This is a genomic window from Pseudomonas sp. GW822-FHT03F08, assembly GCF_058801265.1.
This window is the reverse complement of record NZ_JBXANC010000003.1, coordinates 286,302-396,454: the sequence shown is the minus strand read 5'-3', so window position 1 is coordinate 396,454 and position 110,153 is coordinate 286,302. Positions and strand designations below refer to the sequence as shown.

The 110,153-nt window shown below is 60.6% G+C and carries 115 protein-coding genes (2 of these 115 cut by a window edge); 59 read left to right on the top strand and 56 right to left on the bottom strand.

Annotated features, from left to right (window positions below; genetic code table 11):
- Positions 1-338, top strand: the end of a protein-coding gene (gene cydB / locus AC1RME_RS08895; protein WP_096820195.1) for a cytochrome d ubiquinol oxidase subunit II. 679 nt of this gene lie to the left of the window's left edge; only the last 338 of its 1,017 coding nucleotides appear in the window; its start codon lies beyond the left edge, outside the window; the stop codon is at positions 336-338.
- On the top strand, positions 325-477 hold the full coding sequence (locus AC1RME_RS08890; protein ID WP_074688757.1) for a DUF2474 domain-containing protein: 153 nt from the start codon (positions 325-327) through the stop codon (positions 475-477). The genes cydB and AC1RME_RS08890 overlap by 14 nt, the downstream gene beginning before the upstream one ends.
- A gap of 81 nt (positions 478-558) precedes the next feature.
- Here the strand turns inward: AC1RME_RS08890 and AC1RME_RS08885 are convergent, their stop codons facing one another.
- Entirely contained in the window at positions 559-1,410 is an 852-nt protein-coding gene (locus tag AC1RME_RS08885) for a CAP domain-containing protein (RefSeq protein ID WP_096820194.1), read from the bottom strand.
- 200 nt (positions 1,411-1,610) lie between these two features.
- On the opposite strand from AC1RME_RS08885, the gene AC1RME_RS08880 reads away from it, so the two are divergent.
- A complete protein-coding gene (locus AC1RME_RS08880; RefSeq protein ID WP_096820193.1) occupies positions 1,611-2,231 on the top strand; it encodes a cell wall hydrolase in 621 nt (206 codons plus the stop codon).
- On the opposite strand, the gene AC1RME_RS08875 is transcribed toward AC1RME_RS08880, so the two are convergent.
- The gene (locus AC1RME_RS08875; protein ID WP_096820192.1) at positions 2,228-3,115 is read right to left on the bottom strand and encodes a LysR family transcriptional regulator; all 888 of its coding nucleotides are present in this window, start codon (positions 3,113-3,115) and stop codon (positions 2,228-2,230) included. The genes AC1RME_RS08880 and AC1RME_RS08875 overlap by 4 nt on opposite strands.
- 103 nt (positions 3,116-3,218) lie before the next feature.
- Between AC1RME_RS08875 and AC1RME_RS08870 the strand changes: the two genes are divergently transcribed.
- Complete coding sequence (locus tag AC1RME_RS08870; RefSeq protein WP_096820191.1) at positions 3,219-4,619, top strand: MFS transporter; 1,401 nt, start codon at positions 3,219-3,221, stop codon at positions 4,617-4,619.
- Here the strand turns inward: AC1RME_RS08870 and AC1RME_RS08865 are convergent.
- The 4 genes from AC1RME_RS08865 to AC1RME_RS08850 form a co-directional block, all read right to left on the bottom strand.
- Positions 4,564-5,979 (bottom strand): heavy metal sensor histidine kinase, encoded by a 1,416-nt coding sequence (locus AC1RME_RS08865; RefSeq protein WP_096820190.1) that lies wholly within the window; start codon positions 5,977-5,979, stop codon positions 4,564-4,566. The two genes, AC1RME_RS08870 and AC1RME_RS08865, sit on opposite strands and share 56 nt — an antisense overlap.
- Positions 5,976-6,647, bottom strand: coding sequence for a heavy metal response regulator transcription factor (locus tag AC1RME_RS08860; RefSeq protein ID WP_085732003.1), 672 nt, complete (start codon positions 6,645-6,647; stop codon positions 5,976-5,978). The genes AC1RME_RS08865 and AC1RME_RS08860 overlap by 4 nt, the downstream gene beginning before the upstream one ends.
- 19 nt (positions 6,648-6,666) lie before the next feature.
- The gene (locus tag AC1RME_RS08855) at positions 6,667-6,918 is read right to left on the bottom strand and encodes a DUF2790 domain-containing protein (RefSeq protein WP_085711463.1); all 252 of its coding nucleotides are present in this window, start codon (positions 6,916-6,918) and stop codon (positions 6,667-6,669) included.
- Positions 6,919-7,085: 167 nt separating this feature from the next.
- A complete protein-coding gene (locus tag AC1RME_RS08850; RefSeq protein WP_096820189.1) occupies positions 7,086-7,799 on the bottom strand; it encodes a murein L,D-transpeptidase catalytic domain family protein in 714 nt (237 codons plus the stop codon).
- Between the two features lie 152 nt (positions 7,800-7,951).
- Between AC1RME_RS08850 and AC1RME_RS08845 the strand changes: the two genes are divergently transcribed.
- Positions 7,952-9,556: a L,D-transpeptidase family protein gene (locus tag AC1RME_RS08845; RefSeq protein WP_493091001.1), complete on the top strand. Its 1,605-nt coding sequence runs from the start codon at positions 7,952-7,954 to the stop codon at positions 9,554-9,556.
- Positions 9,557-9,559: 3 nt separating this feature from the next.
- Here AC1RME_RS08845 and AC1RME_RS08840 read toward each other — a convergent pair whose 3' ends face one another.
- On the bottom strand, positions 9,560-10,075 hold the full coding sequence (locus AC1RME_RS08840) for an HvfX family Cu-binding RiPP maturation protein (protein WP_096820187.1): 516 nt from the start codon (positions 10,073-10,075) through the stop codon (positions 9,560-9,562).
- A gap of 57 nt (positions 10,076-10,132) precedes the next feature.
- Complete coding sequence (locus AC1RME_RS08835) at positions 10,133-10,342, bottom strand: HvfA family oxazolone/thioamide-modified RiPP metallophore (RefSeq protein WP_096820186.1); 210 nt, start codon at positions 10,340-10,342, stop codon at positions 10,133-10,135.
- Between the two features lie 241 nt (positions 10,343-10,583).
- Here AC1RME_RS08835 and glsB point away from each other — a divergent pair, with 241 nt between their 5' ends.
- On the top strand, positions 10,584-11,492 hold the full coding sequence (gene glsB, locus AC1RME_RS08830) for a glutaminase B (protein ID WP_096820185.1): 909 nt from the start codon (positions 10,584-10,586) through the stop codon (positions 11,490-11,492).
- A 69-nt stretch (positions 11,493-11,561) separates the two neighbouring features.
- On the top strand, positions 11,562-13,064 hold the full coding sequence (locus AC1RME_RS08825) for an aldehyde dehydrogenase family protein (protein WP_096820184.1): 1,503 nt from the start codon (positions 11,562-11,564) through the stop codon (positions 13,062-13,064).
- 47 nt (positions 13,065-13,111) lie between these two features.
- On the opposite strand, the gene AC1RME_RS08820 is transcribed toward AC1RME_RS08825, so the two are convergent.
- The 4 genes from AC1RME_RS08820 to cynS all read right to left on the bottom strand — a co-directional run bounded on the left by AC1RME_RS08820 (position 13,112) and on the right by cynS (position 15,512).
- The gene (locus AC1RME_RS08820) at positions 13,112-13,885 is read right to left on the bottom strand and encodes an alpha/beta fold hydrolase (protein ID WP_096820183.1); all 774 of its coding nucleotides are present in this window, start codon (positions 13,883-13,885) and stop codon (positions 13,112-13,114) included.
- Positions 13,886-14,055: 170 nt separating this feature from the next.
- On the bottom strand, positions 14,056-14,715 hold the full coding sequence (locus tag AC1RME_RS08815; protein WP_096820182.1) for a carbonic anhydrase: 660 nt from the start codon (positions 14,713-14,715) through the stop codon (positions 14,056-14,058).
- 11 nt (positions 14,716-14,726) lie between these two features.
- Positions 14,727-14,963: a DUF2790 domain-containing protein gene (locus AC1RME_RS08810; RefSeq protein WP_096820181.1), complete on the bottom strand. Its 237-nt coding sequence runs from the start codon at positions 14,961-14,963 to the stop codon at positions 14,727-14,729.
- Between the two features lie 84 nt (positions 14,964-15,047).
- On the bottom strand, positions 15,048-15,512 hold the full coding sequence (gene cynS / locus AC1RME_RS08805; protein WP_011334741.1) for a cyanase: 465 nt from the start codon (positions 15,510-15,512) through the stop codon (positions 15,048-15,050).
- 120 nt (positions 15,513-15,632) lie between these two features.
- On the opposite strand from cynS, the gene cynR reads away from it, so the two are divergent.
- Positions 15,633-16,511 (top strand): transcriptional regulator CynR, encoded by an 879-nt coding sequence (gene cynR, locus AC1RME_RS08800; RefSeq protein ID WP_096820180.1) that lies wholly within the window; start codon positions 15,633-15,635, stop codon positions 16,509-16,511.
- Between the two features lie 74 nt (positions 16,512-16,585).
- On the opposite strand, the gene AC1RME_RS08795 is transcribed toward cynR, so the two are convergent.
- From AC1RME_RS08795 to AC1RME_RS08780, 4 genes are all read right to left on the bottom strand, one after another.
- On the bottom strand, positions 16,586-16,915 hold the full coding sequence (locus AC1RME_RS08795) for a hypothetical protein (RefSeq protein ID WP_096820179.1): 330 nt from the start codon (positions 16,913-16,915) through the stop codon (positions 16,586-16,588).
- Positions 16,916-17,090: 175 nt separating this feature from the next.
- The gene (locus tag AC1RME_RS08790; RefSeq protein ID WP_176504837.1) at positions 17,091-17,381 is read right to left on the bottom strand and encodes a hypothetical protein; all 291 of its coding nucleotides are present in this window, start codon (positions 17,379-17,381) and stop codon (positions 17,091-17,093) included.
- Positions 17,382-17,426: 45 nt separating this feature from the next.
- Positions 17,427-17,930 (bottom strand): GNAT family N-acetyltransferase, encoded by a 504-nt coding sequence (locus AC1RME_RS08785; protein ID WP_096820177.1) that lies wholly within the window; start codon positions 17,928-17,930, stop codon positions 17,427-17,429.
- Positions 17,931-17,977: 47 nt separating this feature from the next.
- The gene (locus AC1RME_RS08780) at positions 17,978-19,921 is read right to left on the bottom strand and encodes a DNA topoisomerase III (protein ID WP_096820176.1); all 1,944 of its coding nucleotides are present in this window, start codon (positions 19,919-19,921) and stop codon (positions 17,978-17,980) included.
- Positions 19,922-20,200: 279 nt separating this feature from the next.
- Between AC1RME_RS08780 and AC1RME_RS08775 the strand changes: the two genes are divergently transcribed.
- On the top strand, positions 20,201-21,607 hold the full coding sequence (locus tag AC1RME_RS08775; protein WP_096820175.1) for a serralysin family metalloprotease: 1,407 nt from the start codon (positions 20,201-20,203) through the stop codon (positions 21,605-21,607).
- Positions 21,608-21,759: 152 nt separating this feature from the next.
- Positions 21,760-22,128, top strand: coding sequence for a DUF427 domain-containing protein (locus AC1RME_RS08770; RefSeq protein WP_096820174.1), 369 nt, complete (start codon positions 21,760-21,762; stop codon positions 22,126-22,128).
- Positions 22,129-22,178: 50 nt separating this feature from the next.
- Here AC1RME_RS08770 and AC1RME_RS08765 read toward each other — a convergent pair whose 3' ends face one another.
- Together AC1RME_RS08765 and AC1RME_RS08760 are read right to left on the bottom strand one after the other, a co-directional pair.
- The gene (locus AC1RME_RS08765) at positions 22,179-23,801 is read right to left on the bottom strand and encodes an MFS transporter (RefSeq protein ID WP_096820173.1); all 1,623 of its coding nucleotides are present in this window, start codon (positions 23,799-23,801) and stop codon (positions 22,179-22,181) included.
- A gap of 80 nt (positions 23,802-23,881) precedes the next feature.
- Positions 23,882-25,531, bottom strand: a complete 1,650-nt coding sequence (locus AC1RME_RS08760) for a GMC family oxidoreductase (RefSeq protein WP_096820172.1) — start codon at positions 25,529-25,531, stop codon at positions 23,882-23,884.
- A 133-nt stretch (positions 25,532-25,664) separates the two neighbouring features.
- Here AC1RME_RS08760 and AC1RME_RS08755 point away from each other — a divergent pair, with 133 nt between their 5' ends.
- From AC1RME_RS08755 to AC1RME_RS08715, 9 genes are all read left to right on the top strand, one after another.
- Positions 25,665-26,546, top strand: coding sequence for a LysR family transcriptional regulator (locus AC1RME_RS08755; protein ID WP_096820171.1), 882 nt, complete (start codon positions 25,665-25,667; stop codon positions 26,544-26,546).
- An 86-nt stretch (positions 26,547-26,632) separates the two neighbouring features.
- Positions 26,633-27,010: a hypothetical protein gene (locus tag AC1RME_RS08750; protein ID WP_141401774.1), complete on the top strand. Its 378-nt coding sequence runs from the start codon at positions 26,633-26,635 to the stop codon at positions 27,008-27,010.
- Between the two features lie 121 nt (positions 27,011-27,131).
- The gene (locus AC1RME_RS08745) at positions 27,132-28,382 is read left to right on the top strand and encodes an MFS transporter (protein WP_096820169.1); all 1,251 of its coding nucleotides are present in this window, start codon (positions 27,132-27,134) and stop codon (positions 28,380-28,382) included.
- 70 nt (positions 28,383-28,452) lie between these two features.
- On the top strand, positions 28,453-29,322 hold the full coding sequence (locus AC1RME_RS08740; RefSeq protein WP_096820168.1) for an SEL1-like repeat protein: 870 nt from the start codon (positions 28,453-28,455) through the stop codon (positions 29,320-29,322).
- Between the two features lie 104 nt (positions 29,323-29,426).
- On the top strand, positions 29,427-29,642 hold the full coding sequence (locus AC1RME_RS08735; protein WP_096820167.1) for a DUF4287 domain-containing protein: 216 nt from the start codon (positions 29,427-29,429) through the stop codon (positions 29,640-29,642).
- 13 nt (positions 29,643-29,655) lie between these two features.
- Entirely contained in the window at positions 29,656-30,141 is a 486-nt protein-coding gene (locus AC1RME_RS08730; protein ID WP_096820166.1) for a GNAT family N-acetyltransferase, read from the top strand.
- A 155-nt stretch (positions 30,142-30,296) separates the two neighbouring features.
- A complete protein-coding gene (locus AC1RME_RS08725; protein ID WP_096820165.1) occupies positions 30,297-31,985 on the top strand; it encodes a DUF2599 domain-containing protein in 1,689 nt (562 codons plus the stop codon).
- A 66-nt stretch (positions 31,986-32,051) separates the two neighbouring features.
- The gene (locus AC1RME_RS08720; protein ID WP_096820164.1) at positions 32,052-33,290 is read left to right on the top strand and encodes a DUF2599 domain-containing protein; all 1,239 of its coding nucleotides are present in this window, start codon (positions 32,052-32,054) and stop codon (positions 33,288-33,290) included.
- 797 nt (positions 33,291-34,087) lie between these two features.
- The gene (locus AC1RME_RS08715) at positions 34,088-34,609 is read left to right on the top strand and encodes a hypothetical protein (protein ID WP_096820162.1); all 522 of its coding nucleotides are present in this window, start codon (positions 34,088-34,090) and stop codon (positions 34,607-34,609) included.
- Between the two features lie 117 nt (positions 34,610-34,726).
- Here AC1RME_RS08715 and AC1RME_RS08710 read toward each other — a convergent pair whose 3' ends face one another.
- The gene (locus tag AC1RME_RS08710; protein WP_096820161.1) at positions 34,727-35,194 is read right to left on the bottom strand and encodes a hypothetical protein; all 468 of its coding nucleotides are present in this window, start codon (positions 35,192-35,194) and stop codon (positions 34,727-34,729) included.
- Positions 35,195-35,359: 165 nt separating this feature from the next.
- Positions 35,360-35,938, bottom strand: coding sequence for a DUF4337 domain-containing protein (locus AC1RME_RS08705; RefSeq protein WP_493090995.1), 579 nt, complete (start codon positions 35,936-35,938; stop codon positions 35,360-35,362).
- A gap of 513 nt (positions 35,939-36,451) precedes the next feature.
- Between AC1RME_RS08705 and AC1RME_RS08700 the strand changes: the two genes are divergently transcribed.
- Positions 36,452-36,814, top strand: a complete 363-nt coding sequence (locus AC1RME_RS08700) for a DUF6124 family protein (RefSeq protein ID WP_096820159.1) — start codon at positions 36,452-36,454, stop codon at positions 36,812-36,814.
- Positions 36,815-36,883: 69 nt separating this feature from the next.
- Here the strand turns inward: AC1RME_RS08700 and AC1RME_RS08695 are convergent, their stop codons facing one another.
- Positions 36,884-37,285: a hypothetical protein gene (locus AC1RME_RS08695; RefSeq protein WP_255261912.1), complete on the bottom strand. Its 402-nt coding sequence runs from the start codon at positions 37,283-37,285 to the stop codon at positions 36,884-36,886.
- Between the two features lie 181 nt (positions 37,286-37,466).
- Between AC1RME_RS08695 and AC1RME_RS08690 the strand changes: the two genes are divergently transcribed.
- Complete coding sequence (locus tag AC1RME_RS08690) at positions 37,467-37,916, top strand: hypothetical protein (protein WP_141401772.1); 450 nt, start codon at positions 37,467-37,469, stop codon at positions 37,914-37,916.
- Positions 37,917-38,015: 99 nt separating this feature from the next.
- On the opposite strand, the gene AC1RME_RS08685 is transcribed toward AC1RME_RS08690, so the two are convergent.
- The 3 genes from AC1RME_RS08685 to AC1RME_RS08675 form a co-directional block, all read right to left on the bottom strand.
- Positions 38,016-38,270, bottom strand: a complete 255-nt coding sequence (locus AC1RME_RS08685) for a hypothetical protein (protein WP_096820158.1) — start codon at positions 38,268-38,270, stop codon at positions 38,016-38,018.
- 66 nt (positions 38,271-38,336) lie between these two features.
- Complete coding sequence (locus tag AC1RME_RS08680; RefSeq protein ID WP_096820157.1) at positions 38,337-39,443, bottom strand: DNA alkylation repair protein; 1,107 nt, start codon at positions 39,441-39,443, stop codon at positions 38,337-38,339.
- Between the two features lie 2 nt (positions 39,444-39,445).
- On the bottom strand, positions 39,446-40,051 hold the full coding sequence (locus AC1RME_RS08675) for a glutathione S-transferase (protein WP_096820156.1): 606 nt from the start codon (positions 40,049-40,051) through the stop codon (positions 39,446-39,448).
- 368 nt (positions 40,052-40,419) lie between these two features.
- Here AC1RME_RS08675 and AC1RME_RS08670 point away from each other — a divergent pair, with 368 nt between their 5' ends.
- The 4 genes from AC1RME_RS08670 to AC1RME_RS08655 all read left to right on the top strand — a co-directional run bounded on the left by AC1RME_RS08670 (position 40,420) and on the right by AC1RME_RS08655 (position 44,625).
- Entirely contained in the window at positions 40,420-41,679 is a 1,260-nt protein-coding gene (locus tag AC1RME_RS08670; RefSeq protein WP_096820155.1) for a hypothetical protein, read from the top strand.
- 391 nt (positions 41,680-42,070) lie between these two features.
- On the top strand, positions 42,071-42,475 hold the full coding sequence (locus tag AC1RME_RS08665) for a TraR/DksA family transcriptional regulator (RefSeq protein ID WP_007935965.1): 405 nt from the start codon (positions 42,071-42,073) through the stop codon (positions 42,473-42,475).
- Between the two features lie 228 nt (positions 42,476-42,703).
- Entirely contained in the window at positions 42,704-44,308 is a 1,605-nt protein-coding gene (locus AC1RME_RS08660) for a methyl-accepting chemotaxis protein (protein ID WP_096820154.1), read from the top strand.
- A gap of 113 nt (positions 44,309-44,421) precedes the next feature.
- Positions 44,422-44,625 (top strand): hypothetical protein, encoded by a 204-nt coding sequence (locus AC1RME_RS08655; RefSeq protein WP_096820153.1) that lies wholly within the window; start codon positions 44,422-44,424, stop codon positions 44,623-44,625.
- Between the two features lie 6 nt (positions 44,626-44,631).
- On the opposite strand, the gene AC1RME_RS08650 is transcribed toward AC1RME_RS08655, so the two are convergent.
- Positions 44,632-44,880: a hypothetical protein gene (locus AC1RME_RS08650; protein WP_096820152.1), complete on the bottom strand. Its 249-nt coding sequence runs from the start codon at positions 44,878-44,880 to the stop codon at positions 44,632-44,634.
- A 406-nt stretch (positions 44,881-45,286) separates the two neighbouring features.
- On the opposite strand from AC1RME_RS08650, the gene AC1RME_RS08645 reads away from it, so the two are divergent.
- The 3 genes from AC1RME_RS08645 (at position 45,287) to AC1RME_RS08635 (ending at position 47,090) form a co-directional block, all read left to right on the top strand.
- Complete coding sequence (locus tag AC1RME_RS08645; protein WP_007950541.1) at positions 45,287-45,757, top strand: hypothetical protein; 471 nt, start codon at positions 45,287-45,289, stop codon at positions 45,755-45,757.
- 5 nt (positions 45,758-45,762) lie between these two features.
- The gene (locus tag AC1RME_RS08640; protein WP_085731966.1) at positions 45,763-45,960 is read left to right on the top strand and encodes a hypothetical protein; all 198 of its coding nucleotides are present in this window, start codon (positions 45,763-45,765) and stop codon (positions 45,958-45,960) included.
- Positions 45,961-46,076: 116 nt separating this feature from the next.
- Positions 46,077-47,090: an ABC transporter substrate-binding protein gene (locus AC1RME_RS08635; protein ID WP_096820151.1), complete on the top strand. Its 1,014-nt coding sequence runs from the start codon at positions 46,077-46,079 to the stop codon at positions 47,088-47,090.
- 38 nt (positions 47,091-47,128) lie between these two features.
- Here the strand turns inward: AC1RME_RS08635 and AC1RME_RS08630 are convergent, their stop codons facing one another.
- Together AC1RME_RS08630 and AC1RME_RS08625 are read right to left on the bottom strand one after the other, a co-directional pair.
- On the bottom strand, positions 47,129-49,261 hold the full coding sequence (locus AC1RME_RS08630) for a TonB-dependent receptor (RefSeq protein WP_096820150.1): 2,133 nt from the start codon (positions 49,259-49,261) through the stop codon (positions 47,129-47,131).
- A 93-nt stretch (positions 49,262-49,354) separates the two neighbouring features.
- Positions 49,355-49,741 carry a DUF2946 domain-containing protein gene (locus AC1RME_RS08625; RefSeq protein ID WP_096820149.1) on the bottom strand — a complete coding sequence of 129 codons (387 nt, stop codon included), beginning with the start codon at positions 49,739-49,741 and terminating at the stop codon, positions 49,355-49,357.
- A 94-nt stretch (positions 49,742-49,835) separates the two neighbouring features.
- Between AC1RME_RS08625 and AC1RME_RS08620 the strand changes: the two genes are divergently transcribed.
- A complete protein-coding gene (locus AC1RME_RS08620) occupies positions 49,836-50,276 on the top strand; it encodes a DUF3995 domain-containing protein (protein WP_096820148.1) in 441 nt (146 codons plus the stop codon).
- On the opposite strand, the gene AC1RME_RS08615 is transcribed toward AC1RME_RS08620, so the two are convergent.
- From AC1RME_RS08615 to AC1RME_RS08585, 7 genes are all read right to left on the bottom strand, one after another.
- Positions 50,273-50,635: a Na+/H+ antiporter subunit G gene (locus AC1RME_RS08615; RefSeq protein ID WP_096820147.1), complete on the bottom strand. Its 363-nt coding sequence runs from the start codon at positions 50,633-50,635 to the stop codon at positions 50,273-50,275. The two genes, AC1RME_RS08620 and AC1RME_RS08615, sit on opposite strands and share 4 nt — an antisense overlap.
- Positions 50,632-50,910, bottom strand: coding sequence for a K+/H+ antiporter subunit F (locus AC1RME_RS08610; protein ID WP_003225959.1), 279 nt, complete (start codon positions 50,908-50,910; stop codon positions 50,632-50,634). The genes AC1RME_RS08615 and AC1RME_RS08610 overlap by 4 nt, the downstream gene beginning before the upstream one ends.
- Positions 50,907-51,395: a Na+/H+ antiporter subunit E gene (locus tag AC1RME_RS08605; protein WP_096820146.1), complete on the bottom strand. Its 489-nt coding sequence runs from the start codon at positions 51,393-51,395 to the stop codon at positions 50,907-50,909. Before AC1RME_RS08605 ends, AC1RME_RS08610 begins: the two co-directional genes overlap by 4 nt.
- Entirely contained in the window at positions 51,392-53,071 is a 1,680-nt protein-coding gene (locus tag AC1RME_RS08600; protein ID WP_096820145.1) for a monovalent cation/H+ antiporter subunit D, read from the bottom strand. The genes AC1RME_RS08605 and AC1RME_RS08600 overlap by 4 nt, the downstream gene beginning before the upstream one ends.
- Positions 53,068-53,412, bottom strand: coding sequence for a Na+/H+ antiporter subunit C (locus AC1RME_RS08595; RefSeq protein ID WP_096820144.1), 345 nt, complete (start codon positions 53,410-53,412; stop codon positions 53,068-53,070). Before AC1RME_RS08595 ends, AC1RME_RS08600 begins: the two co-directional genes overlap by 4 nt.
- Positions 53,412-56,312, bottom strand: coding sequence for a monovalent cation/H+ antiporter subunit A (locus AC1RME_RS08590; protein ID WP_096820143.1), 2,901 nt, complete (start codon positions 56,310-56,312; stop codon positions 53,412-53,414). Before AC1RME_RS08590 ends, AC1RME_RS08595 begins: the two co-directional genes overlap by 1 nt.
- Before the next feature lie 162 nt (positions 56,313-56,474).
- Positions 56,475-57,413 (bottom strand): DMT family transporter, encoded by a 939-nt coding sequence (locus AC1RME_RS08585; RefSeq protein ID WP_096820142.1) that lies wholly within the window; start codon positions 57,411-57,413, stop codon positions 56,475-56,477.
- A gap of 85 nt (positions 57,414-57,498) precedes the next feature.
- On the opposite strand from AC1RME_RS08585, the gene AC1RME_RS08580 reads away from it, so the two are divergent.
- The 3 genes from AC1RME_RS08580 (at position 57,499) to AC1RME_RS08570 (ending at position 61,160) form a co-directional block, all read left to right on the top strand.
- Positions 57,499-58,062: a helix-turn-helix domain-containing protein gene (locus tag AC1RME_RS08580; RefSeq protein WP_096820141.1), complete on the top strand. Its 564-nt coding sequence runs from the start codon at positions 57,499-57,501 to the stop codon at positions 58,060-58,062.
- A 216-nt stretch (positions 58,063-58,278) separates the two neighbouring features.
- Positions 58,279-59,682 (top strand): LLM class flavin-dependent oxidoreductase, encoded by a 1,404-nt coding sequence (locus AC1RME_RS08575; protein ID WP_096820140.1) that lies wholly within the window; start codon positions 58,279-58,281, stop codon positions 59,680-59,682.
- 59 nt (positions 59,683-59,741) lie between these two features.
- The gene (locus AC1RME_RS08570) at positions 59,742-61,160 is read left to right on the top strand and encodes an FAD/NAD(P)-binding protein (RefSeq protein WP_096820139.1); all 1,419 of its coding nucleotides are present in this window, start codon (positions 59,742-59,744) and stop codon (positions 61,158-61,160) included.
- Here the strand turns inward: AC1RME_RS08570 and AC1RME_RS08565 are convergent.
- From AC1RME_RS08565 to ppnN, 6 genes are all read right to left on the bottom strand, one after another.
- Positions 61,154-61,375, bottom strand: coding sequence for a hypothetical protein (locus AC1RME_RS08565; RefSeq protein ID WP_096820138.1), 222 nt, complete (start codon positions 61,373-61,375; stop codon positions 61,154-61,156). The two genes, AC1RME_RS08570 and AC1RME_RS08565, sit on opposite strands and share 7 nt — an antisense overlap.
- 106 nt (positions 61,376-61,481) lie before the next feature.
- Positions 61,482-62,216, bottom strand: coding sequence for a substrate-binding periplasmic protein (locus tag AC1RME_RS08560; RefSeq protein ID WP_096820137.1), 735 nt, complete (start codon positions 62,214-62,216; stop codon positions 61,482-61,484).
- Between the two features lie 196 nt (positions 62,217-62,412).
- A complete protein-coding gene (locus AC1RME_RS08555; protein WP_176504836.1) occupies positions 62,413-63,774 on the bottom strand; it encodes a vWA domain-containing protein in 1,362 nt (453 codons plus the stop codon).
- Positions 63,775-63,790: 16 nt separating this feature from the next.
- Entirely contained in the window at positions 63,791-63,982 is a 192-nt protein-coding gene (locus AC1RME_RS08550; protein WP_096820135.1) for a hypothetical protein, read from the bottom strand.
- A gap of 13 nt (positions 63,983-63,995) precedes the next feature.
- The gene (locus AC1RME_RS08545) at positions 63,996-65,648 is read right to left on the bottom strand and encodes a phospholipase (RefSeq protein ID WP_096820134.1); all 1,653 of its coding nucleotides are present in this window, start codon (positions 65,646-65,648) and stop codon (positions 63,996-63,998) included.
- A gap of 415 nt (positions 65,649-66,063) precedes the next feature.
- On the bottom strand, positions 66,064-67,437 hold the full coding sequence (ppnN, locus tag AC1RME_RS08540; RefSeq protein WP_064597381.1) for a nucleotide 5'-monophosphate nucleosidase PpnN: 1,374 nt from the start codon (positions 67,435-67,437) through the stop codon (positions 66,064-66,066).
- A 211-nt stretch (positions 67,438-67,648) separates the two neighbouring features.
- Here ppnN and AC1RME_RS08535 point away from each other — a divergent pair, with 211 nt between their 5' ends.
- Entirely contained in the window at positions 67,649-68,170 is a 522-nt protein-coding gene (locus tag AC1RME_RS08535; protein ID WP_096820133.1) for a DUF3087 domain-containing protein, read from the top strand.
- Here the strand turns inward: AC1RME_RS08535 and AC1RME_RS08530 are convergent.
- Positions 68,167-68,553 carry a DUF2784 domain-containing protein gene (locus AC1RME_RS08530; protein WP_096820132.1) on the bottom strand — a complete coding sequence of 129 codons (387 nt, stop codon included), beginning with the start codon at positions 68,551-68,553 and terminating at the stop codon, positions 68,167-68,169. The two genes, AC1RME_RS08535 and AC1RME_RS08530, sit on opposite strands and share 4 nt — an antisense overlap.
- Before the next feature lie 154 nt (positions 68,554-68,707).
- Here AC1RME_RS08530 and AC1RME_RS08525 point away from each other — a divergent pair, with 154 nt between their 5' ends.
- The 3 genes from AC1RME_RS08525 (at position 68,708) to AC1RME_RS08515 (ending at position 69,928) form a co-directional block, all read left to right on the top strand.
- Complete coding sequence (locus AC1RME_RS08525) at positions 68,708-69,406, top strand: AzlC family ABC transporter permease (protein WP_096820131.1); 699 nt, start codon at positions 68,708-68,710, stop codon at positions 69,404-69,406.
- On the top strand, positions 69,406-69,717 hold the full coding sequence (locus tag AC1RME_RS08520; RefSeq protein ID WP_164872179.1) for an AzlD domain-containing protein: 312 nt from the start codon (positions 69,406-69,408) through the stop codon (positions 69,715-69,717). Before AC1RME_RS08525 ends, AC1RME_RS08520 begins: the two co-directional genes overlap by 1 nt.
- A 64-nt stretch (positions 69,718-69,781) precedes the next feature.
- A complete protein-coding gene (locus AC1RME_RS08515) occupies positions 69,782-69,928 on the top strand; it encodes a hypothetical protein (protein ID WP_169430743.1) in 147 nt (48 codons plus the stop codon).
- A 46-nt stretch (positions 69,929-69,974) separates the two neighbouring features.
- Here the strand turns inward: AC1RME_RS08515 and AC1RME_RS08510 are convergent, their stop codons facing one another.
- From AC1RME_RS08510 to AC1RME_RS08495, 4 genes are all read right to left on the bottom strand, one after another.
- Positions 69,975-70,247, bottom strand: a complete 273-nt coding sequence (locus tag AC1RME_RS08510; protein ID WP_096820129.1) for a hypothetical protein — start codon at positions 70,245-70,247, stop codon at positions 69,975-69,977.
- Between the two features lie 290 nt (positions 70,248-70,537).
- Positions 70,538-71,218: an SOS response-associated peptidase family protein gene (locus AC1RME_RS08505; protein WP_096820128.1), complete on the bottom strand. Its 681-nt coding sequence runs from the start codon at positions 71,216-71,218 to the stop codon at positions 70,538-70,540.
- A 51-nt stretch (positions 71,219-71,269) separates the two neighbouring features.
- On the bottom strand, positions 71,270-72,109 hold the full coding sequence (locus tag AC1RME_RS08500; protein ID WP_096820127.1) for an ABC transporter permease: 840 nt from the start codon (positions 72,107-72,109) through the stop codon (positions 71,270-71,272).
- A gap of 61 nt (positions 72,110-72,170) precedes the next feature.
- Positions 72,171-73,157, bottom strand: coding sequence for an aliphatic sulfonate ABC transporter substrate-binding protein (locus tag AC1RME_RS08495; RefSeq protein WP_096820126.1), 987 nt, complete (start codon positions 73,155-73,157; stop codon positions 72,171-72,173).
- A 293-nt stretch (positions 73,158-73,450) separates the two neighbouring features.
- On the opposite strand from AC1RME_RS08495, the gene AC1RME_RS08490 reads away from it, so the two are divergent.
- The 3 genes from AC1RME_RS08490 (at position 73,451) to AC1RME_RS08480 (ending at position 75,797) form a co-directional block, all read left to right on the top strand.
- The gene (locus tag AC1RME_RS08490; RefSeq protein ID WP_096820125.1) at positions 73,451-74,398 is read left to right on the top strand and encodes an ABC transporter substrate-binding protein; all 948 of its coding nucleotides are present in this window, start codon (positions 73,451-73,453) and stop codon (positions 74,396-74,398) included.
- 133 nt (positions 74,399-74,531) lie between these two features.
- Positions 74,532-75,431, top strand: a complete 900-nt coding sequence (locus AC1RME_RS08485; protein WP_096820124.1) for a polysaccharide deacetylase family protein — start codon at positions 74,532-74,534, stop codon at positions 75,429-75,431.
- A 123-nt stretch (positions 75,432-75,554) separates the two neighbouring features.
- Positions 75,555-75,797, top strand: a complete 243-nt coding sequence (locus tag AC1RME_RS08480) for a DUF1652 domain-containing protein (RefSeq protein ID WP_096820123.1) — start codon at positions 75,555-75,557, stop codon at positions 75,795-75,797.
- A 1-nt stretch (position 75,798) separates the two neighbouring features.
- Here AC1RME_RS08480 and AC1RME_RS08475 read toward each other — a convergent pair whose 3' ends face one another.
- Positions 75,799-76,161, bottom strand: a complete 363-nt coding sequence (locus AC1RME_RS08475) for an NUDIX hydrolase (RefSeq protein ID WP_096820122.1) — start codon at positions 76,159-76,161, stop codon at positions 75,799-75,801.
- 220 nt (positions 76,162-76,381) lie between these two features.
- On the opposite strand from AC1RME_RS08475, the gene AC1RME_RS08470 reads away from it, so the two are divergent.
- Positions 76,382-76,570 carry a DUF2188 domain-containing protein gene (locus AC1RME_RS08470; protein ID WP_096820121.1) on the top strand — a complete coding sequence of 63 codons (189 nt, stop codon included), beginning with the start codon at positions 76,382-76,384 and terminating at the stop codon, positions 76,568-76,570.
- A gap of 52 nt (positions 76,571-76,622) precedes the next feature.
- Here AC1RME_RS08470 and AC1RME_RS08465 read toward each other — a convergent pair whose 3' ends face one another.
- The gene (locus AC1RME_RS08465) at positions 76,623-76,862 is read right to left on the bottom strand and encodes a hypothetical protein (protein ID WP_065259780.1); all 240 of its coding nucleotides are present in this window, start codon (positions 76,860-76,862) and stop codon (positions 76,623-76,625) included.
- A gap of 228 nt (positions 76,863-77,090) precedes the next feature.
- Here AC1RME_RS08465 and AC1RME_RS08460 point away from each other — a divergent pair, with 228 nt between their 5' ends.
- Entirely contained in the window at positions 77,091-77,426 is a 336-nt protein-coding gene (locus tag AC1RME_RS08460; protein ID WP_096820120.1) for a hypothetical protein, read from the top strand.
- Positions 77,427-77,505: 79 nt separating this feature from the next.
- On the opposite strand, the gene AC1RME_RS08455 is transcribed toward AC1RME_RS08460, so the two are convergent.
- Positions 77,506-78,054 carry an RrF2 family transcriptional regulator gene (locus AC1RME_RS08455; protein WP_096820119.1) on the bottom strand — a complete coding sequence of 183 codons (549 nt, stop codon included), beginning with the start codon at positions 78,052-78,054 and terminating at the stop codon, positions 77,506-77,508.
- 336 nt (positions 78,055-78,390) lie between these two features.
- Between AC1RME_RS08455 and AC1RME_RS08450 the strand changes: the two genes are divergently transcribed.
- The 5 genes from AC1RME_RS08450 to AC1RME_RS08430 all read left to right on the top strand — a co-directional run bounded on the left by AC1RME_RS08450 (position 78,391) and on the right by AC1RME_RS08430 (position 84,327).
- Positions 78,391-79,596 (top strand): NAD(P)/FAD-dependent oxidoreductase, encoded by a 1,206-nt coding sequence (locus tag AC1RME_RS08450; protein ID WP_096820118.1) that lies wholly within the window; start codon positions 78,391-78,393, stop codon positions 79,594-79,596.
- 290 nt (positions 79,597-79,886) lie between these two features.
- Complete coding sequence (gene fae, locus AC1RME_RS08445; protein ID WP_075948975.1) at positions 79,887-80,399, top strand: formaldehyde-activating enzyme; 513 nt, start codon at positions 79,887-79,889, stop codon at positions 80,397-80,399.
- 10 nt (positions 80,400-80,409) lie between these two features.
- Positions 80,410-81,444, top strand: a complete 1,035-nt coding sequence (locus tag AC1RME_RS08440; RefSeq protein ID WP_096820117.1) for an aldo/keto reductase — start codon at positions 80,410-80,412, stop codon at positions 81,442-81,444.
- Positions 81,441-82,874 (top strand): NAD-dependent succinate-semialdehyde dehydrogenase, encoded by a 1,434-nt coding sequence (locus AC1RME_RS08435; protein ID WP_493090987.1) that lies wholly within the window; start codon positions 81,441-81,443, stop codon positions 82,872-82,874. The genes AC1RME_RS08440 and AC1RME_RS08435 overlap by 4 nt, the downstream gene beginning before the upstream one ends.
- An 88-nt stretch (positions 82,875-82,962) precedes the next feature.
- Positions 82,963-84,327, top strand: coding sequence for an MFS transporter (locus AC1RME_RS08430; protein ID WP_096820115.1), 1,365 nt, complete (start codon positions 82,963-82,965; stop codon positions 84,325-84,327).
- A 10-nt stretch (positions 84,328-84,337) separates the two neighbouring features.
- Here the strand turns inward: AC1RME_RS08430 and AC1RME_RS08425 are convergent, their stop codons facing one another.
- Positions 84,338-85,213, bottom strand: a complete 876-nt coding sequence (locus tag AC1RME_RS08425; RefSeq protein WP_096820114.1) for a LysR substrate-binding domain-containing protein — start codon at positions 85,211-85,213, stop codon at positions 84,338-84,340.
- Between the two features lie 139 nt (positions 85,214-85,352).
- Positions 85,353-86,531: a hypothetical protein gene (locus tag AC1RME_RS08420; protein WP_096820113.1), complete on the bottom strand. Its 1,179-nt coding sequence runs from the start codon at positions 86,529-86,531 to the stop codon at positions 85,353-85,355.
- A gap of 185 nt (positions 86,532-86,716) precedes the next feature.
- On the opposite strand from AC1RME_RS08420, the gene AC1RME_RS08415 reads away from it, so the two are divergent.
- The 5 genes from AC1RME_RS08415 (at position 86,717) to AC1RME_RS08395 (ending at position 93,476) form a co-directional block, all read left to right on the top strand.
- Positions 86,717-87,649 (top strand): LysR substrate-binding domain-containing protein, encoded by a 933-nt coding sequence (locus AC1RME_RS08415; protein ID WP_096820112.1) that lies wholly within the window; start codon positions 86,717-86,719, stop codon positions 87,647-87,649.
- Between the two features lie 107 nt (positions 87,650-87,756).
- The gene (aldA, locus tag AC1RME_RS08410) at positions 87,757-89,181 is read left to right on the top strand and encodes an aldehyde dehydrogenase (protein ID WP_096820232.1); all 1,425 of its coding nucleotides are present in this window, start codon (positions 87,757-87,759) and stop codon (positions 89,179-89,181) included.
- An 82-nt stretch (positions 89,182-89,263) separates the two neighbouring features.
- Positions 89,264-90,583 carry an MFS transporter gene (locus AC1RME_RS08405; RefSeq protein ID WP_096820111.1) on the top strand — a complete coding sequence of 440 codons (1,320 nt, stop codon included), beginning with the start codon at positions 89,264-89,266 and terminating at the stop codon, positions 90,581-90,583.
- A 1-nt stretch (position 90,584) separates the two neighbouring features.
- Positions 90,585-91,802 (top strand): mandelate racemase/muconate lactonizing enzyme family protein, encoded by a 1,218-nt coding sequence (locus AC1RME_RS08400; RefSeq protein WP_085731929.1) that lies wholly within the window; start codon positions 90,585-90,587, stop codon positions 91,800-91,802.
- A gap of 60 nt (positions 91,803-91,862) precedes the next feature.
- Positions 91,863-93,476, top strand: a complete 1,614-nt coding sequence (locus AC1RME_RS08395; protein ID WP_096820110.1) for a GMC family oxidoreductase — start codon at positions 91,863-91,865, stop codon at positions 93,474-93,476.
- Between the two features lie 81 nt (positions 93,477-93,557).
- On the opposite strand, the gene AC1RME_RS08390 is transcribed toward AC1RME_RS08395, so the two are convergent.
- Positions 93,558-94,442: a LysR substrate-binding domain-containing protein gene (locus AC1RME_RS08390; RefSeq protein WP_096820109.1), complete on the bottom strand. Its 885-nt coding sequence runs from the start codon at positions 94,440-94,442 to the stop codon at positions 93,558-93,560.
- A 159-nt stretch (positions 94,443-94,601) separates the two neighbouring features.
- On the opposite strand from AC1RME_RS08390, the gene ydiJ reads away from it, so the two are divergent.
- Together ydiJ and AC1RME_RS08380 are read left to right on the top strand one after the other, a co-directional pair.
- Positions 94,602-97,631 carry a D-2-hydroxyglutarate dehydrogenase YdiJ gene (gene ydiJ, locus AC1RME_RS08385; protein WP_096820108.1) on the top strand — a complete coding sequence of 1,010 codons (3,030 nt, stop codon included), beginning with the start codon at positions 94,602-94,604 and terminating at the stop codon, positions 97,629-97,631.
- A gap of 105 nt (positions 97,632-97,736) precedes the next feature.
- Entirely contained in the window at positions 97,737-98,906 is a 1,170-nt protein-coding gene (locus AC1RME_RS08380; protein WP_493090981.1) for an acetyltransferase domain-containing protein, read from the top strand.
- On the opposite strand, the gene AC1RME_RS08375 is transcribed toward AC1RME_RS08380, so the two are convergent.
- On the bottom strand, positions 98,907-99,812 hold the full coding sequence (locus AC1RME_RS08375; protein ID WP_096820106.1) for a LysR family transcriptional regulator: 906 nt from the start codon (positions 99,810-99,812) through the stop codon (positions 98,907-98,909). It lies immediately after the preceding gene.
- Between the two features lie 130 nt (positions 99,813-99,942).
- Between AC1RME_RS08375 and AC1RME_RS08370 the strand changes: the two genes are divergently transcribed.
- Both AC1RME_RS08370 and AC1RME_RS08365 read left to right on the top strand, forming a co-directional pair.
- Positions 99,943-100,773 carry an oxidoreductase gene (locus AC1RME_RS08370; protein ID WP_493090979.1) on the top strand — a complete coding sequence of 277 codons (831 nt, stop codon included), beginning with the start codon at positions 99,943-99,945 and terminating at the stop codon, positions 100,771-100,773.
- A gap of 76 nt (positions 100,774-100,849) precedes the next feature.
- Positions 100,850-102,382: an MFS transporter gene (locus tag AC1RME_RS08365; protein WP_096820104.1), complete on the top strand. Its 1,533-nt coding sequence runs from the start codon at positions 100,850-100,852 to the stop codon at positions 102,380-102,382.
- A gap of 49 nt (positions 102,383-102,431) precedes the next feature.
- On the opposite strand, the gene AC1RME_RS08360 is transcribed toward AC1RME_RS08365, so the two are convergent.
- Positions 102,432-103,823: an aldehyde dehydrogenase family protein gene (locus AC1RME_RS08360; protein ID WP_096820103.1), complete on the bottom strand. Its 1,392-nt coding sequence runs from the start codon at positions 103,821-103,823 to the stop codon at positions 102,432-102,434.
- A gap of 103 nt (positions 103,824-103,926) precedes the next feature.
- Between AC1RME_RS08360 and ptrR the strand changes: the two genes are divergently transcribed.
- The 3 genes from ptrR to AC1RME_RS08345 all read left to right on the top strand — a co-directional run bounded on the left by ptrR (position 103,927) and on the right by AC1RME_RS08345 (position 106,126).
- On the top strand, positions 103,927-104,808 hold the full coding sequence (ptrR, locus tag AC1RME_RS08355) for a putrescine utilization regulator PtrR (RefSeq protein WP_039767672.1): 882 nt from the start codon (positions 103,927-103,929) through the stop codon (positions 104,806-104,808).
- Positions 104,809-104,903: 95 nt separating this feature from the next.
- Positions 104,904-105,566, top strand: coding sequence for a M24 family metallopeptidase (locus AC1RME_RS08350; protein WP_096820102.1), 663 nt, complete (start codon positions 104,904-104,906; stop codon positions 105,564-105,566).
- Between the two features lie 131 nt (positions 105,567-105,697).
- Complete coding sequence (locus AC1RME_RS08345; RefSeq protein ID WP_096820101.1) at positions 105,698-106,126, top strand: TOBE domain-containing protein; 429 nt, start codon at positions 105,698-105,700, stop codon at positions 106,124-106,126.
- Positions 106,127-106,184: 58 nt separating this feature from the next.
- On the opposite strand, the gene AC1RME_RS08340 is transcribed toward AC1RME_RS08345, so the two are convergent.
- Positions 106,185-107,750, bottom strand: a complete 1,566-nt coding sequence (locus tag AC1RME_RS08340) for an aldehyde dehydrogenase (NADP(+)) (protein WP_493090976.1) — start codon at positions 107,748-107,750, stop codon at positions 106,185-106,187.
- On the bottom strand, positions 107,747-108,385 hold the full coding sequence (locus tag AC1RME_RS08335) for a cysteine hydrolase family protein (RefSeq protein WP_096820099.1): 639 nt from the start codon (positions 108,383-108,385) through the stop codon (positions 107,747-107,749). Before AC1RME_RS08335 ends, AC1RME_RS08340 begins: the two co-directional genes overlap by 4 nt.
- A gap of 99 nt (positions 108,386-108,484) precedes the next feature.
- Between AC1RME_RS08335 and AC1RME_RS08330 the strand changes: the two genes are divergently transcribed.
- Complete coding sequence (locus AC1RME_RS08330) at positions 108,485-108,982, top strand: winged helix-turn-helix transcriptional regulator (protein ID WP_096820098.1); 498 nt, start codon at positions 108,485-108,487, stop codon at positions 108,980-108,982.
- 71 nt (positions 108,983-109,053) lie between these two features.
- Here AC1RME_RS08330 and AC1RME_RS08325 read toward each other — a convergent pair whose 3' ends face one another.
- Positions 109,054-110,153 carry the 3' portion of a purine-cytosine permease family protein gene (locus AC1RME_RS08325; RefSeq protein ID WP_096820097.1) on the bottom strand. The gene runs 316 nt beyond the window's last position, so only the last 1,100 of its 1,416 coding nucleotides appear in the window; its start codon lies beyond the right edge, outside the window — the gene reads right to left on this strand; the stop codon is at positions 109,054-109,056.

Here is a 110,153-nt window from a genome sequence, read left to right as displayed (position 1 = left end):
GGTTCAACCATGCGCACCTGACCGTGTTCGCCGGGCTGGTGGTGCTGGCGGCATTGTCGCTGTTCGGTCTGTTGCGTTCGCTGCGTCAGCGGCACACCCACTGGCCATTCGTGTTCACCCTGGTGCTGATGTTCCTCGGTTACATCGGGCTGGCGCTGAGCATCTGGCCGAACATCATCCCGCCCTCGGTCAGCCTGTGGGCGGCGGCATCACCGGCCACCAGCCAGTTGTTCGCCCTGATCGGCGCACTGTTCATCCTGCCGGTGATCCTGATGTACACCTTCTGGAACTACTACGTCTTCCGCGGCAAAGTGAGGATTGGCGATGGCTACCATTGAAATGCGTGAAGTGAAAAGCCGCTGGTACAAACGACTGGGCTGGTTGCTGCTGATCTGGTCCGGCAGCGTGGTCTCGCTGGCGGTGGTGGCGAGTCTGCTGAAACTGGCGATGTATGCGGCGGGGATGAGAACCCACTGACCCAAAAAAACCGGAGCCTGGCTCCGGTTTTTTATTGCCTGCATTTTCCTTCCTCCCCAGATGGAGAGGGTGCCCTGAGGTTTAATCCCCGCCAAACATCGCCGTCCAGTAAATGCCGGCGCTGCTCTTCGGATCGACGGCATAGGCCGCGCCCAGCTCACGGTATTGCGGGTTCATCAGGTTGGCGCAATGACCGGGGCTGGCGAGCCAGCCGGCAACGACTTTCTGCACGGTATCCTGCCCGGCGGCGATGTTTTCGCCGACCTGCTGACCGCTGTACCCGGCCAGTTCGGCGCGGTCGCCGGGGGTACGGCCGTCGCGGTCCTTGTGGTCGAAATAATTGTTGTTGGCCATCTGACGGCTGTGATCCTGCGCCACACCGCCGAGCACGGCGTTCCACGCCAGCGGCGCGGCGGCCGAGAAGGCCTGGCCGCCGCACTGGCGTGGCTGGCTGCGGGCGGCGTTGAGTTGTGTCAGCAACTTCTGGCCTTCGGCTTGCCCATCGCCCAGGCGCGCCGACAGCAGCGGTCGGGCCAGCGTGATGCGCCAGTCACGGTCGGCGCGGCTGACGCCGATATCGACGAACTGTGGATCCAGCACCACCTGGCAGAAGCTCTCCTGAATCGCCTTCATCGCCGACGCCGCATCGCGAGGGCCGTTGAGGGTGATCGCCTGCACATTGACCATCGGGTAGCTGGCACTGGCCATCGCCTGCTGCAGATCGACGACGCCGCTGGCCGGCAGAATCAGGCGCGGGTCGGCCGACAGCGGCGGCAACTCACTGGACGCCTGCGTGCCGCAACGCTGCGGCTGGCTGCGGTAGCTGTTGATCGACTCGACCAGTTGCGACTCGTCGGTAGCCATGGCCGAGGTGGCCAGCGCCAGTCCCGTGGACAACACGGCGAGTCGCATAACGGATGGCATGAAGCGCATGGAAATCTCCCTTGGGCTGAGTGCGCCCATGATGCGCGAAAGGCCCCGGGTTCGCGCAATGTCTTTTTCTTCACCGAGCGGTTTTTTCTGCGGAACGATGCCGCCGACTCTACCGTCTACCCTCTGCGAGGGCCCCGGAATCCGGGCGTCTCAGCCACGTAACACTTTGCCCGCAAGGGGCGCTGCCGGAAGAATCGATCATGAAATTGCACGGGCTGATCTGTTGTCTTGTGTTGACCCTGCTGAGCGGCGCGGCAATGGCCACCGATCAGGCGCCCATCAAGGAAAAGGCCGAAGCGAAAGCCGAGGTACTGGAAGAGAAGGCTGCCGACAAACCCGACGCGCCCCCGGCGCCGAAGTCCGAAGCCATCACCCCGAAAGAGGTGCAAGCCGTCGACCCGGCCGGCACCGCGCCGCTCGACGACCCGATCACATGTCTGGCGCGCAGTATCTATTGGGAAGCCAAGGGCAAGGACACGGCGGAAATGGAAGCCGTGGCCAACGTGGTGATGAATCGTCTCGGCCACGACGGTTTTCCGGGCACCGTGTGCGAGGTGGTCAAGCAGGGCTCGGAAACCAAGAGTTGCCAGTTTTCCTGGTGGTGCGATGGCAAGTCCGATCAGGTCAAGGAAGACGCCGAATACGCGCTGGCCAAGGAGATCGCCGGCAAGGCGCTGAACCGCCAGCTCACGGATCGCACCCATGGCGCGCTGTACTTTCATGACCACAACGTCGACCCGAGTTGGGCGAAGAAGTACACCAAGACCGCCGAGACCGGGAAATTCCTGTTTTACAAACCCAAGGACGGGGAGGCGCGCTAGGCGCAAACCTCTCGCACACAATTGCGCAACCAGCGATGCGCCGGATCGGCGTCCATGCGTGGATGCCAGAGCATGGACACGCTGATGTCCGGCATGCGCAGCGGCAGGGCGAAGCTGTGCAGGCCCGTCCGCAGTTTGCTGGTGTGACGTTCCGGGACAGTGGCGATCAGGTCTGATTCACGGACCAGCGTCAGTGCTGCCGAAAACCCGCCGAACGAGGTGACGATATCCCGCGTCAGGCCGAAGGCGAGCAATGCCTCGTCCACCGGGCCGCTGCTGCGCCCGCGGCGTGACACCAGAATGTGCTGGCCTGCAGCGAAGCGTTTGGCGCTGACCTTGCCGCTGCTCAACGGATGCCCCTCACGCACCACACCGATCCACTGATCCCGGAACAGGATGCGACTGTGCAGCGTCGGGTCGGTGCTGTCGTCGACCACACCGGTTTCCAGATCCACCCGGCCTTCGCGCAACAGCGTGCTGTCCTTGTCGGCTTTTTGCACAAAGCGCAGACGTACGCCGGGCGCCTCTTCGGCGATGCGGGCGAGCAGGGCGGCGGCAAAGGTTTCGACAAACCCGTCGGTGTTGCGCAGGGTGAAGGTGCGCCGCAACTGGCCAGGATCGAGCACCTCTGCAGGGCGCAGAACCGCTTCGGCTTCCTGCACCAGATAACTGACCCGGTCGCGCAGCTCCAGCGCACGCGGGGTTGGCACCAGTCCGCGACCGGCGCGTACCAGCAGCGGATCCCCGGTGGTTTCCCGCAGACGGGCCAACGCCCGGCTCATGGCTGACGGGCTCAGGCGCAGCCGCTCGGCGGCGCGGGCCACGCTGCCTTCGCTCAGCAGCACGTCGAGGGTGATCAACAGGTTCAGGTCCGGTGCATTCATGACATGGCGTTCCATGCAGGTATCAAGTGCAAAGCATGCGTCTTGCGCCTTGTATTGTCGAGGCTCAGGCTATGTCCCATGACCTTTGCCCTGTGAGCCCCCCATGCACCGAGAACCCCTGAGCCCTTCAGCCCGCTGGGCGTTGACCAGTCTGGCGCTGTCGATGCTGATGCCATCGCTGGACACCAGCATTGCCAACGCCGGATTGCCCACGTTGGCGGCGGCGTTCGATGCGACGTTTCAACAAGTGCAGTGGATCGTGCTGGCCTATCTGCTGGCGGTCACCACGTTGATTGTCAGTGTCGGGCGGCTGGGTGACGGCTTCGGTCGGCGGCGCTTGCTGTTGATCGGCATCGGTATCTTTACCGCCGCTTCGCTGGCTTGCGCTCTGGCGCCGAGCCTTGGCTGGCTGATCGGTGCGCGGGCGGTGCAAGGCCTGGGTGCAGCGATCATGTTCGCTTTGACGGTGGCGCTGGTGGCCGATGCGGTGCCTAAATCCCGGGCCGGCAGTGCGATGGGGTTGCTGGCCACGATGTCGGCCACCGGCACCACCCTCGGGCCGTCGCTCGGTGGGCTGTTGATGGCGCATGTCGGCTGGCAGTCGATATTTGTGATCAATGTGCCGTTGGGCTTGCTCAACGCATGGCTGGTGTATCGCTATCTGCCCAAGGATCGAATCGCCCGCAAGCCAGTTGCGTTTGATTATCCCGGCACCGCGGTGCTGATGGTGACGCTGGCGACCTATGCACTGGCGATGACGGTTGAGGGATTCACCCAGACGTTGTTGCTGATCAGTCTGTTGGGCGTGGGGTTGTTCGTCCTTGTCGAGATGAAGAGCAAGGCGCCGCTGATTCACCTGTCATTGTTCACCGACACACGAATCAGCAGCAGTCTGGCGCTGACGTTACTGGTGACGACGGTCATGATGACCACGCTGGTGGTCGGGCCGTTTTACTTGAGCCGAGGACTGAGCCTTTCCAGCACTCAGGTCGGCTTGGTGTTGTCGATCGGGCCACTGTTGGCGGCGTTCAGCGGTGTACCGGCGGGGCGTCTGGTGGATCGTTTCGGTGCGCGGCGGATGGTGCCGGGCGCATTACTGGGATTGGCCTGCGGTTGCGGACTGTTGGCGTTGTTGCCGATGAGTTTCGGAGTGTTTGCGTATGTGCTGCCGATAACGCTGGTGGCCTTGAGTTATGCGCTGTTCCAGGCTGCCAACAACACCGGGTTGATGTCCGGCGTCGCTCAGGATCAGCGCGGGGTGGTCTCGGCCATGCTCGGGCTGGCGCGCAATCTGGGCTTGATCACCGGGGCGGCGGCGATGGGCGCGGTGTTTGCCCTGGCCACGGACGATCCGACTCAGGCGCCGGCCGCAGTCATCGCCGGCGGATTGCACATGACCTTCGGCGTTGCCACAGCGTTGATGGTCGCGGCGCTTGCGCTCGGAGCCCTCACACACCTGCGTCTCGCGTCTCCCGGGCTGGAAAAAACAGCTCAAAGCAGGTGACACCATCAGCACTGCTGACGCTGTAGCGGCCCTGATGCAATTGCATGATGGTCGCCACGATCGACAGACCCAGACCGTTGGATTGGGCCGAACGCTCGCGGGACGGATCGGCGCGATAGAAGCGTTCGAACAGCCGCGACAGGTGTTCGGCAGGAATCGTCGCGCCCTGATTGCACACCCGCAGATAGCTGCCGTCCGCTTCGGCAATGGCCTCGACCTGCATCGTCGAATCCGCTGCGCCGTACTTGATCGCGTTGGCGCACAGATTGGCCAGGGCCCGACGCAGCAGCATCGGTTCGGCCCAGATCACGCCACTGCCTCGGGCCTCGATGCTGATGCCGACATCCGCCGCCAATCCTTCGAAGTAATCGGCGATGCGCTGCATCTCATCGCAGGCGTCCAGCTCCTGACGCTGGCTCAGGGCACTGGCCGGGTCGGTGCGGGCGAGAAACAGCATGTTGTCGAGCATCCGCGCCAGCCGTTCGAGTTCTTCGACGTTGGAGGCGAGCAGCTGTTGATAGGCGTCGACGCTTCGGTGCTGTTGCAGGGCGACCTGGGTTTCGCCGAGCAGGTTGTTGATCGGCGTGCGCAGTTCGTGGGCCATGTCGGTGGAGACCTGGCTCAGTTGCGCAACACCTCGGTCGAGCCGGTCCAGCATCGCATTGAAGGCTTCGATCATTGGCTGCAATTCCCGAGGCGTGCCGTGGCGGTCGAGGCGTTCGCCGAGGTTGGCGATGCCGATCCCGTGGGCATGCCGGGCAATCCGCCGCAACGGCAGCAGGCCGCGATACACCAGCAGGCAGCCCACCAGCGCCAGGACAATCGCCGCCAATGACGCCAGGCCGTACACACTGAGTCGGTAGTTGGCGAGCATCGCCGTGCGTTCGCTCATCACCTTGCCGATCAGCACTTGCAGATTGCCCTGGTCGCCGGAGTCGATACTGGCCGCCACCGCCGAGAACGGCACGCCGTTGATGCTCGGCAAATGCTGCACGTCGTTGAGGGCCATTACATGGTCGACCGGCACGGCGGGCACACTCGGTAGTGCCAGGTCGCTGGGGTTGACCACGAACAAGGGCGGTTGCCCCGGCGCACCGATGGTCAACAGCGCTTCGCGGTTGCCCAGCATGTTCTGAAATAGCGCCGGTTTGTTCTTGATCAACTCCAGGGTGTTGCTGTCGTTGAGGATGGTGCGCAACTGATCGATGCGGCTGACCAACTGGATGTCGTCGCGGCGGGTCAGTTGTTCTTCCAGCTGGTTGTAAAGCGCCGCGCCCAGGCCTGCCAGCGCAGCAAAGGCGAGCACCGCGAACACCAGCGCCAGGCGCAATGTCAGGGAGTAAGTGCCGGTGACTTTCATGGCTGGGTATCGAAGCGGTAGCCGATGCCGCGCACGCTGTGGATCAGCTTGAGCGGGAACGGGTCGTCGATCTTCGCCCGCAGGCGGCGTACGGCGACATCGACCACATTGGTGTCGCTGTCGAAGTTCATGTCCCACACCCGCGAGGCGATCAGCGAACGCGACAGCACCTGGCCGGTGTGGGTGGCGAACAGTTGCAGCAAGGCGAATTCCTTGTTGGTCAGGGTGATCCGGCTGCCGGCGCGGGTGACCCGGCGTTTGAGCACGTCGATCTGCAAGTCGGCCACCTGCAATTGCTCTTCTTCATGGATCGGCCCGCGCCGGGTCAACGTGCGCAGGCGCGCCACCAGTTCGGCGAAGGAAAACGGTTTGATCAGGTAGTCGTCGGCGCCCAGTTCCAGGCCCTTGACCCGATCCGCGATGTCGTCGCGGGCGGTGAGGAACAGCACCGGCGTGTCGGCTTCCTTGCGCAGCCGGCGCAGAACTTCCCAGCCATCCATTTTGGGCATCATCACGTCCAGCACGATCACGTCGAAGTCGTGTTCCAGCGCCAGGTGCAGACCGTCGGCGCCGTCCCGGGCCAGGCTTACGTTGTAACCCAGTTCCTGCAAGCCGTTGAGCAGGTAATTGCCAGCCTTGGGTTCGTCTTCGACGACAAGGATATTCATGGGCACTGCGCCTCACTGGTCAGTTGGTGCAACCGCTGCCTTGCACTTGATAGTCCAGCACATGTTCGCGGCCCTGGTGGTCGAGGTAGTTGAGTCGTGCGGGAATGACGCCGCAGGCTTGGGAAATATCGGTGCTGGAGAGGACTTTGTCGACATCCAGGTGCACGTAGAAGCCGTTGGTGTCGTGAATGACCGTGTTGTCCGGCATTTCGGCGGCGAACACGGTGCCAGTGGCGAGGAGGGCGGTGAAGGCAAGGATCAGGGTTTTCATGATGAGTCACTCGTGTCGGTGAAGTGGATCGGCAGTGGTGCCGGAACAACTTCAGGCTACCGAGCGATCCGCTCGGCAAACCGACAACTCAATGACAAAGCTGTAATGAAACCCTGAAAACACAAATCCCCTGTGAGAACAGGGGATGTTTTTTACAGCGAATATTTTCAGCTGCCATGGGTGCTGAGAATGCTGGCGATCTGTTGCGGCTGGCAGTTGAGGTACGGCGAGGACTTCAGCCAGTGCTGGTCCGGGTACCAGGAGAACATGTACTGGCCGTCCTTCAGGCTGTCGATCACGCGTCTGGCAACTTGCGGGCGTACGGCCGGGCAACCCTGGCTGCGGCCGAGTCGGCCCGTACGTTTGCTCCAGAACAGATTCACGTAGTCGGCGGCGTGGATCACAATGGCGCGGTCACGGGCCATGTCGTTGACGCCCGGTTCCAGACCGTCCATGCGCAGCGAATAACCGTGGGTGCCTTCGTAACTTTCCTGGGTGCGGAACAGTCCAAGGCTGGACTGAAAACTGCCTTCGCGGTTGGAGAACCGGGTGGCGAAGTTATCACCGGACATCGATCCGTGGGCGACCAGGTCGCGCAGGATCAGTTTTTTCTTGGTCAGGTCGAAGATCCACAGGCGTCGCTCGGTGGACGGTTGCGAATAATCGATGATCGCCAGGTGACGGGACTGCTTCGCGCCGTTGTTGATTGCGCATTGCATGGCGTTCAAGGCACCTTTCAGCGCCTGGGGATTGAGTTCCGGAGCGGCGTGGGCGAGGCTGTTGTAGAGAACCGGCTGCGAGGTGCCGGCGGCAAAAACCTGACTGGTCACCAGCCCGATGGCAGTGGCAGTCAGCAGAAGTCGGCGCAAAAACGTCAACATTTAAAGTGAGTCCTCACTGGTTACATGTTTGGCACTTTGGCTCCTGACGTCCAGTCGTCCCCGGCAGGCCCGCGAATCGGACCTGACTGTATCACCGCACCTGATGTAAGGTTGACCGTCAATCAAGACGGCCATGGATTGGAGTAAAGCAGTTGTTCAAAAAGTACGCATGCTACTTGAGCATTTGTTTGCTCGCTGCGCCGTTTGTCGTTTGTGCCGATGAGCCTCTGCCGGCACTCCCGACACTGCCGGCAGAAATGCCTGTCGAGCCGCAAAGCCCGCTGCAGGCCGCGTTGATCAGCCTGCCTCAGTTCTGCCCGGCGATTGCCGCCCGTCTCGGCGGCCCGGCGCTTGAACAGTTGCAGGCGTTCTATCAGCAGCAGGACTGGCTGCCGGTGTGGGCGGCGGCCGGGCAATTGCCGCAATTGCACGCGCAATTGCAGCTGCTGGCCGACGATGGCCTCAATCCGAAACGCTATCCGGTCGCAGAAACAGTTCCGCAGGACGGCGATCTGTGCGCCGACATCGACATCAGTCGCAACTACCTGCAAGCCTTGCAGGACCTGCATTACGGTCGTCTGCTGCAATCGCACTTCGAACCGCTGTGGCACGCCGACGAAACGCCGCGTGACCGTCAGGCCGAACTGCTCGCCATCGCCGTGCCGGGCATGCATGACATGGCGGCGGCCTTCGATCTGGCGCGGCCGAACCTGGCGCAATATCAGAACCTGCGTCACCTCTATGCCGCGCAACGCCTGCAAGCCTTGCCGCACTGGCAATCAGTGGGCAACGGACCGCTGCTGCGTCCGGACATGGAAGACAAACGCGTACCGGAACTGGCCAAGCGGCTGTACAGCGAAGGTTATCTGAGCAGTGTGGTCGGCACGCCGGACAACGCCTATCACGGTGTCTTGGTGGAAGCCGTGAAAAGCTTCCAGGCCAACCATTCGTTGCAGGCCGACGGTGTGGTCGGGCCGGGAACGATTGCCGAGATGAACATCAGCCCGCTGACGCGCCGCGAGCAGCTGCGGGTCAACCTTGAACGGTTCCGCTGGCTGGCCCAGGACATGGAGCCCGATGGTTTACTGGTCAACGTCGCCGCTGCGGAACTGACCCTGTATCAGGACGGCGAGCCGGTGTGGCAGACCCGCACCCAGGTCGGTCGCGCCGAGCGCCAGACGCCGCTGCTCAAATCCCGGGTTACGCGCCTGACGCTGAACCCGACCTGGACCGTGCCGCCGACCATCTGGAAAGAAGACAAACTGCCGGCAATCCGCAAGGATCAGACCTTCCTCAGCCGTCAGAACCTGCAAGTGCTCGACGCCAATGGCCAGCCGCTGGCCGCCGCCGACATCGACTGGGACAACCCCGGCAATATCCTTCTGCGCCAGGACGCCGGGCCGCGCAATCCGCTGGGGCAAATGGTCATCCGCTTCCCGAACCCGTTCTCGGTGTACCTGCACGACACGCCGAGCAAGGCGCTGTTCGACAAGGGCCCACGGGCGTTCAGTTCCGGTTGTGTGCGGGTCGAGCATCCGATGAAACTGCGCGACTTCCTGCTCAGCCCGGCGGAAAGGGCTCGCACCGACACCTTGCTCGCCACCGGCGCTACCCATGAATTCCGCCTGAGCAACCCGGTGCCGATCCTGATGACTTACTGGACGGCACAGGTCGACGGGAAGGGCCGCGTGCTCTACGCGCCGGACATCTACAGCCGTGACAGCGCGTTGCTGGCGGGCCTTGACCAGGCGCATTGATTCTCAGCGGCTGGCGCGTTTCCAGAAAAAACGCGCCAGCCACGCATCCACACTCAATTTGCCGGCCCCGGCAAACACCAGCGGCACCAGCGCAGCCAGGTAAATCGCCGGCAGCTTGAAGTTGCCGAAGCCCTTGTTGGTGATCGCGTAGCCCTGCGCCAGTTCGCTCAACGACGACCAGTCTGCCGGCCAGTGCACGGCGGCGGTGGCGACGACCGTCACCACGATCAGCGAAATGGCCGAGATCCGCGTGCCGAGTCCGATCAGGATCGCCAGCGCGCAGATCAGTTCGGCCCACATCGACAGTTCCCAGTTCAGCGTCGCCGGCAAGTGATCGAAGGGAAACGGGAAACGGTCCTGAATGTCTTCAAACCAGTTCTGGCCGTTGAATTTCTCCAGGCCCGATTCGAAAAACTCCCAGGCGATGAACAGGCGCAGGGTCAGCGGCGCCAGCCATTGGCCTGCGCGATCAAGATTCAGGTGCAGGCCTTTGACGGCCGTCGAGAGAGCAGTGGTCATGGGATGGCTCCGTTCAATCAAGGGAAAACGGGGCACCGGCGTGCCCCGTGAAGAGGGTTATTCGCCGGCACCGCACTTGCCTTCGCCGCATTTGCCTTCCGAGGTTTTTTCCGGGGTGTCGGCCTGGGCCTGGGCCTGGGTCTGGCTGTAGCCGTGATCCAGTTGCTTGACGCTGAACGCCTCGGAAGCCGAAGCGGCGTTGGACAGGGCCAGGCCACCGGCAAGCAGCAGGCCGAGCGTCAGGGAGGTTTTCGAGAGTTTGGTCATGGTGAATCTCCGATACGAAATGTGAGTTCAAAGGCTTGATCGGGGCTGCCGATCGACAGGTTCATTTGAACGTCGGGCTGTATCGGTGATGTGTCGCGAACGGGGGGATTTGTGCTCGTGGTGTGTCCGTCGCCGCGTCGTATACAGTGCGATACACAAACGCGGTGTGATTCGGCTGGCGGGCGCAGCGTCTAGCCACGGTGTCCCCGCAATCCCATGGGGCGAGACTTCGAGACCCGGCATGCAAGCGCTGTTGAACGAGATCCTTGACGCTGTCCGGCCCCTGATCGGGCAGGGCAAGGTGGCTGACTACATTCCAGCCCTCGGCACCGTGCCGCCCGATCAACTGGGCATCGCGGTGTACGGCAACGACGGCGAGATGTATTGCGCCGGCGATGCCGAGACACTGTTCTCGGTACAGAGTATTTCCAAGGTGTTCAGCCTGGTGCAGGCCATCGAACACTCCGGCGAGGCGATCTGGGAGCGACTGGGCCACGAGCCGTCCGGCCAGCCGTTCAACTCGCTGGTGCAGCTGGAATTCGAACGCGGCCGTCCGCGCAATCCGTTCATCAACGCCGGGGCGCTGGTGATCTGCGACATCAACCAGTCACGTTTTGCTGCACCGGCCTTGTCGATGCGCGATTTCGTGCGACGGTTGTCGGGCAATCCGCAGGTGATGGTCGACGGCAAAGTGGCCGAGTCTGAATACCAGCACCGCGCACGCAACGCGGCGATGGCCTACCTGATGCAATCCTTCGGCAACTTCCACAACGACGTCGAAGCGGTGCTGCGCAGCTACTTCAGCCACTGCGCATTGCGCATGAGCTGCATCGACCTGGCCCGGGCGTTCTGCTTCCTTGCCAACGACGGCTATTGCAAGCACAGCGGCGAACAGATCCTCACCCGTCGCCAGACCCAGCAAGTCAACTCGATCATGGCCACCAGCGGCCTGTACGACGAGGCCGGCAACTTCGCCTACCGTGTCGGTTTGCCGGGCAAGAGCGGTGTCGGTGGCGGCATCGTTGCCGTAGTGCCGGGGCAATTCACGGTGTGCGTGTGGTCGCCTGAACTCAACGCAGCGGGCAACTCGCTGGCGGGCATGGCGGCGCTGGAAATGCTCAGTTCGCGGATTGGCTGGTCGGTGTTCTGAGCCTGTGTTGCTTTGAGGGTGGGCAAGCTATACATTTTCCGGCCGCCCTCAATATGGTGAATCCGCTCCATGTCTCTCGCGCTCGAACGTCTCGTCGCTGGCACGCCCATCCCTTTCGCCGGTAACCGCGTCACTGTGGTCAGCCCCGAACTGGCCGAGCGTTTCCGACCCGGCGACCACCTGTTGGTGGAGCAGGTGAGTGGCGAGTTGTTGCTGATTCCGGTGGTGGATCAGCAGGCGGCTTCGGTGGCGATCGAGCGTGCAGCGGCGGCGTTTACTGCGTTGTCTGCTGTGTCGGATGAAGCCATCAGCCGTTTCTTCGATCTGTTTGCCCAACGCCTGGAAAACCCGGACGCCTGGGCGCTGATCGAAACCGCCAACCTCGCTGACATCGAACGGGCCAAGGCACGCGGTCGTTCGACCACCCGTTTGCTCGCCGACGAGCGCATGCGCCGCGACATGATCGCCGGCCTGCGCGCCTGGCGTGATGCGCCGGCCACGCGCGGCAAGGTTATCAGCAGCGTCGAACACGACGGCTGGAAGGTCGAGCAAGTGGTGTCGCCGCTGGGCATCGTCGCGTTTGTGTTCGAAGGCCGGCCGAACGTCTTCGCCGACGCCGCTGGTGTATTGCGCACCGGCAATACCGCCGTGCTGCGCATTGGCAGCGATGCGTTGGGCACCGCGCAAGCTATCGTCACTCACGCCTTGAACCCGGCGCTGGCCGATGCCGGGCTGCCGGCGGGTGCGGTGTCGCTGGTCGAGAGCGTCAACCACGCCGCCGGTTGGGCGATGTTCGCCGACCGGCGTCTGTCGCTGGCGGTGGCCCGTGGTTCGGGCCGTGCGGTCAGCCAGTTGGGTAGCATCGCCCAGCAGGCCGGCACCGCCGTCAGCCTGCACGGCACCGGTGGCGCGTGGCTGATCGCCGATCGCGATGCCGACGCCAAACGCTTCGCCGCTGTGGTACGTAACTCGCTGGATCGCAAGGTCTGCAACACCCTCAACGTCTGCCTGATCCAGCGCGAGCGTGCCGCTGAACTGGTGCCGTTGTTCCTCGATGCCTTGCAGCAGGCCGGCACCGCGCGCGGTCAGGGCTGCAAATTGCACATCGTCGAAGGCAGCGAAAGCTACCTGCCGAGCGACTGGCAGAACGCGACGGTCGAGGTCTATCGCGCCGAGGGTTACCAGACCGAAGCCCTGGCCGAGCCATTGCCGGAAGCGCAACTGGGCCGCGAGTGGGAATGGGAAGAAACCCCGGAAACCAGCCTGATGATCGTCGACGATCTGGATCAGGCCATCGCACTGTTCAACCGTTACAGCCCGCAGTTCACGGTGTCGCTGATCAGCGAAGACGCGGCGGTTCAGGAGCGTTTCTACAGCGCGGTCAACGCGCCGTTCGTGGGCAACGGGATTACCCGTTGGGTCGACGGCCAGTACGCGCTGAACAAGCCGGAACTGGGGCTTTCGAACTGGGAGAGCGGACGGTTGTTCGCCCGCAGCGCGATTCTTTCCGGAGACGGTGTGTTCACCGTGCGCAGCCGCATGACCCAGGTCGATCTGGGCGTAAAACGCTAAAACCAAAACGCCGCGCCTGTCGCAATGACAGGCGCGGCGTTGTTGTTTCACTTGGCGGTGGCGGCGGATTCGATCAGGCTGGCCACGGTTTTCGGATTCGACACCATCACCACATGGGACGCGCCTTTGACCACCACGGTCTTTTGGGCGTGCGCCCGTTCGGCCATGAACGCCATGGCTTGTGGCGGGATGTTCTTGTCCTTGTCGCCGTACACGAACCACGACGGAATCGTTTTCCATGCGGGCTCGCTGGCTGCCTCGTTCAGCGCGGCCTCGGTGACCGGGCGCTGGGTGGCGGCCATCAGTTTTGCGTCGGCGTTTGGAACATCGGCGGCGAACTGGTCATGGAACTTGTCCTGCTGGATGTACAGATCCTTGCCGCCATCCTTCAGGGTAACGGGCGGCGCGAGGGTCGGACCGAGGGTGCTGCCGGGGAATTTGCCGGCCAGTCCGGCCACGGTTTCACCCGCTTCGGGCGCCAGTGCCGCGACATACACCAGCGCCTTGACGTTGGCGTTGCCGTACGCGGCTTCACTGATCACCGGCCCGCCATAGGAGTGGCCGACCAGCACCACAGGCGACTTGATTCCGGCCAGCACGTCGGCGACTGATTGCGCATCGCCCTTGAGCGTACGCAGCGGGTTGGCCGCCGCGATCACCGGATAACCGTCCTTTTCCAGAATCTTCACCACACCGTTCCAGCTGCTGGAGTCGGCGAAGGCACCGTGCACCAGCACCACGGTGGGTTTCTCGGCGGCCATCGCCGAGGTGGCGCCGGCCATGGCGGCGGCGAGGGCCAGTCCTGCAAACAGCTTGTTCATTGAATGTTCCTTGTGTCGGGAGGAGGGATGCAGCGTCAGGGCTATTCAAGGTGCCCGCTGTATCGCTGATGTGTCCGCCTCCCGGTGCGGGTGCATGGAACTGTGTCTGGCAGGGCGCTGGCTACACGCTGATACAAAGCAAACGCCCCGGCAGGTGCGGGGCGTTCGGTTCAGGCGGCATCGACCGTTTGGCCATACACCGCGCACGTCGACGGTTGCTCGGCCAGCGAGACGAAGGTGCGGCGGTCGGCGCTCAAGGCATCGATGGAACCGGTCTCGATGTCGTACACCCAGCCGTGCAGGTTCAGCAGGCCTTTCTCCTGGGCCAGACGCACGCTCGGGTGGGTCTGAATGTTCGCCAGTTGGGCGATCACGTTCTCGCGCACCATCGAACTCAGCTTGGCGGCGTCATTGGCGTGTGGCCGCGATTCGTTGACCACTTTCGCCGACTCGGCATGTTGCAGCCAGCCGCTGACGGCGGGCAGATGATCCATGCATTTGCACTGGGCGATGGCGGTCATGGCGCCGCAATCGGAGTGGCCGCAGATCACGATGTCGGTCACGCCAAGCACGGCCACCGCGTATTCCACCGTCGCCGAAACCCCACCCGGGTGCGGGCTGTAGGACGGCACGATATTGCCGGCGTTGCGGATCACGAACAGTTCGCCGGGTTCTTGTTGGGTCAGCAGTTCCGGAATTACGCGGCTGTCGGAGCAAGTGATGAACAAGGTGCCCGGGGTCTGGGTAGTCGCCAGGTATTTGAACAGTTCAGTGCGTTGCGGAAAGGCTTCGCTCTGGAACTTCAGGAATCCTTCGATCAGGTTTTTCATGGTGTGTCCTCTCAGTTGGAGCAGCCAGTGCCGAACTCGCTGTATTGAAGAATGTGTTTTGCGCCGTGACTGTCGAGGTAGGTCATCTCGACCGGCACTACGCCGCAGACGTCGGCGACCGGGGTGATGCTCACGACCTGCGCGATGTCCAGTTGCATGCCGTAGCGGTAGGCGACAGCTTCTTCACTGGCCTGTGCTTGAGCGCAAAGGCCGGCGAGCAGGGCCAGGGACAACAGAATTTTTTGCATGGGGCAGCCTCCAGACGGATGTGGTGACGACTTGGCAATTCAGGTTTGGGCGGGCCCGCACGCGGGGTGCGGGCTCGGGATGGATCAGAACGGACGCAGCGGGAGGAACTTGCCGTCGAGGGTGACCACGGCGCGGGAGCCGCCTTCAGGGTCTTCGACTTTCTTGATGTCGAGCTTGAAGTTGATCGCGCTGATGATGCCGTCGCCGAATTGTTCGTGAACCAGTGCCTTCAGGGTGGTGCCGTAGATCTGGATCATTTCGTGGAAGCGGTAGATGGTCGGGTCGGTCGGCACACCATCGAGGCTGCCGCGCAGCGGGATGATTTGCAGGGCGGCGACGTCTTCGGCGCTCAGCTCAAGCTTGTCGCCAACGACTTCCGCGGCGGCTTTTGGCAGCGGGTGTTGGCCGAGGAGGGCGGCGGTGACGTAGGCCAGGCTCAGGCCGGTGCCGTCGGCCAGGTCCTGCCACGACAGGTTTTTCTGTGCCTTGGCATCCAGGGCGCGAGTGGTCAGGGCGATGCGGCTGTCGTTGTAGGCTTGAGATTGCATGGTGTTTCTCCTTTCGGGGTTGGCTTGCTGTGTGGGGTTCATCTTCTGCCGATTGATCCATAGCGTCCAAGACCGATATACAATGCAAGGCATAAGCACTGCCTATAGATGGAGAGCCCCATGCTGCTGCGACATTTGCGTTACCTGCTGGCCGTGGCCGATCACGGCGGTTTCACCCGGGCGGCCGAGGCGCTGCACGTGTCGCAGCCGACCCTGTCGCAGCAGATCCGCCAGTTGGAGGAAAGCCTCGGCGTGGATCTGTTTGATCGCACCTCACGTTCCGTAAAGCCCACTGACGCTGGTCAGGCCTATATCGAGTGCGCGCGGCGGGTGCTGGTGGAACTGGAGGCGGGCAAGCGCGCGTTGCATGACGTGAAGGATCTGTCCCGAGGCTCGCTGCGCCTGGCCATGACCCCGACCTTCATGGCGTATCTGGTGGGGCCGTTGGTGCGCGATTACGTGGCGCGGTATCCGGGGATTCACCTGGAGATTTTCGAGTTGTCGATGGATGACATCGAGGCCGGGCTGGCGGATGACTCGCTGGATATCGCGATTGCTTTCACACCGGTGCGCAACACGGACATTGAATGCATTCCGGCGTTTGTCGAGACGCTGGGCGTGATGGTCGGGCGTGAACATCCGTTGCATGACAGTGCTGCAGTGCTGACGCCGGATGACATTGCGCAGCTGGATTTCGCTCTGTTGGCGCCGGACTTCATCACGCGGCTGTCGATTGACGAGTATTTCCGCCAGCATGGCATTACGCCCAAGGTGCAGATCGAGGTGAACTCGGTAAGTACATTGCTGGAAGTAATCCGGCATGCGCCGATTGCGACCATGCTGCCGGAGGCGATTGCGACGGAGGATCGGGCGTTGCGCCGGTTGCGGGTCGAGAGTGAGGCGCCGCAGCGGGGGGCGGCGTTGTTGCGGCGCAAGAACAATTATCACAGTGCGGCGGCGGTGGCGTTCATGGAGATGGTGTTGGAAAACCGTTCATGAACATTGCGGGTGATCAATAAAAAAGGGCCTGCTCCTTATCGGAAGCAGGCCCTTTTGTTTATTGAAGTTAGAACTCAGTAGAACCGATCAATCACCCGAACTTCGTTGTTGTTCTGCATCGAGTCCCACGCCTGTTTCAGCGTTTGCAGAACATTACCGATGAAGTCCTTGTCGGCCGCGGCTTTCTTGCCGACATAGCCGTGGCCGCGGCGGTACATCTTCAGGCGGGCCAGCAGGTTCTGGTTGTTCCGGTCGAACTCGTCTTCACCAGCATGGGGCGACAGGCAGTCGATATGCACCTGCCCCGACTTGCTGATCCACAGAATATGGCTGTCGTGGCTGTCTTTTTGCGCAGCGAACATACGAGCCAGTTCTTCGATAGTTGGTTGATTGTTCAGATTCATGATTTTGCCCCTTGACCAGTCTGGTGATCTTTCAAAGTTGATTCGCTAATACAGGTAGCCCATCGGTTAGTTGATCCCTGGCACCGAAACCAGGACGTCAGCGGTCGCCCGTGTGAAGTACGGGGTCATGCATCTGTTGCATGTAGTCGTGTTGAATAACTGCTACGCAATAGCGTCACAACGAGGAGAAGCAGCGAAAACCGGGAGGCTCCTTGACGACGTTTTCAGGGTCGACCACAAGCGTCTTGAGAATTTTCGCCAGCGCTTCTCGTCCTTGTACTGGACGTTCAGGCCAGGTCAGCTTCTTCAATCTGCCTTGTGGGCAGCGTGTATCCGGAAAAAACAGCTCGGCGGTCAGACGAGCTTGCTCAAGCGTGTTGCCAGTGCTCCCGATCGGGGAGACGTCTGCATCATGCAAAAGCAAAACGACGCCGTCAACGGTTTTGTAGTGATTATTTTTGGTCACTACATATTGTCGGACAAAGTCATTCTGGAATGAGAAAAGAGCCGTTCAGGCAGCGTGGGAAGGGCTGCGCAGGCAGTAGAACGTGCAGGGATAACCGTCTACGGTTTTCTGCTGGCGAGTGAAGTCGCCGCCGCTCACCTCAGGGATGACCCTGGCCCAGAACCGCTGCGCAGGCAGGTTGGCGTCGACATGGAAAATTTGCCATTGACCAGGCAGATGGCTCAAGAGGGCAGAGGCGACAAACTGCGCGACGCCTTGGCCACGCCAGCGCCGGCTGACGAAGAAATAGCCGATGTTGTAATCGGCGCCTTCGATGAGAAGGTGGTCATCGACGGTCACGAACCCCGCCAGTTCGCCGTCGACGTGAATCAGGAATGGCCGGGTTGCCGGTTGGCGCCAGTAATCGTCCTTCAACTGGATCGGGAAGAAACCATGCCCGCCCAGCTTCAGCGGCAGCCATTCGCTGAAGTCGTAGGTGTAGAACTGCATCAGGTTTTCGAGGGTGTCCAGTTCGTCGCGCCGGGCGACGCGCAGTTCGATGACAGACATGTCGCTGGCTCCTGACCATCACTGCAGAAACAGTAGCGCGCAGCGGGCTATTTGGCTGCCGGTTTCGTCGTACGTTTGCTGGTGCCGGTGGTTTTGCGCCGAGTGGTCTTGCGCTTGTTCTTCCACGGTGCAGCGGCTTTGCCGGCAGGGGGCGGGCCGCTGATGGTCAGGCTCAGGCCGGCACAACGGGTCACTTGCTTGCTCATCCACGCGGCCTGTTTGGTGACGAACTCTTCCAGACTCATCTCGCCGCTTTGCACCATGTCCAACGCTTGTTCCCAAATCGCCGTGGTGCCGGGGTCGGCAATCGCTCGCGGCACCGCGTCGATCAGGCTGAACGCGGCGGGCGTGGCGGCGAGGGCCTTGCCGTTTTTCACCAGATAACCACGATCCAGCAGGCCTTGAATGATCGAAGCGCGGGTGGCTTCGGTGCCGATGCCGGTGGTGTCCTTGAGTTTTTGCTTGAGCAGAGGGTCTTCCACCAGTTTGGCGACGTTTTTCATCGCCTTGATCAGATCGCCTTCGGTGTAGGGCTTGGGTGGCTGCGTCCACAAGTCTTTGAGCTTCACGTCAGCGATAGCGCACTCGGCGCCCTGGGTCAGCGTCGGCAGGGTTTGCGGGGCAGGGGCTTCACGACCCTTGGCCGGGGCCAGTGCTTCCGGTAGTGCGCGTTTCCATCCCGGCTCGATGATCTGCTTGCCGACGGCACGCAAGGCTTCACCGGCGCAATCGAAATCGGCCTGAGTGCGGTCGTATTCATGATTGGGCAGGAACTGCGCCAGATACCGCGCACGAATCAGCGTGTAGACCGCGCGGTGCTTGCCGGTCAGGCGTTCGAGATTCTTCGCGGCGGCGGTGGGAATGATGCCGTGGTGGGCACTGACCTTGGCGTCGTTCCAGGCGCGGGAGCGGCGCTGTGGCTCCAGATGTTCGCGCAAGGCGTCGAGGCTCGGGTCGGCTTGGCGCAGCGCCGCGAGAATCCCCGGCGCCTCGCTGTGCTGGCTCACGGGCAGGTAGCCGCAATCGCTGCGCGGGTAGGTGATGACTTTGTAGGTTTCGTAGAGGGCCTGGGCAATGTCGAGGGTTTCCTGGGCGCCGAGGCCGAGCTTCTTCGAGCAGACTTCCTGCAAGGTGCCGAGATCGAAGGGCAGGGGCGCCACTTCGCGCATGCGCTCGGTGCGCAGCTTGACCACCCGGGCGCTGGCGGCGCTGCTGATTGCGGCGGCCGCTTGTTGGGCGAGAGCCTGATTGAGGCAGCGATCCTGATCGTCACAGGCATCGTTCGGCGCGCGCCATTGCGCCGTGAACGCCGTGCCGTTGTGCAGCAGTTGCACATCGATGGCCCAGTACGCCACCGGCACGAAGTCAGCGATGCTGCGGTCGCGATCCACCACCAGCCGCAGGGTCGGCGTCTGCACCCGGCCCACCGGCAACACGCCTTGATAGCCGGATTGCCGGCCAAGCAGGGTGAACAGGCGACTCATGTTCATCCCGATCAGCCAGTCTGCTCGTGAGCGCCCCAATGCCGAGTGATAGAGGCTGAAGGTTTCAGCGCCCGGCTTCAGAGCCGCCAAAGCCTTGCGGATCGATGCTTCGTCCAGTGCCGACAGCCACAAGCGGCGGATCGGCCCGCGATAGCGGCAATGTTCCACCAGTTCCCGGGCGATCATCTCGCCTTCGCGGTCGGCGTCGGTGGCGATGATCAGTTCGCTGGCCTCGCCGAGCAGGCGTTTGACTGCCTTGTACTGGCTGGCAGTGCGCGGCTTGACGGTCATTTTCCACTTGTCCGGGATGATCGGCAGGTCCGCCAGCACCCAGCGCTTGTAGCGTGCGTCGTAGGCGTCCGGCGGGGCGGTTTCCAGCAAGTGGCCGATGCACCAGGTCACCGTGACGTCCGTTCCCAGCCAGCAGCCGTCGCCTCGGCGCCTGGCGCCCAGCACGGCCGCAATATCCTTGGCTTGGGAAGGTTTTTCACAGAGGTACAGCCGCATAACCACCGTCGTCGATCATTGCCCGAAGAGGCGCACAGAATGGCCTGACTCGGGCGAAGGGGCAACTTTTATCTGTATGGATATACAGATAAAAGGATTGCCGGTCATGACAGCCGTCGCCGGGGCAATCGGGGACGCTATCGAGAAATTGATTAGCGCCCCCCTTGGCGGCTGTGGCAGGTTCAATCTGCCTCAACAGGGCGAGTGACAGGACGATCTCGCCAGAAGATCGCCGTTTTTCTGTCTGACACTGACCATTTAGAAACAAGGACGTACACCATGTCTCAACCTTCCTCTCAGGCCAGCAGCGCCTTCACTGCGGTCGACACCTTCAGCCACCTGTATGACCGTGGCACCGGGACCGTCAACGGCAAACCGTCGTTCACTGCCGACCAGGCCGCCGACGAAATCCTGCGCAAGGGCATGTCGTGGCAAGACAAGAACGCTGACGGCAAGATTGATCTGACCTACACGTTCCTGACCGACAAACCGTCGAACTACAACCCGAAACTCGGCAACTTCAGCGAGTTCAGCGCTCAGCAGAAAGACCAGGCCATCCTGTCGATGCAATCGTGGTCGGACGTGGCCAAAGTCACCTTCACCGAGGGCAAGGGTGGCGACGGTCACATGACCTTCGGCAACTACGACGTCAGCACCGGCGGCGCGGCGTTTGCCTACCTGCCGCAGGGCAGCAGCTACGACGGTCAGTCGTGGTATCTGATCAACGATAAGTACCAGGTCAACAAGACCCCGGACACCAATAACTACGGGCGCCAGACCCTGACCCACGAAATCGGCCACACCCTAGGCCTGTCGCACCCGGGCGCCTACAACGCCGGCAATGGCAACCCGACCTACGGCGACGCCAAGTACGCCGAAGACACCCGTGGCTACAGCCTGATGAGCTACTGGAGCGAAGCCAACACCGACCAGAACTTCAGCAAGGACGGCAGCGGCGCCTACGCCTCCGCACCGTTGCTGGACGACATCGTCGCCGTGCAGAAACTCTACGGTGCCAACCTGGAAACCCGTGCCGACGACACCGTGTACGGCTTCAACTCCAACGCCGACCGCGACTACTACAGCGCTACTTCGGACACCTCCAAAGTGGTGTTCTCGGTGTGGGACGGCGGCGGCAACGACACCCTGGACTTCTCCGGCTTCAGCCAGAACCAGAAGATCAACCTCAACGAAGGTTCGTTCTCCGACGTTGGCGGCCTGGTGGGCAACGTCTCCATCGCGTATGGCGTGACCGTTGAAAACGCGGTGGGCGGCTCGGGCAATGACCTGCTGATCGGCAACGCGGCGGCCAACGACCTGATTGGCGGTGCCGGCAACGACATCATCTACGGCGGTGGCGGTGGTGATTCGCTGTGGGGCGGTGAAGGCGCAGACACCTTCGTGTTCGGCGCTGCCAGCGATTCGACCATGACCGCGCCGGACTGGATCATGGATTTCACCAGTGGCCTGGACAAGATCGACCTGTCGGGCATCGCCGGTTTTGCCACGGGGGCGGCCACGCTGAACTTCGTCAGCGGCTTTACCGGGCACGCGGGCGACGCGATCCTCACTTACTTCGAACAGACCAACCAGACCAGCCTGATGATCGACCTGACGGGCCAGGGCTCGGTGGACTTCGCAGTGGGTGTAGTGGGGCAGGCCGTGGCGACCGATATCGTCGCCTGATCTGAAAACGGAAAATCTGAAACCGGAAAACCGCAGCCTTCGCCGGCTGCGGTTTTTTTATGGGCGGAAAACCGTTCGGCTGCGAACCCGACGAGATCCGGCGGCATGGGTTATACCTGAAGCGCTCCCTTCGCTGCTGTCAGGAGAAACCGATGAAAACCTCCGGTCCCAGTCCCGTCATCACCATCGCCGAGCAGCCAGGCTGCCTGCTGGTGAAGTTCCATGGCATACAAGTCGCCGCCTCCGCCCGAGCATTGGTGCTGCTCGAGGCCAACTACCCGCCGGTCTACTACATCCCCCGCGAAGACATCGACGAAAAATACTTCGCCCGCACCGACCACACGAGTTATTGCCCGTACAAGGGCGACGCCAATTATTTCAGTCTGCAAGTGCCCGGGCATGAGGGGGCGAACGCGGTGTGGACGTACGAACATCCGAAGATTTCGGTCAGCCAGATCAAGGATTACGTTGCGTTCTATCCCGATCAGGTGAAGTTTGAATTGCTGGAGGCGGAGGTCTGAGATTCAGTGCGGTGGCGAGGGTGCGAAACCCTCGCCACACTGATCAAGGATCAGTTCTTGTCCAGATCGATATTCTTCGTCTCACGCAGACAGATCATCCCCACCACCAGGCTCACCCCGGTAATCAGCACCGGGTACCACAGCCCGTAGAAAATATCCCCGGTGTACACCACCAGCGCAAACGACACGGTCGGCAGGAAACCGCCGAACCAGCCGTTGCCGATGTGGTACGGCAAGGACATCGAGGTGTAGCGGATGCGGGTCGGGAACAGTTCGACCATCAGCGCCGCGAGCGGGCCGTAACACATGGCGGAGATGATGATCAGGGCGACGATCAGGGCCACGATCATCGGCTTGTTGATCTGTTGCAGGTCAGCCTGTTGCGGGTAGCCGGCGAGGGTGATCGCGCCGCGCAGTGATGCCTCGTCGAAGCCATCGAGTTTGACATCGCCGACGCTCACTTGCACCGCGCTGCCCGCCGGGGCGGCGACGCTGGAGTAGGGCAGGCCTTGCTTGACCAGGAAGGTCTTGACCTTGTCGCACGGGCTGTCGAATTTGGCCTTGCCCACCGGGTCGAACTGGAAGGTGCAGGTGGCCGGATCCGCCACAACGGTGATCGGCGCCTGCTGGCTGGCGTGGTCGATGGCCGGGTTGGCGTAGTGGGCCAGGGATTTGAAGATCGGGAAGTACAGCGCCGTCGCCAGCAGCAGGCCAAGCATCAGCACCGGTTTACGTCCGACCTTGTCCGACAGCCAGCCGAAAATGATGAAGAACGGCGCGCCGATCACCACGCTGATGATCAGCAGACTGTTGGCCACCGCCGGGTCCATTTTCAGGAACTGGGTGAGGAAGAACAGTACGTAGAACTGTGCGGCGTAGAAGGTCACCGCTTGCCCGGCGTTGATGCTGAACAGGGCGATCAGCACGACTTTGAGGTTTTCCCATTTACCGAAGGATTCGCGGATCGGCGCCTTGCTGGCCTTGCCTTCCTCTTTCATCTTCAGATAGGCCGGCGACTCGTGCAGGCTCAGGCGAATCCAGGTGGAAATGCCCAGCAGCACGATCGACAGCAGAAACGGAATGCGCCAGCCCCAGACTTCGAACTGATCGCCGGTGAAGTAGCGGCACCCGAGCACCACCAGCAGCGACAGCAGCAGACCGAGGGTCGCGGTGGATTGAATCCAGCTGGTGTGGAAACCGCGTTTGCCGATGGGCGCGTGTTCTGCCACGTAAGTCGCGGCGCCGCCGTACTCACCGCCGAGGGCCAGGCCCTGAAGCATGCGCAGCCCCACGAGAATGATCGGCGCGGCGATGCCGATGCTGGCGTAGGTCGGCAGCAGGCCCACCGCGAACGTCGCCACGCCCATCAGAATGATGGTCGCCAGGAAAGTGTATTTGCGCCCGATCATGTCCCCCAACCGACCGAACACCAGCGCCCCGAACGGCCGCACGATGAAGCCTGCGGCAAACGCCATCAACGCGAAGATGAATGCCGTGGTGTCGTTGACCCCGGCAAAGAACTGCTTGCTGATCACCGCCGCCAGGGCGCCGTAGAGAAAGAAGTCATACCACTCGAACACCGTCCCCAGGGACGAGGCGAAGATGACCTTTCGGGTATCGGGGCTGGCGTCCGCGCTGCGCACGGCGTCCAGAGACTGAACGTGTTCTGACATATCGGTATCCCTCACAGTGATTGTTTTTGTTGTTCCACTGTCGGCGCCGACCTCGTGGGCTGGCGCCGCTATTCCTTTGGTCAAGAGAGTGCGGGCAATGCTTTTTCTTCGGCGGGAAAACTCCGGGCGGTTGGGTTGAGGATCAGCTGTGCCGCTTTTTCGGCAATCATCAGCGTAGGCGAACAGGTGTTGCCCGAGGTAATGCGCGGCATGATCGACGCATCGGCAATCCGCAGACCGGGCACACCGTGCACGCGCAATTGCGCATCGACCACCGCGTTCGCGTCATTGCCCATGCGACAGGTGCCGACCGGGTGAAAAATCGTCGTGCCGATCTTCGCCGCCGCCTCGTGCAGTTGTTCTTCGGTTTGCAGGCTGGCGCCGGGCAGGTATTCCACCGGGTTGAAGGCTTGCAGGGCCGGGGCGCTGACGATGCGCCGGGTCAGGCGAATCGCATCGGCGGCCACGCGCAGGTCTTCGGGATGGCTCAGGTAATTGGGCTGGATCAGCGGCGCTTCCTGAGGATCGGCGGAGCGGATCTCGACCCGTCCCCGGCTCTGCGGCCGTAAATCACACACCGACGCGGTGAACGCGGGGAAGCTGTGCAACGGCTCGCCAAAACGCTCCAGCGACAGCGGCTGCACGTGGTATTCGAGATTGGCCGAGGTCTGTTCCGGCCCCGAGCGGGCAAACGCGCCCAACTGACTCGGCGCCATCGACAACGGCCCGCTGCGGTCATACAGATAGCGCAGGCCCATGCCCATCTTGCCCCACACGCTGCCGGCGATCTGGTTGAGGGTGCGAGCGTTCTCCAGTTTGTAGATCAGCCGCAGTTGCAGGTGATCCTGCAGGTTGCCGCCGACGCCCGGCAGTTCATGCACCACGCCGATCCCGAGCTTTTCCAGCAGCGGACGCGGCCCGATTCCGGAGCGTTGCAGAATGCTCGGCGAGCCCACGGAACCTGCGCACAACACGATCTCCTTGCGCGCCTTGAAGCGCTTTTCTTGACCCTGCCAACGTGCGCTGACCCTTGCGGCGCGACCGTCCTCGAACAGCACGCGATCCACCTCTACGTCGGTCAACACCGTGAGATTGGCCCGATCGCGAATCGGCTTCAGAAACGCCTTCGCCGCATTCCAGCGCACCCCGGCTTTCTGATTGACCTGAAAGTAACCGCAACCCTCGTTGTCGCCCTGGTTGAAGTCATCGATGCTGGCGATGCCGCTCTGTTCGGCAGCGCTGCGAAACGCATCGAGAATCGGCCATGACAAGCGCTGGCGTTCGACCCGCCATTCACCCTGGTCACCATGAAAGTCCGCCGCGCCAGCAAAGTGGTTTTCGCTCTGTTTGAACAGCGGCAGCACGTCATTCCAGGCCCAGCCAGGATTGCCCTCGGCGGCCCAGCCGTCGTAGTCGCTGGCCTGGCCGCGCATGTAGATCATGCCGTTGATCGACGAACAGCCACCCAGCACCTTGCCGCGCGGATAACTCAGCGCGCGGCCGTTAAGGCCTGGTTGTTCTTCAGTCTTGAAGCACCAGTCGGTGCGGGGGTTGCCGATGCAGAACAGGTAACCCACGGGGATGTGAATCCACGGATAGTTGTCGCGCCCGCCGGCCTCCAGCAGCAACACGCGCTGCTGCGGATCGGCCGACAGCCGATTGGCCAGCAAACACCCGGCCGGCCCGGCACCGACCACGATGTAATCGAATTCATCGAGGGAAGTCTGCATTCCCTGACCTCACTTATTGTTTTTGTTGTCAGTCATCCTAGTTGTTAGCTTTCGTCAAAAGAATGTTAGTTTTTGCGCAGCCGCTGTGCGTTTTCAAACAGCGCTTTCTGACGATAGCCGACAAGGACAAGCCATGTTCGACTGGAACGACCTGCGGTTCTTTCTCGAGTTGCAACGCAGCGGCCGCTTGCTCACGGCCGCCCGCCGCTTGAACACCACGCACGCCACCGTTGCCCGGCATATCGAGGCCATCGAAAAAAGCCTTGGCACCGCGCTGTTCGTCCAGCATGCCCAAGGCTACGAAATGACCCCGGCGGGGGAGGCGCTACTCAAACACGCCGAAGCCATGGAAAACGTCGCGCTGCTGGCTCAGGAAGAAATCACCCAGTCCACCGCGCCGCTGGGCAAGATCCGTGTCGGTGTCACCGAAGGCTTGGGTATCATGTTTCTGGCCAGTCGCATGATCGGGCTTTTCGAGCGTTATCCGGGGCTGGAAGTGGAACTGGTGGCGGTGCCGCGTTTCGTCAGCATCCTCAACCGCGAGGCGGAAATCAGTATTCACCTGGAACGGCCAGCGGCGGACATGCTCGTCACCCGCAAACTCACTGATTATCGGCTCGCGCTCTATGCAAGTCGCGCTTATCTCGACAATGCGCCGCCGCTGCGCAGTCGCGAGGATCTTGGCCGGCATGCGTGGATCGGCTATGTCGACGATCTGCTGTTCAGTCAGGAACTGATGTTTCTCAACAGCTTCTGCCGCAATCCGCGCGTGGTGTTTCACAGCACCAGCGTCATCGCCCAGCAGCAGGCGGCACGTTCGGGGCTGGGGATTGCGGTGCTGCCTTGTTATATGGCGGCGTCGGATCCGGATTTGGTAGCGCTGTTGCCGGATGAGAGTATCGAGCGCAGTTACTGGATCAGTACGCGGCGGGAGTTGCACAAGTCGGTGCGGTTGCGGGTGGTTTGGGATTATGTGGTGGGGTTGTGTGAGGCGGAGCAAGCGCTCCTTCGATAATCTCTCCCGGTCCATGGCAGCGTCTATAGTTGAATGGTGGCGATGTGATGCCGCCCCCGATGAATCAACTGCGCGAGAGATCGGTCATGGATATTCTGATTTCGTTTATAGGTGTCGTACTTGGATTGAGCATTGCTACAGAGCGGGTCGTTGAAATCGTGAAAGGATTCATACCCGGTCTGAATCAAGTGAACGATGATCCCAAGGCAGAGGGAAGGCGCCGGTCCTATCTGCAAATACTTGCCGTCGTAGGCGGGGTCATCACAGCGTTCCTTTCCCGTGGAGCCATACCGGGCGACTTCGTCTTTCTCAAGTCTGATCTCGGCGTGGTGTGTCTGGGACTGTTGGCCAGTGGCGGGTCAGGTTTTTGGAATGCTGTCCTGATGTATGTCACTCAGGCCAAGGAACTGAAGAAAGTCGAGGTCAAAAAGGCTCAGGAGAGTCCTGCGGTCCCGCCTGTCTGAGAACGAGCGGCGCCCATCGCCTTGGCGGTGGGCGTGGTGCAACTAAGTTCTAGGGCGACAGGTCATTCAAGTTGCAGAGGTTGAGTCATCTCGCAGAACCTCGACTACGAAGACGCTTCCCGTGGCCACTCACCTCGATCGCCGCAATAACCTGTCCCTCGACAGCCTGAATTTCTTCCTCGCCGACGTGCGTGACGGGCTCGGTCCCTATCTGGCGATTTATCTGCTGGCGGTTCACCACTGGGAGCCGGCGAGTATCGGTCTGGTCATGACCATCGCCGGGATCGCCGCGCTCATCACGCAAACCCCGGCAGGCGCGCTGGTCGACAGCACACGCTTGAAGCGGGCGCTGATAGCGATTGCCGCACTGGTGGTCACCGTTAGCTGTCTGCTGCTGCCATTTGTGACGTCGTTTACCCTGGTGGCCGTGACGCAAGCCATCAGTGCCGTTGCCGCTTCAATCTTCGCCCCCGCCATCTGCGCGATCACCCTCGGCATTACTGGACCTCGCGCCTTCACGCGAAGAACCGGGCGCAACGAAACCTTCAACCACGCCGGCAACGCCTGCGCCGCACTGCTGGCCGGTTTGTCTGCGTACCTGTTCGGCCCGGTTGCCGTATTTTATCTGATGGCGGTCATGGCGCTGGCCAGCGTGATTGCCGTCTCGTTCGTATCGGCCGATGCCATTGATCACGATCTCGCCCGAGGTCTTTCACCCAGCGAAACGGGGCAGGGCAAGCAGCCTTCGGGGCTTTCCGTGTTGCTCACCAACAGACCGCTGCTGATGTTCGCGATTTGCTGTGCGCTGTTTCATCTGGCGAACGCGGCGATGTTGCCGCTGGTGAGTCAGAAACTGGCGCAAGCCAATCTGCAGATGGCCACGCCGCTCACCTCGGCCTGCATCGTGGCGGCGCAAATGGTGATGGTGCCGGTCGCGTTGCTGGTGGGCGCAAAGGCCGATCTGTGGGGGCGCAAGCCGTTGCTGTTGGCGGGGTTTCTGATCCTGCCGTTACGTGGGGGGTTGTATGTGCTGTCGAACGATCCGTGGTGGCTGGTTTCAGTGCAGTTACTCGATGGCGTCGGCGCGGGGATTTTCGGCGCGCTGTTTCCGGTGGTGGTAAAAGACCTGACGCTGGGAACCGGGCATTTCAATGTCAGCCTCGGGGCGATTTCGACGGTGTTCGGTCTGGGCGCGGCGTTGAGCAATAGCCTGGCGGGAATTGTGGTTCAGGAGGCGGGGTACAGCGCTGCGTTTTTGACATTGGCGGCGGTGGCGATGGCGGCGCTGGTGCTGCTTTGGGTGGCGGTGCCGGAGACAGTGCAGCGGTCTGGTGTTGAATCAACCCGGCAGCCGAGTGCCGTCGTACCCTGATCTCTGATCCGGGTTCAATTTCTCAAAAAAACGGCCGATGGAGTTCGCATACTTTCAACGGACAGACTCCATGAACAAGGCTGTTGCTTTATTGGCTCTGGTGACCCTCGTCGCAGGTTGTAAAACCACCTCGCCAACACCCCAGGAACAGAGCTTGGCCGGCATGCGATGCCGGATATTCGCCACGACAAAAGACATCTCCAGAGACTGGGTCGAATACATCCGCGAGGCCAGCGACAACGGCAATCTTCAATGCCGGATCGCGCTCGGCGTTCTGTATGAATTTGGCCGTGGGCTGCCGCAAGACATGGGCAAGGCCAGAGCCCTTTATGAGTCCGTTGCTGCCCACGATGCCGCCGGCTACGAACAACTTGCGCGGATGGCGGAAGAGGGCAGCGGTCAAGTGGCAGACGCTAGTGAAGCGCGACGGTTGTATCAGCGAGTGCAACCTGGCAGTGCGTACAGTGATGCCCGGCTGGCGCGCTTGATGGAGGAGGGCAAAGGTGGCCCACAGGATCTGTCCGGTGCAATGACGCACTACCTGAGTGCCAGCCGATATATCGGCGACACCTCATGGGAAGGCGTTCAGCGAGTTCGTGCTCAAGGTCTGGCCATGACGGCCGAGCAGGTCGAGCGCTACAACACAATTTGGTATGAGAGTACCGGCAACAGCCTCTCCGGAACGGTGGGCGACATGGAGTTTGCCCTTAAGAAACAGAGCAAACCTGGTTCCGCCAGTAAACCCGTCACGCTGGAAATCAAAGGCAAACCCGGCTCGCTGGTGCCCGAAATCATATTGGTCGAGAGTTCGGGAAACGCCGCTGTCGATCAAGCCGTGCTCGAGGCCTTTGGCAATTACCGCTTCCCCGCCGAGCCGATAATGAAGGCTGGACAAGAGTCCTGGTCATCAAAACTTTCCGTCAGGGCAGGTTTGAACTGAGACAACCAGGTGCACTTGCCGGGCCAGCGTTTGGCGTCCAATCTATCGCTCGACGACAAGGAGCGTTATCCGACACTCCGTCGTGATCTCAGGGAGCTTGCAGCATGAGCGAAGACGCAAAAGTGAAAGGCCCGGCATCCTACTTTCCCTCGATTGAAAAAAAGTACGGCCAGCCCATCGATCACTGGCTGAAGCTTCTCGCCAGTATCACCGACAAAAAACACATGGAACTGGTCGCCTGGCTCAAGACCGAACACGGCATGGGCCACGGGCATGCGAACGCGCTGGTCGCCCATCATCTGGCAAGCGGCAAAAAGTGAGGGCAGGGCAGCCATGAACTTGAACCACAGGCCGGTGAAGGCTGACGACGTCAAAACCATTTGCAGTTTTCCGCAGGGCGTTCAGGAGTTGTATTTCATGTTCCCGAAGGCGGAATTTCCGTTGACGGAAGCGCAGATGAACGCTGCGATCAGTCAGCGCTTCGACTCCACGGTGGTCGAGGCGGAGGGCGAGATTGTCGGGTTCGCCAACTTCTATCGCGCCGAGCGCCAGGGCATTTGCTGCATCGGCAATGTGATTGTGGCACCGAGTGCCCGGGGCAAAGGCGTGGCCCGGTTTATCGTCGAGACCATGACTGAACTGGCCTTCGAGCGCTGGGAGGCCAAAGAGGTGCAGCTGTCCTGTTTCAATGAAAATACGGCGGGATTGCTGCTGTATCCGACGCTGGGGTTTGTGCCGTTTGATATCGAGGAGCGCGCCGCGCCGAATGGCGGTCGGACGGCGTTGATTCACATGCGGCGCAGTAGAGTCCCTGTCTGATGCATGTCTCTTGTTGCGAGGGGGCTGTCGGTTCGCTGGCCCCTTTTTCAAGTGCATTTTCGAACACTGTTTACCCATCGGTTTGACCGCACAGAATGTGCTAACTACGCTGCCTTTGAAGGAAGTCTCATCTCGCACGACAAGGAGTGTCGGTTATGCGCGCAGCCGTTCGTTCGCCCTTTTTCCTGACGTTTTTCGCCTCCCTCGCATTCAGCGCAGTGGCTGCCCAGCCACCGCTCGACCCGCTGGAAACCCTGAACCGCATCAACCGCAACTACAACACCCTCAAGGATGCGTGCCAGGAGCCTGACACCGGCGCCGCTCGCGGGCATTACTACTGCAGCGGTGTGACCTTGCGCATGGTCAACGACGGGCCGTTCAATCCGTGGGACTACAGCCCTTACGCGATCAAGATCGGTGCGACGTCCTACTCGTGGATTCGCAAGGATCTGAGCACGCGCATCCTCATTCACCCGGCCGGTTTCATCCTGCGCAATCCCACCGATGCAGCGGCGCTGCAACTGCCGGTCAAGGAGCAAGGCTTCACCTGCATCTACGCTTTCGATGGCGGCACCGGGCCCGAACGCAAGTGGTATGGCTGCGGCTTTTTCGACAGTCGTGAACCGCCGCGCGCCGCCCAACCACCGATGAACAACAAGAACGCTGCGCTGGCTTATGGCACCTGCGCGGAGGCCGGAGTGAACACTGCCGAGCAGTGGACCAACAAATACACCGGGCTGATGAAAGGGCCGATCCAGTACGGCCAGTGTTCCTGGAACGCGGAGAAGCCCAGCGACTGGAATGCGATGATCCGTGTCCACGAATCGCGGGTGAACACCACCAACAAAGACCCCTTTGCCTTCAGCGCACAGGTCAACGAATTCATGTTGAAGAATGCCTCGGCCACCAACGATGGCAGCGAAAACATGAAGTACATCGACGCCTTCATCTACAACGTCAACAGCACCCAGAACTTCGCCACTCGCGGCGATCAGGCGCCACCCAAGCCGGAAGACGGCCTGAACAGTGCGCGCAATTTCCAGAAGAAACTTCAGGCCCAGGGTTACAGCGTGCCGATCCTGCGGCTGGATTTCACCAAGCCGCCGGAGCAGCGCTTCAGTTATGTCGCGGCGGATCAGGCGATTGATCTGACGACCGCCGGCAACGGCCAGCCTGCACCGGTGACGTCTCGCTACATTGCGTCGGCCAATTGGGTCGAGCGCCACGACCCCGGCACCGGCAAGAACGAATGGACGCTCAACGTCACGCCGACCGCTCAGGGCAAGGCGATTCAGGCAAGCGACCAGGAGGCGTTGTACAAGGAATTGTTCGCGCTGCGCGGGGCCGACAGTCAGTGGCGCGACAACGAAAAAACACCCGGCAGCATGCGTCAGCAACTCAGTTGTCTGGTGCAGAACTACCCGGGCAAGACCGAGTGGAATCTGGAACCGTTCCGCCCCGTCGTCACCCCTCAGGAAGCCGCCAAGGCCGGTTGCAACCCGCTGCCGGTCAAGGCACCGCAGTACATCGCTTCCGCCGACTGGGTCAAACGCTACGACCCGGGCACCCGTCAGGACGAATGGACCTTGAGCGTCGTGCCGACAGCCGCCGGGCGCGCCTTGCCCAATGAGCAGATCGATGCCCTGTACCAGCAGTTGTTCGCCCTCAGAGGTGCCGATGGCAACTGGCGCGACAACGAGAAATCCGCCGGCAGCATGCGCCAGCAATTGAACTGCGTACTGGTGAATTACCGCGCCAAGACACCGTGGAATCTTGAGCCGTTCCGGCCTGCGCTTTCGGACGCCGAGACCCGGGCGGCGGGGTGCAATCCGGTTACGCGCTAAGCCCCGCCGGGTACCGGACGTCATTGAACAGGGAAGACGAGAAGAACAATCAGGGAGAAACACGTCATGAAAGAACGCTGGAGCAGGATCGTCCCACTACTTGCGGTTCCGTTGTTTCTGCACGCGACGTCGGCCAACGCCGAGTCCTGCGAAGACACGCTGAAACGCGTTGAAAGCTTGTACAACAACACTACCGCCAGTTGTGGCAAAGACCCGGCGTCGGACTGTTCGGGTTTGCTGATTCGCGGCACTCACCGTGCCGATCCGGCAAAAGGACAGAAGTGGGATGTCTGGAACCCCAGCCCCAAAGCGGTCGAGCTGGGCACGTTTGCCGCGTCCTACATGCGGGCCGATGGCATCAGCTACGAAGACCCCGGCATGAGCACCCAGAACGGCTACATCATCACCCCGGTCGACATGGTGCGTGACCCGGAAAATCCGGTGCACGTTTACTGCGCGTTTCCCAACGATGCCTGGACCGATTTTCGCGACGACCGTGGCTGCGGCAACAACAAGAACACCAGTCAGACCGAGGCAGTCTGCCAGTCCATGGCCCCGCCGATCACCAACGTCAACGCCTGGGTCGCGCACTTCACCAAGTTCAACAACGACCGCAAGCAGGACCAGTTGCAATGCGGTTTCAACATGCGCAACCCGATGAGCAGCCAGGATCGGGTCAACGCGTTCCAGAACTTCATGGGCGCCCGACGCGTCATCAACACCCGTGAATTCCAGACCCAGACCGAGTTGCGCCTGGGCAATCCGAAGACTGATGAGTTGCCGATCCTGGCCTTTTTCTACAGCGATTCACGGGGTCTGAACGACGCCCTGGCCAACCAGCGCGACTACAAAGCCAAGACCGGCAAGGACCGCAACATCGTCAAGATAGACTTCCCAAAAACGCCGACCAGCAAGGCTACGTTCTCGTGCATCCAGACCGCGGCGCCACCGGCCCAACAGTTCTGCGACAAGTACATCGAATCCAGCACCTGGGCCCAACGCGACGACCCGAAACTCGGGCCGAAGACCTGGTCACTGCAAGTCGTGCCGACTGCTTGTGGGCGTGCGATCAAGGATGACCAGACCGACCGGATGTTTGCCGAGCTGTACAACAAACACAAAGACGACGAGCAATGGCGGATGTACAGCGTCAATGGCGGGTCATTGCGTCGGCAGCTGGTTTGTCACTTGGCCGCATCGTTCGATGGCAAGCCTGTGAGGAACAAGCCAGAGTGGAACCTTGAGCCTGCGCGGCCGTATGTGGATCAGGCGACGGCGGTGGCTCAGCGGTGTAATCCTTACTGAGGTTGTTGAGTGGTGGAGCCCTGTCTGCCGGTGCCTTGGGTATTGGCAGGCAGGGTTGTGAGCAGCCGTCTCTTGCTCATCAGGTCAGAGGTAGAACCTATCGACTGTTCAATCCAGGCCTTGGAGACCGGGCATCAGGAATACACAGAGCCCGGCGGCAGTTCTATGCCACACAGAGCGCGATAACAAACCCCCGTTCCATAGGCCAGGCCTGTATTTTGGGCCTGAGCTTTAAGCACGAACGTTCGCAGCGTGCCAACAAGCCGAAGTGCTCGACGCCTGAGTAACATCGGTTGTATGGGGCGGGGCTCTTGTCTTGGGTACTGAATGGTACCGAGATACTCCTGCCAGCTTTTCGGTCGCTGATTCAGTTCCATTTCGAGATTATTCAGAATCTCCAGAACCTCATCTAACTCATGGTTCCTGAGGTGGAACTGTGCATGCAATGATGTAATGCCTATCTTTGCATCCCGTTGAGCATATTGCTCAAAAGCAGGCGCTATGAGGGAAAAATATCCCCTCGAATGAAAGTGACCAGACCTGAAAACAATTCGCTCCAGTGGGTTCAACGTACGCAAACGCTCTCCTTCTTTTGAGGTGCATACGCCAATTACGTGATACATGGTGCTTTACCTGACGGGTGGGTTTGTGTTGCGTTTCAGTCGCGATGATGTTTTGTGTAGATGTCTCTTGTGAAACCGAAAGCGGCTACTGACGAGCTACCGCTTTCGGCCAGAAGCGGATGTAACAGAGCTTGTGTAGTATCTGCCTCTCTTTCGACCTGTATGAGGTGCCCGATGTCTAGCCGACACTCCCCATCCCCTACAAGAGCTGTCCTAGACCTGCAAAACGCACGTTCGCTTTTGGGAAAGCGGCTGGGTGCGCTGCTGCACGACCAGTACTATTTCAACGACGAGAAAGATCTGGGAGACATAGGTTCTCTAGAGTGGCGTTTTGGCGAGCGAGAACTTCTATCCATGTATCTCTTGAGTGATGGCGAGAGAGTAGGCGCGGACTTGTTGCCTTCTGATACGCCGGCTTCCTTCGAGATAGAGCCGAACGTGACATGCTCCTGGAAAAGGGAAAACCTGCTTGCAGGTTTATCAGCAACCCACCTTGAGAACACAAAAATTTGCGCAGTTGAGGGAATTCTTGACTCTTTCAACGGGCAAGAGCCTTGGCTAGCCGGATTCAGGATTACGTTCGAGACCGGTGACTCATTGATCTACCTTAACCAGGGCGACGATGCCGTAGTATTGATTAATGCGCTACCGCCAGTAAGTGTAGGCCTCGAAACCCGCTTCGTTACCTCAATTTAATTACAGCTATGAGTCGGATGCAGCCCTTCACGACAGACAGAGATCGGCCAAAAGCGGCTGCTTTCGACCCCAATCGGACGTTCGAATTAATCCGCGTTCAGTCCTTGGTGCCAGAGCTTATGAAATCGTGTCCCAATAGAAATGAATGTACTCGTCGTCATACTCTGCGAACAGTGAAACGATGAAGTCCGTCTTCATTGAGTACATCAACAACGCTCCGACAAAACCTGTCGGCTCATGCAGCGGTTGCTTGAGCGGTGCAATCAAATCAATCGTCCGGTCCGCAATCATCTGATTGAAAACAGCTTCCGAGATTTCCTCAAACTTAGCGTCGGATACGTGCTGTGGGAAATGGCTGTCATTTTCAGGTTGGCAATCTAAGTACTCTGCTTGGAGCCAGAATTTTAGTCCGTTTTCACCATGCCGTTTGGGTGCGCGAGTTATCCTGATGGTCTCCTGCGACTCAGGATATCGAAAGGCGTCGTTTGGATAGGTGACATAGTAGAGACCGCGACAAACACTTTGTGCAGCCCTACAAATCTGCTGTTCCCTTGAAAGTTGATCAAAGTCGCTTCTGTCGAACATGTAAATACCTGAGGTTTACTTCGTGCAATTGGGCTATAGCGCGCGATAGTAGCAAAATAGTCTTGCTGATTTTTTCAGGAGGCGTCCGCTTATGGCCGGAAGCAGTCTATCGGCAACGACTGCTTTTGGCTGCGGATTCAACCGGCTGAAGTCTGACCACCTCACTCAGATATGCAACCAGGCCAGCGAACCCAACATGACACCCACACCCGCCGCCCCAAACGAGACGCGCCTGAGCCATTCCTTGCGTGTCAGCAAGGTGATGGCCGCCAGTGAAATGGAGATTTGAATCGCGGTCATGGCCTGGGCCCAGCGGTGATGCTGATGTAGCACCTGCTCAGACTTCTCGTCCCACTCTCTTGCCTGTTGCTCGAGAGTTTCCGCCTTTTTGCGGGCTTCCTCTTTCTGCTCCGCGTAGCGCCGCGCCTCGGCAACATAGTGAGCGGAATCCAGCCCCGGAAGATGGCTGGCCAGCTCCGACAGGTTCTGCCGGCTGGACTTGGCCTGGTAGTAGTTCCACTCGTTGGCCGCTTCGGTCTTCTGGATGGCCGCGTTGTTTTTGTCCATGGCGGCCTCGCTCTCCGTCGAACCGGCCTGATAACTCATCAGGGCGCCGACCGTCGCCATGATCGCCGTCATGACCGCAATCTTGCTGGCAAAGCGATCGCCTTTTGCGTGGGCATGATGGGTGGTGTGTTCAACGTGTTGCTCGTGAGGACTGGGGACTTCGAACTCTTCAGGCATGACGGTCGGACTTGGATTGATGAAGGAATTTGCGCGGATTATGCAGGGTGGCCGGTTTTTTAGACACAGGGGGCTGGCGGTGTCTGGATGAAAGCGGACGAGCTGATTTACGTATTCCTGTCGGACTGCGAAACAGTCTCTTTTGTCAGACATTAAACGCGAAACACGTGGCCTGTTTATGCGAGGTCTCTTGTCACATCCCGATGCCCACAACGCCTTGCGCCACGCCCTACACCTAAGACAGAATCCGCCGGCTTGTGCGTCTGGCGCTCCCTCCGTAACTTGATTCCCGTCACTGCCCATCAGTGATCGGGTCTGCAAGCCCGCCGGAAAACCAGTCGCACAGCCCTGCCAAAAGGACGCTCGTTTGTGTCCGCTCAATGGCGGCTTTGTGCGGGAGACCTTCGGGTCTGCCGGGTGCCTGGTTTCCCGGTCTTGCAGACCCGCACTTGGCTGCCACCCATCATCTGCAAGTGATGCTGGTAGCTCCTAATCAAAATCAGGAGTTTCACCATGATCAAACCAACACCGAATCCACCAGAAACCGATCCAGTCTCACCCTACCAATTCCCCGATTCCCGAACCCTGAACGAAGCCGCCGAACGCGCCCTCGACCATTACCTGACCCCGCAACAACGCATCATGGGCAGCCACACCACACACGACCCCATGTTCCTGGCCAACCCCGCCTACAACAACGAATCCCTGTTGGCCAACGCCAGCGAATCCCTCGATTCCGCCAGCGAAATGCTCAGCAACTTCGCCGCCACCCTTGAGCCTGCACATCGCAAGACTGCTCTGGGCATCGCACAGGTGGTCATGGTAGCGGGGCTGGCCGTGAATCAGGCGCTGGATAAAGTAGAGCTGAAAGCGTAGAGGCTGCCCTTAAGTAAAAAGGGAGCAGATTCATTACCTGAATCTGCTCCCTTTTTTTGTTCGATGAGCTCAACCGTTGGCGTCTGCTCTCTTTTCCGCCGTCACGATGCAAGCCTTGTAGAAATTGGAATGGAAATCGCTGATCGCTTTCTGCTGCAAACTCTCGCTTGAGTACTGAGGAATTTCGTACGCCTCGCGAATCAGCGTCTTGAACAACTCACCCACATACTCGCTCTGCTTGCCTGCCGCTTCGGCCAGTTCCCACACCGAATCCATGGGCACGCCTTGCTGCCTGCTTTTCATGACCTGTTTGGCCGAGTTTTCTATTCGTTGGCACTCTTCGAGCTCTTCCTGCGGCACAGGGGAGGCATGAGCGGAAAGACTGATGGTGAAGGTTATCGCTGCTGCAGCAAGAGATCGTTTGTGCACGAGGTGTCGTCCGTGATTTTGAGGCTGAACCTTATCATTCATGGCGTGGCGCCACCATTGCAGGCAAGGGGGAGAGGGCAGAAATTAAAAAGTCGGAGCCCTAGCTCTGAAAGCTTCAAAAAACGAAAAATAAATCTGTCCCTATATCCGTCCGCGATATCCGCGAGCCAGTTTCTGAATTGCGGTCTACGCTCGATATACCAGATAAATAAGGGTGCCGAGAATGGCAGCTAAAATACCAGAGGTGCTTTACGTTACGGAGAGAGAGTTTAATAGGCAGGTTCTATTTGTTTCTAATCTTTTGGGACGGACGCAGCTAGAAATGGTGATTTGGCTTTATCCAGAGTCAAGCGTGGATCGCGTGGCTGGACTTGATGCAAGCTCTCCCTCCGCCGTCAATGCTATACCGGTCACCACTTATCCCAATCATGTTGTCGGAAGATGTACCCGGCGGATTCAAATAACCGATGATTTAATTGAAAATATTTGTCGTGATGAAAGATATCTTGCTGCCGAGTGCGACAGCTTTTGCATTTATTTTCCCGGAAGGGCTGAGTGGGTCGCGAGCGTTATATTGCACGAAGGAGTTATTTTGATTAGGGATAGTTCTCTACTCTTTAATCTGCGGAGTCTTGATTTCAATGCTTCGCCGCAGGCACCTTCTTGGTGGTGAAACGTTGCTTGCCTCGAATCGTGTAGTACAGATATCCTTCGACCGGCTCTTGTCCGTCGCAATAGTTAGAAAACGGCGATGGAGCTGCCTGTCAGCTACTTACGGCGCGCCCGTGGATAACTTCAATAACTGAGAAAATTGGCAAATGGTGATGTTTATATCTTCCATGGTTTCCCCATTCCACTCTTCGATGGTTTCCAACTCGGCTTCCAATGCAGCGATTCGCTCTTCGATCTCCGCTCTTTCTGCAGACCCACATTGAGCGGCAATTGCCTCCCATCTTTCCTGGGGAATATTCTGTTGAATGCATAGCCCTTCACTAGCCTGCCTGATCAGTGCCGATAATGTACTCATGGAGTTGCGTCGCTGGAAATGTCAGTCATGTTGCCCATATAACTACCACGCAGTCTGTTTTGAGTTTCATAACGTGAGGATGTTAACGGCAGCAGTCCCCAACCGCTCCCCATTAATCGTTACATGCACCGCATGCTCCCCCGCATAATGCTTCCTCGTAGTGAAATCCTTAATCACTTGCCTGCGCGCCACAACCTCGCTCCCAAACCCCGCCAACACCAACGTCTTCAACTTGAAAACCTTGGCCGAAGTCCCGCCATTCGCCTTCACGTAGTCAATCGCATAATCAATCACCAACCGTTGTTCCACCGGCACCAACGACCGCACGGTGAATGACAAAGTGATCGTCTCTCCGAGCCGCACAACCGCCGGTTCAACCTTCACATCCAGCAACTCAACCTCAGCCTTCGCCCCTGCACCAATAACAGTGAGCGCCCGCAAATCCCCCTGTTTGATCAGACTCCGCAGTGCATGCTTCGCAATCCACGCCGTGTGCCTGTTCTCCAGTGCCCATCCCTCAACCGTATCCAGCACCCACTCCGGATGTTCCTTGGTTACGTCATTCAAATGATTCGCCACAGACTTGCGCACATACAAACTCTCATCCGCCTTCAGCCGATCAAGAATTCCGGCGGCGAGGCGCGGGTCGGCCTGCACCGGTTCCAGGCGAAACGACCACGGCAGGCGAGGGCGGCTGCCTTCGCTGGCGAGGCGGCGGACATGGTGATTTTCGTCTCTTGCCCAGTCGTGTATCAGTTCCAGCGAGCGCTCCAGGTCACTGCGCAGGAAGTGGCGGATGGCGAATTCGGAGGAGCCGAAGGTGGTGAAGTACTTCAGGGCCTCCATCGAGGTGTCGAACGCGTGCGTGCCGTAGCTTGCGACGTAGTGCGGCAGGCTCATGCTGACGAAGCCGCTGTTCAGGCGCGGGGCGAGTTCACGTAGTACGGCGAGGGAATCTTCGTAGTCCAGTGGCAGCACGGCGTGCAGGCTTTCGCTGACGCGGGCCATGCGTTGCATGACGGAGAGGTCGGCGAGGCCGTCGTTGGCGTGCTTGAGAAATGCCTTGGCCTGGAACGCCGGGTACACGGTGCTCATTTCTGTGGCGATGTGTTGCAGGCGTTCGGCGTTGAAGATTTCTTTCAGGGCCGGGGCGGCGGTTTCGGTTGTGCTCATGGTCAGGTCATCGGGGTGCTGATGAACGCTTGGAGGCCTTCGGCGTACGCGGTGTATTGGGCGATGCGCGGGAATCGTCCGGCGTCGATCTGGTCGGGGACGACGAAGTTGGTGAAGCTCCAGGCGACGGCAAGGGTGATGCCTTCCTGCTGGAGGGGGCCGTCGGTGGGCAGTGGGTGTTTTTGCAGTTCGTGTTCCAGCGCGGTGAATGCTGCGGCGAGTTGGCCTTCGACGCGTTCGACCCATGGCTGATATTGAATGTCGGCCGGGCGCAGGTTGCGTTCGTAGTAGAGCTGCACGGCTTTTTCGCAGGCGGCGAGTCCGAGGCCGATCAGGCGCAGGGCTTTTACCCGTTGGGTCAGGTTGGTGGGCAGCAGGGTTTTGCCGGACAGGGCTTCGAGGTAATCGAGGATCAGCGTCGAGTCGATCAGTACCTGGCCGTCGTCGAGCACCAGGGTCGGCGCCTTGACCACCGGGTTGATCTGCTGGAAGCGCTCGAAGTGGCGAAACACCGACACCGGGTCGTGTTCCAGTTCGATCCCGAGGCACTTGGCGGAAATCGCCACGCGGCGCACGTAGGGTGAGTCGAGCATTCCTATCAGTTTCATGTGCAACTCCTTGGGGCAGATCACGGCCATTCGATGGATGTCGAATTTAGCGGGAAAGCTTGTCGGCTGACTACTGGGTAACTCGGCCGTTGAGGTTTTTCATTGTTGAAACAGAATCTGTAACAACCATGAAACACCCGAAAATAAAGGCTTTCGAGGACCTTGCCAGTGGTTCTGTCGTATCTATAGTCAAAGTGCCAGCACCGACCAGGGATGGAAAAGTTAAGCGAGTTCAGGCCCTCTGACTCAGTACTCGTTTGTATTACTCCCTTGCAGTCCATGACCCCTAGATCGTTGAGGTGCCGACGCCCGCGCGCCAGTAAAAGTTAGCGGCGTAGGTCACATAAGAAGGGCACGAGGGTTTTGTCATGAATACGCTTTATCGATTGACGATAGGGATTTTGTGTATGGCTTCAGTGGGGTGCAGTAACCGTCCGGAAAGAGGTGCGGTGGTGCAGCAGTGGTCGGCCAACACGGAACAATTGAATTTCAAACCGATTTTTCCGCCGCGAGGTAACTTTGAAGTTGGCGATTTTTACGTGGTTCGGGCAGCGAAAGCCGGCGCCAAGATGAAAACCGTCGATTACTACATGGGCTCGGTCTGGTTTGACCGGATGCGGCTCGATGATGAGTTGAGGAAAGCTGCGCCCTACATCACCGCAGCTAAAACACCGGCTGACAAGTCAGGTCTTGTAGCGACAACGAGCGTACCGGATCTTTATTTGCCAAACAGCTCAGTGAAAATAAACGCGTTGGTGGCGTTTCCCGGTTTTACCTTTGCCTCCCTGGCAGAAAGCGATATCGGATTGGGAGTCAGCAACAGTTCGATCGGTGCACTGTTTGGTGGCGCCCGCAAGTCATCGTATTCGGTTGCCTACTCGGTCCCCGTGGCGGAAACCTACGGAGTGCTTTATGGGGATGCTCATGTAGCGGCAGATAGGTACCTGAGCAAGTACACCAATATCCAGCGCGAAAAACTGCAGGAAGCGGTAGTTTCGTTGAAAAACGACACCAAGGCTGATGACAAGAACGACACCACTTCGGTGCTCGTGCTGGTGACACAAGTTTATTTGGCGCGCTCATTGGATGTCGTGATTTCTTCGACCGAAAGTAATGGCGCTCAGTTTTCCGCGGTAACGCGGGCGCTGACGGATCTGGATGAGCGCAAGACAGCCATTGAAACTCAGCTTCGAGCATTGAAGCCGGCTGCCAAAGGTGAGTCTGCTGCAGACGGAAAGGGCGCAGATGCGAAGGCAGGCGATACAGCCAAAGCCGACGCCGCGAAGGCGGCTGCGTCAGACAAGGCCGTAGCGCAGAAGCCTGAGGTAGTGCCCGCCACGAATCAGGCGTTGATCAGACAGAAGGAGGCGGAACTGGCACAGGTCAATGCCGATATCCGCAAGCGAGTGGAGTCCGTAACTCCGGCAATGCCAGGTGTGACTGGCTCCGTGGTGAAGTCTTCTGCGTCAGGTCTGACATTGCGGCAGGTGTTTGATGCACCGGTCGCCATTGGTTATTCCGGCATCAACATTGATATCGACAAATTGGTTGCGACGGGAAAAGTCAGTGAAGCACCGAACATCGATACATTCCCGCTGAAAATGCAAATCAAGATCCCTCTCGAATAATTTTGGAGATCCTGTCACCGACCAGCCTGGGCGGGTCGGTGATGGGGAGAACCTCAGCATTGAGCCCTGCGAGTGAAAGGGTAAAAAATGCGACAAAGCGCCGCTCATCCGCCGTTTGTCTTCTATATGCATCCGCTCGACTGAATTTCTTGCTATAAACGCACTCCGATGACCGCCGTGAGGCCTGTGTCAGAGCACTTTCCGGGCTTTGTCGGACAAATTCCCTGTATTTACAGTTGCTGAGGCCTCAAACGGGCCTTAGACTGCCGCCCCTTCGTAAATTGAGTGCCGGGTGGCGTTTGCAATAAACGATGCCTTTCCGATGACCGCAGGCGGTTCGCCGGAACGCTCCCTAATTCGCCTTAATGCACGTTTTTTTATAGAGATATCAATGACAAAGGACAAGTTGCTGGCCATGCCGGCAGATGACTACATGAATGCCGAGCAACACGCTTTCTTCAGCGAGCTGTTGCAGAACATGAAAGTCGAAACCCATGAGCGCATTGAGCAGAACCGTATTGCCATCGAGAGCCTGGACACCCCGGCTGACCCGGCGGACGCCGCCTCGGTGGAAGAAGAGCGCACCTGGCTGGTAAACGCGATCGATCGCGACCAGCGCATGCTGCCGCAACTGGAACAAGCCCTTGAGCGTATCAAGGAAGACAGCTTTGGCTGGTGCGACGACAGCGGCGAGCCGATTGGCCTGAAACGCCTGCTGATCAGCCCGACCACCAAGTACTGCATCGAAGCTCAAGAGCGTCACGAGCAGATCGACAAGCACCAGCGTCAGGCCTGATTCCTGAGGCGACCCCTTCAGTGTGGGTCGTCGCGAAAAGATCGCAGCCTTCTGCAGCTTTTATTTAAAGCGGCAGAAGGCTGCGATCTTTGCTTTTTCTCGTCTGCCGGAAATCCCCGCACCGTTCCATTGACCTGCCACAGACCCACGACTAACGGACCATGGATAATGGCCTTGTAGTGGCGTTTAATGCAGCCACAACAATGAGAACAAGTGTGGGGTAACGAAATGACGAGAGATGGATCTCTGGTTGCGGCTCTGCCTGCACCAGTTGTTTTGCCGAAGAATCGCTGGTTGACGCCGACCCTGCAAAGCATTGCCCTGATGCTGTTGCTGGCCGGGATGACTCTGGGCGAATGGCCGTTATACGTGGGCATGCCGCTGGCGGTACTGATCGTCTGGCTGCCGCGCCTGCGCTCCCGAGCGGTCCCCGATGCGCAACCGGTCGATAGCAGCAATGCGATGTCCGAGCTGACTCGCGACCTTTCCTACACCACCAGTCATAACGCGCTGTCAGCCGCCGGCGTGGCGTTTTCCGTCAAGGAACTGGCCGGCAAGCTGCAATCGCAACTCGACGCTGCCGCGCAGATCGTCAACAACGCCGAAGTGATGATCGCCACCGAACAAGCCACTTCCCAACTCAGCCGCGAAGCATTGGGCGCCGCCAGTGAAGCTCACCACAGCAGCGCAGCGGGGCGGACCGAACTGGTCGATTCCATTTCGCGAATGCATCAACTCAGTCAGCGCGCCAATGCCAGTCGTGAACTTATCGAAGCCTTGAGTCAGCGCAGCGACGACATTCAGCGCGTGACTCTGGTGATTCAGTCCATTGCCAGTCAGACCAACTTACTGGCATTGAACGCCGCCATCGAAGCGGCCCGGGCCGGCGAGCATGGGCGCGGCTTTGCGGTGGTGGCGGATGAGGTGCGCGGTCTGGCGGCTCGTACGGCGACGGCCACCGGTGAAGTGGGCGAGATGGTCGCCGACATCCAGCAACGCACGGCGCAGGTGGTGGAGCAGATCCGCCAGCTCTCCGACGATTTGCACACCGGTGTCGAGCAGGTCGAACACACCGGCCAGCACCTGGAAAACATCGCGCGACTGGCTGCCGGGGTGGAAACTCAGGTCGGTGAAATCGCCCGCGGTGCCGAGACCAATCGCGAGCAACTCGACAGCCTGTTCACCGCCATCGAGCAGATGCGCAGCGACCTGGCGATCAGCGATCAGCAGACCCGACGCCTGGCCGAGGCGGCGGTGCAGATGGAGGGGCAGGCGGAAACCATCAGCGAGCGCCTGGCCGAAGTCGGTCTGGATGACTATCACCAGCGCATCTACGACCTGGCCCGTGAGGGTGCGGGGCAGATTGCCGCGCGTTTCGAGGCCGATGTCGAACAGGGCCGGATCAGTCTCGAAGACTTGTTCGACCGCCAGTACCAGCCGATCCCGAACACTCAGCCTGCCAAGTTCCAGACTCGTTTCGACCGCTACACCGATCAGGTGCTGCCGGCGATTCAGGAGCCACTGTTGCCGCGTCATGAAGGTCTGGTGTTCGCCATCGCCTGCACGCAGCAAGGTTATGTACCGACCCACAACCAGGCGTTCAGCCAGCCGCTGACCGGCGATGTGCAGGTCGATACCGTGCACAACCGCACCAAGCGCAAGTTTGCCGATCGCACCGGTATTCGCTGTGGCAGCCATCAGCAACCGGTGCTGTTGCAGACATACACTCGCGATACCGGCGAGCTGATGCACGACTTGTCGGTGCCGATCATGGTCAAGGGGCGGCACTGGGGTGGGTTGCGCCTTGGCTACAAACCAGAGAACCCGCGGTGAGGCATTGTTGCCGGAACTGCAATTAAGCTGTGCACGAGCGTTGCTTTTTCCTCTTGATCGAAATCATTAACATGCCTGCATAGTTAGGTTGCTAATGAATTCGGGAGGTCAGCATGCAATGCAGAGTCGATGTCGCGGTGATGATCGGCAGCGGTGTTCCGGCCGGGCTGCGTGCGATGGGGCAAAGCGTCTGCTGGGTGGTGTTGCTCAACGGTGAGCGGCGGGGCACGGCGTTCGCCAGTCGTGGCGAGGCGGAGGAGTGCAGGGCCGCGTGGCTTGCGCAGTTGGGCGCCGAATCCGCTGACAGCCTGCACTGATTACGCTTAATGGCCGTGTGCTGCCCGCGACTCCAGCGAGCGGGCGAGGGCACAGGCTGCGTTGTGATCCTCACGGAAACCTCTGACGCGACCTGTCGACTTTTCCCTGATATGGAAAAAGGCGTTGCCGGCCGGGATCACCTGGAACAGTGGCTCCCGGCCACATCGTTCCGGTGCGTAGTCAGTCCCCAGGCTTGGGCCATTCAAGACAAAGGGTGGTTCGTGGGCCACGGCAAAGTGGGTCAAAGTGCACATATGAAGTCCTTTTCAAGGATTGACCCGCATTTACAGACGGTTGCGGGTAGTCGCGAGCAGCGTCGCTGCTCTAGAATCGCCAACACCTGTTGACGGCATGACGTTATCTAAAGCAATTTTTTGCGTGCGATATGTCGGAAAAGTGCTTTTCTTGGTGAGTTTTTTCCCTAAAGTTCGTAGTCAGTTTTCTCTGGCCGACCGTGAGGCGTTTTCCTTCAACATTTGGAGAACGTCTTTGCAGGTTTCGCGAGTGGCATTCCAGTAGTCTTGTGAACCTCGCGTTGAATGAGCACTTGGCTCGTTCAGGCTTTTATTCGAGTCATTGCGCAACACCATCGGCCTGGCCGTTTTTACTGTCGTGCGCGTTTTTCGCGTGCGGCACTCTTTCAAGTGTGGGGATGTTTCTTTGGCAGTCAGTAACCTCGATATGCATGCTTTGTTCGTGCTGGGTGATTTGCGGGCAAAGCTGGTCAAGCAGTTTCAATCGCGTTTTGTTTACATCACCGAGCAAAACGCCGAAGGCATTTACGTTGCCGAAATCGACACCGAAAGCGCATTGGTGGTCGACGACAAGCCCGGCCTCAAGCTCAAGGTCGGCGACCATTTCAGCGCTTCGGTATTGCCCAGCCGTGAAGGCGGCAAGATGGACATCCGTTTTCGCGAGATCAAAATGACCGTGTACGGCCTGGGCGACTATGCCTTCGTCACCACGGCCGATGGCCATGCCATTGTGTTCAAGGAAGGCCATAGCGCAGTCACTGTGTTCGCCGCCAATGAGCAGTTGCAGGAAGGCCTGACCAAAACCCTCAAAGCCGTCACCGCCAAGGCCGCCAAGTGGCGCAAGGGCGAACTGGTGACCTTCAAGGCCAGCGAGTGACGGGCGTGAGTCGCGCCGATTTCCATTTGCAGAACCTCGACAGCGCCCGCGATGAAGCCCGGCGCCTGTTCGATGCAAAGGCCGAATTGAAGGGCGCCTGGCTCGGTTGGGTCGCCTCGCAGATCTACGCTTTGCAGCCTGCTGAATACGCCAGCATGGTCAGACGCGAGCTTCAACGCTTGAAGGAAATGTCTGAAAAGTAGCCTTGTCCGTGTCATGCCCCTGAAAAAGCAGGAACCTCGTCTACAGTCAGTTGACTGAGTATTCAGAGGCCCCAGGCCTTCCTGCTATTGCTGTGAACAGCACGAGGTGCAAAAGCATGAACGGATTTCGACGGTTGCTGGCCGCTTTCATGGCCACATTCGGCTTGATGGCTGCGGTACCGACGGTCAATGCGGCGCAGACCCTGATTCACTTCGCCGACCTGAACTGGGAAAGTGGCAGCCTGATCACCGATGTCCTGCGGATCATCGTCGAGAAGGGTTATGGCCTGCCGACGGATACGTTGCCAGGCACCACCATTACCCTGGAAACCGCGCTGGCCAACAATGACATTCAGGTCATCGGCGAGGAGTGGGCCGGGCGCAGTCCGGTGTGGGTCAAGGCCGAGGCCGAAGGCAAGGTCGCCAGCCTGGGCGACACGGTCAAAGGCGCCACCGAAGGCTGGTGGGTGCCGGAATACGTGATCAAGGGCGATACCGCCAAAGGCATCAAACCACTGGCGCCGGACCTGCGCAGCGTCAGCGATCTGAAGAAGTACAAGGACGTGTTCAAGGACCCGGAAACCCCGAGCAAGGGGCGGTTCCTCAACAGCCCGATCGGCTGGACGTCGGAAGTGGTGAACAAGCAGAAGCTCACGGCTTATGGGCTGCAGGATGACTTCACCAATTTCCGCAGCGGCTCCGGTGCGGCGCTGGATGCCGAAATCAGTTCGTCGATCCGCCGGGGCAAACCGGTACTGTTCTATTACTGGTCGCCGACGCCGTTGCTCGGCAAGTTCAAACTGGTGCAACTGGAAGAGCCACCGTTCGACGCCGAAGCCTGGAAGACCCTGACGGACGCCGACAATCCCAACCCGAAACCGACCCGTTCGTTGGCCTCGAAACTGTCGATCGGGGTGTCTGCACCGTTTCAGAAGCAATACCCGCAGATCGCGGCGTTTTTCAGCAAGGTCGATTTTCCGATCGGCGATTTGAACAAGGCACTGGCCGATATGAGCGAGAAACACACCCCGCCACGGGAAGCGGCGGAGGCGTTCATGAAGGCCCATCCGGATGTGTGGCAAGCCTGGTTGCCGAAGGATGTGGCGGACAAGGTGCAGGCAGGATTGTAGCGGGGCGGCGAGGGAGCTTGCTCCCTCGCCGGGGTGAGTCAGAACCGGGTCTGCACCGCCAGTTCAAAGGTGCGCGGTGTGCCCAGGTAGTAAGCCGGCGACACATGGGCGAATTCGGCATACACCTCGTTCGTCAGGTTACGCACGCGGCCGGTGACGGTGGTGTGAGTATCGACCTTGTAGCTGAGGAAACTCCCGAACAACGTGTACGACGGTACGGTCATGGTGTTGGCATTATCCGCATACACCGAGGCCACATACCGCGCATCAACCCCGCCTTGCCACTGTGGCGAAAAGTCATAGGTCAGCCACAGATTGCCGACCCGATCCGGCACATTGGTCGGCGTGTTGCCCTTGCGTGATACCACCACGCCGGCGGCGTTCTTCTCGTTGAACTCATCGTATTGCGCATCGACCCAGGCAAAATTGCCCTCGGCTAGCAGCTTGTCAGTGATCCGCAGTGAGCTGGCAATCTCGATGCCTTTGGATGTCTGCTGGCCGACCGGAATGCTGTTGGTCGGGTCCAGTGGATCGGTGACGGCAAAGTCTTTGCGCTCGATGGTGTAAGCCGCGACTGTCGCGGAACCGCGACCGTTCAGATAGTCGAACTTGCTGCCGATTTCCCATTGCTTGCCCGTTGAAACATCGAAGTCCTGAGTACCACCGGGTTGCTCGGCGGCGGTGCTGTATTGCACATAAACGTTGGCTGATGGAATGAACTGGTAGGTCAGGCCGACGCGCCCGGTGACCGGTTCCCAACTGCGCTTGAGGTGGCGCGGGTTGCTCGCCGTTACCGTGCGATGGTTGGTGACGTCCAGGTCGATGTCGTCGTAGCGAAGGCCGGTGAGCAACGAGAGTTTGTCAGTCAGTGCCAGGCGGTTTTCGGCGAACAACGCCTTGGTGGTGACCTCGTTGGTCTTGTCGCTGACAAACCCAGGTTTCGTGCCCGGAATGTCATAGAAATGCCCCGGGCGATAATTGTTCGGGTCCACGGTGCTCGCGCCTTTGACGTTGAGCGGCGAGTTGGTGGTCTGGTTGACCTTGTACTCGAAGCCGCCGGACCAGGTGGTGTCGAGGCCGAACAGCGTGTTGTCGTGGCGCAGTTCGAACTGATTGCCGTCCTGCTCACCCTGATGCCGCACCTGATAGGCCGTGGAGCGGTTCACGGCGCTGTTGTCGGCGTTGTACTGGTAGGTTTCGAGGTTGCGGTAATCACGCTGGCTGTCGAGGTGATAGAGCGTGTTGCGCAGGGTGGTGCTGTCATTGATCCGGTAATCGATGATCGAGCGCACCCAGATCGTCCGTTGCTCGTAGCGGCCGTCCTCGACGTTGTAGTTGTTAAAGCGGTTGTGCCGGTCGATCTTCAACTCGCCGGCCTTGGGGTTGAGTACCGGGGTGCCCCAGTACGGGCTGTCTTCGTGTTCGTCCTGGTATTCCAGGGCCAGGGTGTGCGACAGGTTCGGCGTCAGGTCGCTGAGCAGCGAGAACGCCATGCTCCAGGCGTCGCGCTCCTGACGATCGATGTAGCCGTTGCTGGTGTTGTGGCTGACGTCGAGTCGCGCGTAATGCTGCACGTCGGCGCCGGGCTGGCTCAGGGCGTGGTTGAGGCCGAACGCGGTTTCGGTGGTGTCATAGGTGCCGTAGCTGACCCGGCCTTCGGCGGCTTGCTCGTCGCGAGTGGCCAGTTTGGTCACGTAGTTCAGCGAACCACCAACCGAGCCTGCACCGTTGATCAGCGACGACGGGCCGCCGACCAGTTCCACCCGGTCATAGATCCACGAATCCACCGGTCGCGCCAGCCCGCCGGAGACATTGATGCCGTTGAACATCTGGGTGATCTGGCTGCTGGTAAAACCGCGATAGGAGACGAATCCGCCAAAGCCTGGCGGTGCACTGGCGTTCACCCCAGGCAAGGTGTTGGCCGCGTCCTGAAAGTTTTGCGAGCCGTGGCGCTCGATGTCGTTGCGGTTGGCGATGGCTACCGAGGCCGGGGTGTCGCGTACGCTCAAGCCGAGGCGCGAGGCCATGCCGCTGGACTGGTCGAGGCTCAGTCCCGGTTCGGCGGCGGACTCGCCGTCAATGGTGATCGGCGCCAGATCCACGGTGGATTGTGCCCAGGCGTTGACGGACAGGCAGCCGCACAGGCTCGCCAGCAAGGTAAGTTGTTTCATCGATTGAATCCTGAATGCTTGTCTAGGAGTCAGCGCACAGGCGAACGCCGCGCATTGGCGCAGTGGGCTGACAAATCAAAAAGGCAAAGACACTCAGGCGAGCGGCGGGGCGCGGGGGTTGGCCGAAGGCCAGGTGAAGCGAGCAGGGAGGTCGGCGCTGACAATGACCGGCAGCGGCGGGCTGTGTTGTTCCGGCAGGATCGCCAGGGTCAGGCTGGAGTTGAACGCCGGGCCCATGCCGCCGGTGGAGCACAGCGGACAGCCAAAGGCTTTGGCCAGGGTCGGCAGTTTTTCTTCGGAAGGATTGGACGCGAGTGGCGCCTGGGTGCTCGGGTCGACGGCGCAGAACTGGCCACCAATACCGTTGAGCTGCATCCCGACCATTTGTCCGTGACCGATGCTGCAGGCGAACACGTTGAACAGGACGCAGCAATAGAGCATCCAGGCCAGCAGTGAGCGATCGGAACGGGTGAATTTCATGGGGCGGCACTTTACCGCACCGCTGACCGGTCGTGCACATGTAAAAATGCCGACTAGGATGTTTTGTTCAAGTCCCTTGAAAGGATTCTCGACCATGACCTTTGTGTTGGCTCAATGGCTGGTGACGATATTTGCGGCGATCAGTCTGATGCATGTGTATTGGGCGATGGGTGGAGAGTGGGCGGCTGTGGCGGTGGTGCCGCAGGTTCCGGTGGATAACGGCGGACTGACGCTCAGGCCGGCGTTCAATCCGTCAGGCTGGATCACGTTGGCGGTGGCGGCAGCCCTGCTACTGATTGCCGCACTGGTGTGCATGAGGGTGGGCTGGTGGTTTTCGCCGGTGCATCACTGGGCGTTGCAGTGGGTGATCAGCGCGATTGCGCTGCTGATGTTTGCAAGGGCGATTGGCGATTCGGAACTGGTGGGCTTTTTCAAGGAAGTGAAGGGTTCGCGGTTTGCCCGGCTCGACACTTGGATTTACTCACCGTTGTGTCTGATTCTGGGAGCCGGGCTGTTGGCTGTTGCCTGGATCTAGCTGCCGCTCTCGGTGCGTCGGCTGCTCACCTCGGCCGGCACATCGTCCCCGGCCATGCGCTTGCGGAACAACGCCGCACGCGCCAGCAGCAAGGTGGTCACCGGCACGGTGATCGACAGCAAGATCGGGATCAGCCACGCGTGCAGCACCGGCCCGGACTTGAGCGCGGAAAAGCAGATGATCGACGCCAGCGCCACGCACCACGCGCCGAGGGTCGAGGCCAGCGCCGGCGGGTGCATGCGCTGGAAGTAATCCTTCATCCGCAACAGCCCGGCTGCACCGATCAGGGCAAACACGCCGCTGAGTACCAGCAGGATCGCCACCGGGATTTCCACCCACAGAGACAATTCAGCGTTCATTCGATCACCTCGCCACGCAGCAGGAATTTCGCCAGGGCAAACGAGCCGACGAAGCCGAACAGCGCGATCAGCAGCGCCGCTTCGAAATAGGTGTCACTGGAGTAACGAATTCCCAGCGTCAGCATCATCAGCATGGCGACGATGTACAGGTAGTCCAGCGCCAGTACCCGGTCCTGTGCCGACGGCCCTTTGAACAGGCGAATCAGCGTCAGTACCATCGCCAGCGAGAACAGGAACAGCGTCAGCAGAATCGCATTCGACAGCAGTGGGCTCATTCGAAAATCTCCATCAACGGCCGCTCGTAAGTGACCTTGAAGTGCTGGATGAATTGCGCCTCGTCATCCAGATCCCAGACGTGCAGCAACAGAATGCTGCGATCCAGCGCCAGTTCCGACCACACCGTGCCGGGCACGACCGTACAGATCATCGACAGCGCCGCCAGACCGTTGGCATCGCGCAGATCCAGTGGCACCTTGATGAAGCGTGAGCGAGGCGGGCGGCGACCGGCGTTGAGCACGCCCCAGGCCACCGCCAGATTGGAGATGATCACGTCACGCCCGACCAGCAGGAACAGGCGCAGAATTGCACCGGGCCGGCGGATGTGGATCTGTTGCGGGCGCAGTTTGCGCATCATCAGCGGAGCGCAGAAGCCCAGTACGGCACCGAGAAGGAGATTGCCGGGGCTGATCGACAGGTTCAGCACCAGCCACAACAGCCACAGCGCAAGCGACAGCCATGGCGCAGGAAACAGACGCTTCATGGTTGTACCTCCAGCAGCGCAGCCTTGGCTTCCGGGCTTGGCACGGCGCGCGTACCAAGCACCGCCATCACGTATTGCTGCGGGTTGTTCAGGGCGTCTGCGGCAGCCTGGGTGTAACGCAGCAGCGGCTCAGCCTTGAAGGTCAGGGCGATGCTCAGGCCGAGCAGCAGGAAAATCGGCACGCATTCGAGTTTGCGCAGCACCGGCGACGGGCGCTCTTCCGGCGACCAGAAACGCTGGATACCCAATCGCGAGAAAGCCATCAACGAGCCGAGGCCGGTGAGGATCAGCAATGCCAGCAACGTCCAGGCAGCAGTTGAGATCGGTTCGCCAGTGCCGAGCCCCAACGGGTTGAGCAATGCGCCGATCAGGCTCAGCTTGCCAATGAACCCCGACAGCGGCGGCATGCCGATGATCAACAGCGCACACGCAATGAAACTCAAGCCGAGGAAGGCCATGGTCCACGGAATTACCTGGCCGACGACGGCTTTCTGGTCATCGTCGAGGTTGATGCCCTTGACCGGTCGTTGCCATTCCTGCGGACGCGGCAGCAACTCGTTTTCGTCTTCGAGCGGTATTTCGATGGCGGTGCGCGAACGTTCGATCAGTTCCGCCAGCAGGAACAGTGCGCTGAGTGCCAGAGTCGAGCTGACCAGATAGAACAGCGCCGCGCCGATCAGGTTCGGCTGGGCGAAACCCACCGCCGACAGGAGAATCCCCGCCGACACCAGAATGCTCAGGCTGGCCATGCGCTCCAGGCGTTGCGCGGCGATGATCGCCACGCCCGCGCAGAGCATGGTCGCCATGCCGCCGTAGATCAGCCAGTCGCCGCCGAAGTAGGCCGAGGCGCCGGCCTGCCCGGAGAACAGCAGTGTCCACAGGCGCAGCAAGGTGTAGACGCCGACCTTGGTCATGATCGCGAACATCGCCGCCACCGGCGCACTGGCCGAGGAATAGGCCGGCACCAGCCAGAAGTTCAGCGGCCACATCCCGGCCTTGGCCAGGAACGCCACCGCCAGAATCGCCGCGCCGGCATGCAGCAAGCCACGATCGGCCTCCGGCACCAGCGGAATCTTCATTGCGAGGTCGGCCATGTTCAGCGTGCCGGTGACACCGTAGATCAGCGCCGCGCCAATCAGGAACAGCGACGAGGCCAGCAGGTTGATCGAAATGTAATGCAGCCCCGACGACACCCGTGCCCGGCCCGAGCCGTGGAGCAGCAAACCGTAGGAGGCCGCGAGCAGCACTTCGAAGAACACGAACAGGTTGAACAGATCTGCAGTCAGGAACGCGCCGTACAGGCCCATCAACTGAATCTGGAACAGCGCGTGGAAGCTTGAGCCTGCGCCATCCCAGCGCGCCATGGCGAACAGCAGGGCGCTGACGCCGATGATGCCGGTCAGCACCAGCATCAAGGCCGACAGCCGATCCACAACCAGCACGATGCCGAATGGCACCTGCCAGTTACCCGGCAGGTAGACGCCGATGGAGCCGGGTACGCCGGTGGTCTGGGTCCATTGCAGCAACAGCACGGAAATGCCCAGGCCCAGCAGGCTGGAGAACAGGTTGATCTTGGCCTTCAGCGGTCGGTGTTTCTCGCCGAGCATCAACATGATGGCGGCGGTCAGCAGCGGCAGCAGAATCGGCGCAGCGATCAGGTGAGTCATCGCCGTCATTCCTTGGGCTCCCGACCGTCCACATGGTCGGTGCCGGTCAGGCCCCGTGAAGCGAGCAGCACCACCAGAAACAGCGCGGTCATGGCGAAGCTGATGACGATCGCCGTCAGCACCAGCGCCTGAGGCAGCGGGTCGGTGTAATTGAGCAGATCCTGCGGCACGCCATCCTTGATGTTCGGTTCCTTGCCGATGAACAGGCTACCCATGCTGAAGATGAACAGGTTGACGCCGTAGGACAGCAGGCACAGGCCCATGACCACCTGGAACGTCCGCGGGCGCAGGATCAGCCAGACGCCGGAGGCAGCGAGCACTCCGATGGCGATTGCGATGACTTCTTCCATCAGACGGCTCCTTTGATGGCAGCGGTTTTATGACCCCGGACCGATTGGTGGGCGAGTGCGGTAAGGATCAACAACGTCGAACCCACCACCACCGCATACACGCCGATGTCGAAGAACAGGGCGCTGGCGATATGGATGTCACCCAGCACCGGCACGCTGAAATGCCAGGTGTGCGTGGTGAGGAACGGATAACCCGCCAGCATCGCGCCAAGACCGGTGACCGTGGCGAACAGCAACCCGGTGCCCATCCAGCGCAGCGGTCGCAGGCTCATTTGCGCCTCGACCCACTGGGTGCCGGCGACCATGTATTGCAGGATGAACGCCACCGACATCACCAGGCCGGCGACGAACCCGCCGCCCGGTTGGTTGTGGCCGCGCAGGAACAGGTAGAACGACACCACCAATGCAATCGGCAGCAACAGGCGAACCAGCACCGCCGGCACCATCATGAAGCCGAGTGCGGTGTCGCTGGCCGAACGCGGGTTGACCAGATCGGTGACCACGTCCGGCGCCAGCAGGCGTTGCTGGGCTGGCAGTTGCAGGCTTTCTTTCGGTGGGCGGAAGCGTCGCAGCAGGGCGAATACGGTCAGCGCCACGGCCACCAGTACGGTGATTTCCCCGAGGGTGTCGAAGCCACGAAAGTCCACCAGCATCACGTTGACCACGTTGCTGCCGCCACCTTCAGGCAGGGCGTGGCTCAGGTAGAACGAGGAAATGTCGTTCGGGGTCTGGCGGGTCAGCATCGCGTAGGACAGCAGTGCCATGCCGCCGCCGACGGCAATCGACAGCAGCAAGTCGCGCAGACGCCGCACACGGGCCTTGCGCAGGCTGCTCGGCAGCGGCGAAACCTCTTCGATCCGTCGTGGCAGCCAGCGCAGGCCCAGCAGGATCAGCACCGTGGTCACCACTTCGACCACCAGTTGTGTCAGGGCCAGATCCGGTGCCGAGAACCAGACGAAGGTCACGCAAGTCATCAGGCCGCAGACACTGACCATGGTCAGGGCGGCGAGACGGTGATACTTGGCCTGCCACGCGGCGCCGAGGGCGCAGGCGATTGCCAGCAGCCACAGGGTCACGAACACGATGGAGCCGGGGATCTTCGGCCGGTCACCCCAGCTCAGGCTGCTGTGCAGCATCGGGATCAGCCCGGCGAGCACTGCCGCCAATACCATCAGGAACAACTGCGTTTGCAGGCGTTTGGTGCCGATTCGCCGCTCCAGACGTCGGGCCAGGCGCATCATCGCCACCAGGCTGCGTTCGAACAGGCGCTTGCCATTGAAGCGGCCCACCAGCGGCGGGAACTTGAAACGGCCACGCTTGAGCTGATTACGCAGCAGCAGGTAGACCACGATGCCGCCGGACATGGCGATCAGACTCATGATCATCGGTGCATTGAGACCGTGCCAGATCGCCAGACTGTATTCCGGCAGCACGCCACCGACCACCGGCAACGCCGCGGCGGCCAGCAACGGGCCGACCACTTGAGCCGGGAAAATCCCTACCAGCAAACAGGTGAACACCAGCAACTCAACCGGTGCACGCATCCAGCGCGGCGGCTCGTGCGGGGTGTGCGGCAGATCGGTGGCGGTCGGGCCGAAGAACACGTCGACGGTAAAGCGCAGCGAGTACGCAACGCTGAACGTACCGGCGATGGTCGCCACGATGGGCAGCGCGGCTTCAACCCACGCCGTGGCATTGATGAACACGGTTTCGGCGAAGAACATTTCTTTCGACAGGAAACCGTTGAGCAACGGCACGCCGGCCATGGACGCACTGGCGACCATCGCCAGGGTGGCGGTGAACGGAATCAGTTTGAACAGGCCGTTGAGCTTGCGGATGTCGCGGGTGCCACTTTCGTGGTCGATGATCCCGGCGGCCATGAACAGCGAAGCCTTGAAAGTCGCGTGGTTGAGAATGTGGAACACCGCCGCGACCGCTGCCAGCGGACTGTTCAGGCCCAGCAGCAAAGTGATCAGGCCGAGGTGGCTGATGGTCGAGTAGGCCAGCAGCCCCTTGAGGTCGTTCTGGAACATCGCGCAGTACGCGCCGAGCAACAGCGTGGCGGCGCCGGCACCGCTGACGATGTAGAACCATTCTTCGCTGCCGGACAGCGACGGCCATAACCGCGCGAGCAGGAAGACCCCGGCCTTGACCATGGTCGCCGAGTGCAGATAGGCCGAAACCGGTGTCGGCGCCGCCATCGCGTGGGGCAGCCAGAAGTGGAAGGGGAACTGGGCGCTTTTGCTGAGGGCGCCGATAAGAATGAGGGGAAGCAGGATAGGGTAGAGGGCATGTGCGCGAATCTGATCGCCGGCGGCCAGGACCTTGTCCAGGTCATAGCTGCCGCCCACATGGCCGAGGATCATGACCCCCGCCAGCAGGCACAATCCGCCGGCACCGGTAACCATCAGCGCCATATAGGCGCCGCGCCGGGCGTCGTGGCGGTGGTGCCAATAGCCGATCAACAGGAACGAAAAGAGGCTGGTCAGCTCCCAGAAAAACACGATCTGGATCAGGTTGCCCGAGATCACCAGCCCGAGCATGGCGCCCATGAACGCCAGAAAGAACGCGAAGAAACGCGGCACCGGGTCATCCGGCGACATGTAATAACGGGCATACAAGGAAACGAGGGTGCCGATGCCCAGCACCAGCATCGAGAACAGCCAGGCGAAGCCGTCCATGCGCAGGACGAAGTTCAGGCCCAGGCTGGGCAGCCACATGAACTCTTCACGGATCACGCCGCCATGGGCGATTTGCGGGAACAGCAAGGCGACCTGGACAGTACCGATCAAAGCGACCAGGCCTGCCAACAGGGATTCGGCGTTACGTGCGTTGTGCGGCAGCACGGCTGCCAGACAGCTGCCCACAAAAGGCAGAAGCAGTAGAACTATCAGGGACATAGGCTTCTAATCTGCGGAAGTTTGTGAAGCATCATACGTGCCAGCTCCCGGATCGCCAAACGCGAGGATGTCTCTGAATCCTACAAAGTAGCCGCAAATTGTTTGGTTCACATTGTTTCAGGGAGGGGAAATGCGCGAACCCACGCTTTAGCGTGGGTTCGATCAGTGCTCGGTTTCGCGGCTCAGCTCTTCTTCGAGGTCCGACGTGGTTTTGCCCTTGGTCTTCAACTCACTGACGATCACCGCCGCAACAATCAACCCGGCGCCCACCAACGCAATCGCCGGCAGACGCTCCCCCGCAATCCGACCGGCGATCCCGGCCCAGACCGGCTCACCTGCATAGATCAGGGTCGCACGAGTCGGCGAAACGCTTTTCTGCGCCCAGTTCATCGCCACCTGAATCGCCGCGCTCATCGCGCCCAATCCCAGGGCCGTACTCAGCAGCAGCCAGGAGAAGCCCGGAAGCGCTTCACCGGTCGGCACCACCATCAAAAACGCCAGCGCCGAGGTCACCGCCAGTTGCACCACCGTTACCCGGCGCACATCGACCTGGCCCGCATAAGTGCTGATCAGGATGATCTCCGCCGCTATGGCGATGGCGCTGATCAGCGTGGCGATTTCACCGGGACTGAAATTCAACGAAGCGCCGGACGGCCCCGACAGCAGCATCAACCCGGTAAACGCCAGCATGATCCCGATGCTCGGCATCAAGCCGGGACGACGACCGAGTACCAACCATTGCAGCAGCGGCACAAACGGCACGTACAACGCGGTGATGAACGCCGATTGACTGCTGGGGATGGTCTGCAAGCCAACGGTCTGCAAGCCATAGCCGAGCATGATCGCCACGCCGATGAACGCGCCGGCCTTGAGTTCGAACAAGGTCAGCTCACGCAGGTGTTTCCACGAAAACAGCGCGACGATGCTCGCCGCTGCGGCAAAGCGCAGGCCAACGAAAAACATCGGCCCGCTGACGGTCATCGCGTGCTGGACCAGCAAAAAGGTGCCACCCCAAAGCATGGTGATCAGCACCAGCACGCACTCGGCTTTGCTGAACCGGGAAAACCGCAGGGGAGTTTGGGGGGAGTTGGCTGACGTCATGACCTTGCGCACTTTTGAAGAGGCGACGCACAATGCGCCAAATGTTGCGCAGTATACTGCCCAACCCCAGCCAGTGAGCAATATAGTGCACAAAGATTCTGTACAACGGGCTTCGGTCCTGCAACACGTCAGCCAGAACGTCCGACGCCTGCGCCACGCCGCCGACATGAGCCAGACAGCGCTGGCGGAAAAATCCGGGGTCAGCCGGCGCATGCTGGTCGCGATCGAGGCCGGCGAAAAAAACGTCAGCCTGACCACCCTCGATCGTGTCGCCGAAGCCCTCGAAGTGGCGTTCAGCGATTTGATCCAGGCCCCGGACAACCGCGATCCGGGCCGTATCAACGAACTCGCCTGGGCCGGCAGCATTCCCGGCAGCAAAGCCGTTTTACTGTCCAAGGCCAACGCCACCCGCGCGGTGGAACAGTGGGAATGGTGCCTGCAACCGGGCGAGGTCTATCCCTCGCAACCGGACGCCGAGGGCTGGAGCGAGCAGATTTTCGTCTTTGAAGGCTGCCTGACCCTGATGCTCGGCGACCAGCCGCAGCACATCGCCGCCGGTGAGTTTTTCATGTTCGCCAGCAACCAGCCGCACACCTATCGCAATGACGGGGAAGTCGCGGCGCGCTTCGTGCGTAATGTGGTGATTTGACTGTTGCAGGGCCGACAGCGGATAAACAGTTTGCTCTATTCTTCGTGCAGACTGCTTTAGGTTGTTATCTTAATCTATTGATAAATAACGAAAATATATTCAGGCATGACTCCTGCTAAGGGTTCTGGATCCTCATCCGGAAACCACGGAGTCGCCTCACATGACCACCTCAAATCACACCTCCAAATGCCTCCTGAAAATCGGGAGTGCCGTCTGATGCCCCGTGAAATCCGCCTCAACGCCTTCGACATGAACTGCGTCGGCCACCAGTCGCCGGGCCTGTGGGCGCACCCTCGGGATCGTTCCTGGCAGTACAAGGATCTGGAGTACTGGACCGATCTGGCGAAAATCCTCGAACGCGGCAAGTTCGACGGGCTGTTCATCGCCGACGTGCTGGGCATCTACGACGTGTACAACGGCAACGGCGAGGCGGCGATCCGGCAGGCGGCACAGGTGCCGGTTAATGACCCGTTGCAACTGATCCCGCCGATGGCGCTGGTGACCGAGCACCTGGGTTTCGGCCTGACTGCTTCGTTGTCCTTCGAACATCCATATCCATTCGCCCGACGCCTCTCGACCCTTGATCACCTGACCAAGGGCCGCGCCGGCTGGAACATCGTCACGTCCTATCTGGAGAGCGGTGCGAAGAACATCGGTCAGCAAGCCCAGACTGAACACGACGCGCGCTACGACTTCGCCGAAGAATATCTGGAGGTCTGCTACAAGCTCTGGGAAGGCAGTTGGGAAGAGGGCGCGATTCTGCGGGATCGCGAACGGCGGATCTTCAGTGACCCGAGCAAGATCCACGAGATCCGCCACCACGGGAAACACTTCCAGGTGCCAGGCATTCACCTCTGCGAACCGTCGCCGCAGCGCACGCCTGTTCTCTATCAGGCGGGCGCTTCCAGCCGGGGCAAGCAGTTTGCCGCCGAGCATGCCGAGTGCGTTTTCGTCGCTGCGCCGTCGAAAGTGCTGCTCAAAAAAACCGTGGCCGACATTCGTCGCCGCGCCGCCGAGGCCGGACGCGATCCGTCGAAGATCCTGATCTTCAATCTGCAAACCGTGATCCTCGGCGAGACCGACGCCAAGGCCAAAGCCAAGTTCGAAGAATACAAATCCTGGGTCAGCTACGAAGGCGCGATGGCGTTGATTTCTGGCTGGACCGGCATCGACTTCAGCCGCTTCAAACCGGACGAACCGCTCAAGCATGTGCACACCAATGCCATTCAGTCGGCGGTCGAGGCGTTTTCCACGGCGGATCCGAACAAGGTCTGGACCCCGAACGAACTGGCCGATTGGGTCGGCATCGGCGGTTTCGGCCCGTTGTTCGTCGGCAGCCCGGAAACGGTGGCGGACCTGTTGCAGGAATGGGTCGATGAAACCGACGTCGACGGCTTCAACCTGGCCTACGCACTGACCCACGAAACCTTCATCGACGCCGTGGAATTGCTGGTGCCGGAGTTGCAGAAACGCGGTGTTTACAAGACCGAATACACGCCGGGCACGTTGCGCGAAAAGCTGTTTGGCGAAGGACCGAGATTGCCGCAGATCCATCCGGGCAGCGGTTATCGAAACCTGGGCGAGCTGCATCGGCAGGAGAAAAAGGTCGCGTCTGTCTAGACTCGCTCGCAGCGTCTGCACGACACTGACTTGAGCAAACCCTCTGCAGCGAGAATGGCATGACTCAAACCGATACGACCGCCATCCGTCACGCCGACATCCTGATTGTCGGCGGCGGCCTCAGTGGCGCGATGCTGGCGGTGCAATTGCTGCACCTGCCGGGGCGGCGACGGATTCTGGTGATCGAGCCCCGGGCCGAACTGGGCCGGGGCGAAGCGTACAGTGCGGTGGAGCTGGGCCACACGCTCAACGGCAATGCCGCGCGGATGAGCGTCGACCCGGACAATGCCGATGACTTGACCCAATGGCTGACCAATCATATTGCCAGCGGCGGCTGGCCTGAATCCGATCAGCAACATGTACCGGTCAGCGAACTGTTTCCACCCCGGGGCCTGTTCGGCGTCTATGTGCAGCAGCGTCTGGCCGAAGCGCAGCAGGTGGGCGCGCAGCATGGTTCGACGGTCGAGCACGTGCGCGCAGAGGTGATTGATGTACAGGCTTCAGTTGATTCGGTGCAGCTCACCTTGAGCGACGGCCAGCGACTGCAAGGCGCTTTTGCGGTGCTCGCCACCGGCATGTTCCCCGCCGCCCGTACGCCGCAAAAGCAGTCCAGCGGCCTCAATGCCGCCGCGCTCGACCCGTGGGATCTGGGCGCCATGCGCCAGCTCGATCCGCAATCCACGGTGTTGATCATCGGCTCCGGCCTGACCATGGTCGATGCCGTGGTCTCGCTGGAGCAGGCCGGGCATCGCGGGCCGATCGAAGTGTTTTCCCGGCACGGACTGTTGCCCCATGTGCGTCGACAGCCGCCGGCGTGGGTGGACTTTCTCGCCGAGGATCACAGCCTCCGCACGCCACGCCAGTTGCTGCGCGAATTGCGCCGGCATTGCCAGGTCGCCATCGCCCAAGGCATCGACTGGCAGGCGCCGCTGGATACGGTGCGCGCGCACATCGGTCGGCTGTGGAGCCAGGCGAGCGATGCGCAGCGCCGGCAATTCGTGCGGCATGTGCGGCCGTGGTGGGAGAGCCATCACCATCGTTCGCCGCCGCTGAGTGCGGAGCTGGTCGAGCGTCTGCACCGCGAAGGGCGCCTGCGTATTCACGCCGCGTCCTATAAAGGTCTTGAGCCGGTGTCGGGCGGAGGTGTTGGCATTCGCGTCCGTCGTCGGGGCGAGAGTGAAACGCGCGTGGTGCAAGGCGCGGCGCTGATCAATTCCAGTGGTATCGAGTATGACTGGCGCCGGGTCGACCGGCCCTTGCCTCAGCAGTTGCTGGCCCGTGGGCTGGTGCAACCGGGGCCATTGGCGCTGGGGATTGCGGCGGCGGTGGACGGCGCGGTGCTGGATGCTCAGGGGAAAGTGTCACAAAGACTGTTCGCGATGGGCCCGCCACTCAGAGGGATGTGGTGGGAAAGTACCGCAGTGACCGATGTCGCGTCGCAGGCCAAGGCGTTGGCGGCGCGGCTGGTGGCTCAATAGTCGTAACCGTACTCGGAGGCGTTCTGCGCAACGTAGAGCGTCTGCTCCAGGCTGCCCGTGGCTTCGCTGCCAAGGCCGACGGTGTCGACGTTCAATGTGCCGGACTGGCCGACACTGGTCATGGCTACGACGTGCCCGTTGCCGTGGGCGTTGGCAATCGCTGAGGTGGCGCCGATCAGCGCGACGATGAACCCGAGGGCAATGAAGTCTTTCATGGGTGCACCAGAAAGTGGGAAGAAGATGACCGCCACTTTATGACCACCGGCGCCAGAAGAAAAAACACCTTTTCAGATAGTTGTTATCAAAGGCGTTGATGCGTGATCAGCGCGGCAGGGTGTTGCTCAGCCAGCGCTGGCGCATTTTCTCCAGGCGGCCGTCGGCGCGCAGCGTATCCAGTGCCTGTTGCCAGCGTGCGACCTGTTTGGGGTCGGTCTGTCGGGAGAACGCGATGTAGGTGTCCTGCTTCATCAACGGCAACTGGTACTGCAAACGCCCCGGTTCCATGCCTTGCTCGCGGGCGAGGGCGGCGCTGGACAAGGTGTCGGACACCACAAAGTCGGTCCGCCCGAGACTGAACAGACGCATCATCTGTTCCGGGGTTTCCACGCCGTAAAGGTTGGTCAGGTCCTGTTCCTGCAAATAGCTGTAGACCAGCCATTTGCGTGGCACGGTGATCCGGCCCAGGTGATCGGCTTCACGCAGGCTGCGTACCGGTGGGTGAAAATTGTCGTGGGCATACAGCGCGGTTTCGACTTCGATCAACGGCCCGACCCATTGGTAGCTGTCGTCGCGTGCGTCGGTGCGCAGGACAGTAAATACGCCGGTGTCCGGGGTATCGCTGGCCATGCGCAGGGCGCGCAGCAGCGGCACTTGCTGCAAGTGAATGCGATCGCCGGTCTGCGCGGCCAGGGCCTGCACCACATCCACGCCGAAGCCCACCAGTTGATCGCCCTGAAGGAAATGCAGCGGAGGATGATTGTCGGTGAGCAGTTGCAGATCTGCCGCATTGGCCGTCAGGGCCAGAAAAGACAGCAGGCAGGCGGCAAAACGTTTCATGGATCGTCCCTGAACAAATCAATCGCCCAGCTTAGTACGCCCACATGACGGCTGTCGTGGGGAATCAGCGGGGCTTTTGTGTCAGAGAGCAGGGCGGTTTGGTAGTGCCAGCGAGTTGTACGGACATAGAGTGTCAGAATTCGGCAGTGTACAACCGGCCAGCCTGCGCCAGACCGGTTGCACGGTTACTGCGGACTTAACTTCGTACGTCGTTCACCAACACACTGACCAGATGACTGCGCTGGAACGGTCCAGACAGGCTGCCCTCGCCAGTGACCACCACCTGTACGTTGTATGAACCCGCCACTGGCGTGTCGATCAACGTGGTCAGAGGGAGATTGTTGGCGGTCTTGAGGTGCACCACACCTTGCTGGTGAGCGAGGATGTCCTGCTCGGGCAGCAATCGTTGGCGCAAGGCCGCGAGGCGGGCGTTGGCCGACGGTACGCCGCGGGCCAGGTCTGCCGGGTCAGGTTGCACCGAGCCAAGTTGAGCATCGTATTTGACCAGCGCATCTGCAAGGCTGATGGTCGGTCGCTGCACGATAGCGTGGGCGCGCACATTGCTGAGGATTTCACCGCCTGCATCCAGATGGATGTTCAGTGGTAAAGGCTGACCGACGCTGTGCAAGGTGGGCAGGTCAATGCTCAGTTCCAGGCTTGCTGCGCTCCGGAGGGACTGCGAGAAATATTGCAATGCGCCGCCGGTGCAGTTGATCAACTGCCCGCCTCCGGCGAACTCGAGCTGGACGTACCACTGCCCTGGTGCCGGGTTGTCGACGTTGTAGATGACGAAACCGTCGCCGATGATCGTCGGGTTCAGCGCACTGGTGGAGCCGGACGGGTCGACCAGCGTGACCGACAACTGATTGCCCGAAGGACTGCCTCGGGTGTAGCTGATCTCGGTGTTCGACCACACCGCCGACATTTGGGCACCCCCTGGTCGTTGTGAGACGACGGCGGGGATCAACCGGTAATCGTTCTGCTGGATGTCATTGAGTTCGTTGACCAGCAAAGCGGCCGAGGCGGTGTCCGAACGAATCTGGTTGTAGACCTTCATCATGTCCGCCGCGCGCGGCGCATAGAAGAACTGGCCGCCCGTGCGCGAAGCGATCTGTTTCAGCAATTGCTGATCCGAGTTGGCCCCCATGGCGCAAGCCATCACCCGGTAACCCGGCAAAACGTCCAATGGCGGAGGTCCGTCGTTCTGGTAACCATCAGTCAGCAATATACAAGCGCGGGGCTCGCCGGCCGCGTCAAGAAAATTGCGACTCTGCTGCAAGCCCCTGCCGATGGCGGTGGAGTTGCCATTGAACGACAGTCCGCCCACTGCATCCGAGGCGTTCTTGGTCACGGTCAATGCCTGATCGACCGTGGCCAGACTGTTGTTGTTTGGATAGACATTGCGTGCGTTGGTGTCATAGGCCACCACCGCCACCTTGTCGCCCGGCTTGAGCAGGCGCAAGAACGCGCGGGTGTCGATGACCGTTTGCGCTACATACCCGGAGCCGGTCATGCTGGCCGAAGTATCGACTATTGGAACCACTGAAACGTTGGTCATGTTGTGTGCTCCCTGCTCATGCTTCATCGACTGTCGAGCGATCGAACCGCACCGCCAGTCGTCCATGGGTGGCTGTCGTGTTGAACACTGCTCGTCCCTGGTCATCAATCGTCGCTCGCGCCACCGGGACGCCATCCGACAGCAACTCCAGAGCGATGCCTTTGGCCGATTCGCCCGATGCCAGATTTACCGTAATGGTGATGGACATGTCTGACTCCTTGTCAGTTCTGCTGATCGATGAAGGTGCTTTCGCCATTGGCCACGCTGCCCACCAGAGTTGGCGCCTTGCCCTCGAACTGACGGAAGACGTTGCGGGCGGTGGACTTGCCGCTGGTGTCCAGCGGAACGGTGACGGACGGGTGGTAGCTACCTTCGAGGGTGACGAACGCCGACCACGGCCCGGTGTACGACTCGTTCAGGCCATTGGTGAAGCTGTAGGCATAGCGCACCGCGTTACCGTCGACCCAGTTCGGTGGGCTGGGCGTATGGCTCTGCCAGCCGTTTGCCTGAATGGTGGGAGCTTGAGTCGGCGGGTTCAGGTAGCCGGCCGGTGGTTTGGGGTGGTAGTCGTTGGTCAGCAGCGCCAACGTGGTTGATCCCCACCAGTTGTCAGTCCAGTTGCGGTCGTTGAGATTGTTGATGTCCTGGCGACGCAGCACCGTATTGTTCTGTGCCACGAACAGCGCAGAGTAGTTGGCGGTGCTCAGATGGTTCTGCACCTGTTTCAGGTCGGGCACATAGAGCAACGCCTGGTACTGGCCCTCGCTCGGTGCACTCCCATTCATATAGGTTTCGAAGATTTCGTCCACCGAGGTCTGCACGACCGTATTGACATTGTTGCGGTTGGCGACATCAACCGTATCGAAGTAGCGCTTGTCGCCATAGGCGTGCCAGTTTTCATCCATTGCATTGAAAACGTTGAGACCGAACTTGCAGTCTTCATCGTGCATGGAGCGAGACAGCAGTGAGCCGATATCGCTGGGCGTAACCTTTTCATACAACTGCTTGCGCGGCGTGCGCAGATGACCGCCAGAGAACAGGTCGGAAAGGAAGTGGTCGGCAAAGGCGTTCATTGCGTAGGCCAGTTCCAGATCCTTGCGCTGCTTTGTGCCATGAGCCTTCACTGCCTGATTGAGGGCCGCAGCGTGGCCGGCCTTGTAGGCCAGCACGGCCCAGTCGCCGAAGTGATCCCAGTTGGTCGCGGCCAGCTTCAGGTAGCGGCCCATGGGAATCCACGGCGGGATAAGGTAGCCGCCGCCAGTGATCCGATTCCATTTTTTCGACAGGTCGTCGTCGAGTTTGTCGTATGCAACATGGGGCTGAACCCCGTCCAGAATCGCTTGATTGGCTGCTTTGATTTCTTCCTGCATCACCGCCAGGATTTCGCCTGCCTCGGCCTTGGATGCCGGCAGGGTTGCCAGCGAGTCGAACGCTGCCGAGAAGCGCTTGATGCGGTCGCCGGCCGTGGCACCATCGGAAATCGGCTTGTCCGGGATACCGTAGAAATCTCCGCCGAGGGCGACAACCTGACCATAGGTGAGTTGCAGGCCATTGGGCAGGTGCAATGGCACGGACCAGGCAGGCGAGCCGGAGTCGCTTCCGGAAAAGTACAACGTCACGCTGTCTCCGATCGCTGTATGTTCACCGCCTTCAAAGAATTCGCTCGGCCCCCCCTTGACTGGCGTAGAGAGCCGCTGCTGCGGGTCGGCCATCTTGTGATACTTGAGCGTGTGTTCGCCCAGTGCTACCAGGTCCAGCACAGTGCCATCGCCTGGAATGGCGATGCCCTCCTCACTGAACAGAAGGTCCAGCAATTCGCCGATTCTGCCACCGGAAGCATTTCCGGGATCCTTTGGTTTATTGGCTTCGGTCATTTCCAGTCTCCATTATGACTGAGGAAAAACTCTGGACGTGCAGGCACGACTGCGCCGAACAATGCGCCGGGTCCAGGCAGGAACATTCAAGGTTTCAAAAAGGTACGGCTACGTAATCGCCGCGGACTACCAGACGACATCGCGACAGTGGGGTAGGCGGAACTGACGCCGGTTGGCGCAGCGCATACGAAAGACATCCGTGAATCCGGACATGAGGTTGCCTCCATGGCAATGCAGCACGGTGCTGGCTGCACGTGGATCATAGTCACGGCCAATAGGCTGTCAAACCTGCCGAGTGACAAATGGCCACCACTCGTCGGAGGCCGTTTTTACGATGGAATGTCTGCAGGCAGGAGGCGTTGAAGCGTGAGAGTTGTGCCTGAAGCCTTGCGCTTCAGGCACGTACATCTTCGAGTCAGGAAACCACGCGATAGCACGGTACGTACGCCGCGCCGCCCGGCAGTTTCATCCGGTGCTGGGCGACGAAGGCTTTGAGCAGCAGGTCCAGCGGTTGCATGATCGCGGCGTCGCCACGGATCTGATACGGGCCGTGTTCCTCGATCAGGCGAATGCCCTTGTCCTTGACGTTGCCGGCGACGATTCCGGAGAACGCGCGGCGCAGGTTGGCTGCCAGTTCATGCGGAGGCTGGTCGCGGTGCAGCTTGAGGTTGGCCATGTTTTCGTGGGTCGGGTCGAACGGACGCTGGAAGCCTTCGTCGATCTTCAGCAGCCAGTTGAAGTGGAACGCGTCGTTGCGTTCGCGGCGGAACTGTTTCACGGCTTTGAGGCCCGCGGTCATCTGGCGCGCCACTTCGGCCGGGTCGTCGATGATGATTTCGTAGTGCTGTTTCGCTGCCTCGCCGAGGGTGGCGGTGACGAAAGCGTCGAGTTGCTCCAGGTACGGCGCGGCATGTTTCGGCCCGGTCAGGATCACCGGGAACGGCAGGCCGGCGTTGTCCGGGTGCATCAGGATGCCCAGCAGGTACAGGAACTCTTCGGCAGTGCCGGCGCCGCCCGGGAAGATGATGATGCCGTGGCCGACGCGGACGAAGGCTTCTAGGCGCTTTTCGATGTCCGGCAGGATCACCAGCTCATTGACGATCGGGTTCGGCGCTTCGGCGGCGATGATGCCCGGTTCGGTCAGGCCCAGATAGCGGCCACCGTGGATGCGTTGTTTGGCATGGGCGATGGTCGCGCCTTTCATCGGGCCTTTCATCACGCCCGGGCCGCAGCCGGTGCAGATGTCGAGGCTGCGCAGGCCCAGTTCGTGGCCGACTTTCTTGGTGTATTTGTATTCTTCGGTGTTGATCGAGTGGCCGCCCCAGCACACGACGATCTTCGGCTCGACGCCCGGACGCAGGGTGCGCGCGTTGCGCAGCAGGTGGAAGACGTAGTCGCTGATGCCCTGGGAGGTGCTGAGGTCGATGCTCAGGGCATCGAGTTCGTTCTCGGTGTAGACGATGTCGCGCAGGGCGCTGAACAGCATTTCCCGGGTACTGGCGATCATTTCGCCGTCGACGAAGGCATCGGCCGGGGCGTTCAGCAGTTCCAGGCGCACGCCGCGATCCTGCTGGTGGATGCGGATTTCGAAGTCCTTGTAGGCTTCCAGAATGGTTTTCGCGTTGTCGACATGGGCGCCGGTGTTGAGGATTGCCAGGGCGCACTGGCGGAAGAGGGTGTAGGTGCTGCCGGTTCCGGCCTGGCTCAGTTGCTGAACTTCACGTTGGGAAAGGGTTTCCAGGCTGCCTTTTGGGCTGACCGAGGCATTGATTACGTGTCGTTGGGTCATGCAGTGATCCTTAAAACGATGTCATTGCCGGCCTGGCCAATGGCATCCGAATAGTGTGTATCCATGAATGAAGATGGCACGATCTGCGTGGTATCGCCATGTCCCCGTTGGACGCTGAAAAGATGAAAAGGAGCTCCAGCATAGCTAAATCCGCCTCAGAGGCGATAATGCGCCGGCCTCTTTTTATTTCAAGCCATGGAAGCCTGTCACGATGTTCGAGATTCAACCGATCGATGCCATCACTTATCGCCAGCAGACCCGGCGCAGCACGCTGATTATCGCGGTGCTGTTCCTGGTGCTGGCGATGGCGTTTTCGACCGTGGCGGTGGCGCTGTTCGGCGAGCCGGGCGGGGATAACCTGCGGTTCAATGTCGGCGGGGTGTTCGGCGCATTTCTGTTGACGGCAGCGTTGTTGCGCGGGCGTTTCTGGCATCAGACCTGGATGGCCCCGGCGGTATATGGCTGGCGGCTCAAGCGCAGTCTGATGAGCGTCACCAACGTCATGCATCAGGTGACGGCGTCGGTGGAGAAGGGGGATCCGACGGCGATGAAAGTACTGCGTTTCTATCACCTTGGCCTGACCCAGATGCATGAACTGGACGGCAACTCCAGCGATCATGCGCAATTGCATCGGGAAGTCGAGGCGCACAAGGCTCGGATGGAGGCGCTGGGTCTGGACACCGATCAGACGCGCCTCGATCCGGCCTGGCTGGAAACCTTGAAGTCGCGTTAGAACGGAATGCGGGCGGCGCGACGCAGTTTCCACTGACGGATCAGACGCCCGTATACCAGCAGGTTGATCGCCAGCACCACGCTGCCCAGCGCTAGTTGAATCTGCGGGGTCAGCCCCGCCGGGTAGATGATCGGCCAGACGTAATGCTCGATGAAACCACCGGCATACTCGGTCTGCCCGGCGGCGTGGCGCATCAGGTTTTCCCAGTAAGTCAGCGGGCAGGTCAGGTGCAACACCTCGACCATCACGCCCCAGGTTGCGGCCGGCAGATGCAGCCAGGCCACGCGGTGCCACTTGAGCACCAACAGCCCGCCAAACAGCACGAACAGAATGAACGATAGGTGAAACAGCACCAGCCCGTCGGCGGCAATTCGATACAGCATGTCGTCTCCCTGACGAAGATGTGAGTGGCTGCAATGGTACGCCGGTCGGCGGCGCGCGGCTGAGAGATTTCTGGCAACTGCGCAAGATTGTTCAAGCCATGAAAAGGCGTTTACTGGCAGAGTCCGGGGTCTTGTCTCACGGTTGAAGAGCGTTATGTCTGACTCATTAATGCCGCGCAGTGCCTTTCTTCGCGGAGCCGCGGCGATCATGCCGTTATCCCTGGCGACCGCGCCGTGGGGGCTGCTGGCCGGCTCCATGGCGATCGAAGCCAACCTCACGCCGCTGCAAGGGCAGGGCCTGTCGACCATCGTGTTTGCCGGCGCTGCGCAACTGGTGGCAATCGGCATGCTCAAGGGCGGAGCCGGGATTTTCTCGATTCTGCTGACCACGCTGCTGCTGACGTCGCAGCATTTGCTTTACGGCATGAGCATGCGCCATGTGATTTCGCCGTTGCCGGGTCGCTGGCGCATCGGCCTGGGCTTTTTGCTCACCGATGAACTGTTTGCCCTGACCAGCCAGCACGACCGTCAGCAGTTCAATCGCTGGTATGCCCTCGGCGTCGGCCTGACGTTCTATATCGCCTGGAACCTCTTCACCCTGGCCGGCATCGTGCTCGGCAGCAGCATTCCGGGGCTTGAGCATCTGGGGCTGGACTTCTCGATTGCCGCGACCTTCATCGCCCTGATCACCCCGGTGGTGCGCAACGTGCCGACCGTGGTTTGCGTGGCGGTGTCGCTGTTCTGCTCGGTGCTGTTCAGTTATTGGCAGTGGGGTTCGGCGCTGGTGCTGTCGGGACTGGCGGGAATGACCGCAGGGTTTATCTGCAACAAGCTGTATCGGGAGCGCACATGATCGTCTGGGCAGTGATTTTCGGCATGGGGATTCTGGTATTTCTCAACCGCTACGTATTTCTCGAACCGCGCTTGCCGGTGCGTTTGAGCAGTAACGCACGGCAATTTCTGGGTTTCGCCGTACCGGGGATGTTGACCGCGATTTGCGGGCCGATCGTGTTCATGCCGGATAAACAGTTGAATCTGCAGTGGGATAATCCCTATTTGCTGAGTTCTTTAGTCGCCATCGGACTAGTGATCTACACGCGTAATACGTTGCTTAGCATGCTATTGAGTATGGCGTTCTTCTTTCTGTTGCGCTGGTGGTTGTAAGTTGCCTGTCTGAATCTGTTCTACGCTGTAAGGATGACTGACGACTTATGGCAGCGAGGTGAACATGGCAACCGAGCAGAAACGTCCCGAAGAAGATGAAGAACCGAGCGAAGAAGAGATCGAGCGGGAGAAACACAAGGAGCAGACCTGGAAACATGACGACAGCCGCGAGTTGTCCGATCGGGACCAGGAACGCCCGCTCAAACCTTGAGCGCTACTACGAAAAAGCCCCGCGATTGCGGGGCTTTTTCGTTTCATCAAAGATCGTCCAGCTGTGTGAAATCGGGGTGTGAAGCCCGATAGCCCAAGGTCTTGTCGATCCAGGCATTCAGCTCGTTGACCATCACCGGCGGGTGGCAGGGATAGTGTTGGAGAGTGGTGCGCAGGATGCGGTCGATCTCGGGTACGTCACGCAGGTTTCGAGTCTTTATGTAGTGGGCGATAAAACAGTCGAGTTGAAAGCGTTCTGTCATGGACAGATAAATACACTCCAGGCCGTTGGCCTGTTTGATTGCAAAATCGTCGCGCAACTTAGTTCTCTGCAAGGCTTGTAAGTTTGTAGGGTATTCCCGGTTTGTTGACTCTTTGGTCAACTGGTATGCCAATAGGAAATGCGGCGCGCATGCTATCTGTAGTGTTACTAAATGTATGTATGACGATTGAAATGTCAGACAGGCGGTTGGTTTTAATCAAACGATTGATTCAATGATTGTTTCGAGATTGAAACACTGACTGTAACGAACGGTTTTCACTTGCACTGTGGCATCAATCTGATTCGCACCTTCCGACTATTTGATAGACGTGTCACCCCGGACAATATTTAGACCGCCACTTCAATCAATTCCGCGCCCTGATTGCGTGAGTTGCCGACAGCTTTGCCGACTTTGTGCCATTCGAAGGCCTCGCTGCCCAACCCTTCGAACAGCAACATTTGCTCGGCGCGCTCCACGGGCGTGGCGGGATCGAGCCATTCCCGCGCCCCCTCGGCGGACAACACGATGGGCCGGCGATCATGCAGATCGAGCAGGCCGCCTTCGCTGTCGGCGGTGATGATCACGAAACCGTCGTCTTCCCTCGATTGCGCATCGGGTGCCGGAAACTGGCCGATGGCGGCGCAGAAAACCGGTTGATGATCGACCCGATGGATCAGCCAGGGTTGGCGGCTCTTGTCCGGCCCGTCGACCCACTCGAACCAGTTGTCGACCGGCACGATCAGGCGGTGACGCCAGATCGCCCGAAAGAACGGGCCGTGGACGACTTTTTCGACCCGTGCATTGATCGGCGCAGCGCGATCCCTGGCCCAGTGCGGGCGCCAGCCCCAGCGCAGGTTATCAGCGTACAAGCGTTGTTCGTGTTGATGAAGAATGGCCAGCGCAGTGGTGGGCGCCGCGTTGTAGTGTGCCAGCGGTGCATCGCCGACGTGATTGATCAGCGCATCGGGAATGCTCAGCACCGCAACGAAATCGTGGATGCCGCGGTACTGCGAAAGTCTTCCGCACATCGGCCGAACCTCCGGCGAACACTGCCTGAAGGTTCAGCTTAGTTGTGCGGATCAGTCCTTGCTGCCCTGACCGGTGAAGGTGTCGCGCCAGGCCAGCCAACGGCGCTCGAGCGCGGCGAGCAGGCCATCGCTGAGTTTGCCCAGCAGCGCCAAAACGATGATCGCCGCCAGCACGATGTCCGGGCGCGAGGTTTCACGCCCGTCGCTTAACAGGTAACCGAGGCCCTTGGTCGCTGCGATCAGTTCGGCCGCCACCAGAAACATCCACGCCAGGCTCATGCCACTGCGCAGTCCGGTGAACAGGCCGGGCAGGGCGGCGGGCAGCAGAATCCGATGCACCAGTTGCAGGCGACTGAAGCCATAGATGTGTCCGACTTCCACCAGTTTGCGGTCGATATTGCGGATCGCCGCGACCACATTGACATACACCGGGAAGAACGCGCCGATGGCGATCAGGACGATTTTCGAGGTCTCGTCGATGCCCAGCCACAACAGCAACAGCGGGACCCAGGCCAGACTGGGAATTGAACGCAAGGCGGCGAAGGTCGGCTCAAGGTACGCCTCGGCCTCACGGCTCAGACCAACCCACGCGGCAAACACCAGCGCCAGACTTGCGCCGATGGCAAACCCGATCAGCACGCGGATCAGACTGGCACCGATGTGTTTCCACAAGGCGCCTTCGGCCAGATCAGTCAGGGTCAGGGCGACTTCGCTCGGCGCAGGCATCTGATAGGACGGCAGCCAGCCGACGCGCACGATGATCTCCAGGGCGATCACGATCAACAGCGGCAGGGCCAGCCCTTTGAGGCGCCGCCGCCAAAGCGGATTCAACGGCAGGGTTTGTCGGCGCGGCAGCGGCGCGGCCAGGCGGGCGGGCAGGTCATTGCTCATGGACGGTTCTCCGCTCACGACAAATCCGCGACGGGCGCGGATTCGTTGTGAGCCTGATCGGTTACTGGGCGGCGGCGACTTGCTGGAAACCGGTGTCGATCAGTTGATCGATCACCTGATCGACATTTACCCCACGACGCACCAGTTCTTCGGAGACCAGAATCGGCGCCGCGGCTTTCGAGGCGAGCACGTCCTTGGCGGTGAGTTGCGGGCTGCTCAGGTCGGTGCGCGACAGTTGCAGCTTGGCCACATCCAGCGGCAGGCCGGATTCGCTGGCGAGCAGTTGGGCCAGTTCGTCCGGGTTTTTCACCGACCACTCGCGGGCCTGCTCATAGGCCTTGATCACGGTGTCGATGGTTTGCGGGTGTTCCTTGGCGTACTGCTCGGTGACGCTGACCACGCCGTAGCTGTTGAAGTCGCGATTGCGGTACAGCAGGCGTGAACCGGCCTGCACCTGACTGGCGGCCATGTGCGGATCGAGGCCGGCCCAGGCGTCGACATCACCTTTCTCCAAAGCGGTGCGGCCGTCTGGGTGTTGCAGGTGCACCAGTTCCACATCGTCCTTTTTCAGCCCGGCCTGTTGCAGGCTGCGCAGGGTGAACAGGTACGGATCGGTGCCTTTGGTGGCGGCGATTTTCTTGCCCTTGAGGTCGGCGACGGTCTGGTACGGCGAATCCTTGCGCACCACCAGCGCGGTCCACTCCGCGCGGCTGTAAACGTACACCGATTTGATCGGGCTGCCATTGGCACGGCTCAGCACCGCCGCGAGGCTGGCCGACGAGGCGAAGTCCACGCCACCGCTGTTGAGGTATTCCAGCGAGCGGTTGCTGCCCTGGCTCAGCACCCAACTGACTTTGCTCTGGGGCAGGGCTTTTTCCAGATAACCCAAATGTTTCAGCGCCAGGCTGACGGGGGAGTAATAGGCATAGTCCAGATGCACTTCAGCGGGTGGCGTTTCGGCGGCGTGGACGAGAGGTTGCAGACTCAGGGCTACTGCGCAGGCCGCGAGCAGCGTTTTGACTCGGGAAAACGGTAATAGGGATTTCATGGGCACGCTCCGGCAAGGCAAAGATTCTTATGTCCAAAAAAGATATTTTTATCGAATGCTTCCTGCATGAATGGAATATTGCAGGCTCTGTGCCATATGCCCTGAACCCCGTGTTTATGGGGTTTTGAGAGGGTTTGTGCGTTTTGAACTGTTGCAGGGAAAACACTGTGCCGCGCCACTGTTGCCAGACAAACAGCGCTCATCGACAGTGCTGAGCTTATGCGCTAATCGAATTTCAAATCCGATTTGTAAGAGCGTTATGGTCTATAAAAATCCCCTTTGCAGGACTCGCCATGAAGCTCTCCCGTTTCCTACGTGCTGCGTTGACCAGCGCCGTGATCGCATCGCCTCTGACCTACGCGGCCGAACCTGTGGTCCTGCACGTCGGTGACCAGAACTACTACAACATCCGCGCCTCGGTAGAAGCGTCCGGCGTCTTGAAGGACGCGCCTTACACCGTCGACTGGAAACACTTCCAGGCTGCCGCCCCGCTGGCTGAAGCGTTGCAGACCGGCTCGCTGGACCTGGGCTTTCTCGGCGACTCGGGTTTTCTGTTCCTCGCCGCGAAACAGGCGCCGGTGAAACTGATCGGCGTGTCGCGGCAGAACCCGGACACCATCGCGCTGCTGGTGCCCAAGGATTCGCCGGTGAAATCCATCGAGGATCTGAAAGGCAAGAAAGTCGCCTACTGGCCGGGTGCCTGGAGCCAGCAGTTGACCCTGCGAGCGCTGGAGCAGGGCGGCCTGCCGGAGAACTACGTCGACTTCGTCAAACTGATGCCGATCGATGCCGCTGCCGCGTTGCCACAGGGTAGCATCGATGCCTTTCCGGTGTGGGAACCGTACATTTCCCAGCAGATCGTGTTTTCCGGTGCGCGACCGATTCTGACCGCGAAAAACCTGATGCCGGGTTTGAGCGCCATCGCGGCTTCCGCGCCATCCATCGACAGCAAGCGCGAGGCGATCGCCGATTTTCTCGGGCGCCTGAAACTGGCCCGGGCCTGGGTCGACAGCCATACCGACGAATACGCGGATCTATGGGCGAAGAAGGCCAATCTCGATCAAGAAGTGTCGCGGCACTGGTTGCGCCAGGCGCACATGACCGTCGGTCCGGTGGATCAGCAAGCGGCTGCCGACCTGCAAGGCACCGCGGATTTCCTGTTCAAGGTCAAGGCGCTGCCGGCTCCCCTGGCCACGGCAGGCATCATCGATACCTCGTTCCAGCAGGCACTGGCGCGCTGAGCGAGCGCCGGAACCAAACCCTGTTATCTTTATCCAACCTCGGCCCATTTCGGTGGGCCGCAGGGAGGCAGTAGCGGCGAGGGAGTTTTGCCAATCGACAACGTGACCGCGACGGTCGGGCTCAAGGCAAAACATGAAACACTGGTTCAAGCTTTTCTGCGCTGTGACCCTCATCACCGGGCTGGCCGGTTGCATTGCTGCTCCCATCGAAATGACCGCGCAAACCCGATCACGGCTGGATGCGCAGGCACCGGTCAGGTTTCTGCTGACCTTTGATGACGGCCCCAGTGCTTCGAGTTTCTACAACCCCACCGAAACCGTGCTCGACAGCCTGAAAGACAACCCGTTGCAGCCCAACATCAAAGCCGTGTTTTTCGTCCAGACCCGTGCGCCGAGGGCCGGCAACAGCGAGATCGGCCGGCGGATCATGCATCGCGAACACGATGAAGGGCACATTCTGGGTTTTCACACCGCCACTCACTGGCACACCAACCACCGATCGCTCGATCCACAGGAACTCGAAACCTCACTGACCAACGGCACGGCGGACATCGCCGCGATCACCGGCGCGCCACCGGTGCTGTTGCGCCCGCCATTCTGGAATTACGACAAGCGTACGTTTGCGGCCTATCAGTTACACGGCCTGCATGTATTGCTTACGGATCTGAGCGCCAACGACGGCAAGATCTGGGGCTTCAATGGCAGCCCCAGACGCCGCGCCAACATGTTGCGTCAGCTGTCGGAAGTGCGTGAGCGGATCGCCCTCGGCGAGCTGCCGACGGTGGACGGGGTGATCCCGGTGGTGGTGACGTTCCATGACCTCAACCGCTACACAGCGCGGCATGCCCGCGAGTATCTGCAAATCCTGCTCGACAGTGCCGCTGCCACAGGGGTGCGTCTGGCCGATAAACCGTTCTACGACGACCACGCGCAACTGGAGAAAGCAGCGCTGGCGCGAACGGTTCAGAAAAGCTCGGATCCGGTGCGTCTGCCGGGGGTCTGGAACTGGATCTGGGGCCGCGACGCCAACTGATCGGTGTCGCGCGAAAGATGTGAAGCGGTTGGCATTTTCTGCGGCCGGACGCTCGCGCAAGGTCGAAAAAGCTCATCTATGCTCAATCGATCGACCGATCCATCGCCTGCGAGGCGTCCGCCCATGCTTGCCATTGCCGACATTTGCCGCATCGTCGAATCCGGCTTTTCGCCCCTTTACTGTGACTGCACGGAAACGGGGCAGGGCTTGTTGCAGATCAAGGTTTACGAACCGGACAGCGGGCGTGTCGATTTGCTGCTCAACGGCGTGTCGCCGGAGCATCTGGTCACCATTCGTGACATCTCCAACTTCATCGGTGAGTTGCGCACTGAAATGAGTGCCGGGCGCCGGGCGTTCGCCGGTTGACTCAGAGCCGGCGCTGAAAGGCACGGACGATTTGCAGGGTCGCCTCACTGATGCTCAGGTTCTGCACCGCGTCCAGCGGATGCCAGATGCAATCGATGATCTCGTTCTGTGGCCGTACTTCATCAATATTCAGCACCGACGCCTCGTAGACGTGGTGGCGCGTGCTACCAGCCTCCAGCTCCATCAGATACAGCATGCCATCGGCGAGCAGGCCGGTTTCTTCCTCAAGTTCTCGCGTCGCGGCGTCGGCCCTGGTCTCCCCGGGCTCGACCTTGCCCCCCGGCAAATTCCAGCGGCATCGGGGTTTGCGCACCAGGAGAATGTGTCGATCCTGCTCGCAGATGATGGTTGCACGTACTTTCATTTGTTACCCGATTACCGGTTGTCATAAATCGGACATGAAAATGCAATATTCAAGCCGTGCCGTGGTTTAGACGCGCTCGTAATGTCTGAGTGGTCGAAAGGCGCAAAAGTGCCAGACACTTGACGCCGACGTGGGGCGACGTCTGGTCGGCACACGGCGTTGTACCCGGTGTAAGGTAAAAACGTGCAGTTGGACTATCGATAGTCGACAGGAGGTGCCTATGAGCATGGCGATACTGAACAGAATGCACATGAACGGCTACGACGTACTCAGTGTGAACAACGGCCCGTGGCGGGTCTGCACGCAGGGTGATCGACTGGCGTCTTTCGCCAGCCGGGAGGAGGCACTGGCGTATGCTGCTGCACTTCCGGGTTACAAGAGCCGCACGCACGGCCGCAAGACAGGCTGAAGGCCTGCAATGAAAAAGCCCCGGATTGTCCGGGGCTTTTCGTTGTGGGGTGTCAGTGGACTTTCGTTCGGCTGATGGCGCGGGCCTTCACTTCCCTGGCATAGAGTTGCAAACGTTCTTCATCGCTTTGCAGCACCTCGCAGGACCTGAGCACGGTTTGCGCATCCGCTTCGTTGCCGGATTTGCGCAACTGCTCGGCAATGCGCTTGAGGTCGACGGCCGACCATCTCAGATCCGACGCCACGCTTTGCAGGTCACGTTGAAGTTCGTGTTCGTATTCATTGAGCCGCATGATCACCTCCGGAACATTCTCGGTAGAAAATAGTAGCCGCATTTTCCGGGAGCAGGGCAAGTGGTTCTGGTCAGTGAGCTGAACGGGCGTGAACAAGTCGCCGTTGGTCGGAGCAATTGACTGCTGCGGCGCCGCAGAACCCGGTTTTCGGGGTCAAAGCATTGCGCCACGATGGATGTTCGAACAGTTAAAAGGTAAATTCGCCTTTTTTAAAATGAAGGATTCAATATGCGGATGTTGATCGGGGGCCTGCTGATGGCAGCGTTGGCCGGTTGCTCATTGCCGGCCTCTCTGGTACCGGGCGAACCGAACTTCAGCAAGGTCAGTGGCAAGGCTCCCAAGGACTACGCCGCGTGTGTGTTGCCGCTGTGGCAGCAGGACATTCCCAAGACTTCGCAGGTCGCGATTTCCAACGGTTACCGGATCAAGGCGCCGAGTATCGTCACCGCCGACGAGATTCTCGATATCGTCAAGTACAAGGACGGCAGCCGCGTTTCGCTGTACCAGGGGCCGCCGTGGGCCAAGTCTGGCTCGTTGCGCAAATCGGTGCGTGATTGCCTCTGAGGGCAGAATGGCCGAAATGAAAAAAGCAGAAACCGTGTGACCGGTTTCTGCTTTTTTTTCGCCTGCCTGCCGGAATGGCTCAGTCGGTGATGTCGGTGAGCGGGATGCCCGAGCCGCCGGTCTTCTTGTCACGACGATCCTGCATCCAGTTTTCCACCTGGCTGTTGAACTCTGCCGGTGCCTTGCGCCCGACCTTTCTGGCGATATCGAGAATGGTCTGCTGGGCGAGGGCCTCTTCCATGCGCTTTTGCGCAACCATCATCGCCCCATGAATCGAGCACGTTCCGTCCAAGGCCCATTCCGGGGGCGAGCCGTCGAACAGCGCGCAGCGCCCACGGATGTCGCGGCATTCGAAAATGTTCTTCGGGCCATCGATGGCGTTGACGATATCGAGCAGGGTGATCTCATCCGCCGGGCGCGCCAGCGTAAAGCCGCCGCGTACGCCGCCGGTCGCCACCACCAGTTTGCCCTTGGCCAGTTTGGTGAAGATCTTCGCCAGGTAATCCAGCGGCACCCCTTGCAAGTCCGCCAGGTCGCGCACGCTCGCTTCGCGACTGTCACCGCCGCTGCCCACCAGAAACGCCAGGCAATGGATGCCGTACTCGACGCCCGCACTGTAAAGCGACATAGCTATCTCCGACTGTAATTGTCGCAGATGTTAGCAGGGTAATTCGTGGCGGACAAATCTGATGAGCGCCTGACTCGTTGCCTTAAAGCCCTTGGATTCTCTGTGTCTGGCGATTTTTAGGGTTTTTGTGTCGTCAGAAGAGGCCCTGTTAGCTATCGACAATTTCGATTCGAATGATCGGATAATCTGACTTGTTGGATATAACGGCGACCAATACAGTCGCCGTTATCCGGTGAGCAACGTTCAGCGCTTGCAGAAGCCACAAGCGTGCCGACTCCCGATAAACGTGAATTCTTGACCTCTTTCTACGACTTGGCTTCGGGCCTGGAGACAACAATGAAACAGCACATTCTGGTAATCGGCGCAGGTTTCGGTGGCATGTGGACGGCATTGAGCGCCACGCGTCTGGTGGACATTCACAATCGAGACAACATCGATGTAACCGTACTGGCGCCGCAGGCGGAACTGCGTGTGCGTCCGCGTTTCTACGAGCCGAATGCCCACACACTGGCCGCGCCGCTGGGCGATCTGTTCGACGCGGTGGGTGTCAACTTCATCAAGGGCGCCGCGAACGCCATCGACGTGAACGCCAAGACCGTGGGCTACACCGATGCCAACGGCACCCCTCAGGTTTTTCACTACGACAAACTGGTGCTGGCTTCCGGCAGTGGCCTGGCTCTACCGGACACCCCGGGCGTAGCAGAACACGCCTTTGACGTTGACCAGATCGAGGCGGCGATTCGCCTGGAAAACCACCTCAAGTCGCTGGCCGATCAGCCTGCCAGCCCGGCGCGCAACACCGTAGTGGTCGCCGGCGGCGGTTTCACCGGGATCGAAACCGCCACAGAAATGCCGGCGCGTCTGCGGGAAGTGCTGGGCGAGCAGGCAGACGTTCAAGTGATCATCGTCGACCGTGGGCAGAAAGTCGGCGCGGCCATGGGCGAGGCCATCAGCGTGTCGATTGCCGAAGCGAGCACAGAGCTAGGCGTCGAATGGCGACTGGGTGTGTCGGTGCTGTCGGTTGATGAAAACGGCGTGACCCTGTCGGACGGCCAGCGCATCGAGGCAAAAACCGTGGTCTGGACCACCGGCGTGCGTGCCAGTTCCCTGACCGAGCAGATTCCAGCCGAGCGTGACCGTCAGGGTCGCCTGCATGTTGATGCACACCTGAAAGTCATCGGTCAGGACGACATCTTCGCCACCGGCGACGTGGCTTATGCGGCCACCGACGATATCGGCAACTTCGCCTTGATGACCTGCCAGCATGCGATTTCCCTCGGCCGACATGCCGGCAACAACGTCGCGGCGCAGATTCTGGGTGTCGAGCCAACGCCTTACAGCCAGCCGAAATACGTGACCTGCCTCGACCTCGGCGCCTGGGGCGCGGTGTACACCGAGGGCTGGGATCGTCAGGTGAAACTGGTCAAGGAGGAGGGCAAGTCGCTCAAGACCCAGATCAACACCCAGTGGATTTACCCGCCGGCCGCTGACCGTGCCATCGCGCTGGCGGCTGCGGATCCGATGATTCCTGTCGTCGCGTAATCCGCGCAGTCCGAAAAGTCCCGCTCCCGAGCGGGATTTTTTTGCCACCACTAAAGGCTATGACTAAAAGTCATTGCCCCATGATTTTTTATGGTTACGGGTGCCCCGATACCCGGTGTTAAAAAATCGCAAACACAGCTCATCAATAACAACCAGAGAGCGTTTGCAGCCATGTCCCGATTCTTCCTTCGCGTCTCCCCGTGTCCGTTATTGATCCCGTTGGCCATTCGGTCCGCGTGAGCTGTCGATCACCCCAAAAAATCCCTCTGCATCGCAAAGAGTAATGACTGATGAAAGAACTCGACCTGTACATCGGTGAAGGTTTCGAAGGCCCGGGCGTGAACGCCGCGCACATCAACATCCTGATCGGCCCGCGCAACGGTCCGGCGGGGCAGGCGTTTGCCAACAGCCTGGCGTCGCCGAGCCAGGGTCATTGCCCGTTCATGGTGATCGCCCAGCCGAACATTCCGGTCAAGCCGATGACCCTGTACGTCAACAAGGCTGCCATCGGCAGCGACCTACACGGCAACGCAACCTGGGGCGCTTCCCAGGCCGGCATCGCCAAGGCTGTGCTCGAAGCGTTGCTCGACGGCACGCTGCCGCCGGAAGCCGAAGACGAATGGGCGATCGTCACCGCCAACTGGGTCAACCCGGCCTGCGATGACCTCGATGCGGTCTACCTGAACAACTACAACGCCTGCCGCACCGCGATCCGCGCCGCCCTGACCGGCAAGCCGGAAACCGCGCAGCTCAAGGATGTGGTCAATCACATCAGCAACCCTTTCTACACGCCAAAAGCCTGAGGTCCGCGCCATGCAATACATCCGTTTGGGCAACTCCGGCCTGCAAGTCTCCCGCCTGTGCCTGGGCACCATGAACATGGGCACCCCGGACTGGAAACCGTGGATCTTCAATGAAAAACAAAGCGAGCCGATCGTCGCCCACGCCCTGAACAACGGCGTGAATTTCATCGACCTGGCGGACTTCTATTCCGCCGGTGTCGGCGAGGAAGTGGTGGGGCGCATCGTCAAGCGTCTGGCCCGTCGCGAAGACCTGGTGATCACCACCAAGGTCGGCTACGGCACCCGCAACGCGATCAATGCCAGTGGCCATTCGCGCAAGCACATCATGGACAGCATCGATGCCTCGCTGAAGCGTCTGGACATGGATTACGTCGACGTGTTCATGCTGCATTACTTCGATGTGAACACCCCGGTCGAAGAAACCATGGGCGCACTGAACGACATCGTGCGTTCCGGCAAGGCGCGTTACATCGGCGTCTCGACCATGCTCACCGGTCAACTCGCGAAGATTCTCATGGCCTGCGAGCGCAACGGTTGGGTCAAGCCGATCAACATGCAGCTGCAACTGAACTGCGCCTACCGCGAAGAAGAGCGCGAGATGATTCCGTTCTGCCGCGATCAGGGCATCGGTGTGTCGGTGTTCAGTCCGCTGGCCCGTGGCCTGTTGACCGGTGATGTGCAATCGACCCGCAACCAGACCGACTTCTTCACCCAGCAGATGTACAGCGACGAAGCCTCGTTCGAGATCGCTCATTCGGTGCAGCGCGTGGCCCGTGCCCGTGGCGTGTCGAACGCGCAGATCGCCCAGGCCTGGGTGGCCAATCATCCGGGCGTGGACTGCATGCTGGTCGGCGCCGACACCACCGCACAGTTCGACAGCGCACTGGCGGCATTGGAAACCAAGCTCGACACCGAAGAGCTGCACGAACTGGAGCGCAACTACACCCCGTGCGACGTGATCAATGACTACACCGCCGGCAAACGCATCCTGCGCACGGCGCGTCCGGGGCATGAACGCTTCACGTTGCAGGGAGCGGTGGCATGAGCGGGTTGATTCGTCACGGCAACTTCATCGACGGCCAGTGGGGTTCGGGCGGCGCCACTTATCCGGTACGCAACCCGGCCAATGGCGAGTTGATCACCGACGTGCAGAAGGCCGGTGCCGAGGAAACCAACCTCGCCATCGAAGCGGCCAATCGTGCCTTGCCGGCCTGGCGCAAACTCACTGCCAAGGAACGCAGCCAGCGCCTGAAACGCTGGAGCGATCTGATGCTCGCCAACCAGCAGGAACTGGCGACCTTGCTCAGCCGCGAGCAGGGCAAACCGCTGGCCGAAGCCAAGGGCGAAGTGGTCTATGCCGCGAGTTTTCTCGAATGGTTCGGTGAAGAGGCCAAGCGTGCCTACGGTGATGTGATCCCGAGCCACAAGGCCGATGCGCGGATCATCGTGACCAAGGAAGCCATTGGCGTGGTCGCGGCAATCACCCCGTGGAACTTCCCGCTGGCGATGGTTACCCGCAAGGTCGGCCCCGCGCTGGCGGCGGGTTGCACGATGATTCTCAAGCCTTCGGAAGAAACGCCGTTGTCGGCATTTGCCCTGGCGGTACTGGCCGAGCAGGCCGGGATTCCGGCGGGCGTGTTCAACATCGTCTCCGGCGACGCGGTGGCCATCGGCGGGGCGCTGCAAGCATCCAGTGTGGTGCGCAAGCTGTCGTTCACCGGCTCGACCCGCACCGGCAAACTGCTGATGCGCCAGGCCGCCGACACGCTGAAAAAGGTCTCGCTGGAACTGGGCGGCAATGCGCCGTTCATTGTCTTCGACGATGCCGACATCGATGCGGCCGTCAAAGGCGCGATGGCCTCGAAATTCCGCAACACCGGGCAGACCTGCGTGTGCGTCAACCGCTTCTTCATTCAGGACGGTGTCTACGAGGCCTTCACCGGCAAACTCGCCGAAGCCGTGGCGGCGATGCGCGTGGGCAGTGCGCTGGACGGTGACACCGAGCAAGGCCCGCTGATCAACACCGCTGCGCTGGCCAAGGTCGAAGCCCACGTCAGTGATGCGTTGGAGAAGGGCGCCACGCTGTTGTGCGGCGGTCGTCGTCATGCCCTCGGCGGCACATTCTACGAGCCGACCATCCTCACCGAAGCCAGCGGCGACATGCTCATCGCTCAGGACGAGACCTTCGGCCCGGTGGCCGCATGTTTCCGCTTCAAGGACGAAGCCGAAGTGCTGGCGCGGGCCAACGACACGCCATTCGGTCTGTCGGCGTACTTCTACAGTCGCGACATCGGTCGTGTCTGGCGCATGGCCGAAGGGCTGGAAGCCGGGATGGTCGGCATCAACGAAGGAATCATCTCCACGGAGGTGGCGCCGTTCGGTGGTATCAAGGAATCGGGCCTTGGGCGTGAAGGTTCGAAGTACGGTCTGGATGACTATCTGGAGATCAAATACCTGTTGATGGGCGGTCTCTAGACCTCCCCGAAACCTGTGGGAGTTCGCTCCCGCAGGTTTCTCCCAGAGCTTTCCGTTTCTCCGTCAATAACAACAATTGGAGACGAACATGTCCGCTCAACCCGTAAAGATCGATGACCTGCCCATCGGGCGCTTCCACCTCAAGATCGCCGGCCTGACCTTCGGCGCGCACTTCACCGACGGCTACATCCTTGGCCTGATTGGCATCGCGTTCACCTTGCTCAGCCCGCAGATGCACCTTGATGCGTTCTGGCAGGGCCTGATCGGTGCGTCGGCGCTGATCGGGCTGTTTCTCGGCAGTCTGTTTTTCGGCTGGATCTCGGACAAGGTCGGCCGGCAGAAAATCTTCCTGGTCAGCTTCGTGCTGATCACCATTGCCTCGGTGATGCAGTTCTACGTTGAAACCGCCATGAGCCTGTTCCTGTGTCGGGTGCTGATCGGCATTGGCCTGGGCGGAGACTTCAGCGTCGGCCACGCGATGCTCGCCGAGTTCGCGCCGAAGAAGCATCGCGGTGTGCTGCTGGGTTCGTTCAGCGTGATCTGGACCTTCGGCTACGTCGCGGCGACCTTCGTTGGCACCGCCATGCTCAGCCTCGGTGATGACGCCTGGCGCTGGATGCTGGCGTCGTCGGCGATCCCCGCCGCGTTGATTCTGATCGCGCGGATCGGCACGCCGGAGTCGCCGCGCTGGCTGGTCAATCAGGGGCGCATCGCCGAGGCGCGGGCGATCGTCAAAAAACACCTGGGCGACAACGTCGAGCTGGACGAGAGCCAATCCACGGAAACCCGCTCGGGCTACGCGGTGCTGTTCAGCCGTGAATACCGCAAGCGCACGGCGTTCAACTGCCTGTTCTTCGTCTGCATCGTCATGCCGTACTTCGCCATCTACACCTTCCTGCCGTCGATCCTGCAGAAGATGGGCCTGGCCGAAGGCTTCGGCACCGAGCTGATGCTCAACATGCTGCTGATCCTTGGTGCCTTGATTGGTATCTGGTGCACGATCAAATTCACTCGACGCGGGTTCCTGATCAACTCGTTCATCATTCTGGCGGTGGCGTTGTTTCTGCTGGCGGTGTTGCCGGGCAGTGCAGCGTGGCTGATGGTGCTGGTGTTCGGTTTGTTCACGTTGGTGTTGTCGGCGGTCAGCAACCTGGTGGGCGTGTTCCCGGCGGAGAGCTTCCCGACGGAAGTGCGCGCCAGCGGAATTGGTCTGGCGACGGCGGTGAGTCGTTTGGGTTCGGCGATCAGTACGTTCCTGCTGCCGGTGAGTGTGGCGGGGATCGGTTTGAGCCCGACCATGGGGATTCTTGCGGCGATTCTGGGGATTGGCGCGTTGCTGTCTTGGGCGTGGGCGCCGGAGACCAAGTCGTTGACGTTGAGTCAGGCGTGCAAGGCGCAGAGTCCGGTGGAAGTCGCGGTAGGGACGGTCGGGAAAGTCGCTACCCCCGTCTGATGAGTGCAGGTCAGGGGTTGCTGACAACCCCTAGCCACTCGGTAAACAGCTTCACCTTCGACAACCCCTGCTTGTCATTCGCCACATCCAGCCAATACCCATAAGGGCCGATCACCTCAATCGGGGTGATCGGCAGCAGGCTGCCGTTGGCCAGTTCCTTTTCGATCATCTGCCGGTCGATCACTGCCAGACCGCCGCCGGCCAGCGCGGTGTGGATTACCTGGTCCAGGGTGCTGAATTCCAGCCCTTGCCCGGCATCGATGTCATCCCGGCCCATGGCCGCCAGCCAGTTCTCCCAGACCTTCAAGCGCTTGCCGTCGTGCAGGATGTGCAGCAATGGATATTCCCGCAGATCCGGCGGCTGATCGCCGTTGAACAGCTCCGGGCTGGCCACTGCGATGTGCCGTTCCATCACCAGCAATTGGCTGACGCAGTGGGGCGCCGCCGCGAGGCCGAAGCGGATGTGGCAATCGACTTCCGTGAGGCTGTCGTGGCCGATCTGGTTGGTGACGCTGAGGTTGATGTCCGGGTAGCGCTGACAGAACGCGCGCAGGTGTGGCGACAGCCAGCGCGTGGCCCAGGTCGGCGGTGCGAGCACTTTCAAGCGTTGGCGCAGATTCGGCACACGCACCGCTTGCAAGGCGCGTTCGATGTGGTCGAAAGCCTCGGCCAGATGCGGGGAAAGATTGCTGCCGGCTTCGGTCAGCGACAGCCCTTGAGGCGTGCGCACGAACAGCGCCACGCCGAGGTAGTCTTCAAGCTGTTTGATCTGGCGACTGACCGCGCCCTGGGTGACATTCAGCCCGATGGCGGCCTGGCTGAAACTGCGATGACGGGCGACTTCTTCGAACACACGCAGGGTGTTGAGCGAGGGCAGTTGACGCATGGAGGCGGGACTCCGGATCGGGCGGTTTTTGTTGTTTTGGGGTGAGGGCTATCTGACTATCGAGGCGGTGCGGATGCAAGGTGAATTCGCAACGGGCAGGCAAAAAAAATCGCAGCCCGGGCTGCGATTTTTTCGAACGTCAGAAGTAATACCCGACGTTCACATATAACTGGTTCTCCCACTGATCCAGCCCGCCCGCGCCAAGGCTCTGGGTGTAGCTGCTGCCTCCGATGTACGGATCGTTTTTGCCGAACAGCCATTCGGTCGCGACCCACAACTTGCTGACCGAGAACGAGGTGCCGAGGATCATCCGCTCGGAGGTTTTGAAGCCGCTGGCGGACTTGTCGAAGGCGCTGTAGTTGGCGTAGAGCTTGATCCCGCTGATCTGGTCAAACAGGTATTTGCCGCCCACGTCGTAACTCAGGTCGGCCACGTACAGATTGCCGCGACTGGCGACGTTGTAAGTGCCGTCGTAACCACCAAGGGTCACCACTTCATCGCTGCCGGGGTTGCGCGGCGACATCTGCTGCCGCGCCGCCTGCAACTGCACACCCCACGGGCCGTTCTTGCCCATGTAGTGCACGGCCACGGCGTTGCGTCGGCCGTCATTGTTGGTGTCCTTGTTCTCGATGCTCGAGGTCAGGCCGGAGATCCCGACCTCGGATTTCCACGGCCCCAGATCCAGCGACCTGGCCACCCGCAGCACCACGGTGTTGCGTTCCTGGTTGTTGCTGCCGTCGGCCACGTAGCTGTCGGCTTCGGACACCACGCTCGAGTACGTCACGCCTTTGCTGGTGCCTTTGCCTTGCCAGGCCGGACGCAGGTAGTAACCGGCCTGGAGGTTCCAGTCGCCGCTTTGCTGGATGTATTTGGTGCCGATCTGTTGCACGTCTTCCAGGCCGATGACGTTGCCCAGGGTTTCGTAGAAGGTGCTGCCGAAGTAAGGCTGCAAGCCGAACGGCACGGTGTTCAGGCCCACTTGCACCTGCTGGTCGGGATTGAACTTGTAGCCGACCCACGCGAACTTGGCGAAGCGGATATCACCGTAGTTCTTGGTGTACTGGTACGGGTAGGAGCGACCGTAGAAGCGGTATTGCGCTTCACCGATCCAGGTGTCGGAGTTGTACTTGGCGCTGAGGAACACCGTGTCGAGGCCGAACTTCTGGATATCGCGATCCGGGTCCACGTCCCAGCGGGCACGAATGGCGCCGCCAAGGTCGAGATTGTCGGTGACTTGTACCGCCATGGCCGGGGCGGCAAAGCTGCAGAACAGGGCGATGGAAGTTGTGCGCAGGCGCAAAGAGGCTGGGAAGGGCATGGAGCGGCTCTCGATTGTTTTTATTAGAGATGCCGCGCAGTTTTGCCATCTGCGGGGTGTTGAACAAACGATAAAAACGGTGGGGAAACCTGCATCGAATGCATGTTACTCAGAAAATCCTGTAGGACAATTCGCCAATGTCGTGGGATGCTTTGCGCCTTGTCAGTGGTTTTCGAGTGCCTTGTATGAAACGCAAAATGCCCGGCCTGAATGCACTCAAAGCATTCGAAGTGGCCGGCAGCACCGGCAGCTTCACCCGCGCCGCCGAGTTGCTCAACGTCACCCAGAGCGCGGTCAGCCGTCAGGTGCGGCAACTGGAAGAGCAGCTCGGCGAGAGTCTGCTGGAACGCCGTCATCACCATCTCGAACTGACTGGTGCCGGCAAGATTCTGCTGCGGGCGTTGCACCAGTCGTTCGACAAGATCGAGCTGACCGTGCGCAGCATCCAGCAGAAAACCCACGCCAACCGCTTGCACATCAATGCGCCACCCACCTTCACCAGCCGCTGGTTGATGCCGCGTCTGGGGCGCCTGCGCGAGCAGCATCCGGAGCTGGAGCTGAGCATCACCACCCGCTTGCAGGACAGTCTCGCGGAAACCAGCACCCTCGATTGCGCGATCCGTTTTGGCGACGGCGAGTGGGACGGGCTCGACAGTTCACTGCTGATTCAGGAACGGCACATCGCGGTGTGCGCGCCGACCCTGTATGCGCGGGAGGGCGGCGATCAGGGCATCGACCTCAATCGCCTGACGCTGCTGCATGTGCTGGCCCGGGAGGATCAGCGTTACCTGACCTGGAAACACTGGCTCGACGCGGCGCGCATCACGGGTGTCGATACCCAGGGCGGTTATGAATTCGACCTGTTGGACCTGGCGATTCAAGCGGCGGTCGATGGTCTGGGAATCACCATTGCCGACTGGCACATGGTCGCCTCTGAGCTGGCCAGCGGGCAGTTGACCCAGGTGCACAACGTGCATGTGGAAGGCCACCAGTCCTACTGGCTGGTGACCCGCCCGGAACAGACGCAGATGCCGCAATTGCAGGCGTTCAGTCAGTGGTTGCAGGAAGAGATCTGGCTGGCGCAGCGCCAGCTTGAGCCCTCGAAGGCGATTTTCTGAGTAACGTGCCTTTTTCGAATGTTTGATTGCCGGATAAATCGTTTGTTGAACCCGCTGTCGATGACAAGACTGGCGGCATCGATAAAAACAAACGATGGGCGATGCACATGCGAGTCGAGCGAAATTTTGTTAACGGCCACTTCATCGAGCCGGCCAGCGCGGCGCTGATCGCGGTCTACAACCCGGCCACCGAAGCGTTGATCGGCCAGGTGTCGGCCGCCACTGCCGAAGAAGCCACGGCAGCAGTCGATGCCGCCGCCAAGGCGCAGAAGACCTGGGGCAAACTCACCAGCATCGAACGCGCCGAGCACCTGCGAGCGTTCGCGGCAGCCCTTGAAGATCGCGCCGAAGCCATCGGCGGCGCCCTGGCTGCCGAGTCCGGCAAAAGCCTGAGCGACGCCAGCAACGAAGCCCGTTATGCCGCGCAGATCACCCGTTACCACGCCGAATGGGCGCGCCGTATCGAAGGCGAGATCATTCCCAGCGACAGCCCCGACGAAAACCTGTTTCTGCACCGCGAGCCGATTGGCGTCGTCGCGTGCCTGATTCCGTTCAACTACCCGGTCTACACCCTGTTGCGCAAAATCGCTCCGGCGCTGATTGCCGGCAACACTGTGGTGGTGCGCCCGAGCAACAACACCCCGACCTCGGCATTCGAAATCGCTAAAGCCGTGGAGCAATCGGGCATGCCGGCCGGGGTGATCAACATCCTGACCATGGATCACGCCACCGCTGCAGCCGTTTGCACGCATAAAGCCGTGGGCCTGATCACTCTGACCGGCAGCGTCAACGCCGGGCGCATCGTCCTCGACTACTGCAAGACCAACATCGCCAAGCCGTCGCTGGAACTGGGCGGCAAGACCCCGGCAATCATCGAAGCCGACGCCGATCTTGAAGCGGCCGCGAGCGCAATCATCGCCTCCAAGACCACCCATTGCGGCCAGTTGTGCACGGCGGTGGAACGGGTCTACGTGCAGGAAAGCGTTCACGACCGTTTCCTCGCGCTGCTCAAAACCAAGATCGCCGCCGTGAAGTTCGGCGACCGCGCCACGGACGCCAGCCTGATGGGCCCGCTGGTCAACGCCAGTTCGCAGAAGAACATCCACGCCATGGTCGAGCGCGCCATTGCCGACGGCGCCGTCCTCGAAAGCGGCGGTGTGCTGCCGGAAGGCCCGGGGCATTTCTACCCGCCAACGCTGCTCAGCGGCTGCCGTCAGGACATGGAAATCGTCCAGGAAGAAATCTTCGGCCCGGTGCTGCCGGTGCTCAAGTACCGCGACATCGACGAAGCGCTGGCCATGGCCAACGACCACCAGTTCGGCCTGTCGTCGGTGCTGTACACCGAGAACTACCGCACCGCGCAGAAAGTCGCCAACGCCATCGAGGCCGGCGAGTTGTACGTCAACCGCACCCCGGCCGATCCGTACCAGGGCTACCACGCCGGCTGGAAACGCTCGGGCCTGGGCGGCGATGACGGCAAGCACGGCATGCTCGAATTCACCCAGACCCGACTCGTGGTCATGAAGTACTGATCCACCGCATCACGCCTCACGCTACACCTATAAAAACAATTATCAGGGGCGCCCGGAGCACGGGTCGCCCGAGGTCACTTCAATGTCCAAGCATGCATCCTCTGCTGCCGCTGTTCAGGGTTCCAACTCGGCTTCGAAAAGCCAGAGCGACAAGGGAAGTCGCTATTTCCAACTGATGTTGCTGGTGCTCGCCGCCGGTGCGATCTACCCGATTCTGTACCTGCGCCAGGTCTACCAGACCACCATGCTCGAGGTGTTCCAGATCAACCACAGCGAGCTGGGTTATCTGTACTCGATGCTTGGCACGATTTTCCTGCTCAGCTACTTGCCGAGCGGCTGGCTGGCCGACCGTATCGCGCCGCGTTTCCTGATCTTCTTCTCGCTAGTGGCAACCGGCGTGCTGGGGCTGTGGTACTCGACGGCGCCGTCGATGACCGGGCTGATGATCATCTTCGGTTGCTGGGGTCTGACCACCGGCCTGACATTCTGGGCCTCGGTGCTCAAGCGCGTGAAGATGATTGCCCATCACACCGAACAGGGTCGTTTCTTCGGCATTCTCGATGGCGGTCGCGGACTGGTCGAAGCATTGCTGGCAACCGTTGCGCTGGGGCTGTTCGCCTACGCCACCGAAACCCGTGGCGAGTCCACCGCCGAAGGTTTCAAGCACGTGGTTTACCTCTACGCCTTCACCTGTATTGCCATCGGTTGTGTGCTGGTGCTGATCAAGGACCCGAAGTCGATGGAGGACACGCCGCCAGTGGAGAAGGGCAAGTTCAACCTGCTCACTGACCTGGCAACTTTGGTGAAGATCCCTGAACTGTGGCTGGTCACCGCGATCGTGTTCTGCGGTTATCACATCTTCTGGGCCACCTACAGCTTCTCGGACTACCTGCAAGGCAGCGGCCTGACCGCCGTGATGGCCGGCACCATCACCACCATCAAGCTGTGGATGCGCCCGATCGGCGGCATCGGTGGCGGCTGGCTGGGAGACAAGTTTTCGAACATCTCGGTGCTGATTGTCGCGCTGTTGCTGGCGAGTCTGGCGATTGTCGGGTTGATCGTGTTCCCGGCGCTCAACAGCATGGGGCTGCTGATCGCGACAGTGATTTTCATCGGCCTGATGACCTACGCGATTCGCGGTCTGTACTGGGCGATCCTCGACAGTTGCAACATTCCGCTGCGCATCACCGGGCTGGCCATCGGCATCGTCTCGGTAGTCGGTTACATGCCGGATGCTTTTATCCCGTTGATCAACGGCTACCTCACTGAGCATTTCCCCGGCGCCCTAGGCTACAAGCTGTATTTCGGCTACATCGCCGCAATCGGTCTGATCGGCACCCTGGCTGCCGTGACCCTGCGTGCCCGGATCAACAAAAAATCTTCGAACAAGACAGGTGCCTGAGATGAAAATCGTCGCCCTTGAAACCCATATCGTCGCCGTACCCCCACCGCACATCGGCGGCATGTACTGGCTGTTCGTCAAGCTCAAGACCGACTGCGGCATCGAAGGCGTCGGCGAGATCTACGCCGCAACTTTCGGCCCCAAAGCCATGCTGCCGATCATCGAAGACGTGTTCGAGCGCTACCTGCTGAATCAGGATCCGCACCACATCGAGCGCTTCTTCCGTCAGGCCTATTCGAGCGGTTTCACCCAGCGTCCCGACCTGACCATGATGGGCGTGGTCAGCGGTCTGGAAATGGCTTGCTGGGACATCATTGGCAAGGCCGCGAACAAACCGGTCTACGAACTGCTCGGTGGCAAGGTCCATGAACGCCTGCGTTCCTACACCTACCTGTACCCGGTCAACAGCCGTGGCGAGTACGACTACGACGACCCGGACCTGGCGGCAGAGTGCGCCATCGACAACATGAACAAGGGCTTCACCGCTGTGAAGTTCGACCCGGCCGGGCCGTACACCGCGTACTCCGGGCACCAGATTTCGCTGGAAGTGCTGGAACGCTGCGAAACCTTCTGCCGCAAGATCCGCGAAGCGGTGGGCAACAAGTGCGATTTGCTGTTCGGCACTCACGGGCAAATGGTGCCGTCTTCGGCGATTCGTCTGGCCAAGCGCCTGGAGAAATACGACCCGCTGTGGTTCGAAGAGCCGGTGCCGCCGGGCCAGGAAGAGGCCATGGCGCAAGTCGCGGCCAAGACCAGCATTCCGATTGCCACCGGTGAGCGCCTGACCACCAAGTACGAGTTCTTCAAGCTGTTGCAGGCCGGCGGTGCGTCGATTCTGCAGATGAACGTGGCGCGCTGCGGCGGCCTGCTCGAAGGCAAGAAGATCGCCAGCATGGCCGAGGCCTATTACGCGCAAATCGCCCCGCATCTGTACAACGGGCCGATCGGTGCAGCGGCAAGTTTCCAGCTCGCGGCCTGCACACCGAATTTCCTGATCCAGGAAAGCATCGAGACCTGGGGCGGCTTCCACGCCGAGGTCCTGAAAAAGCCGTTGCAGTGGGAGGACGGTTACATCATTCCATCCACCGAGCCGGGCCTGGGCGTGGAGCTGAACATGGACGTGGTGCGCAAGCATTCGCCGTACACCGGTGAGCGCCTGCACCTGCAAATGGCCCCGACCCCGGCCGACGTCAAAGACACATCGCCGGCCAAGGGCTGACGGGATTTCCCCGCCCGGCAACGGGCGGGTTCGATAAAAAGACTTACGCGGTAACCGTGCATGACATACGACTACATCATCGCTGGCGCAGGCGCCGCTGGCTGCGTCCTGGCCAATCGGCTCTCGGCCTCGGGCCAACACACGGTGCTGCTGCTGGAGGCGGGCGGCAAGGACAGTTCCCTGTGGTTCAAGATCCCGGTCGGCTTCGCCAAAATGTATTACAACCCGACCTTCAACTGGATGTACTACAGCCAGCCGCAGAAGCAGTTGGGCAATCGCGAAATCTATGCCCCGCGCGGCAAGGTCCAGGGCGGGTCGGGCTCGATCAACGCGATGATCTACGTGCGCGGTCAGGCCCATGATTTCAACGACTGGGCGGCCAACGGCAACGACGGCTGGGGTTTCAAGGACGTGCTGCCGTATTTCCGCAAACTGGAAAACCATCCGCTGGGCGACAGCGAATACCACGGCGGCAGCGGCCCGATCAGCATCACCCCGATGGCTGGCCAGACCCACCCGATCTGCGACGTGTTCCTCAAGGGCTGCGATGAGCTTGGTTACCCGCGCAGTGACGATTTCAACGGGCCGAAATTCGAAGGTGCGGGTATCTATGACGTCAACACTCGCAACGGTCAACGCAGCTCCAGCAGCTTCGCCCATTTGCACCCGGCGCTGAGCCGGCCGAACCTGACGGTCGAGCATTACGCGTTGGTCGATCGTGTCCTGTTCGATGAAAGTCAGCAGCGCGCCACCGGTATTTCCATCACCCAGCATGGCGTGGTGCGTACTTTCACGGCGCGCAAGGAAGTGATCCTGTGCGCCGGTGCAGTCGATACGCCGAAGATCCTGCAACTGTCCGGCGTGGCGGATCGCGCCTTGCTGGCGAAACATCAGATTCCGGTGGTGAAACACCTGCCGGCGGTGGGGCAGAACCTGCAGGATCACCTGTGCGTCAGCTACTACTACAAGGCCAATATCCCGACCCTGAACGATGAGCTGAGCTCGCTGTTCGGCCAGTTCAAACTCGGCGTGAAGTACCTGTTGACCCGCAAGGGCGCGCTGGCGATGAGCGTCAATCAGGCTGGCGGATTCTTCCGTGGCAACTCGGAACAGGGCCATCCGAACCTGCAGCTGTATTTCAACCCGCTGTCGTACCAGATTCCGAAAAACAACAAGGCCAGCCTCAAGCCCGAGCCGTATTCAGGTTTCCTGCTGTGCTTCAACCCGTGTCGCCCGACCAGTCGCGGGCACATCACGATTGCCTCGAAGAATCCCCGTGATGCGGCATTGATCGACCCGAATTACCTGAGCACGCAAAAGGACATCGACGAGGTGATCCAGGGCAGTCGCCTGATGCGCAAGATCATGGGCGCTCCGTCATTGAGGGGCATCACGGTCGATGAAGTTTTGCCGGGGCCGGCGGTGGAAACCGACGAGCAGATGCTGCAGTACTTCCGTGACAACTGCGGCTCGATCTATCACCTGTGCGGCTCCTGCGCGATGGGCGCGGACGAGCAGAGTTCGGTGGTCGACAAGCGCCTCAAGGTGCACGGCCTCGAGGGGTTGCGGATTGTCGATGCGTCGATCTTCCCCAACGTGACATCGGGCAACACCCATGCGGCGGTGCTGATGGTGGCGGAGAAGGGCGCGGATCTGATTCTGCAGGATGCGTAATGCCCGGTGACAGTTGATCGCAAGCCTCTTTCCAGCATGCACTAGGCTTTGAATGCCGGCCCATTACGGGCCGGCATCATCTCAGAGCGTCTGCACCAGCCAATCCCGAAACGCCTTCAACGACGCCAATGATTCATTACGCGCCGGGTACACCAGGTAATAGCTGCGCCGGCTGCTGATCGGTTCGCCCAGTTGCAGCAGTTCGCCGTTGTGCAATTCATCCTCCACCAGAATCCTCGGCACCAGTCCGATGCCGATATTGGCGCGCACGGCCTGGATCAAGTGCGAGGTCATCTCGAAGCTCGGCCCGATGCGCATGCTGCGATGGGGCAGGGCGTGATGGCTGAACCACTCGGACCACGCCTGAGCGTTGCTGCTGACATTGAGAAGAAGCTGCCCGGCGATATCCTTGTTGGCCGCGAGACGTTCGGCGTCGGACAATTGCGCACTGGCGATCACCACCAGTTCTTCGGTGTGCAGGCGGTGGGCGGTCAGCCCCGGCCAGTCACCGCCGCCGACACAAATCGCCGCGTCGATTTCGCTGGTGTCGAAGTCGATGGCCTCGATCCGCGAGTGCAGGTGCACGGTCATGCCCGGGTGCGCCGTGTAGAAATCCTTCAGGCGCGGCAGCAGCCATTTCGAGCCGAAAGTCGGCAAGGTCGCCAGGCGCAGGCTGTGAATCCCCGAGCCAAACGCCATGGCCTGCAACGTCGCGCTGCGGATCTGCCCGAGGGCTTCGGACAGTTCGCGCTGATACATGCGCCCGACGTCGGTAAGGATCACCCGCCGGCCTTCACGGCTGAACAGGCGCATGCCGAGCATCTTTTCCAGAATCTGCACCTGACGGCTGACCGCGCTCTGGGTCAGCGACAGTTCGTGGGCGGCGCGGGTGTAGCTTTCATGGCGTGCGGCGGCTTCAAACGCCAGCAGCAACGACATCGAGGGGGTGAGGGTTCGTGGATTCATTCGTTTTAGTCATGGATTGCGGGTCGAATTTACGGTTGTCCCGGCATCGCTCTGCAATGAACATAAGGCCTATGAGATGGCGGGAGCGTGACGCAATCATTCATTGCGCACAACTGTTCACCGCTACACGGCCCGTTTTTGACCGAGATCGCCCCCCCGATGATTGCCCAGCTGTCGCCTTCCACCGCGTTGAACACCGATTACCAACAGTTTCTCAAAGCCCTTGAAACCAACGGTTTTCGTGGCGAAATCAGCGCTGACTACGCCAGCCGCGTGGTGCTGGCCACCGACAACTCGATCTATCAGCGCTTGCCGCAAGCGGCGGTATTCCCTCGGGACGCCGATGACGTGGCGCTGCTGGCGCGTCTGATCGCCGAACCGGCTTACCAGAAAGTGGTGATCACCCCTCGTGGCGGTGGCACCGGTACCAACGGGCAATCGCTGACCGATGGCATCGTTGTCGACCTGTCGCGGCACATGAACCGCATTCTCGAAATCAACGTTGAACAGCGTTGGGTGCGGGTGCAGGCCGGTGTGGTGAAGGATCAACTCAACGCGGCACTGAAATCCGCCGGGCTGTTTTTCGCCCCGGAACTGTCGACGTCGAACCGCGCCACCGTCGGCGGCATGATCAACACCGACGCCAGCGGCCAGGGCAGTTGCACCTACGGCAAGACCCGTGACCATGTTCTGGAATTGCACATGGTCCTGCGCGGTGGCGAGCGATTGCACGGCCGTCCGCTGGAAGAAAGTGAGCTGGCGGCGGAATGCGCCCGTGAGGGGCGGGCCGGCGAGGTGTACCGCTGCGCGCGGCAGATCATCGATGAGCAGGGCGAACTGATCCGACAAACCTTCCCCGACCTCAACCGCTGCCTGACCGGCTACGACCTGGCGCACCTGCGCGAGGCCGACAACCGTTTCAACCTCAACAGCGTGCTGTGCGGTGCCGAAGGTTCGCTGGGGTTTGTGGTCGAGGCCAAGCTCAACGTGTTGCCGATCCCCAAGCACACGATGCTGGTGAACATCCGCTACGCCGGCTTCATGGATGCCTTGCGCGATGCCCGCGCGCTGATGGCGCTCAAGCCGCTGTCGATCGAAACCGTCGACTCCAAAGTGCTGTTGCTGGCGATGCAGGACATCGTCTGGCACGGCGTCGCCGAGTATTTCCCGGAAAGCGCCGAGCGGCCGACGCTGGGGATCAACCTGGTGGAGTTCTGCGGCGACGATCCCGAGGAACTGCAAGGCCGGGTCGAGGACTTTGTCCGCCACCTGGGCTCCGACGCCACAGTCGAGCGCTTGGGCCATACGCTGGCCGTCGGTCACGCGGCGGTGAACCGCGTTTATGGCATGCGCAAGCGTGCGGTGGGTTTGCTCGGCAACGTCGCCGGTGAAGCGCGGCCGCAGCCGTTTGTCGAAGACACCGCCGTGCCGCCGCAACACCTGGCCGAATACATCGCCGAACTGCGCGAACTGCTCGACAGCCACAATCTGCAATACGGCATGTTCGGCCACGTCGATGCCGGCGTGCTGCACGTGCGGCCGATTCTCGACATGAAAGACCCGCTACAAGCGGCACTGGTTCGACCGGTGTCCGACGGCGTCGCCGCGCTGACCCAGCGTTATGGCGGTCTGCTGTGGGGCGAGCACGGCAAGGGCCTGCGCTCGGAATACGCCCCGGCCTTTTTCGGTGAGCTGTACCCGGCGTTGCAAGCCTTGAAGGCGGCGTTCGATCCATTCAACCAGTTCAACCCGGGCAAGATTGCCACGCCGGATATTCCTGGCGCGGCACTGCTGAAGATCGACGAAGTGACCCTGCGCGGCGAACTGGACCGGCAGATCGACGAGAAAGTCTGGCAGGACTACGGCGCGGCCATGCACTGCAATGGCAACGGTGCCTGCTACAACTTCGATCCCGACGATGCGATGTGCCCGTCGTGGAAAGCCACCCGCCAGCGTGCGCAGTCGCCCAAGGGCCGCGCCTCGCTGATTCGCGAATGGCTGCGGTTGCAGGGCGAGGCCGGGGTGGATGTGTTGTCCGATGCCAGTCGTCGTCCGCCGTTTTTCAGCACATTGCTGCAGCGCTGGCGCAACAGCCGTGCGCAGGAAAAAGACTTCTCCCACGAGGTGTACGACGCCATGGCCGGCTGCCTGGCGTGCAAGTCCTGCGCGGGACAGTGCCCGGTGAAGGTCAACGTGCCGGATTTCCGTTCGCGGTTTCTCGAGCTGTACCACACGCGCTATCTACGTCCGGCGCGGGATTATCTGATTGCCTCGCTGGAATACACGATTCCGTACATGGCGCGGATTCCGTTTCTCTACAACGGTTTGATGGGGGCTTCGTTCAGTCGTCGCTTGATCGAGCGCCTTGGTGGCATGGTCGATGTGCCGTTGCTCAGCCGTTTCGATTTCCACGCGGCCATGCGTCGGTGGCAGGTCCAACCGGCGTCGGTCGAGGTGCTTTCGGCGCTGACTCAGGCGCAACGCGAACGCAGTGTGGTGCTGGTGCAGGACGCGTTCACCCGGTATTTCGAGGCGCCATTGCTGGCGGATCTGATCGAGCTGATTACGCGACTGGGGTATCAGGTTTATCTGGCGCCGTTCAGCGCCAACGGCAAGCCGCTGCATGTGCAGGGTTTCCTGTCGGCGTTCAACCGCGCGGCGTTGCGCAATGCCGGGCAATTGCGTGCTCTGGCCGAGATTGGCGTGCCGCTGGTGGGGCTGGACCCGGCGATGACTCTGGTTTATCGCCAGGAATACCTCAAGGTGCCGGGGATGGAGCAATGCCCCGAAGTGGCGCTGGTGCAGGAGTGGCTGCTGAAAGTCATGCCGCAACGGACGGATTCACAGAATGGCGAAAGCTTCCGCCTGCTCGCGCACTGCACCGAAAAAACCAACGCGCCCGCCGCAACCCGGCAATGGGAGCAAGTGTTCGAACGTGTCGGCTTGAAACTGACGACCCAGGCCACCGGATGCTGCGGGATGTCCGGCACCTACGGGCACGAAGCGCGCAATCGCGACACTTCGGCGGTGATTTACGAGCAGTCCTGGGCGAAGCAGATCGAGGCGCCGGCAGAGCGGGGCGAAGCACTGGCGACCGGCTATTCGTGCCGTAGCCAGGTCAAGCGTCAGGCCGACCGGGCGGTGCGTCATCCGTTGCAGGTGCTGCTTGAGCAACTGCGCACGGCTTGAGAACCGTTAGCAATTGAAGCGGCTTTTCATGTTATAAGGTAACGCAAATAGTCGGGCCGTTTGTACGCGGCCCGATCGAACTCTTCACTCGATTGCGAACCTTTCATGACCGTTGCTGCTCCTCGAAATGTCCCGCCGGTGACTGGCCGGCTGCTGTCTATTGATGCGCTACGCGGCCTGGTCATTCTGTTCATGTTGCTGGACCACGTGCGCGAAACCTTTCTGCTGCATCGTCAGGTCTCCGATCCGATGGACATCGCCAGCACCGAGCCGGCGCTGTTTTTCAGTCGCACTCTGGCGCATCTGTGCGCGCCGGTTTTCGTGCTGCTGACCGGATTGTCGGCATGGCTGTTCGGGGAAAAGTACGACGGCAAGGCTGATGTCAGTGCCTTTCTGTTCAAGCGTGGTCTGTTCCTGGTGGTGCTCGAATTCACCCTGGTGAATTTCGCCTGGACGTTCCAGCTGCCGCCGAGCGTGATCTACCTGCAGGTGATCTGGGCGATCGGCCTGAGCATGATCGCGCTGTCGCTGTTGGTCTGGCTGCCACGCTGGCTGTTGTTGACGTTGAGCCTGGCGATCATCGCCGGGCACAACCTGCTCGACGGTCTGCACTTTGCCATGGATTCGGCGCTGCACGTGCCTTGGGCAATCCTGCATGACCGGGGCTGGATCGAAGTCAGCGAGAGCTTGCGCTTGCGCACGTCGTACCCGCTGCTGCCGTGGATCGGTGTGATCGGTTTGGGTTACGCGCTGGGGCCATGGTTTGCCCGAATGGCCGATGCGGGTGTGCGCCAGCGGCGTTTGCTGATCGTTGGCATCGCCGGGCTGCTGGGTTTCGTGGCGCTGCGGCTGGTCAACGGTTACGGCGAGAAACCGTGGTCGCTCAATGACAGCAGCCTGCAAACCCTGATGAGTTTTTTCAACATCACCAAATACCCGCCGTCGCTGTTGTTCATCATGCTGACAGTGAGTGTCGGGCTGCTGCTGTTGCTGGTGTTCGAGCGTGCACAGGATCGACGCTGGATTCGCTGGCTGACGGTGTTCGGTTCGGCGCCGATGTTTTTCTATCTGCTGCACCTGTATGCGCTGAAGGTGCTGTACCTGATTGGCGTGGCATTGGTCGGGCTCAATCAGGGCAGTCATTTCGGTTTCTCGACGGTGGCAGCGGTGTGGCTGGCGGCGATGGTGCTGGCGGTCGGGTTGTTTCCGGCCGTGCGCTGGTTCTCCGCACTGAAGGCCCGGCGACGGGACATCGTCTGGTTGAAGTATCTGTAACTATCCCGTTTTGCCGTCGCGAACGTTGCGGGCAAAGTCGATGAAAGCCTTGAGCGGCGCCGGTACATGGCGCCGGCTCGGGTAATACAGATGCAGGCCGGGATAGTACGGGCACCAGTCCGCCAACACCTGCACCAGACGCCCGGCCGCGAGGTGCTCGCTGACCATGTCTTCGAACACATAGGCCAGCCCCAAACCTTGCAACGCCGGGCCGACCATCAGGCTGACATCGCCCAGCGTCAGCGGGCCGTTGACTTCGATTTCCTGTTCAATGCCACCACGTTCGAATTCCCAGCGGTACATCGAACCGCTCGGGAACCGATGGCGGATGCAGGGCAGGGCATGCAGGTCTTCCGGTTTCTGTGGCGCGGGATGCCGCTGGAAAAACGCCGGCGAGCCGACCACCACCGAACGCAGGTTCGGTCCGATGGGCAGCGACACCATGTCCGCCTCCAACCGGTTGCCGAAACGTACACCGGCATCGAATCCCGCAGCGACGATATCCAGCAGCGCATCGCTTTCGACCACCTCCAGACGAATGTCCGGGTAGGCCTGCAGGAACTCGCTGGCAATCGGCAGCAGCACCAGTTCACACGCCTGGCGCCCGGAGGTAATGCGCAGGTTGCCCGAGGGCTTGTCGCGAAAATGGTTGAGGTCTTCAAGCGCATCTTCGATATCGCGAAACGCCGGTTTCAACCGGGAGTAAAGGCGCTCACCGGCCTCGGTCAGGGCCACGCTGCGGGTGGTGCGATTGAACAGACGCACGCCGAGGCGGTTTTCCAGAGCGCGCAACGAGTGACTCAGCGCCGACGGTGTCAGGCCCAGATCCACCGCTGCACGACTGAAATTCAGATGCTGCGCGATGCTCAGAAAGATCGACAGATCCGCCGTGGACGGGTTTTTCATTGATGAGCGCCTTTCACAAAGTCATGTAATTTTGTTGGGATTATCACATCAGTAGCACGGCTTTAAAGTCGCATCAACTCATCGAGAAGGCCCGGCAATAACGCCTGGGTCACTGACAGGAGGAGTTGCTATGCGTACCTGGCTGATTACCGGAGCTTCCCGTGGTTTTGGCACCCTCATCGCAGAACATGCCCTGCGTGCCGGCGACGCCGTGATTGCCACCGCCCGCAAACCGCAAGACATTACCGACCGCCTCGGCGAGCACCCGAACCTGCTGGCGGTGCGCCTGGACGTCACCCGTGAAGAAGAGGCCCACCAAGCGGTGGCGGAAGGCATCAAGCGTTTTGGCCGCATTGATGTGCTGATCAACAATGCCGGCTTCGGCGTACTGGGCGCGGTGGAAGAAACCAGCGCCAGCGAAACCGAGCGCCTGTTCGCCACCAACGTCTTCGGCCTGCTCAACGTGACTCGCGCCGTGCTGCCGCACATGCGCGCCCAGCGTAGCGGGCGGGTCATCAACATCTCATCGATTGGCGGCTATCAGGCCTACATGGGCTGGGGTGTCTACGGCTCCACCAAGTTCGCGGTGGAAGGCATCAGCGAAGCGCTACGTCAGGAACTGGCGCCGCTGGGCATTCATGCCACGGTGGTCGAGCCGGGCTTCTTCCGCACTGATTTCCTCGATGAACAATCGCTGGTCAAGACCGCTCTGGTGCTGCCGGACTACGACGAAACCGTCGGCAAGATGCGCACCTTCGCCGAAGCCGCCAACCATGCGCAGCCGGGTGATCCGGTGAAGTTTGCCGAAGCCATGCTGGCGCTGGTCAATGCGCCGAACCCGCCGCAACGGCTGGCGCTGGGCAGCGACACCATCGCGCGGATCGAAGCGAAGAATCGATTGGTGGCGCAGGAACTGGCCGAGTGGAATGCGCTGGCGCTGTCCACGGACTTCAAGGACTGACACGCCGCCCGACTCAGCAATCGCAGGCTGCGCTCTGTTGATCGCAGCCTTATTTTTCTTTTCATTGGACGAAATCATGACAACCGTCTCCCAGCCCCATGGCGCGCGCGACAAACTGCTGATCCTCGCGGCCATTTGCCTGTCGGCACTGGTCCTTCCGTTAAGTTTTACCGGTGGCGCGGTGGCGACGCCGGCCATCGGCCGTGACTTGGGCGGCAGCCCGGTGGCGCTGACCTGGATCACCAATGCGTTCATGTTGTCGTTCGGCAGTCTGCTGATGGCGGCGGGGGCGTTGGCCGATGTCTATGGGCGCAAGCGCCTGTTCACGGGCGGCATGCTGCTATTTACCGCTGCGTCGATTGCCCAGAGCCTGGCGCCTTCGGTGTTCTGGCTGGATGTGTTGCGGGCGATTCAGGGCGTGGCCGGGGCTGCGGCGCTGGCCAGTGGTTCGGCAGCGCTGGCGCAGGAATTCGAAGGCCATGCGCGCACCCGTGCCTACAGCATGCTGGGCACCACGTTTGGCATCGGCCTGGCGTTCGGCCCATTGGTGGCCGGGGCGCTGATCGAGGCGTTCAACTGGCGTGCGATCTTTGTCTTCACCGCGCTGATCGGTGTGATTGCGATGGTCTTCGGTCTGCCGCGCATGCGTGAGACCCGCGACCCAGACGCCAGCGGTCTCGACTGGCCGGGCACCGTGACGTTCAGTTCGATGCTGGCGCTGTTCACGTTCGGTGTGATCCAGGCCCCCGAAAGCGGTTGGGGCAGTCCGTTGGTAGTGGGGCTGTTGGGCGCTTCGGCGTTATTACTGGCGCTGTTCGTCCTTATCGAAATGCGCGTGAAACGCCCGATGCTCGACCTGACCCTGTTCCGTTTTCCACGCTTCATCGGTGTGCAGATGCTGCCGATTGGCACCTGCTTTTGCTACATCGTGCTGGTGGTCATGCTGCCGCTGCGGTTTATCGGCGTCGAAGGCTTGAGTGAAATCGATGCCGGTCTGCTGTTGCTGGCGCTGTCGGCGCCGATGCTGGTGGTGCCGATGCTCGCGGCGTCCATGACCCGTTTTGTCTCGGCCGGCATTTTGTCGGGCGTGGGTTTCCTGATTGCTGCTGTAGGTCTGCATTGGCTGAGCCTGTATAACGTCGGCGAGCCAAAATTTGCGCTGGTGGTACCGATGGTGTTGATCGGGATTGGCGCAGGTTTGCCGTGGGGCTTGATGGACGGGCTGTCGGTCAGCGTGGTGCCGAAAGAACGCGCCGGCATGGCGGCCGGGATTTTCAACACGGTGCGGGTGGCGGGCGAGGGGATTGCACTGGCCAGCGTGGCGGCGATTCTTGCCTCGCTGCTGCATACCAATCTGCAGGCCGTGGCCGGTGGTGCAGACGCCGCGCTGATTGCCGAGACCGCGCACCGGGTGACCACTGGCGACATGGCTCACGCGATCAACACGATTCCAGGGTTGGCCAATGAACGTCTGGTGCAAGGTTACGCTTCGGCGTTCCAGTATCTGCTGCACATCCTGACGATCATCACGCTGGCGTCAGCGGCTGTGGTGCTGGGGCTGTTGAGCAAGGAACGGACGGTATCGGAGCCACAACAGGCGGCGGCTTGAAATGAAAAAGCCCGGAAGCGCAAAACGCTTCCGGGCTTTGTTCATTGGATCAGCGGCGATCCAGCCACACGGTTTGCGCATTGCAGAACTCGCGTACACCGAAGTGCGACAGCTCGCGGCCGAAACCGCTCTTCTTCACGCCGCCGAAGGTCACACGCGGATCACTGGCGGAGTAGCCGTTGATGAACACGCCACCGGTTTCCAGTTCGCTGGTCAGCTGCTGGGCCAGGGTGACGTTGGCGGTGTAGATCGTAGCGGTCAGACCGAACTCGCTGTCGTTGGCCAGGGCCACAGCGTGGGCGCAGTCGCGTGCGGTGATGATCGAGGCTACCGGGCCGAACAATTCCTGTTTGAACGAGGTCATGCGGTCGGTGACGTTGGCCAATACGGTCGGCTCGTAGTAGTTGCCCGGCCCTTGGGCCTTGCCGCCACCGAGCAGCAGGGTGGCGCCTTCTTCCAGGGTGTCGCGCACTTGCTGATCCAGTTCGTCGCGCAAATCGAAGCGGGCCATCGGGCCGATGTAGTTGTCGGCGGACAACGGATCGCCCATCTTCAACTGGCGGGTGGCTTCGACGAATTTGCGGGTGAATTCTTCAACCACGCCTTCTTCGATGATCAGGCGTTTGGCGGCGGCGCAGACCTGGCCGGAGTTCTGGTAACGACCAATCACTGCTGCTTGTACGGCTTCATCGATATCGGCGTCGTTGAGCACGATGAACGGATCGGAACCACCCAGTTCCAGTACGCATTTCTTCAGTGCAGCACCGGCCTGTGCGCCGATGGCCATGCCGGCGCGGACGCTGCCGGTCAGGGTCACGGCGGCAATGCGCGGGTCGGCGATGGCAGTGGACACGCCTTCCGGGGTGACGTTGATCACTTCAAACACGCCATCGGCAAAACCGGCGCGAATGAAGGCATCACGCAACAGATAGGCGCTGCCCATCACGTTCGGCGCATGCTTGAGCACGTAGGTGTTGCCGGCGATCAACGCCGGGACGGCGCCGCGCAGCACTTGCCAGATCGGGAAGTTCCACGGCATTACGGCGAGGATCGGCCCCAGCGGACGGTATTCGATGCGCGCCTTGCCGCCTTCGACCAGTGTTGCTTCGGCGTTGAGCATGGCCGGGCCGTGTTCGGCGTACCACTCGCAAAGCTTGGCGCATTTCTCGATTTCGCCACGGGCCTGGGCGATCGGCTTGCCCATTTCCTGGGTGATCATGGTCGCCATGGCTTCGCTGCTGTCACGCAGGGCGCCGGCCAGCGCGGTCAGGGCGCGGGAGCGATCCTGCAGCGGTTTGCGTTTCCACTTGCCGAAACCGAACGCGGCACGGGTCAGCGCGGCATCGAGGGCCTCGGCGGATTCGAAGGCGTAGTGACCGATCTGCTCGCCAGTGGCGGGGTTGATCGAGATGGCGTGGGTCTGGCTGGAAATCGGGCTCATGGCATCGTCCTGCGAGGTCAGTGGATGCGCTCAGAGTAGGGTGGCGTTTGATTTCTGGAAACTGAATAATAAAGAGCGTTTCTTTCACGATTGGAGAATGACTGTGGATCTGGTGCAACTGGAAATCTTCAAGGCCGTTGCCGAGCACGGCAGCATCAGCGCGGCGGCGGCGCAGATCCACCGCGTGCCGTCGAACCTGACGACGCGCATCAAGCAGTTGGAGGAGGATCTGGGCGTCGACTTGTTCATCCGCGAGAAAAGCCGCTTGCGCCTGTCGCCGGCCGGTTGGAGTTTTCTGGAGTATGCGCGGCGGATTCTCGACCTGGTGCAGGAAGCGCGCGCCACGGTGGCCGGCGAGGAACCGCAAGGCGCGTTTCCGCTGGGCTCGCTGGAAAGTACGGCGGCGGTACGGATTCCCGGTTTGCTGGCGACGTATAACCAGCAACACCCCAAGGTCGATCTGGACCTGTCGACCGGGCCGTCCGGGACGATGATCGACGGTGTCCTCTCCGGGCGCCTGGCGGCTGCATTTGTCGACGGCCCGGTCTTGCACCCGGCGCTGGAAGGCATCCCGGCGTTCGAAGAGGAAATGGTCATCATCTCGCCGCTTCATCACGGGCCGATCCAGCGCGCTGCGGACGTGAATGGCGAGAACATCTATGCCTTTCGCTCGAACTGCTCCTATCGCCATCACTTCGAAAAATGGTTCAGCACCGACGCTGCCGTACCCGGCAAGATCTTCGAAATGGAGTCCTATCACGGCATGCTCGCCTGCGTCAGTGCGGGCGCCGGTCTGGCTCTGATGCCGCGCAGCATGTTGCAGAGCATGCCCGGTTGCGCGACGGTGAGTGTGTGGCCGCTGGCGGCGGATTTTCGCTATCTGACGACGTGGCTGGTGTGGCGGCGGGGCACCGTGTCGCGCAGTCTGAGCATGTTCGTGCGCTTGCTTGAGGAGCGCGGCGTGGTGCGTGCAGAAGAGAATTGACACTTTGTGTCATGGTTGTATCTTAGGCGTCCTGTTTCGCAATATAAAAAACTATACAGCGCAAGCGATGCGCGATTAGCCAGAAGGAATCAGCGATGACCACAGCCCTGAGCGGCAAAGAAGCGGTAGGCGAACGTTTTGTGCTGGAGACGATGCGTCACGCCCAGCAGTTGACTTGGAAGGCCGTGGACGAGATCGCCAAGGTGATCAAGCCCGGTATGCGCGAATCGGAAGCCCATGCACGGGGCAAGGAAATTCTCGTCGAACTGGGCATGGACCGGATCTGGCATCCGCTGCTGATCCGCTTCGGTGCCAACACGCTGAAGACCTTCAAGGAACGCTCCGAAGGCGATCCGGTGCTGGGCGAGGAAGACATTTTCTTCATCGACATGGGCGTGGTCTGGGAAGGCCATGAAGGCGATGCCGGGGCGACGTTCGTCACCGGGTCCGATCCGCAAATGATCGCTTGCGCGGCGGCCTCCAAAGCACTCTTCGACAAGGTCGAGGCCTTTTGGCGTCAGGGCGTAACCGGTGTCGAGTTGTATCGCTACGCCACCGATCAGGCCGAGGCCATGGGCTGGAAACTGAACCTGGACATCAAGGGCCACCGGGTCAGTGATTTTCCCCATGCGATCTATCGGGGCGGCAATCTGGGGGATTTCGATCAGGCTCCGAATGCCGGTGTGTGGATTCTGGAAATCCAGATCGAGCACCCTGAACTTCCGTACGGCGCCTTCTATGAAGACCTGCTGATCTGATTCACTTTGGCGGTGCTAGAGTCAGGAGTCGATGTTCATTCAGGTGCAGCGCTGTAGTTGTAACTACATAGCGCTTGCTCAGATGATGCAGGCCGTTTCCTAACTCAAAAGTCAAAAAAAGGACGTCCATCATGAAAGTCAGTGCCCGCAACGTTTTTAAAGGTCAGGTCAGCCAGGTTCAGGAAGGCTCGGTCAACGCGGAAGTTGTCCTGACCCTGCCGGGCGGCGAGAAGCTGGTTGCTGTCGTGACCCTGGCCAGCCTCAAGAGCCTGGGCATCGCGGTGGGCAAAGAAGCCGTTGCGCTGGTCAAGGCGCCTTGGGTGATGCTGATGACCGAATCCGACGGCATTCGCCTGTCGGCCCGCAACTGCCTGCAAGGCAAGGTGCTGAGCGTGACCGATGGCGCCGTCAACGCTGAAGTAGTGATCGAGCTGGCCGGCGGTTCGAAGGTCTATTCGATCGTGACCCGCGACGCGGTGAACGAACTGGGCCTGGCCGCTGGCATCAGTGCGACGGCGGTGATCAAGGCTTCGCACATCATTCTGGGTGTGCCGGCCTGATTAAACACGCGACTCGATAAAAATGCCCGGTTCGGTGATTTGCCGAACCGGGCATTTTTTATTGGCCATCGATACTGCGGGGTAGGTCGAGTAGATTTCCGTCGCGCAACACCTCCGGCAACAACACATCCGGAAAACCCTGATACGCCACCGGCCGCAAAAAGCGCTCGATCGAGGTCATGCCGACCGAGGTAAAGCGACTGTCCGAAGTGGCCGGGAACGGCCCGCCGTGCACGGTGGCGAAAGTCACTTCCTGAGGATGGGCGAAGGCGTTGACCACGATGCGTCCGGTGCGACGTTCGAGGATCGGCAGCAGACGCCGAGCCAGGTCCAGATCGCGGTCTTCGAGGTGAATGGCCGCGCTCAGTTGGCCTTTGAACGACCGCGCGACCGCCAGCAATTCTTCCTCATCGTTGACCGTTACCAGCAACGCGGCCGGACCGAACACTTCATGGGCCAGCGCCGGTTCGCCGAGCAGGCGTTGACCGTCAACTTCCAGCAGCGCCGAGCGGCCTTCAAATTGGCCATCCGCTGGTGCGCCGACTGCCACCAGATTCGCACCAACGCTTTCCATCGCCACCAGCCCTTTGACGTATGAACCGTGAATCCCCGGGGTCAGCATCGTGCGTGCCGGTGCATCACTGATCCGTTTGATCATGGCGCTGCGCAATGCTTGCAGGCCATCGCCCTTGACCGCGATCAGGATCGACGGACACAGGCAGGCTTGCCCGACATTGACCAGCATCCGCTCGGCGAAACCATCACCGATTTCCGCGCCGCGTGCCGCCATTGCTGCGGGCAGGATGAAGGTCGGGTTGACGCTGGTCATTTCGGTGAACACCGGGATCGGGTCGGGACGCAACTGCGCGCGGCGATAGAGCGCCATGCCGCCCAGTTCCGAACCGGTGAAGGTCACCGCTTTGATCAGCGGGTGATCGACCAGCGCTTCACCGATGGCATTGCCGCCGCCGCGGACCATGGAGAAAACCCCTTCGTGCAAACCGTGTGCCTGTACGGCCTTGCGGATGGCGAGGGCCTGGATTTCCGAGGCGCCGGGGTGGGCGTTGTGGGCCTTGAGAATCACCGTCGCACCGGCCGCAAGCGCCGAGGCGGTGTCGCCGCCGGCCACCGAATAGGAGATCGGGAAGTTGCTGGCGCCGAAGATCGCCACCGGGCCTATCGCGATCTTTTGCAGCCGGTGATCCATCCGTGGCCGGGGCTGACGCTCAGGTTGCGCCGGGTCGATGGCCAGTTGCAGGAAGCGACCCTTGCGCACCACGTCGGCGAACTGGCGGAACTGGGTAGCGGCCTTGGCGGCTTCGCCTTCCAGTTGCGCTTGGGGCAAACCGGTTTCCAATGCGGCGCGGGCGGCCAGTTCCTCACGGACGGCGTCGAGGTTATCGGCGATGCTCTCCAGAAACGCCGCGCGTTCGGCCAGCGAGGTATGGCTGTAGCTGTCGAATGCCGCGTCGGCAAGGGTTGCAGCCTGATCGACCTGGGCCGCGCCGCCAAAGGCGAACTCTGGTTCGATCAGTTGATGGGTTGCCGGATTCAGCGCTTTCATCGTGCCCTCGGTGGCGGGGATGTCAGAGGCGCCGATCAGCAGGTGGCCGGTCAGACTCATTTCGACTCACCCTGTGTGTTGAGGCTGGCGATCAACTCGTCGGTGGTCGTGACGACATGGGCGAAGGTCGGGCCGTTCAGCTCATGGGCGGAATGCATCATCTCTGGTTTGAACGCCGCGGTCGCGTCGCGCACCAGCGTGACGTGGTAACCCAGTTCGCTGGCGTAGCGGGCGGTGGCTTCGATGCAGGTGTTGGCCAGCAAGCCGACGATGATCACGTGGGTGATGCTCTTCTGCTTGAGGCGAAAATCGAGGTCGGTGTTGGCAAAACCACTGGAGCCCCAATGCTCCTGAGCGACGATGTCGCCGTCCTTCGGCGCGAAATCCGGGTGCCATTCACCGCCCCATTCGCCACGGGCAAAGTGGTGCATGTGCATGATCTTTTGTTGGGTCGGGCTTGGGTGATCCCAGTTCTCGTAGTCGCCTTTGACCCAGCGGTGATGCGGTACGATGACCACCGGAATCTGCAGGCCACGCACGGCGCGGTCGAGTTTGCGCAGGTTGTCGAGCAGGCCGTTCTGGTCGGCGATCGGTTTGATCAGCGGAAAGATCTTGCCGCCGTCCGAGAGGAAATCGTTGTACGGATCGACCAGCAGGTAGGCGGTTCTGTCGAGTGGATAGAGAGGTTTCGACATGACGATGTACTCCGGCAATGAGAGTGATCGATGCTCAGGGCTTGTTCCCGCATCGTGTTGATATGATAATCATAGTAACTGTGAAAGAGGCAAGCCCTGATGGCTGTAAACGATAGTCTTCCCGATACGCTGTGCCCGATTTCCCGGGCCGAGGCGATCGTCGGCGACCGCTGGACGGTGCTGGTTTTGCGCGAGTTGTTCATGGGCAGCCATCGCTATGACGAGATTCAGGCCCAGACCGGCGGTACGCCGCAGATGGTAGCCGCTCGTCTGAAAAGCCTGGAGGCAGACGGACTGGTCGAGCGTCGCTTGTACAACGAGCGGCCGAAACGCTATGAGTACCACCTCACCGCGAAGGGCGAGGCGTTCTACCCAGTGGTGATCGCGTTGCGCGCCTGGGGAGAGACCTGGTGCAAGTCGCCGGAGGAGGGGCTGGCCGTGAACATGATCCACAAGCACTGCAACCACAGCGCCGGCCTCGGACCGCTGTGCGATCACTGCGGGGAACTGTTGCGGCGCGAGGATCTGATCAGCCAGCCGCAAGAGGCTTATGTCGCCGAGCGGCAAGCGCGGCGCGAGGCGTTCAAGGCGAAATAGGCGGTTCCAGCCAAAGCAAAAAAAGGCCCTCACAGTTGAGGGCCTTCGTGTATCAGCAAAGATCGGATGACTTACAGATTGCCCGCCAGCTTCCCGGTCATCAGTCGCCGACGATAAGCACTGTCACGACTGGCCAACCAGAAATACAGCGGCGACGTCACCAGCAACCCCACCAGCCAGGAAAGGTCCGCGCCGTTGATGTGCGCCGACACCGGGCCAACGTACAGCGGCGTGTTCATGAACGGAATCTGCACCGCGATCCCGATCGCATACGCCAGCAAGGCCTGCGGGTTGTAGCGGCCGTAGATGCCACCGTCGACCTGGAAGATCGAGGCGATGTCGTACTGGCCTTTGTGGATGGCGTAGAAGTCGATCAGGTTGATCGCGGTCCACGGCACCAACACCACCAGCAGCACCAGCACCATGTCGACGAAGTGCCCGATGAAGTCTGACGACGCGCCGACTGCAGCGAAGCAGCAGGCGAGCAGTACGATCAGCGAAATCACCGCGCGGCTCTTGGCGGTCGGAATCCAGCGATAGGCGAAAGTCTGTACCAACGTGATCAGCGACAGCACCGCGCCGTACAGGTTGAGCGCGTTATGGCTGATCACGCTGAGCAGGAACAGCACTAGCATCAGCGGGCCGATCGAGCCGGTGGCGAGTTTCACCGCGTCCATGGTGTCCATGCCCACCGGGGTTGCCAGCACGGCGACGGCACCGAAAATGAACGACAGGCTGGAGCCCAGTGCGGAACCGAGGTAAGTGGTCCAGAACGTCGCGGCCACCGGCACATTGGCTGGCAGATAGCGCGAGTAATCCGACACATACGGCGCAAACGCAATCTGCCACAACGCCGCCAGCGACACGGTGGCGAGCCAGCCCGAAAGGTTGAAACCGCCACGGGTGAGGAAGTCAGCCGTCTGCACGTGAGTCAGGATGTAGCCAAAGCCGACCACGATGCCGATCCCCAACACCCAGGTGCCGATGCGGTTGAGCACGTGGATGAAGCGGTAACCGATGATCCCGATGATCCCCGACCCCAGCGCGCCGATCACGATGCCGACCGGCACCGGAACGCTGTCGACCACGCCATGCAGGGACTTGCCAGCGAGCACGATGTTGGAGGCGAAGAAACCGATGTACATGACGCCGGCAATCAACACCACCAGCA

Coding starts and splice junctions, on each gene's coding strand:
- AC1RME_RS08535 (WP_096820133.1), top strand. CDS start 67,649: ATGTTCGAGATTCAACCGATCGATGCCATCACTTATCGCCAGCAGACC.
- AC1RME_RS08860 (WP_085732003.1), bottom strand. CDS start 6,647: ATGAATATCCTTGTCGTCGAAGACGAACCCAAGGCTGGCAATTACCTG.
- AC1RME_RS08555 (WP_176504836.1), bottom strand. CDS start 63,774: ATGACCAACGTTTCAGTGGTTCCAATAGTCGATACTTCGGCCAGCATG.
- AC1RME_RS08755 (WP_096820171.1), top strand. CDS start 25,665: ATGTTCGACTGGAACGACCTGCGGTTCTTTCTCGAGTTGCAACGCAGC.
- AC1RME_RS08415 (WP_096820112.1), top strand. CDS start 86,717: ATGAAACGCAAAATGCCCGGCCTGAATGCACTCAAAGCATTCGAAGTG.
- AC1RME_RS08530 (WP_096820132.1), bottom strand. CDS start 68,553: ATGCTGTATCGAATTGCCGCCGACGGGCTGGTGCTGTTTCACCTATCG.
- AC1RME_RS08885 (WP_096820194.1), bottom strand. CDS start 1,410: ATGCGCTTCATGCCATCCGTTATGCGACTCGCCGTGTTGTCCACGGGA.
- AC1RME_RS08865 (WP_096820190.1), bottom strand. CDS start 5,979: ATGAAAGTCACCGGCACTTACTCCCTGACATTGCGCCTGGCGCTGGTG.
- AC1RME_RS08680 (WP_096820157.1), bottom strand. CDS start 39,443: ATGAGCACAACCGAAACCGCCGCCCCGGCCCTGAAAGAAATCTTCAAC.
- AC1RME_RS08370 (WP_493090979.1), top strand. CDS start 99,943: ATGCGTACCTGGCTGATTACCGGAGCTTCCCGTGGTTTTGGCACCCTC.
- aldA (WP_096820232.1), top strand. CDS start 87,757: ATGCGAGTCGAGCGAAATTTTGTTAACGGCCACTTCATCGAGCCGGCC.
- AC1RME_RS08740 (WP_096820168.1), top strand. CDS start 28,453: ATGAACAAGGCTGTTGCTTTATTGGCTCTGGTGACCCTCGTCGCAGGT.
- AC1RME_RS08700 (WP_096820159.1), top strand. CDS start 36,452: ATGATCAAACCAACACCGAATCCACCAGAAACCGATCCAGTCTCACCC.
- AC1RME_RS08785 (WP_096820177.1), bottom strand. CDS start 17,930: ATGTCTGTCATCGAACTGCGCGTCGCCCGGCGCGACGAACTGGACACC.
- AC1RME_RS08730 (WP_096820166.1), top strand. CDS start 29,656: ATGAACTTGAACCACAGGCCGGTGAAGGCTGACGACGTCAAAACCATT.
- AC1RME_RS08795 (WP_096820179.1), bottom strand. CDS start 16,915: ATGAATCTGAACAATCAACCAACTATCGAAGAACTGGCTCGTATGTTC.
- AC1RME_RS08480 (WP_096820123.1), top strand. CDS start 75,555: ATGCTTGCCATTGCCGACATTTGCCGCATCGTCGAATCCGGCTTTTCG.
- AC1RME_RS08360 (WP_096820103.1), bottom strand. CDS start 103,823: ATGAGCCCGATTTCCAGCCAGACCCACGCCATCTCGATCAACCCCGCC.
- AC1RME_RS08600 (WP_096820145.1), bottom strand. CDS start 53,071: ATGACGGCGATGACTCACCTGATCGCTGCGCCGATTCTGCTGCCGCTG.
- AC1RME_RS08870 (WP_096820191.1), top strand. CDS start 3,219: ATGCACCGAGAACCCCTGAGCCCTTCAGCCCGCTGGGCGTTGACCAGT.
- AC1RME_RS08515 (WP_169430743.1), top strand. CDS start 69,782: ATGGCAACCGAGCAGAAACGTCCCGAAGAAGATGAAGAACCGAGCGAA.
- AC1RME_RS08660 (WP_096820154.1), top strand. CDS start 42,704: ATGACGAGAGATGGATCTCTGGTTGCGGCTCTGCCTGCACCAGTTGTT.
- AC1RME_RS08375 (WP_096820106.1), bottom strand. CDS start 99,812: ATGAAAAACCCGTCCACGGCGGATCTGTCGATCTTTCTGAGCATCGCG.
- AC1RME_RS08435 (WP_493090987.1), top strand. CDS start 81,441: ATGAGCGGGTTGATTCGTCACGGCAACTTCATCGACGGCCAGTGGGGT.
- AC1RME_RS08615 (WP_096820147.1), bottom strand. CDS start 50,635: ATGAACGCTGAATTGTCTCTGTGGGTGGAAATCCCGGTGGCGATCCTG.
- AC1RME_RS08400 (WP_085731929.1), top strand. CDS start 90,585: ATGAAAATCGTCGCCCTTGAAACCCATATCGTCGCCGTACCCCCACCG.
- AC1RME_RS08390 (WP_096820109.1), bottom strand. CDS start 94,442: ATGAATCCACGAACCCTCACCCCCTCGATGTCGTTGCTGCTGGCGTTT.
- AC1RME_RS08450 (WP_096820118.1), top strand. CDS start 78,391: ATGAAACAGCACATTCTGGTAATCGGCGCAGGTTTCGGTGGCATGTGG.
- AC1RME_RS08775 (WP_096820175.1), top strand. CDS start 20,201: ATGTCTCAACCTTCCTCTCAGGCCAGCAGCGCCTTCACTGCGGTCGAC.
- AC1RME_RS08545 (WP_096820134.1), bottom strand. CDS start 65,648: ATGACCGAAGCCAATAAACCAAAGGATCCCGGAAATGCTTCCGGTGGC.
- AC1RME_RS08810 (WP_096820181.1), bottom strand. CDS start 14,963: ATGCAAAAAATTCTGTTGTCCCTGGCCCTGCTCGCCGGCCTTTGCGCT.
- AC1RME_RS08770 (WP_096820174.1), top strand. CDS start 21,760: ATGAAAACCTCCGGTCCCAGTCCCGTCATCACCATCGCCGAGCAGCCA.
- AC1RME_RS08715 (WP_096820162.1), top strand. CDS start 34,088: ATGTCTAGCCGACACTCCCCATCCCCTACAAGAGCTGTCCTAGACCTG.
- AC1RME_RS08620 (WP_096820148.1), top strand. CDS start 49,836: ATGACCTTTGTGTTGGCTCAATGGCTGGTGACGATATTTGCGGCGATC.
- AC1RME_RS08675 (WP_096820156.1), bottom strand. CDS start 40,051: ATGAAACTGATAGGAATGCTCGACTCACCCTACGTGCGCCGCGTGGCG.
- AC1RME_RS08575 (WP_096820140.1), top strand. CDS start 58,279: ATGCCCCGTGAAATCCGCCTCAACGCCTTCGACATGAACTGCGTCGGC.
- AC1RME_RS08650 (WP_096820152.1), bottom strand. CDS start 44,880: ATGTGCACTTTGACCCACTTTGCCGTGGCCCACGAACCACCCTTTGTC.
- AC1RME_RS08460 (WP_096820120.1), top strand. CDS start 77,091: ATGCGGATGTTGATCGGGGGCCTGCTGATGGCAGCGTTGGCCGGTTGC.
- AC1RME_RS08365 (WP_096820104.1), top strand. CDS start 100,850: ATGACAACCGTCTCCCAGCCCCATGGCGCGCGCGACAAACTGCTGATC.
- AC1RME_RS08690 (WP_141401772.1), top strand. CDS start 37,467: ATGGCAGCTAAAATACCAGAGGTGCTTTACGTTACGGAGAGAGAGTTT.
- AC1RME_RS08380 (WP_493090981.1), top strand. CDS start 97,737: ATGACCGTTGCTGCTCCTCGAAATGTCCCGCCGGTGACTGGCCGGCTG.
- AC1RME_RS08705 (WP_493090995.1), bottom strand. CDS start 35,938: ATGCCTGAAGAGTTCGAAGTCCCCAGTCCTCACGAGCAACACGTTGAA.
- AC1RME_RS08630 (WP_096820150.1), bottom strand. CDS start 49,261: ATGAAACAACTTACCTTGCTGGCGAGCCTGTGCGGCTGCCTGTCCGTC.
- cynS (WP_011334741.1), bottom strand. CDS start 15,512: ATGCAATCTCAAGCCTACAACGACAGCCGCATCGCCCTGACCACTCGC.
- AC1RME_RS08345 (WP_096820101.1), top strand. CDS start 105,698: ATGAAAGTCAGTGCCCGCAACGTTTTTAAAGGTCAGGTCAGCCAGGTT.
- AC1RME_RS08560 (WP_096820137.1), bottom strand. CDS start 62,216: ATGAAACGTTTTGCCGCCTGCCTGCTGTCTTTTCTGGCCCTGACGGCC.
- AC1RME_RS08685 (WP_096820158.1), bottom strand. CDS start 38,270: ATGAGTACATTATCGGCACTGATCAGGCAGGCTAGTGAAGGGCTATGC.
- AC1RME_RS08670 (WP_096820155.1), top strand. CDS start 40,420: ATGAATACGCTTTATCGATTGACGATAGGGATTTTGTGTATGGCTTCA.
- AC1RME_RS08780 (WP_096820176.1), bottom strand. CDS start 19,921: ATGCGGCTGTACCTCTGTGAAAAACCTTCCCAAGCCAAGGATATTGCG.
- AC1RME_RS08875 (WP_096820192.1), bottom strand. CDS start 3,115: ATGAATGCACCGGACCTGAACCTGTTGATCACCCTCGACGTGCTGCTG.
- AC1RME_RS08505 (WP_096820128.1), bottom strand. CDS start 71,218: ATGTGCGGAAGACTTTCGCAGTACCGCGGCATCCACGATTTCGTTGCG.
- AC1RME_RS08625 (WP_096820149.1), bottom strand. CDS start 49,741: ATGAAATTCACCCGTTCCGATCGCTCACTGCTGGCCTGGATGCTCTAT.
- AC1RME_RS08890 (WP_074688757.1), top strand. CDS start 325: ATGGCTACCATTGAAATGCGTGAAGTGAAAAGCCGCTGGTACAAACGA.
- AC1RME_RS08635 (WP_096820151.1), top strand. CDS start 46,077: ATGAACGGATTTCGACGGTTGCTGGCCGCTTTCATGGCCACATTCGGC.
- AC1RME_RS08760 (WP_096820172.1), bottom strand. CDS start 25,531: ATGCAGACTTCCCTCGATGAATTCGATTACATCGTGGTCGGTGCCGGG.
- AC1RME_RS08840 (WP_096820187.1), bottom strand. CDS start 10,075: ATGACCACTGCTCTCTCGACGGCCGTCAAAGGCCTGCACCTGAATCTT.
- AC1RME_RS08490 (WP_096820125.1), top strand. CDS start 73,451: ATGAAGCTCTCCCGTTTCCTACGTGCTGCGTTGACCAGCGCCGTGATC.
- AC1RME_RS08335 (WP_096820099.1), bottom strand. CDS start 108,385: ATGTCGAAACCTCTCTATCCACTCGACAGAACCGCCTACCTGCTGGTC.
- AC1RME_RS08765 (WP_096820173.1), bottom strand. CDS start 23,801: ATGTCAGAACACGTTCAGTCTCTGGACGCCGTGCGCAGCGCGGACGCC.
- AC1RME_RS08425 (WP_096820114.1), bottom strand. CDS start 85,213: ATGCGTCAACTGCCCTCGCTCAACACCCTGCGTGTGTTCGAAGAAGTC.
- AC1RME_RS08720 (WP_096820164.1), top strand. CDS start 32,052: ATGAAAGAACGCTGGAGCAGGATCGTCCCACTACTTGCGGTTCCGTTG.
- AC1RME_RS08585 (WP_096820142.1), bottom strand. CDS start 57,413: ATGACGTCAGCCAACTCCCCCCAAACTCCCCTGCGGTTTTCCCGGTTC.
- AC1RME_RS08710 (WP_096820161.1), bottom strand. CDS start 35,194: ATGTTCGACAGAAGCGACTTTGATCAACTTTCAAGGGAACAGCAGATT.
- AC1RME_RS08725 (WP_096820165.1), top strand. CDS start 30,297: ATGCGCGCAGCCGTTCGTTCGCCCTTTTTCCTGACGTTTTTCGCCTCC.
- AC1RME_RS08485 (WP_096820124.1), top strand. CDS start 74,532: ATGAAACACTGGTTCAAGCTTTTCTGCGCTGTGACCCTCATCACCGGG.
- ppnN (WP_064597381.1), bottom strand. CDS start 67,437: ATGACCCAACGACACGTAATCAATGCCTCGGTCAGCCCAAAAGGCAGC.
- AC1RME_RS08455 (WP_096820119.1), bottom strand. CDS start 78,054: ATGTCGCTTTACAGTGCGGGCGTCGAGTACGGCATCCATTGCCTGGCG.
- AC1RME_RS08465 (WP_065259780.1), bottom strand. CDS start 76,862: ATGCGGCTCAATGAATACGAACACGAACTTCAACGTGACCTGCAAAGC.
- AC1RME_RS08440 (WP_096820117.1), top strand. CDS start 80,410: ATGCAATACATCCGTTTGGGCAACTCCGGCCTGCAAGTCTCCCGCCTG.
- AC1RME_RS08815 (WP_096820182.1), bottom strand. CDS start 14,715: ATGAAAAACCTGATCGAAGGATTCCTGAAGTTCCAGAGCGAAGCCTTT.
- AC1RME_RS08430 (WP_096820115.1), top strand. CDS start 82,963: ATGTCCGCTCAACCCGTAAAGATCGATGACCTGCCCATCGGGCGCTTC.
- AC1RME_RS08500 (WP_096820127.1), bottom strand. CDS start 72,109: ATGAGCAATGACCTGCCCGCCCGCCTGGCCGCGCCGCTGCCGCGCCGA.
- AC1RME_RS08420 (WP_096820113.1), bottom strand. CDS start 86,531: ATGCCCTTCCCAGCCTCTTTGCGCCTGCGCACAACTTCCATCGCCCTG.
- AC1RME_RS08655 (WP_096820153.1), top strand. CDS start 44,422: ATGCAATGCAGAGTCGATGTCGCGGTGATGATCGGCAGCGGTGTTCCG.
- AC1RME_RS08470 (WP_096820121.1), top strand. CDS start 76,382: ATGAGCATGGCGATACTGAACAGAATGCACATGAACGGCTACGACGTA.
- AC1RME_RS08475 (WP_096820122.1), bottom strand. CDS start 76,161: ATGAAAGTACGTGCAACCATCATCTGCGAGCAGGATCGACACATTCTC.
- AC1RME_RS08820 (WP_096820183.1), bottom strand. CDS start 13,885: ATGAACAAGCTGTTTGCAGGACTGGCCCTCGCCGCCGCCATGGCCGGC.
- ydiJ (WP_096820108.1), top strand. CDS start 94,602: ATGATTGCCCAGCTGTCGCCTTCCACCGCGTTGAACACCGATTACCAA.
- AC1RME_RS08405 (WP_096820111.1), top strand. CDS start 89,264: ATGTCCAAGCATGCATCCTCTGCTGCCGCTGTTCAGGGTTCCAACTCG.
- AC1RME_RS08735 (WP_096820167.1), top strand. CDS start 29,427: ATGAGCGAAGACGCAAAAGTGAAAGGCCCGGCATCCTACTTTCCCTCG.
- AC1RME_RS08850 (WP_096820189.1), bottom strand. CDS start 7,799: ATGTTGACGTTTTTGCGCCGACTTCTGCTGACTGCCACTGCCATCGGG.
- cynR (WP_096820180.1), top strand. CDS start 15,633: ATGCTGCTGCGACATTTGCGTTACCTGCTGGCCGTGGCCGATCACGGC.
- AC1RME_RS08605 (WP_096820146.1), bottom strand. CDS start 51,395: ATGAAGCGTCTGTTTCCTGCGCCATGGCTGTCGCTTGCGCTGTGGCTG.
- AC1RME_RS08570 (WP_096820139.1), top strand. CDS start 59,742: ATGACTCAAACCGATACGACCGCCATCCGTCACGCCGACATCCTGATT.
- AC1RME_RS08395 (WP_096820110.1), top strand. CDS start 91,863: ATGACATACGACTACATCATCGCTGGCGCAGGCGCCGCTGGCTGCGTC.
- AC1RME_RS08340 (WP_493090976.1), bottom strand. CDS start 107,750: ATGAGTCTGACCGGCCACCTGCTGATCGGCGCCTCTGACATCCCCGCC.
- fae (WP_075948975.1), top strand. CDS start 79,887: ATGAAAGAACTCGACCTGTACATCGGTGAAGGTTTCGAAGGCCCGGGC.
- AC1RME_RS08595 (WP_096820144.1), bottom strand. CDS start 53,412: ATGGAAGAAGTCATCGCAATCGCCATCGGAGTGCTCGCTGCCTCCGGC.
- AC1RME_RS08550 (WP_096820135.1), bottom strand. CDS start 63,982: ATGTCCATCACCATTACGGTAAATCTGGCATCGGGCGAATCGGCCAAA.
- AC1RME_RS08855 (WP_085711463.1), bottom strand. CDS start 6,918: ATGAAAACCCTGATCCTTGCCTTCACCGCCCTCCTCGCCACTGGCACC.
- AC1RME_RS08495 (WP_096820126.1), bottom strand. CDS start 73,157: ATGAAATCCCTATTACCGTTTTCCCGAGTCAAAACGCTGCTCGCGGCC.
- AC1RME_RS08695 (WP_255261912.1), bottom strand. CDS start 37,285: ATGAATGATAAGGTTCAGCCTCAAAATCACGGACGACACCTCGTGCAC.
- AC1RME_RS08835 (WP_096820186.1), bottom strand. CDS start 10,342: ATGACCAAACTCTCGAAAACCTCCCTGACGCTCGGCCTGCTGCTTGCC.
- AC1RME_RS08880 (WP_096820193.1), top strand. CDS start 1,611: ATGAAATTGCACGGGCTGATCTGTTGTCTTGTGTTGACCCTGCTGAGC.
- AC1RME_RS08330 (WP_096820098.1), top strand. CDS start 108,485: ATGGCTGTAAACGATAGTCTTCCCGATACGCTGTGCCCGATTTCCCGG.
- AC1RME_RS08825 (WP_096820184.1), top strand. CDS start 11,562: ATGTCTCTCGCGCTCGAACGTCTCGTCGCTGGCACGCCCATCCCTTTC.
- AC1RME_RS08525 (WP_096820131.1), top strand. CDS start 68,708: ATGTCTGACTCATTAATGCCGCGCAGTGCCTTTCTTCGCGGAGCCGCG.
- AC1RME_RS08350 (WP_096820102.1), top strand. CDS start 104,904: ATGACCACAGCCCTGAGCGGCAAAGAAGCGGTAGGCGAACGTTTTGTG.
- AC1RME_RS08750 (WP_141401774.1), top strand. CDS start 26,633: ATGGATATTCTGATTTCGTTTATAGGTGTCGTACTTGGATTGAGCATT.
- AC1RME_RS08565 (WP_096820138.1), bottom strand. CDS start 61,375: ATGAAAGACTTCATTGCCCTCGGGTTCATCGTCGCGCTGATCGGCGCC.
- AC1RME_RS08610 (WP_003225959.1), bottom strand. CDS start 50,910: ATGAGCCCACTGCTGTCGAATGCGATTCTGCTGACGCTGTTCCTGTTC.
- AC1RME_RS08590 (WP_096820143.1), bottom strand. CDS start 56,312: ATGTCCCTGATAGTTCTACTGCTTCTGCCTTTTGTGGGCAGCTGTCTG.
- glsB (WP_096820185.1), top strand. CDS start 10,584: ATGCAAGCGCTGTTGAACGAGATCCTTGACGCTGTCCGGCCCCTGATC.
- AC1RME_RS08665 (WP_007935965.1), top strand. CDS start 42,071: ATGACAAAGGACAAGTTGCTGGCCATGCCGGCAGATGACTACATGAAT.